The sequence below is a fragment of the Candidatus Marimicrobium litorale genome (assembly GCF_026262645.1).
GTDB classification, from domain to species: domain Bacteria; phylum Pseudomonadota; class Gammaproteobacteria; order Pseudomonadales; family Halieaceae; genus Marimicrobium; species Marimicrobium litorale.
In genome coordinates, this window is the sequence record NZ_SHNO01000001.1 from 3,050,866 (window position 1) to 3,165,592 (window position 114,727).

The 114,727-nt window shown below is 54.1% G+C and carries 109 protein-coding genes and 1 tRNA gene (1 of these 110 cut by a window edge); 61 read left to right on the forward strand and 49 right to left on the reverse strand.

Going from position 1 to position 114,727, the window contains the following annotated elements:
- Nucleotides 1–1,104: the 5' portion of an endonuclease/exonuclease/phosphatase family protein gene (locus EYC82_RS13825; protein ID WP_279250127.1), read on the reverse strand. The gene continues 69 nt to the left of window position 1, outside the view; only the first 1,104 of its 1,173 coding nucleotides appear in the window; its start codon is at nt 1,102–1,104; its stop codon lies off the left edge, out of view.
- A 120-nt stretch (nt 1,105–1,224) separates the two neighbouring features.
- Between EYC82_RS13825 and EYC82_RS13830 the strand changes: the two genes are divergently transcribed.
- On the forward strand, nt 1,225–3,348 hold the full coding sequence (locus EYC82_RS13830) for an outer membrane protein assembly factor BamB family protein (protein ID WP_279250128.1): 2,124 nt from the start codon (nt 1,225–1,227) through the stop codon (nt 3,346–3,348).
- Nucleotides 3,349–3,363: 15 nt separating this feature from the next.
- Here the strand turns inward: EYC82_RS13830 and EYC82_RS13835 are convergent, their stop codons facing one another.
- Genes EYC82_RS13835 through EYC82_RS13845 form a run of 3 tightly spaced genes read right to left on the reverse strand, consistent with a single transcriptional unit; the run spans nt 3,364 to nt 5,495 of the window.
- Nucleotides 3,364–4,257: an SDR family oxidoreductase gene (locus EYC82_RS13835; protein ID WP_279250129.1), complete on the reverse strand. Its 894-nt coding sequence runs from the start codon at nt 4,255–4,257 to the stop codon at nt 3,364–3,366.
- A 30-nt stretch (nt 4,258–4,287) separates the two neighbouring features.
- Nucleotides 4,288–5,148, reverse strand: coding sequence for an SDR family NAD(P)-dependent oxidoreductase (locus EYC82_RS13840; RefSeq protein WP_279250130.1), 861 nt, complete (start codon nt 5,146–5,148; stop codon nt 4,288–4,290).
- The gene (locus EYC82_RS13845; RefSeq protein ID WP_279250131.1) at nt 5,145–5,495 is read right to left on the reverse strand and encodes a DUF2834 domain-containing protein; all 351 of its coding nucleotides are present in this window, start codon (nt 5,493–5,495) and stop codon (nt 5,145–5,147) included. The genes EYC82_RS13840 and EYC82_RS13845 overlap by 4 nt, the downstream gene beginning before the upstream one ends.
- Nucleotides 5,496–5,571: 76 nt before the next feature.
- Between EYC82_RS13845 and EYC82_RS13850 the strand changes: the two genes are divergently transcribed.
- Both EYC82_RS13850 and EYC82_RS13855 read left to right on the forward strand, forming a co-directional pair.
- Nucleotides 5,572–6,339 (forward strand): SDR family NAD(P)-dependent oxidoreductase, encoded by a 768-nt coding sequence (locus tag EYC82_RS13850; RefSeq protein ID WP_279250132.1) that lies wholly within the window; start codon nt 5,572–5,574, stop codon nt 6,337–6,339.
- 525 nt (nt 6,340–6,864) lie between these two features.
- On the forward strand, nt 6,865–7,710 hold the full coding sequence (locus EYC82_RS13855) for an SDR family NAD(P)-dependent oxidoreductase (protein ID WP_279250133.1): 846 nt from the start codon (nt 6,865–6,867) through the stop codon (nt 7,708–7,710).
- A gap of 14 nt (nt 7,711–7,724) precedes the next feature.
- Here EYC82_RS13855 and EYC82_RS13860 read toward each other — a convergent pair whose 3' ends face one another.
- Entirely contained in the window at nt 7,725–8,081 is a 357-nt protein-coding gene (locus EYC82_RS13860; RefSeq protein WP_279250134.1) for a hypothetical protein, read from the reverse strand.
- A 326-nt stretch (nt 8,082–8,407) separates the two neighbouring features.
- Between EYC82_RS13860 and EYC82_RS13865 the strand changes: the two genes are divergently transcribed.
- The 3 genes from EYC82_RS13865 to EYC82_RS13875 are packed head-to-tail and all read left to right on the forward strand — an operon-like array spanning nt 8,408 to nt 9,912.
- Entirely contained in the window at nt 8,408–8,794 is a 387-nt protein-coding gene (locus EYC82_RS13865) for a DUF2237 family protein (protein WP_279250135.1), read from the forward strand.
- Between the two features lie 32 nt (nt 8,795–8,826).
- Nucleotides 8,827–9,510: an alpha/beta hydrolase gene (locus EYC82_RS13870; RefSeq protein WP_279250136.1), complete on the forward strand. Its 684-nt coding sequence runs from the start codon at nt 8,827–8,829 to the stop codon at nt 9,508–9,510.
- A gap of 12 nt (nt 9,511–9,522) precedes the next feature.
- Nucleotides 9,523–9,912, forward strand: coding sequence for a DoxX family protein (locus tag EYC82_RS13875; RefSeq protein WP_279250137.1), 390 nt, complete (start codon nt 9,523–9,525; stop codon nt 9,910–9,912).
- Here EYC82_RS13875 and EYC82_RS13880 read toward each other — a convergent pair.
- Nucleotides 9,909–10,799, reverse strand: coding sequence for an alpha/beta hydrolase (locus EYC82_RS13880; protein ID WP_279250138.1), 891 nt, complete (start codon nt 10,797–10,799; stop codon nt 9,909–9,911). The two genes, EYC82_RS13875 and EYC82_RS13880, sit on opposite strands and share 4 nt — an antisense overlap.
- Nucleotides 10,800–10,817: 18 nt before the next feature.
- On the reverse strand, nt 10,818–11,267 hold the full coding sequence (locus EYC82_RS13885) for a pyridoxamine 5'-phosphate oxidase family protein (RefSeq protein WP_279250139.1): 450 nt from the start codon (nt 11,265–11,267) through the stop codon (nt 10,818–10,820).
- Between the two features lie 411 nt (nt 11,268–11,678).
- Here EYC82_RS13885 and EYC82_RS13890 point away from each other — a divergent pair, with 411 nt between their 5' ends.
- From EYC82_RS13890 to EYC82_RS13910, 5 genes are all read left to right on the forward strand, one after another.
- Nucleotides 11,679–12,935, forward strand: coding sequence for a cytochrome P450 (locus EYC82_RS13890; protein WP_279250140.1), 1,257 nt, complete (start codon nt 11,679–11,681; stop codon nt 12,933–12,935).
- A 43-nt stretch (nt 12,936–12,978) separates the two neighbouring features.
- Nucleotides 12,979–13,380 (forward strand): hypothetical protein, encoded by a 402-nt coding sequence (locus EYC82_RS13895; protein WP_279250141.1) that lies wholly within the window; start codon nt 12,979–12,981, stop codon nt 13,378–13,380.
- Nucleotides 13,381–13,525: 145 nt separating this feature from the next.
- Nucleotides 13,526–14,929 (forward strand): sodium:proton antiporter NhaD, encoded by a 1,404-nt coding sequence (nhaD, locus tag EYC82_RS13900; RefSeq protein WP_279250142.1) that lies wholly within the window; start codon nt 13,526–13,528, stop codon nt 14,927–14,929.
- Between the two features lie 91 nt (nt 14,930–15,020).
- A complete protein-coding gene (locus EYC82_RS13905) occupies nt 15,021–15,839 on the forward strand; it encodes a mediator of RNA polymerase II transcription subunit 21 (protein WP_279250143.1) in 819 nt (272 codons plus the stop codon).
- Between the two features lie 430 nt (nt 15,840–16,269).
- Nucleotides 16,270–16,923 carry a response regulator transcription factor gene (locus EYC82_RS13910; RefSeq protein WP_279250144.1) on the forward strand — a complete coding sequence of 218 codons (654 nt, stop codon included), beginning with the start codon at nt 16,270–16,272 and terminating at the stop codon, nt 16,921–16,923.
- 33 nt (nt 16,924–16,956) lie between these two features.
- Here the strand turns inward: EYC82_RS13910 and EYC82_RS13915 are convergent, their stop codons facing one another.
- On the reverse strand, nt 16,957–17,094 hold the full coding sequence (locus EYC82_RS13915; protein ID WP_279250145.1) for a hypothetical protein: 138 nt from the start codon (nt 17,092–17,094) through the stop codon (nt 16,957–16,959).
- 278 nt (nt 17,095–17,372) lie between these two features.
- Between EYC82_RS13915 and EYC82_RS13920 the strand changes: the two genes are divergently transcribed.
- From EYC82_RS13920 to EYC82_RS13930, 3 genes are all read left to right on the forward strand, one after another.
- A complete protein-coding gene (locus tag EYC82_RS13920; protein ID WP_279250146.1) occupies nt 17,373–18,176 on the forward strand; it encodes a hypothetical protein in 804 nt (267 codons plus the stop codon).
- A complete protein-coding gene (locus EYC82_RS13925; RefSeq protein ID WP_279250147.1) occupies nt 18,173–19,552 on the forward strand; it encodes a CARDB domain-containing protein in 1,380 nt (459 codons plus the stop codon). The genes EYC82_RS13920 and EYC82_RS13925 overlap by 4 nt, the downstream gene beginning before the upstream one ends.
- A 162-nt stretch (nt 19,553–19,714) precedes the next feature.
- Nucleotides 19,715–20,158 carry a hypothetical protein gene (locus tag EYC82_RS13930; RefSeq protein WP_279250148.1) on the forward strand — a complete coding sequence of 148 codons (444 nt, stop codon included), beginning with the start codon at nt 19,715–19,717 and terminating at the stop codon, nt 20,156–20,158.
- Here EYC82_RS13930 and EYC82_RS13935 read toward each other — a convergent pair.
- The 3 genes from EYC82_RS13935 to EYC82_RS13945 form a co-directional block, all read right to left on the reverse strand.
- Complete coding sequence (locus tag EYC82_RS13935) at nt 20,105–20,956, reverse strand: prolipoprotein diacylglyceryl transferase family protein (RefSeq protein WP_279250149.1); 852 nt, start codon at nt 20,954–20,956, stop codon at nt 20,105–20,107. The two genes, EYC82_RS13930 and EYC82_RS13935, sit on opposite strands and share 54 nt — an antisense overlap.
- A 192-nt stretch (nt 20,957–21,148) precedes the next feature.
- Nucleotides 21,149–24,160, reverse strand: a complete 3,012-nt coding sequence (locus EYC82_RS13940) for a thrombospondin type 3 repeat-containing protein (protein WP_279250150.1) — start codon at nt 24,158–24,160, stop codon at nt 21,149–21,151.
- A 494-nt stretch (nt 24,161–24,654) separates the two neighbouring features.
- On the reverse strand, nt 24,655–25,887 hold the full coding sequence (locus EYC82_RS13945) for a sulfotransferase family protein (protein WP_279250151.1): 1,233 nt from the start codon (nt 25,885–25,887) through the stop codon (nt 24,655–24,657).
- Nucleotides 25,888–26,127: 240 nt separating this feature from the next.
- Here EYC82_RS13945 and EYC82_RS13950 point away from each other — a divergent pair, with 240 nt between their 5' ends.
- A complete protein-coding gene (locus EYC82_RS13950; protein WP_279250152.1) occupies nt 26,128–26,685 on the forward strand; it encodes a hypothetical protein in 558 nt (185 codons plus the stop codon).
- Between the two features lie 159 nt (nt 26,686–26,844).
- Here EYC82_RS13950 and EYC82_RS13955 read toward each other — a convergent pair whose 3' ends face one another.
- The 7 genes from EYC82_RS13955 to EYC82_RS13985 form a co-directional block, all read right to left on the reverse strand.
- Nucleotides 26,845–28,605 (reverse strand): sugar phosphorylase, encoded by a 1,761-nt coding sequence (locus EYC82_RS13955; protein WP_479723002.1) that lies wholly within the window; start codon nt 28,603–28,605, stop codon nt 26,845–26,847.
- Nucleotides 28,606–28,612: 7 nt separating this feature from the next.
- The gene (locus EYC82_RS13960) at nt 28,613–29,839 is read right to left on the reverse strand and encodes a glycosyltransferase family protein (RefSeq protein WP_279250153.1); all 1,227 of its coding nucleotides are present in this window, start codon (nt 29,837–29,839) and stop codon (nt 28,613–28,615) included.
- 12 nt (nt 29,840–29,851) lie between these two features.
- Nucleotides 29,852–30,694, reverse strand: coding sequence for an HAD-IIB family hydrolase (locus EYC82_RS13965; RefSeq protein ID WP_279250154.1), 843 nt, complete (start codon nt 30,692–30,694; stop codon nt 29,852–29,854).
- Entirely contained in the window at nt 30,684–31,601 is a 918-nt protein-coding gene (locus tag EYC82_RS13970; RefSeq protein WP_279250704.1) for a hypothetical protein, read from the reverse strand. Before EYC82_RS13970 ends, EYC82_RS13965 begins: the two co-directional genes overlap by 11 nt.
- A gap of 66 nt (nt 31,602–31,667) precedes the next feature.
- Nucleotides 31,668–32,195 (reverse strand): adenine phosphoribosyltransferase, encoded by a 528-nt coding sequence (locus tag EYC82_RS13975; RefSeq protein ID WP_279250155.1) that lies wholly within the window; start codon nt 32,193–32,195, stop codon nt 31,668–31,670.
- Between the two features lie 10 nt (nt 32,196–32,205).
- Nucleotides 32,206–32,952 (reverse strand): S-methyl-5'-thioadenosine phosphorylase, encoded by a 747-nt coding sequence (gene mtnP, locus EYC82_RS13980; protein WP_279250156.1) that lies wholly within the window; start codon nt 32,950–32,952, stop codon nt 32,206–32,208.
- Nucleotides 32,953–33,083: 131 nt separating this feature from the next.
- Complete coding sequence (locus EYC82_RS13985) at nt 33,084–34,358, reverse strand: hypothetical protein (RefSeq protein ID WP_279250157.1); 1,275 nt, start codon at nt 34,356–34,358, stop codon at nt 33,084–33,086.
- A 521-nt stretch (nt 34,359–34,879) separates the two neighbouring features.
- On the opposite strand from EYC82_RS13985, the gene EYC82_RS13990 reads away from it, so the two are divergent.
- The gene (locus EYC82_RS13990) at nt 34,880–35,566 is read left to right on the forward strand and encodes an SRPBCC family protein (protein ID WP_279250158.1); all 687 of its coding nucleotides are present in this window, start codon (nt 34,880–34,882) and stop codon (nt 35,564–35,566) included.
- A 78-nt stretch (nt 35,567–35,644) separates the two neighbouring features.
- Here EYC82_RS13990 and EYC82_RS13995 read toward each other — a convergent pair whose 3' ends face one another.
- Nucleotides 35,645–36,295, reverse strand: coding sequence for a class I SAM-dependent methyltransferase (locus EYC82_RS13995; RefSeq protein WP_279250159.1), 651 nt, complete (start codon nt 36,293–36,295; stop codon nt 35,645–35,647).
- Nucleotides 36,296–36,366: 71 nt separating this feature from the next.
- A complete protein-coding gene (locus EYC82_RS14000) occupies nt 36,367–37,440 on the reverse strand; it encodes a metallophosphoesterase (protein ID WP_279250160.1) in 1,074 nt (357 codons plus the stop codon).
- A 159-nt stretch (nt 37,441–37,599) separates the two neighbouring features.
- On the opposite strand from EYC82_RS14000, the gene EYC82_RS14005 reads away from it, so the two are divergent.
- The 3 genes from EYC82_RS14005 to EYC82_RS14015 are packed head-to-tail and all read left to right on the forward strand — an operon-like array spanning nt 37,600 to nt 40,619.
- Nucleotides 37,600–37,956 carry a c-type cytochrome gene (locus EYC82_RS14005; protein ID WP_279250161.1) on the forward strand — a complete coding sequence of 119 codons (357 nt, stop codon included), beginning with the start codon at nt 37,600–37,602 and terminating at the stop codon, nt 37,954–37,956.
- A 6-nt stretch (nt 37,957–37,962) separates the two neighbouring features.
- Nucleotides 37,963–39,321, forward strand: a complete 1,359-nt coding sequence (locus EYC82_RS14010; protein WP_279250162.1) for a D-arabinono-1,4-lactone oxidase — start codon at nt 37,963–37,965, stop codon at nt 39,319–39,321.
- Between the two features lie 29 nt (nt 39,322–39,350).
- Entirely contained in the window at nt 39,351–40,619 is a 1,269-nt protein-coding gene (locus tag EYC82_RS14015; protein WP_279250163.1) for a DSD1 family PLP-dependent enzyme, read from the forward strand.
- Nucleotides 40,620–41,151: 532 nt separating this feature from the next.
- Here EYC82_RS14015 and EYC82_RS14020 read toward each other — a convergent pair.
- On the reverse strand, nt 41,152–42,315 hold the full coding sequence (locus tag EYC82_RS14020) for a cytochrome P450 (RefSeq protein ID WP_279250164.1): 1,164 nt from the start codon (nt 42,313–42,315) through the stop codon (nt 41,152–41,154).
- A gap of 119 nt (nt 42,316–42,434) precedes the next feature.
- Between EYC82_RS14020 and EYC82_RS14025 the strand changes: the two genes are divergently transcribed.
- Nucleotides 42,435–43,166 carry a lytic transglycosylase domain-containing protein gene (locus EYC82_RS14025; RefSeq protein ID WP_279250165.1) on the forward strand — a complete coding sequence of 244 codons (732 nt, stop codon included), beginning with the start codon at nt 42,435–42,437 and terminating at the stop codon, nt 43,164–43,166.
- A gap of 113 nt (nt 43,167–43,279) precedes the next feature.
- Here the strand turns inward: EYC82_RS14025 and EYC82_RS14030 are convergent, their stop codons facing one another.
- Nucleotides 43,280–43,501, reverse strand: a complete 222-nt coding sequence (locus tag EYC82_RS14030; RefSeq protein WP_279250166.1) for a hypothetical protein — start codon at nt 43,499–43,501, stop codon at nt 43,280–43,282.
- Nucleotides 43,502–43,896: 395 nt separating this feature from the next.
- On the opposite strand from EYC82_RS14030, the gene EYC82_RS14035 reads away from it, so the two are divergent.
- The 4 genes from EYC82_RS14035 to EYC82_RS14050 all read left to right on the forward strand — a co-directional run bounded on the left by EYC82_RS14035 (nt 43,897) and on the right by EYC82_RS14050 (nt 47,232).
- Nucleotides 43,897–44,574: a PEP-CTERM sorting domain-containing protein gene (locus EYC82_RS14035; RefSeq protein ID WP_279250167.1), complete on the forward strand. Its 678-nt coding sequence runs from the start codon at nt 43,897–43,899 to the stop codon at nt 44,572–44,574.
- A 185-nt stretch (nt 44,575–44,759) separates the two neighbouring features.
- A complete protein-coding gene (locus tag EYC82_RS14040) occupies nt 44,760–45,524 on the forward strand; it encodes an ABC transporter ATP-binding protein (protein ID WP_279250168.1) in 765 nt (254 codons plus the stop codon).
- Nucleotides 45,524–46,297 (forward strand): ABC transporter permease, encoded by a 774-nt coding sequence (locus EYC82_RS14045; RefSeq protein ID WP_279250169.1) that lies wholly within the window; start codon nt 45,524–45,526, stop codon nt 46,295–46,297. Before EYC82_RS14040 ends, EYC82_RS14045 begins: the two co-directional genes overlap by 1 nt.
- A complete protein-coding gene (locus EYC82_RS14050; protein WP_279250170.1) occupies nt 46,297–47,232 on the forward strand; it encodes an ABC transporter substrate-binding protein in 936 nt (311 codons plus the stop codon). The genes EYC82_RS14045 and EYC82_RS14050 overlap by 1 nt, the downstream gene beginning before the upstream one ends.
- Nucleotides 47,233–47,267: 35 nt before the next feature.
- Here EYC82_RS14050 and EYC82_RS14055 read toward each other — a convergent pair whose 3' ends face one another.
- Nucleotides 47,268–48,710 carry an AMP-binding protein gene (locus EYC82_RS14055; protein WP_279250171.1) on the reverse strand — a complete coding sequence of 481 codons (1,443 nt, stop codon included), beginning with the start codon at nt 48,708–48,710 and terminating at the stop codon, nt 47,268–47,270.
- A complete protein-coding gene (locus EYC82_RS14060; RefSeq protein WP_279250172.1) occupies nt 48,707–48,943 on the reverse strand; it encodes an RNA-binding S4 domain-containing protein in 237 nt (78 codons plus the stop codon). Before EYC82_RS14060 ends, EYC82_RS14055 begins: the two co-directional genes overlap by 4 nt.
- On the opposite strand from EYC82_RS14060, the gene EYC82_RS14065 reads away from it, so the two are divergent.
- Entirely contained in the window at nt 48,942–49,088 is a 147-nt protein-coding gene (locus EYC82_RS14065) for a hypothetical protein (RefSeq protein WP_279250173.1), read from the forward strand. The genes EYC82_RS14060 and EYC82_RS14065 overlap by 2 nt on opposite strands.
- Before the next feature lie 270 nt (nt 49,089–49,358).
- On the forward strand, nt 49,359–50,942 hold the full coding sequence (locus EYC82_RS14070; RefSeq protein WP_279250174.1) for a peptide chain release factor 3: 1,584 nt from the start codon (nt 49,359–49,361) through the stop codon (nt 50,940–50,942).
- Between the two features lie 42 nt (nt 50,943–50,984).
- Here EYC82_RS14070 and EYC82_RS14075 read toward each other — a convergent pair whose 3' ends face one another.
- The 6 genes from EYC82_RS14075 to EYC82_RS14100 all read right to left on the reverse strand — a co-directional run bounded on the left by EYC82_RS14075 (nt 50,985) and on the right by EYC82_RS14100 (nt 56,620).
- Nucleotides 50,985–51,470: a glutathione peroxidase gene (locus EYC82_RS14075; RefSeq protein WP_279250175.1), complete on the reverse strand. Its 486-nt coding sequence runs from the start codon at nt 51,468–51,470 to the stop codon at nt 50,985–50,987.
- Nucleotides 51,471–51,596: 126 nt separating this feature from the next.
- On the reverse strand, nt 51,597–52,778 hold the full coding sequence (locus tag EYC82_RS14080; protein ID WP_279250176.1) for an acyl-CoA desaturase: 1,182 nt from the start codon (nt 52,776–52,778) through the stop codon (nt 51,597–51,599).
- A 125-nt stretch (nt 52,779–52,903) separates the two neighbouring features.
- Nucleotides 52,904–53,272 carry a DUF5329 family protein gene (locus EYC82_RS14085; protein ID WP_279250177.1) on the reverse strand — a complete coding sequence of 123 codons (369 nt, stop codon included), beginning with the start codon at nt 53,270–53,272 and terminating at the stop codon, nt 52,904–52,906.
- Nucleotides 53,273–53,283: 11 nt separating this feature from the next.
- Nucleotides 53,284–54,093, reverse strand: a complete 810-nt coding sequence (locus EYC82_RS14090) for an endonuclease/exonuclease/phosphatase family protein (protein WP_279250178.1) — start codon at nt 54,091–54,093, stop codon at nt 53,284–53,286.
- Nucleotides 54,094–54,267: 174 nt separating this feature from the next.
- Nucleotides 54,268–55,611, reverse strand: a complete 1,344-nt coding sequence (locus EYC82_RS14095; RefSeq protein WP_279250179.1) for a glutamine synthetase family protein — start codon at nt 55,609–55,611, stop codon at nt 54,268–54,270.
- Between the two features lie 163 nt (nt 55,612–55,774).
- A complete protein-coding gene (locus tag EYC82_RS14100; protein ID WP_279250180.1) occupies nt 55,775–56,620 on the reverse strand; it encodes a helix-turn-helix transcriptional regulator in 846 nt (281 codons plus the stop codon).
- A gap of 203 nt (nt 56,621–56,823) precedes the next feature.
- Here EYC82_RS14100 and EYC82_RS14105 point away from each other — a divergent pair, with 203 nt between their 5' ends.
- The gene (locus EYC82_RS14105) at nt 56,824–57,873 is read left to right on the forward strand and encodes an AraC family transcriptional regulator (protein WP_279250181.1); all 1,050 of its coding nucleotides are present in this window, start codon (nt 56,824–56,826) and stop codon (nt 57,871–57,873) included.
- Nucleotides 57,874–57,889: 16 nt separating this feature from the next.
- On the opposite strand, the gene EYC82_RS14110 is transcribed toward EYC82_RS14105, so the two are convergent.
- Nucleotides 57,890–59,599, reverse strand: coding sequence for a proline--tRNA ligase (locus EYC82_RS14110; RefSeq protein ID WP_279250182.1), 1,710 nt, complete (start codon nt 59,597–59,599; stop codon nt 57,890–57,892).
- Between the two features lie 328 nt (nt 59,600–59,927).
- On the opposite strand from EYC82_RS14110, the gene EYC82_RS14115 reads away from it, so the two are divergent.
- From EYC82_RS14115 to EYC82_RS14200, 18 genes are all read left to right on the forward strand, one after another.
- Nucleotides 59,928–60,335 carry an HU family DNA-binding protein gene (locus EYC82_RS14115; protein ID WP_279250183.1) on the forward strand — a complete coding sequence of 136 codons (408 nt, stop codon included), beginning with the start codon at nt 59,928–59,930 and terminating at the stop codon, nt 60,333–60,335.
- Between the two features lie 188 nt (nt 60,336–60,523).
- Complete coding sequence (locus tag EYC82_RS14120) at nt 60,524–60,835, forward strand: FmdB family zinc ribbon protein (RefSeq protein ID WP_279250184.1); 312 nt, start codon at nt 60,524–60,526, stop codon at nt 60,833–60,835.
- Nucleotides 60,836–60,880: 45 nt separating this feature from the next.
- A complete protein-coding gene (aspS, locus tag EYC82_RS14125) occupies nt 60,881–62,665 on the forward strand; it encodes an aspartate--tRNA ligase (protein ID WP_279250185.1) in 1,785 nt (594 codons plus the stop codon).
- A 33-nt stretch (nt 62,666–62,698) separates the two neighbouring features.
- A complete protein-coding gene (locus EYC82_RS14130) occupies nt 62,699–63,442 on the forward strand; it encodes a YebC/PmpR family DNA-binding transcriptional regulator (protein ID WP_279250186.1) in 744 nt (247 codons plus the stop codon).
- A 130-nt stretch (nt 63,443–63,572) separates the two neighbouring features.
- Nucleotides 63,573–64,091 (forward strand): crossover junction endodeoxyribonuclease RuvC, encoded by a 519-nt coding sequence (gene ruvC, locus EYC82_RS14135; protein ID WP_279250187.1) that lies wholly within the window; start codon nt 63,573–63,575, stop codon nt 64,089–64,091.
- A gap of 14 nt (nt 64,092–64,105) precedes the next feature.
- On the forward strand, nt 64,106–64,711 hold the full coding sequence (ruvA, locus tag EYC82_RS14140; protein ID WP_279250188.1) for a Holliday junction branch migration protein RuvA: 606 nt from the start codon (nt 64,106–64,108) through the stop codon (nt 64,709–64,711).
- Between the two features lie 10 nt (nt 64,712–64,721).
- Nucleotides 64,722–65,777 (forward strand): Holliday junction branch migration DNA helicase RuvB, encoded by a 1,056-nt coding sequence (ruvB, locus tag EYC82_RS14145; protein ID WP_279250189.1) that lies wholly within the window; start codon nt 64,722–64,724, stop codon nt 65,775–65,777.
- Nucleotides 65,770–66,189: a tol-pal system-associated acyl-CoA thioesterase gene (gene ybgC / locus EYC82_RS14150; RefSeq protein ID WP_279250190.1), complete on the forward strand. Its 420-nt coding sequence runs from the start codon at nt 65,770–65,772 to the stop codon at nt 66,187–66,189. Before ruvB ends, ybgC begins: the two co-directional genes overlap by 8 nt.
- Before the next feature lie 26 nt (nt 66,190–66,215).
- On the forward strand, nt 66,216–66,926 hold the full coding sequence (tolQ, locus tag EYC82_RS14155) for a protein TolQ (protein WP_279250191.1): 711 nt from the start codon (nt 66,216–66,218) through the stop codon (nt 66,924–66,926).
- Between the two features lie 35 nt (nt 66,927–66,961).
- Nucleotides 66,962–67,351, forward strand: coding sequence for a protein TolR (gene tolR, locus EYC82_RS14160; RefSeq protein ID WP_279250192.1), 390 nt, complete (start codon nt 66,962–66,964; stop codon nt 67,349–67,351).
- Nucleotides 67,348–68,079 (forward strand): cell envelope integrity protein TolA, encoded by a 732-nt coding sequence (gene tolA / locus EYC82_RS14165; protein WP_279250193.1) that lies wholly within the window; start codon nt 67,348–67,350, stop codon nt 68,077–68,079. Before tolR ends, tolA begins: the two co-directional genes overlap by 4 nt.
- Nucleotides 68,079–69,371 carry a Tol-Pal system beta propeller repeat protein TolB gene (gene tolB, locus EYC82_RS14170; protein WP_279250194.1) on the forward strand — a complete coding sequence of 431 codons (1,293 nt, stop codon included), beginning with the start codon at nt 68,079–68,081 and terminating at the stop codon, nt 69,369–69,371. The genes tolA and tolB overlap by 1 nt, the downstream gene beginning before the upstream one ends.
- Nucleotides 69,372–69,421: 50 nt before the next feature.
- The gene (gene pal, locus EYC82_RS14175) at nt 69,422–69,970 is read left to right on the forward strand and encodes a peptidoglycan-associated lipoprotein Pal (RefSeq protein ID WP_479722999.1); all 549 of its coding nucleotides are present in this window, start codon (nt 69,422–69,424) and stop codon (nt 69,968–69,970) included.
- 3 nt (nt 69,971–69,973) lie between these two features.
- Nucleotides 69,974–70,897, forward strand: coding sequence for a tol-pal system protein YbgF (gene ybgF, locus EYC82_RS14180; protein WP_279250195.1), 924 nt, complete (start codon nt 69,974–69,976; stop codon nt 70,895–70,897).
- Nucleotides 70,898–70,907: 10 nt separating this feature from the next.
- Nucleotides 70,908–71,597 carry a 7-carboxy-7-deazaguanine synthase QueE gene (gene queE / locus EYC82_RS14185; RefSeq protein ID WP_279250196.1) on the forward strand — a complete coding sequence of 230 codons (690 nt, stop codon included), beginning with the start codon at nt 70,908–70,910 and terminating at the stop codon, nt 71,595–71,597.
- A gap of 4 nt (nt 71,598–71,601) precedes the next feature.
- A complete protein-coding gene (gene queC, locus EYC82_RS14190; protein WP_279250197.1) occupies nt 71,602–72,279 on the forward strand; it encodes a 7-cyano-7-deazaguanine synthase QueC in 678 nt (225 codons plus the stop codon).
- 77 nt (nt 72,280–72,356) lie between these two features.
- A tRNA-Lys gene (locus EYC82_RS14195) sits at nt 72,357–72,432 on the forward strand.
- A 151-nt stretch (nt 72,433–72,583) separates the two neighbouring features.
- Nucleotides 72,584–73,441: a PA4780 family RIO1-like protein kinase gene (locus EYC82_RS14200; protein WP_279250198.1), complete on the forward strand. Its 858-nt coding sequence runs from the start codon at nt 72,584–72,586 to the stop codon at nt 73,439–73,441.
- A 182-nt stretch (nt 73,442–73,623) separates the two neighbouring features.
- Here the strand turns inward: EYC82_RS14200 and EYC82_RS14205 are convergent, their stop codons facing one another.
- The 4 genes from EYC82_RS14205 to EYC82_RS14220 all read right to left on the reverse strand — a co-directional run bounded on the left by EYC82_RS14205 (nt 73,624) and on the right by EYC82_RS14220 (nt 77,457).
- Nucleotides 73,624–74,370 (reverse strand): HAD family hydrolase, encoded by a 747-nt coding sequence (locus tag EYC82_RS14205; RefSeq protein WP_279250199.1) that lies wholly within the window; start codon nt 74,368–74,370, stop codon nt 73,624–73,626.
- 143 nt (nt 74,371–74,513) lie between these two features.
- The gene (locus EYC82_RS14210; RefSeq protein WP_279250200.1) at nt 74,514–74,936 is read right to left on the reverse strand and encodes a VOC family protein; all 423 of its coding nucleotides are present in this window, start codon (nt 74,934–74,936) and stop codon (nt 74,514–74,516) included.
- A gap of 194 nt (nt 74,937–75,130) precedes the next feature.
- Complete coding sequence (locus tag EYC82_RS14215) at nt 75,131–76,081, reverse strand: FHA domain-containing protein (RefSeq protein ID WP_279250201.1); 951 nt, start codon at nt 76,079–76,081, stop codon at nt 75,131–75,133.
- A complete protein-coding gene (locus EYC82_RS14220; protein ID WP_279250202.1) occupies nt 76,069–77,457 on the reverse strand; it encodes a S1 family peptidase in 1,389 nt (462 codons plus the stop codon). Before EYC82_RS14220 ends, EYC82_RS14215 begins: the two co-directional genes overlap by 13 nt.
- Nucleotides 77,458–77,831: 374 nt before the next feature.
- On the opposite strand from EYC82_RS14220, the gene EYC82_RS14225 reads away from it, so the two are divergent.
- Both EYC82_RS14225 and EYC82_RS14230 read left to right on the forward strand, forming a co-directional pair.
- The gene (locus tag EYC82_RS14225; protein ID WP_279250203.1) at nt 77,832–79,262 is read left to right on the forward strand and encodes a coniferyl aldehyde dehydrogenase; all 1,431 of its coding nucleotides are present in this window, start codon (nt 77,832–77,834) and stop codon (nt 79,260–79,262) included.
- A gap of 71 nt (nt 79,263–79,333) precedes the next feature.
- On the forward strand, nt 79,334–79,864 hold the full coding sequence (locus EYC82_RS14230) for a retropepsin-like aspartic protease family protein (protein WP_279250204.1): 531 nt from the start codon (nt 79,334–79,336) through the stop codon (nt 79,862–79,864).
- 11 nt (nt 79,865–79,875) lie between these two features.
- Here EYC82_RS14230 and EYC82_RS14235 read toward each other — a convergent pair whose 3' ends face one another.
- Entirely contained in the window at nt 79,876–80,472 is a 597-nt protein-coding gene (locus EYC82_RS14235; protein WP_279250205.1) for a nuclear transport factor 2 family protein, read from the reverse strand.
- A 106-nt stretch (nt 80,473–80,578) separates the two neighbouring features.
- Between EYC82_RS14235 and EYC82_RS14240 the strand changes: the two genes are divergently transcribed.
- Nucleotides 80,579–81,103 carry a DUF4124 domain-containing protein gene (locus tag EYC82_RS14240; protein WP_279250206.1) on the forward strand — a complete coding sequence of 175 codons (525 nt, stop codon included), beginning with the start codon at nt 80,579–80,581 and terminating at the stop codon, nt 81,101–81,103.
- 58 nt (nt 81,104–81,161) lie between these two features.
- Here EYC82_RS14240 and EYC82_RS14245 read toward each other — a convergent pair whose 3' ends face one another.
- Nucleotides 81,162–83,180: a DUF3604 domain-containing protein gene (locus EYC82_RS14245; RefSeq protein ID WP_279250207.1), complete on the reverse strand. Its 2,019-nt coding sequence runs from the start codon at nt 83,178–83,180 to the stop codon at nt 81,162–81,164.
- 375 nt (nt 83,181–83,555) lie between these two features.
- Between EYC82_RS14245 and EYC82_RS14250 the strand changes: the two genes are divergently transcribed.
- Nucleotides 83,556–84,524: a potassium channel beta subunit family protein gene (locus tag EYC82_RS14250; protein ID WP_279250208.1), complete on the forward strand. Its 969-nt coding sequence runs from the start codon at nt 83,556–83,558 to the stop codon at nt 84,522–84,524.
- Between the two features lie 37 nt (nt 84,525–84,561).
- Here EYC82_RS14250 and EYC82_RS14255 read toward each other — a convergent pair whose 3' ends face one another.
- Nucleotides 84,562–84,963, reverse strand: a complete 402-nt coding sequence (locus tag EYC82_RS14255) for a zf-TFIIB domain-containing protein (RefSeq protein ID WP_279250209.1) — start codon at nt 84,961–84,963, stop codon at nt 84,562–84,564.
- A gap of 176 nt (nt 84,964–85,139) precedes the next feature.
- Between EYC82_RS14255 and EYC82_RS14260 the strand changes: the two genes are divergently transcribed.
- Both EYC82_RS14260 and EYC82_RS14265 read left to right on the forward strand, forming a co-directional pair.
- Entirely contained in the window at nt 85,140–85,610 is a 471-nt protein-coding gene (locus EYC82_RS14260) for a hypothetical protein (RefSeq protein WP_279250210.1), read from the forward strand.
- Between the two features lie 56 nt (nt 85,611–85,666).
- A complete protein-coding gene (locus EYC82_RS14265; RefSeq protein WP_279250211.1) occupies nt 85,667–87,595 on the forward strand; it encodes an NAD(P)-binding domain-containing protein in 1,929 nt (642 codons plus the stop codon).
- A 1-nt stretch (nt 87,596) separates the two neighbouring features.
- Here the strand turns inward: EYC82_RS14265 and EYC82_RS14270 are convergent, their stop codons facing one another.
- Nucleotides 87,597–89,045, reverse strand: a complete 1,449-nt coding sequence (locus EYC82_RS14270; RefSeq protein ID WP_279250212.1) for a PQQ-dependent sugar dehydrogenase — start codon at nt 89,043–89,045, stop codon at nt 87,597–87,599.
- Nucleotides 89,046–89,279: 234 nt separating this feature from the next.
- Here EYC82_RS14270 and EYC82_RS14275 point away from each other — a divergent pair, with 234 nt between their 5' ends.
- Nucleotides 89,280–90,473 (forward strand): saccharopine dehydrogenase family protein, encoded by a 1,194-nt coding sequence (locus EYC82_RS14275; protein WP_279250213.1) that lies wholly within the window; start codon nt 89,280–89,282, stop codon nt 90,471–90,473.
- Between the two features lie 6 nt (nt 90,474–90,479).
- On the opposite strand, the gene EYC82_RS14280 is transcribed toward EYC82_RS14275, so the two are convergent.
- The 6 genes from EYC82_RS14280 to EYC82_RS14305 form a co-directional block, all read right to left on the reverse strand.
- Nucleotides 90,480–91,079, reverse strand: a complete 600-nt coding sequence (locus tag EYC82_RS14280) for a hypothetical protein (RefSeq protein WP_279250214.1) — start codon at nt 91,077–91,079, stop codon at nt 90,480–90,482.
- Nucleotides 91,080–91,531: 452 nt separating this feature from the next.
- Nucleotides 91,532–93,763 (reverse strand): TonB-dependent receptor, encoded by a 2,232-nt coding sequence (locus EYC82_RS14285; protein WP_279250215.1) that lies wholly within the window; start codon nt 93,761–93,763, stop codon nt 91,532–91,534.
- Nucleotides 93,764–93,947: 184 nt separating this feature from the next.
- Complete coding sequence (locus EYC82_RS14290) at nt 93,948–94,712, reverse strand: class II aldolase/adducin family protein (RefSeq protein ID WP_279250216.1); 765 nt, start codon at nt 94,710–94,712, stop codon at nt 93,948–93,950.
- Between the two features lie 400 nt (nt 94,713–95,112).
- Nucleotides 95,113–96,660: a cation:proton antiporter family protein gene (locus tag EYC82_RS14295; RefSeq protein ID WP_279250217.1), complete on the reverse strand. Its 1,548-nt coding sequence runs from the start codon at nt 96,658–96,660 to the stop codon at nt 95,113–95,115.
- Between the two features lie 396 nt (nt 96,661–97,056).
- Complete coding sequence (locus EYC82_RS14300) at nt 97,057–99,117, reverse strand: putative bifunctional diguanylate cyclase/phosphodiesterase (RefSeq protein WP_279250218.1); 2,061 nt, start codon at nt 99,115–99,117, stop codon at nt 97,057–97,059.
- 593 nt (nt 99,118–99,710) lie between these two features.
- Nucleotides 99,711–100,745, reverse strand: a complete 1,035-nt coding sequence (locus EYC82_RS14305) for a CNNM domain-containing protein (RefSeq protein WP_279250219.1) — start codon at nt 100,743–100,745, stop codon at nt 99,711–99,713.
- A gap of 191 nt (nt 100,746–100,936) precedes the next feature.
- Here EYC82_RS14305 and EYC82_RS14310 point away from each other — a divergent pair, with 191 nt between their 5' ends.
- The gene (locus EYC82_RS14310) at nt 100,937–101,806 is read left to right on the forward strand and encodes a DMT family transporter (protein WP_279250220.1); all 870 of its coding nucleotides are present in this window, start codon (nt 100,937–100,939) and stop codon (nt 101,804–101,806) included.
- Between the two features lie 318 nt (nt 101,807–102,124).
- Here EYC82_RS14310 and EYC82_RS14315 read toward each other — a convergent pair whose 3' ends face one another.
- Nucleotides 102,125–102,673, reverse strand: a complete 549-nt coding sequence (locus EYC82_RS14315) for a hypothetical protein (RefSeq protein ID WP_279250221.1) — start codon at nt 102,671–102,673, stop codon at nt 102,125–102,127.
- Between the two features lie 491 nt (nt 102,674–103,164).
- Nucleotides 103,165–104,682, reverse strand: coding sequence for a GMC family oxidoreductase N-terminal domain-containing protein (locus EYC82_RS14320; RefSeq protein ID WP_279250222.1), 1,518 nt, complete (start codon nt 104,680–104,682; stop codon nt 103,165–103,167).
- A 341-nt stretch (nt 104,683–105,023) separates the two neighbouring features.
- On the opposite strand from EYC82_RS14320, the gene EYC82_RS14325 reads away from it, so the two are divergent.
- The 3 genes from EYC82_RS14325 to EYC82_RS14335 all read left to right on the forward strand — a co-directional run bounded on the left by EYC82_RS14325 (nt 105,024) and on the right by EYC82_RS14335 (nt 108,625).
- Entirely contained in the window at nt 105,024–106,241 is a 1,218-nt protein-coding gene (locus EYC82_RS14325) for an MFS transporter (protein WP_279250223.1), read from the forward strand.
- A gap of 133 nt (nt 106,242–106,374) precedes the next feature.
- Nucleotides 106,375–106,950: a TIGR00645 family protein gene (locus tag EYC82_RS14330; RefSeq protein WP_279250224.1), complete on the forward strand. Its 576-nt coding sequence runs from the start codon at nt 106,375–106,377 to the stop codon at nt 106,948–106,950.
- A gap of 61 nt (nt 106,951–107,011) precedes the next feature.
- On the forward strand, nt 107,012–108,625 hold the full coding sequence (locus EYC82_RS14335; RefSeq protein ID WP_279250225.1) for an AMP-binding protein: 1,614 nt from the start codon (nt 107,012–107,014) through the stop codon (nt 108,623–108,625).
- 20 nt (nt 108,626–108,645) lie between these two features.
- On the opposite strand, the gene EYC82_RS14340 is transcribed toward EYC82_RS14335, so the two are convergent.
- Entirely contained in the window at nt 108,646–109,095 is a 450-nt protein-coding gene (locus EYC82_RS14340) for a tellurite resistance TerB family protein (RefSeq protein ID WP_279250226.1), read from the reverse strand.
- 304 nt (nt 109,096–109,399) lie between these two features.
- Here EYC82_RS14340 and EYC82_RS14345 point away from each other — a divergent pair, with 304 nt between their 5' ends.
- From EYC82_RS14345 to EYC82_RS14355, 3 genes are all read left to right on the forward strand, one after another.
- Nucleotides 109,400–110,269 carry a PilZ domain-containing protein gene (locus tag EYC82_RS14345; protein WP_279250227.1) on the forward strand — a complete coding sequence of 290 codons (870 nt, stop codon included), beginning with the start codon at nt 109,400–109,402 and terminating at the stop codon, nt 110,267–110,269.
- Nucleotides 110,270–110,343: 74 nt separating this feature from the next.
- Entirely contained in the window at nt 110,344–110,700 is a 357-nt protein-coding gene (locus EYC82_RS14350; protein ID WP_279250228.1) for a putative quinol monooxygenase, read from the forward strand.
- Nucleotides 110,701–110,757: 57 nt separating this feature from the next.
- Nucleotides 110,758–111,690, forward strand: a complete 933-nt coding sequence (locus tag EYC82_RS14355; RefSeq protein WP_279250229.1) for an SDR family NAD(P)-dependent oxidoreductase — start codon at nt 110,758–110,760, stop codon at nt 111,688–111,690.
- Between the two features lie 113 nt (nt 111,691–111,803).
- Here the strand turns inward: EYC82_RS14355 and EYC82_RS14360 are convergent, their stop codons facing one another.
- Complete coding sequence (locus EYC82_RS14360) at nt 111,804–112,397, reverse strand: pyridoxamine 5'-phosphate oxidase family protein (RefSeq protein WP_279250230.1); 594 nt, start codon at nt 112,395–112,397, stop codon at nt 111,804–111,806.
- A 355-nt stretch (nt 112,398–112,752) separates the two neighbouring features.
- Here EYC82_RS14360 and EYC82_RS14365 point away from each other — a divergent pair, with 355 nt between their 5' ends.
- Together EYC82_RS14365 and EYC82_RS14370 are read left to right on the forward strand one after the other, a co-directional pair.
- Nucleotides 112,753–113,802, forward strand: coding sequence for an NAD(P)H-dependent amine dehydrogenase family protein (locus EYC82_RS14365; protein WP_279250231.1), 1,050 nt, complete (start codon nt 112,753–112,755; stop codon nt 113,800–113,802).
- A gap of 238 nt (nt 113,803–114,040) precedes the next feature.
- Nucleotides 114,041–114,706 carry a DUF3313 family protein gene (locus EYC82_RS14370; RefSeq protein WP_279250232.1) on the forward strand — a complete coding sequence of 222 codons (666 nt, stop codon included), beginning with the start codon at nt 114,041–114,043 and terminating at the stop codon, nt 114,704–114,706.
- Nucleotides 114,707–114,727: the final 21 nt, after the last annotated feature.

Sequence of the window (114,727 nt, forward strand, 5' to 3'; positions counted from 1 at the left end):
ACTTCCGCAGGTGTCGACAAATGGGTTGGGAGTCGCGGCGAATAGTGTTCCGTCGGTCTGTTGCCAGCTTCCCGAATCGCCAGCAGCTGTAGCAATGCACGTATTCGAATTCCTGGGCAGGACGGCAAAAATATAGTCAATGCGCCGGTTAACCTGTAAACCCGGGTCTTCGAGACTGACGGTGTTACTGGCCCTGCCGGAGGTGCAACCGGTGCCATTAGCGGGCTCACATTCTGCCCCACCGGCGGCCAGATAGGTGTCAACCCAGCCGCGGCGACTCATGGCTAGGTACTCGGAGCTCCCGGGAACCGCGTTGAAATCACCAGCAATCAGCGCAAGGCTATCCTCGGCACGGGTTTGCTCGACGTAGAGTGCGAGCTGTTCTGCCTGACAGGCACGCACAGTGTCGCGACTGTCGCATTCCCAGGGGCAATTGCTCACCAGTTCAATCTGTGTGCCGGGAAGCACATAGATAGAATCGCAGGGATTGGTCGCCGAATCTGATCCAGAGGCCAGGTGTGTCGTGTACAAATCGATGTTGCCTGCCGGGTGTGCAACGCGTACGTGTAGTACGTGCCGTATAAAGAGCATTAAATCTTCGTTATATAGCGCACTGTGCAGCAGCTGCGTACCGGTCTCGACAACAGGATAGCGACTCAATACAAGTTCTTCGTCTGTTTCGGCCGTGAATACATTGAGAAAAGGTTGGTAGACCAGCTCATACCTGAAGCCGCATTGCGCTTCCAGGCTTGTGAGCTCTTCGGTGATCAGGCCGATAATGGAATCCAGCGGCCCGACCTGCTCTGTGGGAGAGCGCAGCAAGTACTCGAGATTGACGATTTCCTGCAGCGCTACGAGGTCGGGACAACCCCGGTTAACGAGGTGTCTGCTCAGCAGTTTTATCCTGTCCGTGATGCGGCACTGGTCGCCGTCTCCCGGTACTGGTGGGTCGCAATCAAAACCGTGTAGTATGTTTAGATTCGCCAGCGTAACGTTAGGCGTAGCATGGGCGACGAGCAAAGCACTGTCGCTGCTGTCGGAGCATCCGGGCAGTGCCAATAAAGTTGCTAGGCAAAGCGCGGTGAAAATGAGTTTGCCTGTCATTGCAAGGGCACCCTTTGAGCGAAGCATATCAAGATGTTTGAAAAAAAACAGTCTGCCAGTCTACGGGATACTGTCAATCGCCGCCAAGGCCGCGGAGTCACCTCTCTCTTAGGGGTGCTAGTGTTGTTCGTCGGCGTGGCGGCGTGTGATTCTGATAGCGGATCGAAGCCCTATGAGCGCGTGGCAAAAGATGGCGCCAAGGCGAAGCAGGAGTGGCGTCACTATCTTGGTGATAAAAAATACAGTCACGCATCGCCGCTTGCTCAGGTAAACCGGTCTAATGTTCGCGATCTTGTCGAGGTGTGGCGCTATGACGCCAGAGGCGCAGCGGATGATGGCTCAACTCAGATGCAATGCAGTCCACTCGTGGTTCGGGGCATTCTTTACTGTACGTCACCGTTACTGCATGTCTTCGCGCTGGATGCATCGACAGGTGAGGAACTCTGGCGTTTTGATCCGTCCCGTAGTTTGGGCCTGCTGCCCAATCCGAACAGAGGCCTGACTTACTGGGAAAAAAATACCGATGGGAGCGGAGACAAACGGATTCTCTATACGGCGGGATCTTATTTGTATGCACTGGACGCCAGAACCGGGGCACCGATATCTGATTTTGGTGACGGTGGCAAAGTCGATTTACATGTCGGGTTGCCGGACCAATTTTCCGACACAGCAGTAATAGCGACTACCCCGGGGAGTATTTTTGAAGATCTGCTGATTATTGGTTCTCGGGTCGAGGAGTATAAGGGCGCCGCACCGGGGCACATTCGAGCCTTTGACGTAGTATCGGGCGAGCTTCGCTGGGTTTTTCATACCATTCCGCGGCCCGGAGAGTTTGGTTCAGACACTTGGCCGCCGGGCAGTTTCGGCAGCGCCGGTGGTGCAAACTCGTGGGCAGGGATTGCGATTGACGAGGAGCGGGGACTTGCATTCGTGCCCACAGGCTCTCCCAGTTTTGATTTCTACGGTGATGATCGTCACGGCGACAACTTGTTTGCGAACTCGCTGGTAGCGCTTAATGCAGCGACGGGTGAGCGCGTTTGGCATTATCAGTTTGTACGACACGACTTGTGGGACAGGGACCTTCCATCTCCGCCGAACCTGATCACCCTTAGCCGGGATGGGAATAATATCCCCGCAGTAGCTCAGGCAACCAAGACCGGACACTTGTTTGTTTTTAACCGCGAAACCGGCGAGCCCCTGTTTCCTATCCGTGAGGAGCCGGTGGTAGGTAAGGCGGTGACGGGGGAGCGACCGGCTATCAGTCAGCCGCTACCCGTGATGCCGCCACCCTATGCGCAACAGGTGTTCGTACCGTCGGATCGCACTCTCTCAGCGCAAAGGGCGGTGAAAATGCGCACCGACAACCTCGATCAGGGCAGCGTGTTCATGGTGCCGGGTACGCAGGGTATGGTGCTTTACCCGGGCATGGATGGCGGTGCCGAGTGGGGTGGTGCGGCCTGGGACCAGTCGAGTGAAGTGCTTTATATCAATAGCAACGAGGTACCCTATTTGCTGCAATTGACTGCGGTTCCGAAAGACTTGGGCATGGGGCCAGAGGTGGGGTATCTCGCTCTGTGTGCAGGTTGTCACGGCGCAGATTTGCGCGGCGACGGCGTCTCGGTTCCTGGATTACAGCAATTGTCCGACAGAATGTCTCCCTTTGAAGCCTACCGCATTGTGAGCGAAGGAAGAGGCAGGATGCCCGCTTTCGGACAGATTCCGTGGTATGCGAGGGCTGCCATTTTATGGCATGTATATACCGCGGATCAGAAGGGCCCGGAGGGTCAGGGTGCGAAAGTCGCGGTGGCATCGGAGTCATCGTTCCTGAATGCTGGCTTCCAGAAACTGACTGACCCGGAAGGCTTTCCAGCCTCGCGGCCACCCTGGGGTACCCTCACTGCGATCAATCTGTCTCGGGCAGAAATACTTTGGCAGATTCCGCTCGGTGATTATCCGCGTATGCTGGAGCAGGGCAAGTCCGGGCTTGGTGCTGAGAACTACGGTGGCGCGATTGTCACAGCGGGTGATCTACTGTTTATTGCGGCAACGCCGGATCGTGTGATCAGGGCCCTCGACAAGCACTCGGGTGAGGAACTGTGGCAGGCAGCGCTGCCAGCAGCAGGATTTGCCACGCCGATAACCTACGCAGTTGATGGCAAACAGTACATCGTGATCGCTGCTGGTGGTGGAAAGCTGGGGCAACCCAGTGGCAGTAGTTATGTCGCCTATGCGCTTCCCGAATAGCGGCGTTGCTCTGGCCTACGCGTCTCGGTGCAGACTTTCGAAATAGCTCCTCAGTGTGGTATTGCCGCGCTTGGGCCCGACGCCATCGATCTCGCCTGCGGTAACGATAAAGTCAGCCAGGTCACCGAATTGTTTTGATAGCAGGTTGATGACCTTCACCAGCCCTCGAGCCAGCCACATTGGAATCACTGTTATTTTAACCGGTTTACCGACCACCTCGAAAGCCAGTGCAGCGGCTTCACGCTGCGTCATTATGTCCGGGCCGCCGGCGGCAACTTCCAGTTCGTCGCCCTCCGCTGTATCGACACAAACTTCTGCGAGATCACGGCCGTGGATGGGGTTCATCAGATTGGTGCCCTCACCAACCAGAAATGAACGCCCTTTACTCGCCATGTCGTATAGCACACCCATATCTGAAAAATAGCCACAGGGACGCACAATCCGGTAGTCCAGCCTCGATTGCTGCAACTCGGCGACGACTTTTTCATGAGCCTGTGTAATGGCCAGGTGCATAAGGTTCTCCGCTCCTTCCATAGAGACGTAGACAAAACGCTTTATGCCTCCTGTCACCGCGAGGTTGATAAGGTTGCGGTTACACTGGTAATCAACCTGTTCAAAAGTGAGGCCATCTCTCTGACGGGATATACCTACTGAGGAATACACGAGGTCAATGCCATCCATGAGGCCCTCTAGCGTCTCAGGCTTGGTAATTTCGCCGACAAAAATATCATCCATGTCGTCTTCGCTGAGTGCGGGCGCTGTAAAGGGGCCAGGTTCGAGCAAGCGCTCTCGACTTCGCGTTAATACACGCACCCAGTAGCCACGCTCTTTAAATGCCTTTACCGCGTATTTCCCCAGATAGCCTGTGGCACCCGCAATAACAACCCTTTTTTTATTCTCTTCTGACATAGTTATAGCGCTCCTGCGCGTAACTGGTGCCTAGTCCAAACGGGCACCACCGTCTACATTGATGGTTTGTCCTGTGACGTAGCTGGCATCGGATGAACAGACAAAAGATACGACCGCGGCAAGCTCAGAAACATTACCTTGTCGTCCCATAGGAATGAAATTCTCCAGTTGTTCGCGAAATGATCCGTCAGGTAACTCGTATTTTTCGGTTGCTCTTGCGATTGTGCCATCCATCATGTCGGTATCGTGTGAGCCCGGGCTAACACAGTTAACTCGAATACCAAGCGCGGCTAGTTCCAGTGACATTTGCTGTGTAAGACCAATCACCCCGAATTTTGACGCGCAGTAGGCACCGTAGTCTTGCAGACCTACGCGGCCTGCCAGGGAAGCGATCATAACGATAGAGCCGCCATTCCCACAGTCCCTGATTAATCTGCCGCCGTACTTACTCACCAGAAAAACGCCGTTCACGTTGACGTCCATCGTGTGGTTCCAGATATCTTCATCGGTATCAAGAATGGGCGAGGCGCCCGCATTACTGGGAACGCCGGCGTTGTTGACGATGATATCCAGGCGACCAAATTTTTCGCGTGTTGCCTCGACCATATTGATGACTTGTGCCTTGTTCGTTACGTCGCAGTCCAGAGCCAGCGCCTGGCGCCCCATGCCCTCGATTTCATGAGCCAGAGACGTGACTCCTTTCCAGCCTATCTCTTTTTCGTTGTCGGGAAAGTGTTCAGGTGCTTTGGGTCTGCCACAGATGACGATATCGGCGCCATCTTGAGCGAGCCGCAAAGCGATTGCGCGACCGATCCCGCGGTGGCGTGCAGCACCGGTAACTAATGCAATTTGACCGGAGAGATCGCGCCTGGCAGAAGGGTTATCTTTCATACATTTGGCTCCCTGTCTTGCTGTGCCTCCAAAATGCCTTGACGGACAAACAAAAATAACGGGAATGCGAAAGCATAGGCGATTGAAAACGTGAGAACAGGATAGATCCAGAAAAAGCGTAGGCCCAGCTTTCGCGATTCAAGAAACATCCAGATCAGACCTGCGATGCAGGCAATCGCGAGGTCCCAACCGAGGGACTGACCTGCGGGCGTGGACGCAGCTGCCGCCATAAAATCAGCGATATCAAAAGTGCCGCTGGTTTCTGTCATGTACTGAAAGTTGTAGTACCAGGGCAGTATTAACCCAAAAATGGCGAGAGCCAGATAAATAACTCTGGGAATACTCATGAACGCGCCCTGTGCAAAGAAAATGAATCGACCTACTATAGGTAAACCATCTTAAAAATCATAGGAAATGCCGTCGATGGATATGAGATTAAAGGATAGGCGAGTGCTTGTGTCCGGTGCGAGCCGTGGTATCGGCTTGGCGATTGTCGAGCGTTTTCTTGCAGAGGGTGCGTCCGTTGCATTTTTCGCACGCGGGCAGCAGGGAGTGGATGATGCCCTCGCTGCGCTGAATGGGAAGGGGCAAGTATGCGGCGCGGTAGTGGATTCATCGGAACACGACGCGCTGCGAGCTTGGGTTACCCAAGCTGCAGAGACGTTGGGCGGCATTGATATAGTAGTAAACAACACGAGTGCTTCTGCCAGCGTAGAGTGGACCGAAGCGGCCTGGCGAAATAGTTTTGAAGTGGACATGATGGGCTCAGTGGTTATGTCTACTGCGGCGTTGCCGTGGCTTGAGGCCTCTGATGCCGCCGCCGTGTTGCAGGTAGCTACTGTAACCGCGTCTGAGCATCACGACATGTCTGTATGTCCGAGCTATGGTGCGATCAAGGCGGCAACGGTAAATCACGCAGCGCAATTGGCCCAGAACTGGGGCGGCAAAGGTATTCGCTCTAATAGTATTTCTCCAGGTCCGATATATTTTGAGGGGGGTGCTTGGGAGGACATCAAAGAAAACTATTTTGATCTTTATGAGCGCGACAGACTGGCCCACCCGTCCGGCCGCATGGGGACTGCAGAGGAGGTCGCTAACGTGGCAGTGTTTGTGTGTAGCCCCGCCGCGAGTTGGATAAACGGCGAAAACGTAGTGGTAGACGGTGGCTTCACCAAGGGCGTTGGTCTGTAGCTGAATAAGGCTGTTTTTACTGGATACGGTAGTTCAGTGTGAGACCGTCAGTGCGAGGCGGACTATTGATTACTGCGTAACTGCTGAGCACGGGTATGTCGAAGCCGATGATGTATGAATCCTGCTCCACGCTGTCACTTTCCTGTGTCTCCCTGGGCAATACCTGTAACGAGCGGAAAATATAGGATAAACAGCGCTCCCCGATACACGATTAGCACAAGGGGTGCAAAAACCACCGGCTGCCTCAGGTCATCGTGAGGCACCCTGCCCAATTCCTTGCGGGTTAATTGTTAGGCGCGACAAGTACCTTCTGCTAGCGATTGCCAGAAAGAGCACTAAGGCGCCGTCTGAGCGTGTTGGGTTTTCATCAACGGAAATCTCTCGCGTATCATCTTTATTGTTCGTTTTTTTATAACACCTGATGCCAATCGCCTCACTCTATTTCTATCTGTGCTTCCTTGATTGCCGCGGGACACTGCCACATGGCATATTGTGGTGTCTAATACTGATATGAGAAAACACATTATGGGTAGGCTAGACGGAAAGCGGATAGTGATCACTGGCTCGTCAAGGAGTCTCGGTCGGGAGTTTGCACTGGCCTGTGCGCGTGAGGGCGCATCACTGGTGCTCAATGGCACTAACGAGGATGCCCTGCTCAATGTTCTTAAAGAGGTCACTGATCTGGGTGCCCCGTCTCGCGCTGTGCTTGGCTCGGTTGCTGAGACCGGTGTCTGTGAAGAGCTGATCGCGACCTGCGTCGACGCCTTCGACGGGATTGATGTGATGGTCAACAATGCGGGTATCGTCAGGGATCGTACGTTGCTCAAGATGACGGACGAAGACTTTGATGAGGTCGTCGCTGTCGATCTGCGAGGCCCTTTTCTGTGTACCCGCGCTGCAGGCAGAGTTATGCGTGAGCAGGGTGGTGGGCATATTATCCAAATTACCTCTGCGTCAGGACTGGTGGGTAATTTCGGCCAGACCAATTACGCTGCGGCCAAGGCGGGCCTAATGGGAATGATGTACACGGCGGTGAAAGAACTGGAGCGCTACAACGTTCGCTGTAATGCGATGTGGCCGATCGCCCGCACGGATATGACTCAGCCACTTATCGATAAAGCGGGTAAAACTGCGGCTGAGCTTGGCTTTGGCGAGCCGGAGGATGTGGCGAAAGGGCTGGTATGGTTGGCCAGTGACGCAGCGGCCGATTTCAACGGTCAGTGTATTACCTTCAATGCGTACAAAACGGCTTTGTGGCATTCACCGTCTGAAGATCACATCAAGCAGTGCGTCGAGCCCATGACGTTGGAAGAACTGGATGCCCATTATGAAGCGGTCGTCCCGCTGCCGGTATACAGTAGTCGAGGCTGATATTGCGTGAAGACTTACCAGCCGGTGATCTGGTGTCCTGACCTGCCCAGTCCGCAGTCACCTTGCTGATCCTCCAGCATAGTCGCTGCAGCGCTAGCATTTGATGCATGGTCAAACTTGGCCTTGCCTGCATTGAAATCACTATCAATATCAATCTCGCTCATGGCACCGGACCTGATCAGATAACTCCAAGCCTGCCATAACTCCGTACGTGACATGCCGCTAACCTCGTAAGAGGCGAGCCCGCCTACGACAAAACCTACGCAAAAGTCTGTTGAGGAAGTGTCAGAGTACGTGCCCCATGCCCAATCTGAGGCGCTCGTATTGCTGCAGGCGGCGCACAGGAGTAGCGCGGGTAGCAGTTTCTTCATGACATTTTCCTCTTTGACACGGATGAACACGGTGTGATCAAACACACGTTACCGTTTCCCCAGCCAAATTGCACCCCGGGTTCCGCCACTGTGCCCTTAAAGGCCAACCCGCTCACGAATCCATCCAGAGTCGGTGGAATGGAGTCGGGTTTAGTCTGCTACTTCCGATTGCTACTTGTTCCCATTTGAGTAATAGCGCCGCGATTTAGACTCGTCGCCTATGGCTATGATGCACTTTGTTGGCACGACTTTGTGTCTATTCTTGGAATATTGCCTTGTCCATTGACATGGTATGCTATCGGCGATTTAGAACAAGGTGCGTTACAGTGGAAGAGTCAGACCTGCATGAATCAGTCAATGTTTTCGATGAGCCGTTGCAGTCTTGTAGCGAAGATCCGCTGACGGGCTTTTTGCGAGATGGCTGTTGTAACACCAGTGACCAGGATGCGGGCTCTCACACGGTGTGTGTGCAGGTGAACGAGCGATTTTTGCAATACTCGCGTTTTGCCGGTAATGATCTTAGTACGCCGTTGCCTGAGTATGGTTTCCCCGGGCTTAAGCCGGGTGATAGCTGGTGCCTTTGCGCGCCGCGGTGGCTGGAGGCGCACGAGCAAAATATGGCTCCTCGGGTGTACCTGACCCGCACGCACAAACGGGCGCTTGATACCATCCCGCTCTCGGTTCTGCGGGAATACGCCGCAGACTTGAACTGACATGCGTGACTTTGGCGCGAAAGAGGCGATAAATGCTGTCTTCCCCCCTGCCATTAGTAGAAGTTAACCCCAGCTCAAAACCGGAGGCAGTGGTCATATGGCTGCATGGCCTGGGTGCAGACGGCCATGACTTCGAGGCAGTGGTGCCAGCCTTGCAGTTGCCGGAGGCGTTGCCGGTGCGGTTTATATTTCCCCATGCGCCCGAAATGGCCATTACCGCATTTGGTGGCGAGCGCGCCCGGGCCTGGTTTGATTTTGAGACTTCTGGCTCCTCAGCAATGCCGGGTATCGACCGTTCCGCGCACGCTATCAAGGATCTCATTCAGCAGGAAATCGACAACGGTATTCCCGCTGATCGTATCCTCCTTGCTGGGTTTTCTCAGGGAGGTGTTATGGCGTTCCATGTGGGGCTGCATTATCCCAAAGCGCTCGCCGGTATTCTCGCCCTGTCGACATTTCGGGCTGAAGCCCTGGAGCTGGATGACGCTTCAAGCGCCGCTAACAGGAATATCCCTATCCTCATGTGTCACGGCCAGCGGGACGAGGTGTTACCGCTTTCGCTGGGAGAATCCACTTATCGTGCGTTACAGCAGGCGGGTTATAATATTGAATGGCATGACTATCCTATGGGGCACGAGGTGTGTCTCGAGGAAATTCGAATAATGGGCAGATGGTTGGTCAGGGTCTTGAGTGACCAGGAGATTTCTGCCGACTGAGGGAGGTGTATAGTGTTTACCGCAAAAAACCTGGGTCTGGCGATAGTATTCCTTTTTTTTATGGGAGGAGGCATAACCCACTTTACCGATCCTGCTTTCTTTGAATCCATCATGCCGCCCTGGATCGGTTTTCACACAGAAATTGTCTACATAAGTGGTGTCTTCGAAATCCTGGGTGCGATCGGGATATTGCTGCCATCATTGCGGCAGTGGGCGGGCAATGGACTGATACTGTTGGTCATTTGCGTTACGCCGGCCAACATACACATGTGGCTGAACCCTGATCTCTTCCCCGACGTTCCCCCTGCTTTCCTGACGATTCGCCTGGTGCTGCAGGTTGGTCTGCTGCTACTGATCTGGTGGTCTACCCGTCTGCCGGCGAGTGACAGCCCGCGCGCCTAGACGTCGCACGCTGATTCTACGTAGTGGCGTATCGCCTTCCAGGCGGCAGCTGCTTCCGGTACGCCCGCGTTGACCAGACCATGCCATCCGTGGACCATGCCGGGCCAGCTCTCCATCAAGACATCCACCCCGTCCTGCAACGCGGCTGCCCCTAGAGTGAGAGCGCCCTCTCTGACCGTGTCGTATTGTCCAATTTGTAAATACAGCGGTGGTAGCCCACTGAGGTCTGCATATGCAGGAGATACCGCCGGGTCATCGAGGGGCAGTGCGCCCCCCGTATAGTCCAGCCCCCGGTTGCGTACCCACTGCGCCGTCAGGAACGGGTCGCGTGCCTCGACAGATCGACCCGCAACGGACAAATCGAACCATCCGGTCAGTGATATAAAACAAGCGGGCATTGGCAGGTTTTTATCACGTAGTTTTGTCAGTAATGCCAGGGCGAGGCTGCCGCCGCATGATTCTCCAAAGAGGACAATAGCGGAGGGAGGAATACCGGACTTCAGTAGACCCAAATAGGACTGAAAACAGTCATCTGGTGCGGCTGGCCAGGGGTGTTCGGGGGCTAGTCGGTAGTCGGGCATAACGACGCGGCAGCCCGTTTGCCAAGCGATAATTTCAGCGTAGAAATGGTACGCATCCAGAGGTGTGGATACAAATGCGCCACCGTGACAGTGAAACGCAATCGGGTAATTCAGGCCGCCGCGGAGTTCGTATTCGCCGCACCGGACGCCACCGTAAGTGGGAAAGGTGATTTGCAGGTCACTGCCGGTGGGGTGTCCATGAAACCCCTCAAAGGTTTTGCGAACACTTTGGTAATCAGCAGCGGGATCGGCGAAGTCTGCGGGAATGGCGTTTAGAATAGCTTTCAGTTCCGGGCTCTGATTCACGGCGGGGCCTTTAGCGCTTCAAGCGCTCCACACCCGTTTATTCATGATTCCAAACATTTCGGACAGTTCTACGCGGCTCGGCACCACTTTGACGACACAATATTCCCCGCTTTCTGGTCCGTCAGGCCAGAATTGAAACAGGTCGTAATCCATTACATCCCATACTCGGCTTTTGGTCACCGCGTCGTTGAAAACCGCTGCCTTGCCTCGGACAAGCAGGTGTATGAAAGCGTCAGGCGCAACCTGAAACTGGATATCAACCGATTCGTTCTGCTCTATTTGTCGTGCTTTTGCGGTGCCCGGGCCCGTGGCTATCCACAGTACGTCGTTTTCCCATGTGGGGTGTACCATGCGGACACGCGGCTCATTGCCCGCAATTGTCGCCAAAGCGCACCAGACTGACTTTTTTGCAGCTGTTTCAACATCTTTAAAAAAAGCATTTTTATCTTTCGCTGAAACTCGTGACATGGCTTACCTTCAGTTTTTATGAAATACGTAGGGGCATGAGATAACCGATAACATGGCTGTTCAACGCGCACTATGCAAGGAATAATCAAGCGCGCAGTGAGTCAGGTGGCGCCGAGTGGAATCAACGTGACCGAATAGAAAATGGCTGGTCGTATTTAGCCCCCGAGACACGCGCGCACGGATGACTGGGTGGGAATCCTGCAGGGCAATGCGGGAGGTAGCCCGATGCCTCGGTTACAGTGCGCTTGCGCCGATTGCCGCACCACTGGGTTGGTCTGCCAGCAGGGTGAGTAATTGCCTGCCCTGTTGTACACTTGCTGTCCACTGGCGTTGGCTGGTATAGCGCGTTGATAGACTCGCCTAGGTAGCAGTCCGCTAGAACAGCAAATAAAAACCAGACCGGGAATCGCCATGACAGATAAATGCCCATTTCAGGCAGACCTGATGAACCCGATGACCCATAATCGCGGTCTTCCTTTTGATGCTTTTGCGAGGCTGCGGTCTGAGCAGCCCGTCTCATACCAGAATGGCGCACCAGGCACAGGTGGTGACTACTGGGCTATTACAAGACGTGAAGAACTCGATTTTGTCTCGAAAAATCCCACACAATTCTCCTCCAGTATTAATTTGGCGCATCCACAGCCGGGGGGTAGCGACCCGGAGTCGATGGAAATCATGCGTCAGTTGATTATCAATATGGATCCGCCGGATCATATTAAGTATCGGCGCGTTGTGAGTAATGCTTTTACCAGCAAAGCGGTAGATGCACTCGAACCTTTGATGCGAGATTACGCCAAGAATATAATAGATAAAGTGATACCCCGGGGCGAGTGCGAGTTTGTGTCAGAGGTGGCTGCGGAGATGCCGTTATTTGTTATTTGCTCATTGATGGAGATGCCCGCTGAGAAACGCCAGAAATTTTCTAGCCTCGTTGATGTCATGATAGGAATGGACGATCCGGAGATGGATGTCTCTGCAGAAGACGGACAGTTGGCTGCAGCGCAAATCTTCGAGATCGCGATGGAGTTGGCTGCAAATCACAAGGCTGATCCAAAGGGAGGCACGGTTATTGATGCTTTACTCAACGGTGTCGTTGAAGGTGAAAGCCTTAATGAGTTCGAGTTCTGTTCGTTCTTCCTGATTCTGATCGCAGGAGCTGTTGAAACGACTCGCACCGCGACAAGTCAGGGTATGCGCCTGCTTATCGAAAACCCTGATCAGCATCAGTTGCTAATAGACAGCCCGGGGTTAATTCCTGATGCAGTAGAAGAAATACTCCGTTTTTATCCACCCTTTATCCAAATGCAACGCACCGCTACAGCAGACGTTACCCTGGGTGAAAAAAAAATCAGGAAAGGCGACCTCGTGAGGTTGTTCTATCCATCTGTGAATCACGATCCGGAGCAGTTTGGAGGTGACGCAGACGTCTTCGATATAACTCGCGGTCAGCGTATGAAAGACCTGAAAAATCAGCACCGGACCTTCGGCGTAGGCCAGCACTTCTGTATAGGCTCTCACCTGGCACGAAAGGAATTGTCTGTTATGTTTGAAGAGATTGTTCCGCGGATGCGCAACCCGCGACTGAAAAGTGCACCACATAATTTGGTGTCTAATTTCATACCCGGCATTAAGGAAATGCATATTTCCTTTGACACAGAAGCTAAATAATTATTACAGCGTCGTAATTTACGCGCAATCTGGAGGTCACAAGATGTTACAAAAATTTGTCTGGTGGACAGGGCTGTCCGATTTTCTTGTCGGTGCTGGTACGTGGGCGGGTGCTATTGGCATAGCCATGGCGGCGGAGCCGTTGAAAGGGCAATTTGTTCCGCTTATTACATTAGGTACTTTTCTGATGATGGCTGCGGCGCTACTGATGTGGTCGTCACATGATATGACGAACCGTGCCCCTGTATTTTTCTGGCAGGGGCTGGTGAGGCTCTCGGCCATCTGCGCCGTGCTTTATGCGGTCCCCAATCTGCTGGCCGAGTCGTGGGAGTACTGGTTGCTGGCAATAGACCTGCCTATTGGGCTGGTTTATGTTTTTGGCGCGATGAAGGTGACAGGATGTTCTATTCCGCAATTACTGGCGTGCAAGACAGCGCCTAACTGAGCGACCGGGTTGCTCGATCCAGCCTTCAATTCCTATTCTGGTGAAATTTGACCGCTGAAAATTTGGGGGCGAAGGTCTTTCATTGAGTATACTGCCTCGGCTCCAAGCACATGTGCAGCATACGAGAAGAGAGGCGAGGCCAAGAATGGCGAGAATATTTCTGGCGCTATTAGCGGGGTTGTTATTTTGTAACCCTGCGATTTCCAGTATTCCACCCGGTGATTCACTGGACTTAACCCGTTCTTGGGTAGGGTACATCTCTCTGTTCGGCTTCGCCGCTGCCTATGTGCTCGTTGTACTCGAGGAGCGTATTCATCTCCGGAAGTCCAAGCCTATGCTGGCTGCCGCAGGCCTGGTGTGGCTGGTGATCGCGATAGCCTACAACCAGGCGGGTCTCCCGGATAAAGTAGCAGAAGGTATACGTCACGACTTTCTTGAGTATGCCGAGCTATTTTTCTTTCTGCTGGTAGCCATGACCTACATCAACTCCATGTTGGAGCGTGGTGTGTTTGATGAATTGCGTCATTGGCTTGTTTCGAGGGGCTTTGGTTATCGTTCATTATTTTGGCTGACCGGAATACTGTCGTTTTTGCTTTCGCCGATAGCGGATAATCTGACAACTGCACTGATCATGTGCGCCGTCGTGATGGCAGTAGGGCAGGGCAATTCGCGTTTTATTGGGGTATCTTGTACCAACATCGTGGTCGCGGCAAATGCAGGTGGTGCGTTCAGCCCTTTTGGCGATATAACGACCCTGATGGTGTGGCAGAAGGGTATTCTCCACTTTACTGATTTTCTAAATCTGTTTGTCCCATCTCTGGTTAATTATCTTGTGCCGGCAGTCTTTATGCAGTTCGCAGTGCCGACGGGCAAGCCCCCTGCGGCGCCCGAAGAGGGAGGCCGAAGGTTGATGTACGGTGGCATTCAGATGGCTCTCTTGTTCCTCTTTACAATCGCGACTGTAGTGGTCTTGCACAATTTTCTGCACGTGCCTCCGGCCTACGGAATGATGGGTGGGCTGCTCTACCTGAAGCTCTATGGCTATTATCTTGGGCTCAAATCGCGGGCCTGGTGGCAGTCCTACGATGACCCTCCCAGCGAGCATGATGACCCCTATGATTTCGACGTTTTTTCAAAAATCGGCCAGGCCGAGTGGGACACATTATTTTTCTTTTACGGAGTGATTCTTACGGTTGGTGGCCTCGGCTTTATCGGCTATCTGGGTATCGCCTCCGAGGCAATGTACGGTTATCTCGGCTACACAAACGCAAATATTCTGATTGGAGTAATGTCTGCAATTGTTGACAATATCCCGGTTATGTTCGCAGTGCTGACCATGAATCCGCCTATGGATAATGTGCAATGGCTACTGGTCACGCTAACAGCGGGTGTCGGCGGTAGCTTATTGTCTATCGGCTCGGCAGCAGGTGTGGCGCTGATGGGTCAGGCACGGGGTCATTATACCTTTACCACTCACTTGCGATGGACGCCGATTATTGCGCTGGGGTATGGCGCAAGCATCTGGGTTCATCTATTGATTAATACGTGATGATAGAGGACGATTCCTAGTCTACACGGGGTAAAATTGGTGCCCTTTCGGGTAAGAGTGAAGTCTTAATTCAGTTTCGGAGGTAGTTAGTATGGCAGCGGCGACACCCAAGGCAATATCCAAAACCAGAGCGAAGGCCAAAGCTAGACCCAAGCCCAAGGCCAAGGCAAAGCCCAAGGCCAAGGCAAAGCCCAAGGCCAAAGCAAAGCCCAAGGCCAAGGCAAAGCCCAAGGCCAAGGCAAAGCCCAAGGCCAAAGCAAAGCCCAAGGCCAAAGCAAAGCCCAAGGCCAAAGCAAAGCCCAAGGCCAAAGCAAAGCCCAAGGCCAAAGCAAAGCCCAAGGCCAAAGCAAAGCCCAAGGCCAAAGCAAAGCCCAAGGCCAAGTCAAAAGTAAAAACCAACATCAAATCAGGCGCTCGGCGTCTTGATATTGGACGGTATGTCGACGATTTCAAGATTGGGGGTTACACCTGGGGAGATGTGCTGGAGAGCTCCCACAAGAACATGGAGGCGGTCGCGAACGCAAACCGGGCCGTGGTGGACGGATATGCGGATATGGCTCGGCAGCAGTACGAGATGCTTCGGGAGCTGCTGAGTGAGCTGCGCAAGATAAGAGGCGATCGTGACGAAGCGGTCAAGGAGCTCCGTAAACTGGTTGACCGGGCAAAGAAAGATCTGCAGACATTGCAACAAGACGCGAAGCGCACTCATACCAAGGCCCAGAAAATTGTAAGCAAGCGTGTTGATGCCAACAGAAAAGCATGGAAAAAATTGACGGTTGAGATTAGAAAGTCTGTGTCTGGTATGTCCGCAGCAACGGCAAAGAGCAGTGCCAGTAAAAAAGGTAAGGCACCCGTCAAAAAGGCGCCTCGGAAAAAGGCGAGCAGTGGCAGACGGACTGCCAGCAAATAACTGGCTTTTGAGTCTCGAAAAGCGTTTATGGCGGACCTGGCATTTCGCGCATATTTTGTCGGGTCAGCTTACTTTTTTGGATCGTGCTCTGTTGTGACGTCGGCCGCCACCGTGTGGGTGCCGACGTCACCCAGTCGGCCTCGCATTCTATCTGAACTGCGGTAAGCTTTCGTGGTGGCGTCTCGGCTCAGTAGGTGGCCCTTACCGTTTATTGGTAGAGGGGTCATGTTGGTGCGGCGCATGCGCTAGCAGTAAATCTACTATTCGCTGCGCTGCAGGGCTTTTTATTCTTGGGGCAGAGACCCCTGCTCGCAAATTTTTGTGTCGAGTCGGCTCGCTGGCTGCTGCGTTGAGCGCGAGCAAACAGAGTGCTCTTCTGCTAGAGTAATGCAAAAACCATAAAAACTACGTGGGCAAGGAGAAAATAGAGATGGCTAAACGAGCCCTCATTGTCGACGACCACCCGATCGTGCGCAACGCGCTGGTCACTTCGTTGGTTTCGCTCAGCATTTTTGACGAATTGAATACGGCGGGAAGTTTCCAGGAATTATTGGACGTCCTCGAAGAAGATACCGATTATCAATTGCTCATTCTGGACCTCAGCCTGACCGATGTATCGGGTGCAGACGGCATGGTCTATATTCGCGAGAACTATGCAGATATCCCGATCGTAGTTTTCTCAGGCCAATATTCGCCCGACATCATTGCAGAGTGCTTTGAAAAGGGAGTTCAGGGCTTCGTATCCAAGAATTCCTCTATGCAGGTATTCATTAACGCTATTCGGATTGTGCTGGCGGGTAGTACCTACATCCCTCCGGATGCAGCGAGTCTTATGGGCCTTGAGCCCGCAGAGATTAATAACCCGGATATGTCGGCGCCAGAGGAAAGCGTGCAGTTTTCGCCCAAGCAAAGAAAAGTTTTCGATCAGTTAATAATGGGTGTTCCAAACAAGGTGATTGCCAGGCGCCTGAATATGGCGGAGGGGACGGTAAAAGCGCACTTGCATAGCATCTATCAGGTTTTGCGCGTTACCAATCGCGCTCAGGCGATTCTGCGCTCCCGTGAGCTGCAATTGACGGATTAGCCTCAAAAATGCACGAGTTGGTCGCACGAAAGCCTATAGATAAAAAAGTGTGAGCCCCAGTGCAACAAGCAGGGCGCCAGACAGCAACACTTGCATACGCATTCTGATTTCGTTCCAGTAATAATTGGCGCGTGCAATATCCTGAAAGGCAATAGCTCTTCTGTGAATCATAATTACATCCTGACGGTTTGGAAAAGCGACTGATGCCAACGCAATAATGTTAATTATTGCCCGTGCACTAAGAGACACGTTAAGCCGCTGTTCCAGCGGCTTCAATGGTGCTTTCGGCCTAAACGGAAGCTTAGCCATTTTTTACTGCCCATCTCTTGTGGTCTGGTCATAGCGCAGCCCGTCAGTGCGGTCGTGAAATACCAAACCATGTTTCTCGTAAAAACGTGGCAATATGCGTACAGTATCAGCGGTAGCGCGAATCAGAGGTACCGTTTCAAGTGGCAAAATATGTCAAGTTAATAGGGTGCTTGGCGCTGGGTCTGCATTGCAGCGTGGCAATGACCCAGCTCTCCGGAGAGGAATACGAGCCAACCCCGGAACACATCGATGCGACGTTTGGAGAAGAAGACGCCGCACGGCTTGCTGCGGGGTTTTCTGACAGGATGGTTGCCGGGAGTGGCACGAGTAGTTTGGCGGGCATGACAGACGCTGCAGACCTTGTAGTGCGAGGCTTGGTTCTCGCTCAGGAATATCGCTACGATGTTCATGGTGTTCCATCCACGCACACGACTTTTCTTGTGGCTGAAGCACTCAAGGGCGATCACCTCAACACCGAGGTTACACTGGTGCAGCCGGGTGGTCCTGCTCAGAATAACGCCGATAAAATTATGATGTCCTCCCACGCACACTACTTCAACGTCGGCGAAGAGGACGTGCTGTTTCTGGAGACGGACCCGGAAAATACGTCGCCGTTTCGGCGCCTATCGGTGATGTCACGCTACCGTATTCTCGAGGAAAAGCTTTACAGCGACGATGGCCGCGGTGTGATTTTGGTGCCATTGCAAAGCGGTGATGATTATCGCATAGGGCATGGTAGGAGCCGTAACCCCGATTCGCGTTTCAACACTATCGAAATAGGCACGCGGCGATTCAATAAAGCGTCTGGCCAGATTCGCCTGAGAGACCCGCAACTGCGCAGAGCCGGCGTCGGTAAAACAAGCGTTGATGATGCGGCTCAAGAGGCGGTGCAAGTAGACGTGTTCGTTGATCGTGTTAAAAACCCGGGGAGTCGCAGACAGTGAATACGCGATTGAAAGTACCCCTGCTCCTGATATCGCTGTTTGCGCTGGATGCTCAGGCCTATAACTATATTACCTGTCAGAATGGCTTGACCCTGGATTTTAATGGCGGTGATATGACGTTTAATTACGGTGATAATCTCTCCGCTGATGAAAAAGTGGCTCTTTCGCTCGCATTCCAGCGCCTCACAGATTTTTCAGACGCTACGATTACCACTGTGGACAATGGCGATGATAGCTATTTCTCCGGTAATGACGAAAACGAAATTTATCTCGACAGTGCCGTATCCACGGCGACATGCACCTACTGGTTTTTCTCCAGTACCTGCGAGGTTGCTGAGGCGGATATGCAGTTTGGGAATCAGCCCTGGACGACCAGTGACGATTCCGGCCATTACCCCTTTAGTGGAGGGTCGCGCTCCTTGACCGGCACCGCGGTACATGAGGGAGGGCACTGTGTCGGAATGGCGCACAGCAGCGACAGTTACAATATGATGGGCGCTGATTTCAGCCACGTCACGCGCAATGGCACCGCCGCCTATTATGGCCCGGGGGAGGATTTGTCTGATGGATTGATTGACCTGCATGGCAAGCGTTCCGGCGGCCTCGATTCCTTCCGTGACGTGGGCATTACTGTGATGCGCTATACGGGTGCCAGTGGGGAATACAGCGTGCATGGCTTTGGTGCAGTACGTGGTTTCTATGGCGCTGCAAGGCCGGTGGTCGGATCGTATGTCGGGCAACCGATGTACCGCGTCGGTGCCGGCGCCTCGGTCCAGATAGAGATTACTCTGGAAAATAATGGCGAGGCGGACACGGAAACGCCTAACATCGGCCTCTACCTTTCAGACAACGATATCATCAGCAGCAGTGACGAGTTTCTGGGGCAAGTACCGTCCAGCCTGGGTCGCGACAACGCGCTGGAAATAACACTTGGGGCAATTATTCCCGCCAGTACCGCACCGGGAAACTATTTCCTTGGAGCCTATATTGACCATGACAATCTTATTTCGGAGACCACAGTCGCCAATAATGTGGCTTACTATCCAGTGTCCATCGTGTCGGCCGCACCCACGCTGATCACGGAAGTGGCGTCCGGGATTACAGCGACGGGCGCAACACTGAACGCGACGATTAATCCTAACGGGGAGCTATCGGACCTTGTGTTTGACTACGGCGTGACGGTGGACTATGGCAGCAGCGCTGCCTTTGGAACCGTGGGTAGCGGCTCTACGGCGGTGGTCGCGGGAGAACCAGTGACCGGACTGACCTGTGAAACCACCTATTACTTTCGGCCCCGGGGCGACAGTGTCGCGGGAACAGTTCTCGGGCTTGAAGGGTCCTTTGTGACCGCGGTCTGCCCTCCCGGCTGTGACTGATCGATAGCTTCCCCCCCCGCGCTCCCACCACTGCAAACCCCTGCAGTGTTGCAGGGCATAGTCAGCCATTCAGAATGTACCGACAGACTCGTCCGGGAATGGCAAGGCTGTGCTATCGGCCTGGGTTCATGGTGAATATCCAACGTTCAGGCAAACTGTAAAATGACTCTATTCGCTCGCATTCGCGCTTTTCTGGACAGGCATATCGATTACCCTGCAGCGCTGGCGGGTGCTGTGGTGCTTGGTAGCCTCGTCTTTGTTATTAACTACGGTCATGGCTGGAACCAGGCTTTGGTCGCAGCGGCGAAGCAGACAACCTATACATTTTTCGCGGGGGGCGCTTTGGTGAGGCTCAACGAGCGTCTCGCCCTATCGATAAACCCCGCCGCTGCGGGAGTCATTATGGGAGCCGCTGTATTCCACACTGCCGACATTAACCCCGGTGGTGCCTGGGTTTGTTTTTCTTGGCGTGCGCGCCCGCTACAAGGCCGGGTCGGTGGGGGATTAAAGAGGCGCTTGATGGTCGTGATAATTGTGGCGCGAGAGGCGTTGTCATGGTCCGCCCGCTCCTTTGTCTTTCCTTCTCCGGCGGATGAACGCGATTAGCAGCAGTCCTGCCAGCCCTGCCGCGCTGATAGACAGCGAGGTAATCTGCAGCTCAGCCACGTAAGGCTCGCGCAGTGCTTCAAGCAGACCCTTAATACCGTCATGCAGAAACAGGTAAAGCAATGCGAGCTGACCGTTGTAGCTGCGTTTTGCATCAAACCACATCAGAAACAGGCCCACTGCAAACGAGCCCACCATAAATAACAGATTGAGTGGCAGCACCGGGTGGCTGTCATGGCTTGGGTCAGCTAGCGCACCGGCCTGGTATTGCACGTACCACGCCATGCTCCCTTTGGGGAAGCTGATACAGTAGCCCGCGTCACACTGGATTCCAGTGCAGCAGCCGTTCAGGAAACAGCTGATACGCACCAGCGCAAACGAGAAACACACCGTGATGGCCAGCACATCCAGGAAGCGTGTCATGGGCAGCTTCGGCAGGATAAGCCGTTTCAGGAATGGGCCCAGCAAAACAATGGCTAGAGCTGCGCCCGGATAGCGCAAGCCGCCTCTGAGTTCCTGGGACAGTGGACGTACATCCCAGCCTCGGGTGTACAGCGAAAACAGTTTTGCTCCCAGAAGCGCGATTATCGCGATCGCTACCATCAGCACGATAGCTCGCCATACGCGCACGCCATCCAGACGAAGATACAAAGTGAAAAAAGCGATACCAAACAGCGCCACGGGTAGGATGGTCGCTCTCAGCCAGTCCAGTCCGAATAGGCCCTCGGGGTACATAGGTTTGCCCTCTAGTTTCGCTTTTTCGGTGTCTGCCCGTTGTGCTGGTGCGAGATTGGGCAATTAACCACGCAAGTATGACATTGTGGAAGAGCGCTGTCGGTGAGGGAAGGTTTTTTTACAACTTTGTGGCGTTCATGCATGAGCCACGATAACTGCGACTGCAAGTGATATTCCTGAAAAACAAAAGCCCCGCCTGAAACAGGCGGGGTTGGAAGGTAGACCAATGCTGAGGCCGAAGTCTGCTGTCCGGGTCTAGGGGCCGGGGTTAGAGCAAAATTGACCGCCACAAGCAATGGTGACGCAAGCGGCGCCACACGTTGGATTATTATTCGAGGGCGTCTGATCCGGATTAGCGATGAGGATACAGTTGTCGGTGGCATCGGGGATACCGTCACCATCGGTATCGGTGAGGTCCGCTGCTTCACACGCATCACCAACACCGTTGTCGTCGGTATCGGTCTGGTCGCTGTTCGACACGGATGGACAGTTATCCAACGCGTTGAGCTCGCCATCTTCATCCCGGTCGATACCCAGCCGTGTGCCAGAACCCGGTGGTACACAGGTATAGGTCAGCGGGCCCTCTGAGTTTGCCAGGGTGCGTATTTGCGCATCAGAGAAAAATTCATCAGTATCGGTACGGAATTGCCCGTTGGCGAGTCTCACGGCGCCGCGTTCCTCCCCACCTACGCTACCCTTAACGATCAGGTCACATTCGGGCACGTTGCCGCCGAGCATCAGCGAGTTGTAGTCCGTGTCTGCTCGCTGAATCATCAGGTCGACGCGCGGTCCTGCCACGGCAGCATTGGTGGAGGTCAGCGTGATCTGCTGGCCTACGATAGGTGCCAGATCGGTGGGGAACTCCATGGAGTACTGTTCGAGCTGGTTTTCCGCGGAGTTACTGGTAGAGAAAGGTCCGTTCTTGAGAAAGTTTTTAACGGTATCGATTGAGCCATCGTGCAGATAACCATAACCGCGGATCTGGTCGCCTGGCTCTCGGAACATGCCCACCTTCGTATAGACGTTGCGCATGTGGGCAACCTTCATTTGCTGCGGAGTGCCTTCGAAGGTCTTGCCGCCGCCGGTGCCGAAGAAACCGTCGCTGGCGTCCAGTCTGTGACAGCCCTCACAAGTGGCCACTGTGTCTGTGATGCCGTTGAAGAACAGGTTGGGCCCGCTGGCGGCGCCGGCTGAAAATGAGTGGTCTAAGGGGCGGTGCGGATTAGGGGGTAAAAGGATGTCCAGCGCGAAATCCCGGAAAGCCTCCATCTGCATCACGGAGATGGTGCCCTCCTTGCCCACCAGGCCTTCAAACGCCTCGATGAAATTGAGGAATCCGAACTCTTCCGAACAAGCGGCTGGGTTCGTGTTAACGGGTGCATCGCCACCCGGACAATCGTCCAGCCCAAAGACGCCATCAACCTTGTCACCGCGCCAGTGCAGCGATCCATGGGTGGCCATTCCGCGAAGGGTCTGAGTGGTCATGGGGCCTTTCTGGGGGTGGAAGGTGTTTTGGTTGCCCGTAGGAATAAAGACCTGTTGTGGCTGGGTGTTGGTCGTCACACTCCCGTCTGGGTTCCCCAGGTTCCATGCCAGATTATCGTTGTCGCCGAAGATATGGCAGCTGGCACAAGAAGCCTCCCCGTTGCCCGAGGTGAGTTGTGCGTCGTAAAGGATCGGACGCCCGTCTATGACGTGCTGGGGCTCCGGGTTGTGCAGCGGGTGCACCTCGGTAGTGGCATTGCTGGTCAGGTCGATAACTTCCACCTGGTTGTCGAAGCGAGTGAGCACGTAGAGACGGTTATGGTTTTCGTCCAGAGCGAGGCCGCCCGGTCCACCGCCGGTATCAATATAGTTGGCACTCTCGGCCATTGGGTCGAAATTGCTCTCGAAGTTCGGGTCTTCGATATCGCTGGCATTGAACACGCCAATCTTGCCTGAACCGTAAGCCGCCATGTACACCTTATCGCCAGCGGCGTTGACCACGACCTGCAAGGGCGTGGCAAGCGAATGCGGCTTATAGCTGTCAATCGTTGCACTGGTCGTAGCATTGTGGTCAGTGTGCAGCAAGCCGTAGTCGATATGTTGGTTGAGGTGTTGCGGATCGACGCCTGCGCCGCTCAATACAGTGATGCGGGTTTCGGAGAGGTGACCCTGTACCGTTGATCCTCCATGGTCGCCCGGGCCCTCAAAACGAATATGGTTGGGTGATTCCGTGTTGGTGACATAGACGGCGCCGGTGGCCGGGTTCACGACCATGTTGAAGTTGATCGTTCCTACATGATCGAATGTGTCAACGGGTGCCAGTGTATTGGCATCGAAGGAAAAGACATCGTGGTCAGGCAGATCGAAAGGAACCAAGGCGCTCCAGTCTTTGGGGTTAGCGTTTCCGTTCGTGGCCGCTGCGTTGCCCGCGTCCAGCCACTGGCCGCCATTCGCGTCGGTGAATTTGACGATAACGCCAGTTTCAGGCGCATTGACGCCGTCGGCATTTTGTCGGGGGCCGGGCACGCCGCCGCCTGAACAGCCACTGGCGTTGTCGAACCCATTACAAACGAGGGTCTCGGGAATGGTAGTCGTCTGGTTGCCAGAGTGAAACGAGGCTACGTATACGGTGGTGCGATCCAGCGTCACCGCGAGCGCGCGCGGAGTATCCGCAAAAAATGTCTTGATGTCTATTGGGGTGCCGCCCAACCCCGCGCCTGTGTCGAACGCATTGAATACCCAGACATCAGCTCTTCCGACGCCAGCGGTGGCAATTTGCGGATCAAATCCCTCGGCAATCATCTCCTGGCCTCGATGGGCAGTGGTGATAAAGGCACGATCTATGTCGCCGTAGCCAGCGAACACAATATCGCGAGGCTCGTCGCCTACGAGCAGCGTGCGCACAACCTTGGCAGGGCTCGCCGATAAATCAACAATGCTGACACTGTCAGAAAGATGGTTGACGACCCACACCTCATTGTTATTGCGCGCGGCCACGGATACCGGCTCCATGCCCACGGGGATGGAATCCACATGAGTAAGGCCCGCGGCAGTGACGCTAAAAACTTCTAATTGGTTATCTGGTGTGTTGACGGCAAGCAAAGTGGAGCCGTCCGGCGTCAGTGCCATGGGTCGAACATAACCGCTCTCGAAGGCGATAAAAGAAGGTGATTGCGCCTGAGTTGCGATCGCTGCAGTGAGCAGGGACAGCAGACCGAAAAAGGTGAGAGTACGAGTAGCGATGCGGGCCCATGCGCCATCGAAGTGTCTGATACTAGCCATCTTGAGTAGTCCTCTTGTTATGTTCGCTCGACAGCTAGTTCCATTAGCAAAACCGGCAACACCGGCAGTTCCGAGAATCTCAATATACTACAAACTTTTGTGATGGAAGCCAATGTATCGGACTGCCGCGTTCGGCTTAGGTTCATAAATTTGAACCCAATCACAGCGCTGCGGCCACTTACTGCGTATGACAGTCGGTTACATGAGGAGTTCGTTAACAAGGCGTCCCGAATGGACGATCTTTGAAAAAAGTAAGTGTATGTAATATATGAAGAAAATAGCTCATGCCGCGGAATTAGTCGCCTTTTTGCAAACGGATACCCCGCTCACCGCACGCGTTCTCTGGCCGTCTTGCGCAGTCGGTGCTCGGGTATGCAGGATCCTGAACGGTTAATCCTAAAAGTGCATAAACATCTGAATTATACGGATAAAACACTGTCCAGAATGGCATCGATTCCCTGCGGGAAGCGGAGACCTGCCCCTGCTAGCGATGGCTATGCCAGGAGCGGTGCAAACCGATCGAGATAGTCCCGGAACAGCTCACTCTCCCGGGCCCGTGTCAGTGCGAACAGGTCGGCGCAATAATCGTGCTTGCCGTGCAGGTCCCGGGGGCGTTTTACCAGGTAGTCTCTCATGCGCGATTCCGCTTCGCCGCTCAGTGGCATATCGAAATAGTGGTAAATGCCCCTGACACTGTCTATAGGGTCGTCGCAAATGCTCGCAAAGCTGATATCGAGAAACTGGCCGCGATCGAGTTGTCTGCGCTGTTGCATGCCCATGTTCAGTTGTTTTGCGAAGTGCTGCATTTCATGCGCTGCCACCGCTTTCGGATTCACGGTATCGCTGAAGCCCCCGCGCAGGTTGGTGGCCAGACTCGATAAAGAGGCAATTGCGTCAATAGGCTGTCGGTGAGTCCATACAATATTGGCGTCCGGATACTGTGCGAGCAGATAGCGCAGGTAGGCCAGATGAGAGGGGGTTTTCAGCACCCAGTGCTCACCGCGGTAATCGGCTTGCATGTGTTGCAGGAATTGTGCGTGCCAGCGATAGGCGTCGGTCATGTCCCGGTCTAATATCCAGGCGCGGTATTGGGGTATATCGAACATGTAACCAAACTGCTCGCTGGCGAACTGCGAGGCGAAAATATAGACGCATTCCTGCGGCAGTTGCGCGCCGATGGCATGTATAGCCTGAAAGCCGGGGGACAATTTCTCGGCCAGCCCCATAAAGCGGTCGACAGACCGGATGCGTTCGTCGGTGTTATAGGTTCCTCGCAGTGCAGGAGGAATCGGTTTTGCCACCTCCCAGCTCGCCGGATAGCGCATGGCAGGATCCTGGGCGATCAATTCGAACAGGATAGTCGTCCCCGTGCGCGGCAGCCCCACGATGAATAGAGGCTTGTTGATGGTTTGCGTCAGTATCTTGGGGTGTTGCCTGCGATACTCGACCAGGTTCAGTCGGACACAGAGGTTCTCCATCAGGTTGAAGTGTGCGCCGAGTCTCCCGACCTGCGATAACTTGGCGTGGTCTTGTAGCTCTCTGGTCAGTCTTTCAAGCCCCTCCCGGTAATTTTCATCGCCGAAATCCCGCAGCCCGGTGCGCCACTGTGCGCGATGGATGAGTCTTGTTGCATCCAGTGTCGGCACACTGAGCCCCGTGCGTCCCAGCCCTCGGGCCATGTGGTTGAAGAGTGAGATATAAGCCGGCTGATTCTGGTCTGGAGGCACGGGATTGGTCTAAGCTAAATAAGCGTCGCGGGGACCGATACTTGGCACGTTTGTACCTCGCTAAGTTGCGGTGATGGTGCCTGGGAATGGATCATGGCTTGGCTGCCAGATGGCGACAGCATAGCATTAAAAACAACAGCGTTGGCGCTCTTGTGATTTTTGGCAGCTTGTTTATGGTGTTGATCGCACGGCGTTAAGTTTTTAACTGATCAGTAAACATAGTCGACTGAGAGACGAGTGATGAGCGCGAATAAATTACTTTTGTTGGTGTATATGGTGCTGATGGCACCGATAGTGATAGCGGAGTCGGCTTATGAGCTGCATGGATTGAGCTCTCGCATGACTTTCAGTGCCGCGCTGGAACAGGCCAAGGCACTGGGTGGTGCCTGTGAGGTGCAAACAGTCCGCAAGGGAGAATCGATACAGGCCCGCTGCGATTACTTGGTTTGCCGCGGCTCCGGCGAGGGCGAGGGTTGCCCCGATGGGCAAGATAGCACAGCACCGGACCTGTTCGGCGAACCCGTGTCTTCGATATGGATGGACGCGGAGGATGACAACGCCATGGTCAAGCGGATAGCGCTGGTTATCGATGGCGATATTAATGCAGTGGAACAACACTTCCGGGAGAAGCACGGCAAGCCTTTCAACGACACCTCATTGTTGGAGCACAGTTGGACCAATGAGGTGAGGATTCATTGGGCTTCGGGCTCGGATAATCTGGGTCTGCAGAGGTTGCGCAGTTCGATCACGCTATTCACCAATCCGGAGCCTGCAGATATTGGCTCCGGCTCCCCCTGACAAGCGCGCATCTTTTTTGACGACGATACCTGTGAGTCTGTCGATCGCAAAATCTTTAGTGAACTGTACGTCGGTGGCGAGTCGGCGATAAGTCCAGCCATCGCGCCGCTTCAATGAGGCCGCTTGAACTGGCGGGCAGCGTGCGCAGACAATTATTGACTATGCCTCGTAATCTGGCGCATTGCTGATCCAGACGGATTGATACGGCGAGATCACGACCTCACTGTCATCAGGAGTGTAGTGATCACCGCTGATCAGGTCTGACCACTCTTGTGTGCTGATGAGGTTGATGTCCGAAAGGGCCACGGAGTGTTCCCGGGGTGTGACGTTGTTGATGCAGAATATGCTTTGCCTGCGATCGACACTTTGTCTCCAGAAACCGAAAAGCGACGCTCCCAGGTGAAGAGTGAACTGCGTAGCGTTAGGGTGAAACGCAGCTTGCCTCTGTCGGATAGCGAGCAGCGCCTTGATAGCAGCAAAAACCCGCGCGTGATTGCTGGTTGCATCGCCAAGGAGCGATACAAGATTGTCATAATTCCATTGATGCCGGTTGATGGCTCGGTAGCTTCCAGTGTTGTCTGCGCGCTCATAATCGTTGCGGGTGCCCAGCAGGCTGTGAATGTAAATGCCCGGAATCCCCTCCAGTGCGAGCATGATTGCATGCGCACAGATAAAGCGTTCGACCCCCAGCTCGTCCTCGCCGCGGGTCGTGCCACGCAGGGCATCGAACAGGGAGATATTGATCTCATAGGGCTTACGCCCGCCGTCATCCAGCGTGCGATAAGACACGTGCCCACCAAAGGCCTGCATTGTATCTATCAAGGTATCGAGTTCAGTATTGGATAACAGCCCTTCCGCCGGTCGCAGACCGATGCCATCGTGAGAGGCAATGAAATTGAAATACGTTGTCCCGTTCTGCGCCGGGGGCATGCTCATCATCCACTGCTTGAGGTAGGTGCAATCCCCTGTGACGAGGCTGTTTACCAGCAGTGGCGGTAGCGAAAAGTTATAAATACAGTGGGCTTCGTTGGCGTTGCCGAAATAGGACAGATTCTCCCGATTGGGTATGTTGGTCTCCGTGATCAGCAAGGTGTCTGGCGCCGTGTGCTCAAGCAGTGTGCGCAAGAGTCTGACAATTTCGTGTGTTTCTTCGAGATTGAGACAGCTGCCGCCCGGTACTTTCCAGAGGAAGGCGATGGCATCCAGGCGGAATATTTTCACGCCAGCCTTCAGGTATTGGTGAATGATGGACACAAATTGTTTAAGTACCTCCGGATTGCGGAAGTCAAGGTCCACCTGATCGTGCCCGAAAGTGCACCAGACGTGCTGTGGGCCCTGCGCTGTCATCACCTCTCGGAGTAGAGGTGTGGTGCGGGGTCTGACAACTGCGCTCAAGTCTTGTTCAGGATTGACAGTAAAAAAATAATCTTTGCCGGGGGATGTGCTGCGTAAAAAATTCTCGAACCAGATGCTGCGGCTGGAGCAATGGTTGATGACCAGGTCCGCCATTAGGTCGTAGCTGCTGGCAATTGCTCCGATATCATTCCAGTCGCCCAGTGCGTCATTGACGCTGGAGTAATCGATGATGGCAAAGCCGTCGTCGGAGCTCCAAGGGTAAAAAGGGAGTATATGTACCCCGCTCAGCAAACCTGCAGTGTGATCGTCAAGAAAGTGTCGCAGGGTGACCAGCGGTTTTTCGTTGTCGTTTTGCAGGCTGTCACCGTAGGTAATGAGGATGGCATCCCTCTGGCTCCAGTGGTTAATGTGCTGGAAGGCTCCTGCCCCCTCCGGGCTTGCTCCGATCGATTCGATCAGGGCTTGTGCGAGTCCCTCGAGGTCTGCACCCAGCGGATTCTCATGGTATATCGCACTAATATGGTGCTCCACCCGCTCCAGCAATTGTTCGGACAAAGGCGACATGGGGCGTTTACCCGTCTGAAAATTCAGCGTGGTCTGCATCGACGGCATTGCTCAGGCGTTCCAGCACATCGGGCATGGCGCTGATAACGCGCGACCAACTGGGTATAAATGGCCGTTCCATCGGGCGATCGAGGAATGCTTCTCCCGCCTTCATGATATTTTCCGCAAACAGTTCAACCGCCTGCTCCTCGGAGTGAATATCCAGTGTCAGGCCATTCATGACGGCATCATTGTTATAGGTTTCTACAAAATCCAGTGCAATGCGATAGTACGTTGCCTTGAGTGAGCGGAATGTTTCGAGGTTGAATGTAACGCCTCGAGTTGCCAGTTTGCGGAACAGGGCTTTCGAAATATCAATAGACATCTTGGACAGGCCACCGCTGTCATCATCCGCCGATAACGTCTGGTGCTTGTGGTCATAAGCATCGGCGATATCGACTTGGCATAGGCGGTTATTTGAATAATTGCGGTACATCTCTGACAGCACGCCGATTTCCAGCCCCCAGTCGCTGGGTATCAGGATGTCGGTCAACACATCGCGTCGAAAAGAGAACTCACCAGCGAGCGGATAGCGAAAGCTGTCCATGTATTCGAGATACTCCATATCCCCTAATATTTTTTTCAGTGCGCGCAGTAGTGGGGTCACTAGAAGGCGGCTGACCCGGCCGTTGATTTTGCCGTCAGCCACACGTGAGTAATAGCCTTTGCAAAACTCGTAGTTAAATCGCGGGTTGGCGACCGGGTAAATAAGTCGTGCCAACAGGGAGCGGTCGTAGGTCAGGATGTCACAGTCATGCAGGGCGACTGACTCTACGCGATTAGTAGCAAGAGTATAGCCCATGCAGTACCAGACATTGCGACCTTTACCCAACTCCTTCGGTGCTACACCTTGTGCCTGCAGCTCTTCATCCAGCGCCTTAAGTCGGGGCCCGTCATGCCACAGCACATGATGATCCTGCGGCAGGCGGGAGAAAAATCTGAGTGACTCCCGGTATTGTGATTCGTCAGCGCGGTCGAGCCCGACGATGATTTCGGTGAGGTAGGGCACCAGGGTTAATTCATCCACAATGTGCGGGAGCGCGTCGCCTTCCAGTTCCGAAAACAGCGATGGCAGGATAAGCGCCATGGGGCGGCGGGCGGAGAATTCGGTTAGCTCCTGCTCCATCTCCCGTAGCGATCTTCCAGACAAGTTGTGCAGTGTTGTGATAATGCCGTTCTGGTGGAAATCACCCATGTTTATTAACCCTCATAGCGAAATTCTGTGTGTACGCAACCAGCGGGTTACGCCCTCCGACCAACCGGCGGGGCCCATTTTATTGCTGCGCATGATACCCCCGCTTGTTGTTAGAAGGGGAAAGTCATTGACGGGGGACCGGATCAGCAGGGCGGTTTTTGCCGCCTCCAGCATGGCGCGGTCGTTCTCGCTGTCTCCGATAGCCAGATCTTCAACTCGGCTCAGGGACAGTGCTCGCCGGTATTGCTCCCGCAGCCAGTCGAGCGCCCGTCCCTTGTCGCAATCGCCGCTGACAGATATAAACCTGCCCCCCCGCGTAATGGTAGCGCCCTCTCTACGGAGAACATGCAAAAAACGTTCCTCTTCTTCGGGTGCTCCGATCCAGTGCACGGGCTCGCTGTAGGCCCTATCACTCGCGGCGATTGCCTGATGTTCAGCCAGCCCCGTCATCGCCATAACACCCGCGATACCCGCACCGTGAAATGACTTGAATTGTCCCGGGAACTGCAGTGCGAGCTTTTCAAGCACAGCCAGCCATTGCTCACGCCCGGGTACTGTTTCATAAACCAAGTAGTTCCCGCGAGAGACTGTATCCCCGGGGGGGTGGACGAAGTAACCCTTTGGTATGAACACGGCCGCGCCATTCTCGACAATAAAGGGGTGCGTGTTATTCAGGGCGTGTCGTGTTTCCTCAATCTCCGCGAACGTCTTGCTGGAAGACAGAATTAACGGAATATCCTCCTTGATTAATATATCGATAACCGGGCGCGCAGCCTCGAAGCTATAGCTGAAATGGTCTAAAAGGGAACCGTCCAGATCGCTGAAAACCAGCAGTTTTGCTCTATCAGCTGTCAAAGTGTGCCGCCCCGCGCGGATTTTTGCAGGAGACGATGTGCCGCGCCTTGTTCAGTTGCAGCAGGTAGTGGACACGGTCCGGCAGCTCCGCCAGGCAGCGACGGGTAAGCCGTTCGTAGTGTTGGATAAAGCGTTGCAGATCCGCATCGTCCATCAGGTGGGCTGGTCTATTTCTGCTCGGTTGATTCGCCAGCTTTTGCTCCTGCTCGCGGCGCCAGTCGAAAACGCAGTCAAAGGAGGGCGCCCGCAACATAATCCACTGATCGACCCTGTCGTAGAGCGCAGGGAAAAACTCATTGAGGGTATTGTTTACCTGCGTGCGCCAAATCGCTCGCGGATCTTCGTCTCGTTCCAGCGCGTTGACCGGGTGTGATAGACTTCTTTCGCTTTCCGCGGTGGCGCCGAGACACCAGCCTTCAAGCAGTACAATATGCACAGGCTGAGTAACCCTGTCCCAGTCCTGGGCTGGCCTGCGCTCGTCGGCACCTTTGTCAAAGCGCGGTATGTTGATATCCCGAGTGCCCCTTCCCTGCAGTAGTTGCTCAAGAGTCGATTGCAGTAGTCCCATATCATGGGTGCCAGGCACACCACGCGTTATAAACAACGGGTGTACAGCGAACGCAAGTGCCTTACGCTCAGCCTGAGTCAGGTAAAAGTCATCCAGAGATAGCGCAACGCATTGTCGCCCATACTCCTCTCGGAGTGATGAGCACAAGTAATCACACAAGGTCGTTTTGCCCGAACCCTGTGTGCCATTAACAGCAATGAGTACTGGACGATCGGCAGCCGTTTGATAGGCCGCAAGATCCCTGGCAAGGGGGGAAAACCAGTGTTGGATCGTATCGAGGTAGTCAGTGTCCAGTTGGTTCCTGTCGAGCAGTGCCTGTTGCCACTGTGAGTTTTTCAGTGTTGACCTCCGTCAATGCCCGCGCGCATTGAAGAGAGTTCTCCGGCTTTGAGCCATGCTGGAAGCTCAGTCCCCCTCGAACTCAGTTTGGGCATAAACGGCTACGCCCGTCTCGGCGATTTTTTTGCTGCCGCCGATATCCGGCAGATTCACTACTGCAGCAAAGCCCACGATATCGCCACCGAGTTTTTCGACCAGGTTGATCGCTGCGACCGCGGTGCCGCCCGTGGCGATAAGGTCATCGATAATGAGAACTTTCTGCTTCTTTGCAACAGCGTCGTGGTGAATTTCCAGTGTATCAGTGCCGTACTCGAGTTCGTAATTCTCCGATACGGTTTCGGCGGGCAGCTTGCCTTTCTTGCGCACGGGAACGAAGCCTTTCTGCAGCACGTAGGCCAGCGCTGCACCAAAAATGAAGCCACGGGAATCGATCCCGACGATCAGGTCAATGTCTGTGTCCTTGTAATATCGGGCAAAGTCGTCGACACAGAGTTTCAGGCCGAGTGGATCGGCAATCAGCGAGGTAACGTCTCTGAACATGATCCCTTTCTTGGGGAAGTCGGGAACGGTTCGTATTCTACTTTTTATCGGCATGAATTTACCCTCATATTTTCAGCTGGGGAATGGTATGTATCAGTAGCTCGGTGACTGTCCCAACATTTGCTCTGAACACCTCCAGAATCTCGTCCCATGAGACGGGAGCCTCGTCCTCCTTCCAGCAATCGTAGTCGGTCGACATCGCAACAACACCGTAGGGAATTCCCGCCTCGTTGGCCAGAATGCACTCAGGAGCAATACTCATATTAATGACGTCGGCTCCCCAAGCGCGAAACATGTGAGATTCAGCGCGAGTTGAGAAACGATTGCCTTCGATGGTAATGACGGTGCCGCTCGTGTGGTGTTTGATACCGAGCTGTTGCGCCGCTTTTATCATGGCCTTGCGTATGTCTTCGTTAAACGGGTCGGGCATCGGTGTGTGTTGTCCGCCTTCAGGGAATTCATCGTCAAAGCTCACCTTGCGCAGGCGTGTAAAATCGATGAATTGATCAAGGACAACAAAATCACCACGTTCTATTTCCTGTCGTAGGCTGCCGCAGGCGGTAGTAGCCAGTATGTGCGTGCAGCCGAAGTCTCGAAGCGCGGCGATGTTGGCCCGATTGTTGACGTGTGTCGGAGGAATCGTGTGCTCACGTCCGTGGCGCGCCAGGATTGCAACCTCTACACCACCAATGGTGCCAACCTTCAGCGGAGCTGAAGGGGCGCCGTACGGGGTCTCTACCGCAAGATCTCGCGCGTTCTTGAGCATATCCGGGTTGTTCAGACCGCTGCCGCCAATAATGCCGATTTTCAAACTGTGTACCCCACTGTTTTTTATATGGTGGTCGACGCGTGGTGAAGGTCGAGAAAGGCATTATAAGGCTGTGCGCAAGATGCGCCAGCCCCGGTTTCAATTTGGCGTCAGGGTGATGCACGAGGGGCAGCTTATCCAGGACAATTGGCAAGCGTAAGCGTCGGTCGCCCCGCAAGTTCGCCAGCGAGTCTCTTGAAGCCGCTATTGGTAACCGTTGGGCCGTCGGTGACCAGTGTTTGCACCAGAGTATCCAGTGAATGTCTGCCGTTGGACTGCGACCTCAGCTCCCTGTCCAGTGAGTGCATTACCAAAGCGGCGGCCGCTGTGCGCGCACCACTGGAGTGATCCGTTGCATCGCAGGACAAACCCGCGCTCCATTCGGCAAGTTGGGCGAGGCCTTTTCTAAAGCGATCGTCCGATATACCGCCTGATCGCTGCAGCAAAGCGATGCTGTAGTACTCTGCCAATCCCTCAACGATCCAGTCTGCGCCGCCGCCTTTTTTGGCTCTGAGCCCACTAAACACGTGAAACACCTCGTGTAGCAGGGTGCTGGTGCGGTTGCCGCTAACCAGTGGTCGTCCGGGATGCAAATAGAGGGAATCACGACCCGACAGGCCGCCGCGCCACATATCATCACTGCCACTGACGACCAGCAGGCGACGGGGTGCACCGGGCAGCAGCGTGTTCATTTCCGGGAGTGTCCAGCGCAAGAACGCGAGAATGTCATTGGCGTGTAAACCGAGTCCACGAGGGCTGGCGACACTCAGCTGTTGTTCATCGATGGCGTCTCTGCGAACGGCGATGTTGCCAGCAAGCATCCAGCCGCGGGGTTGGTCAAACCTGCGATGCGGATCGTCGACAAAAAAAGACTCGCCATCGCTTTCGCCGTAAGGCGTTTCTATGGACCACCCTATTGGTCCCCTCAGTGTTACCCGCGTTGTTGAGTAGGCGCCAATAGCAGCGGTGCTGTTAGCACTGGGGAACAGGTGGTCGAGCTTTAACAGCGCCCAGTTCGGAGTGATCTTTGCGTCCGGTGCACCGTTGCTGCGTTGATTGTCGACGACGTAATCGTAGCGGAGAACACCACCAGTATTTCCGGGGCGCCAGATCACTGTGTTGCCATTGCGTGCAACAGTCGAATCGCTTTCAATGTTCAGGTAGCGGTCCGCCGGCATGCGAAAGGAAACACTGCGCAGTAATTGCGTTGCTTGCTCCAATGTCAGCGTTACCTTTGCCTGTCCAGTCGCGGGCTCCAAAATAGCTTCATACTCTACCGCGTAGCCACGCTCAGCAGAGGCACTTGTTGCGATGCAGGGGACGATCAGGAGTAGCGGCAGGCAGGCGAACACGTACCGAGCGCAATCTCGGGCAGTAGCATGGCGGTGGTTTTTTTCTGGTTTGGTCAAGGCGTGGTTCCTTAATCGGATACCTGGCGGCTGAAACAGTCGATCTGTGCGAGATGCAATCATATCACCTCGCTACGAGTGCGGGTCTGCAGCATTGGCGGGGATGAGTGCTCGCCAGCAGCGCCGCTGCCCGTTAAAGTAAAAAAAGTAAAAGTGACCAGCTCATCTGCCATGGGCAATAGACGAGAGGCGCTTCGTGCCGCCGTGCCGATACGCACTCAAATCGTGGATTCTGTTCTCATGTTGGATTGTTTGTTCACCATTGCCAGTCCGGATTGTCTGGTGCAACAGTGCTGGATATGATGTTCCTCAGGGTAATGCGAGGGGCAGCCGCAGAGCGGATACAGCACCCTGATGTCGCTGGCTACAACTGACTACTGTGGGGCGTCGCTGATGGCTGGTTGGTATTTTTTAACGGAGTCACCCCGACGATATGAACGGGTTAAATAGCTGTCAGCGCAGGTTGCCCACGCCCTGTTCACCGCGCAAAAACCGTGCCCTGCGATTAGGTGTGAAAGACAATGGCGGTACAGTTGATGGATAAGTTAAACAGAGGTCTGCACGTTATTTGCTTCGTCGTCATGGTGGCTCTTGCGTCCGCACCGCTGTTTGCTGCCAGTGAGTGGCAGCTTGTGCATTCATCGGACAGGCTGACAGTGGAGCGTCGTGATTATAAGGGGTCGGACCTCGACGAAATTCGCGGCGTGCTTCGTCTGGACGCCTCCCTGAATGCAGTGATGGCTCTGTTGAAGGATGCCAGCTTCAATGAGCAGTGGGTATACCGCAGTGGTGGTGCTCGCGTCTTGCAGGAAATGGGTTATCCCGAGGCGTATGTCTACGGGATCGTTGACGCGCCCTTCCCGATGGTCGATCGGGATACGGTGGTACGTTTTGATTTTAAGCAGGATCCGGTGACCAGAGAAATTACCATTGGCATTATCAATTTCCCGCAGTTCGCACCAGAGGCCGATGGGCTAGTGCGCGTCCCTGACTTTGGCGGTTTTTGGCATTTACGCCCTCTCACTGATCAAGGCGTGATGGTGACCTACCAGGTTTACGGCGACCCTGGTGGCTGGATTCCTGTCTGGATGGCTAATCGTGCTGCGGTGCTCTCGGTGCAGAATACGCTTGAGAATATGCAGGCTGCGGTGGTCAATTACGAGGGGTCACAATCCCGTTATGTCAAAGAGCTCGATAGTGCAGAGTGAGTGATATCTGCTCACTGACTCCGCAGCGACTTCCCCGTTCACGCGCAATCGTTGTTACGCAGTCAGCAGGATACGCACTCAGGGCGCACCGCGTGACGCTTTGGCTTTTTGGCTGACCGTGGCGAGCCAGGGTTGTGCGTCTCTGTGCATGCCCTCTGGCCGGTAATAGTGCTTGAGCAGCGTAAAACCGGCCCCCTCGAGATAGGCTTTGGTAGTGTCATACTCCATAAAATTACCGAAGCGCTCACCCTGCCAGCCCTCTTCGTTTCCCCGGGGGTTTGAAATAAAGAGAATGCCGCCTGTGATAAGGGCTGTATGCAGTTGCCTGAGAACATTGGGCAATGCCTGCCGCGGAACATGAAACAGCGAGGCGTTGGCGAATACAGCATTGAAAGTGGAGTCAGGTAGCGACAGGGACAAAAACTGCTGATGCAGGACTTTGCAGCCGGCGTGCGCGCGCGCCATTTCACAGAAGGCGGCGCTACCGTCCAGCCCTACGGGTCGATGGCCCATCGACTGGAAATAGACAAGGTCTCGCCCCGGGCCGCAGCCGAGATCCAGAATGTCCAGAGGTTGGGACTTGGGAAAGCAATTCAGCAGGGCGGCATAATTCTGCGACACATCGTGATCTCTTGTTCCTTGCCAGAACGACTCGGCATTATCACTGTAGTGGTCCAGGGTGACTGATTCGATTTCGACCAATTGTGCTTCCGTCAGCTGTTCAATCATCGTCGGTCCTTACTCGCGGCCTGACCCGCGGTTCAGCGCGGAAAGGTATATGGGCATTGCCTGATTGTGGCTCAGTCGTGTGGGTGTTGACCGACAGGCCGGACTTCGTACCACGTGATCTCCCCGCGGCTGCCCAGGCGCATAATTGGCCCCCAGGTCCCTGTCCCGGGCGAGACGTAAAGGTGCGTTGCCCCCTGTCGGAATAGCCCGATGCTGCGCTTGAAAACCCGCTTCACCACCAGGTTGAACGGTACGATCTGCCCGTTATGGGTGTGGCCCGATATCATGAGGTCTACCCCGGCTTCCGCAGCGGCACCAAGGCCCCAGGGCCGGTGATAGAGCAACAGGATGAAGCGTTGTTGCATTATATCAATGCATGCCAACTCTTTGCGCACCTGCCCGGGCCACTCACTGTCGTCGATACCGATAATCTGAACCTCGCCCTGCAATGCGCTTTGGGAGCGCAGGCAGCGCACGCCGAGATTTTGCAGGCGTGAGATGATCTGGTCGAGGTCCTCGTAGCGCTCATGATTACCGGTACAGAAATAGATCGGAACCGGGCAGCTCCTCAGTGCGGCCAGTTGAGGTCCGTCAATACCCGGCATGTCGATGAAATCGCCGGTAATACAAAGGAAATCCATATCCAGTGTGTTGACCTTGTCCATGACGCGTTGCAAGAAATCCCCAGTCCGGGAGCCGATATGAACGTCGGTTATCTGGGCGAACCTGAGCGTGCCCCGCAGTTTCGCGCTCTCAAGCGATACCTTAACGACCGACGGGCTCCAGGCATTTGCAATGCTGTACAGCGTCAGTAAGCCGGTCAGTCCCAATAGTCCGAGGGCGGCCGGGGTAGGTGCGATCCAGCCCGCCGCCACCGGTATTTCTGTTAAAAGCAGGGAGATGAGAAGCAGTGGGCTGACGCCTAACCACAGGTCTGCGCCCCGGCGCAGCCAGAATAGCAGCCCGGAATTAGCGTGTCGCAGGTACAGTCGGGCCACAATCTGGCTGCAGAACAGGGGTACGAGGATGAGGGTGGTTTGCCACGGGCTCAAGGTCAGCCATTGGCATAAGCGCAGTATGGGATATGCAAACAACGGGATGTGCAAAAGGAGCGCGATAATAAGGAATTGTTGTCTACTGCCCATGGCGACAGCATACTCCTGTCTGAAAGGCGAGGTCAGGCCGCCTGTGCAAAGCGTTTCAAGAAGAGCCCCGCCACACGTCATGACAATCAGCGGTGTTGACGCCCCCGACCCTCGCGACTACAGTTTGAGTAGTCATGACTAACTAAAAGAGGTTATCCCATGTGTCGCATGCTGACGTTTTCGGTTCTGGTTGCTGTCATGCTGCTGTCAGCCTGCCAGGACAAGACGCCCGAGGCCACTCGGCAGGTGCAGATAGCTAGCCAGCAGTTGGTACCAGGGGATTCAGAGCTGGCCGCCATTTACCAGCGCAGTTGCCGCAGTTGTCATACGATTGCTGCTACGGGTGCACCGCTTTCGGGAGACTCCGTCGCGTGGGCACCGCGCATGCAGCGTGGCATGCCTGCCATGATCGACAGTGTCATTAATGGTGCCGGGGGTATGCCGCCTCTCGGGATGTGCATGGACTGCAGCGAGGAGCAATTCGAGGCTCTGATTCGCTTCATGGCCGGAGGGTAATGAGCGGTGATTTCACGCAGAGGTGTTATACAGACACTCGTGGCCGCGGCTGTGTGCACGACAGGCGGTATTGTCCCCGCGGCACTTGGCGCACGGCCGATACCCTGGCGTAATTGGTCTGGTTCCCAAGTCTGTTATCCGGCGCAGCGCGTTGCTCCCGCGTCTGTGGAGGAGCTACGCGAGCTGATTAGAGGCACTGCAGGAACAGTGCGTCCAGTGGGGTCCGGTCATTCCTTTACGCCGTTAGTGCCCACCGATGACACGATCATCTCCCTGTCGCGATTGTCCGGCATAGTGGACGTCGATCCCGAGTCTCTGCAGGCGACGCTCTTAGCAGGAACGCAATTGGGTGACTTGGGTCAGCCTCTCGAAACGGCCGGCCAGGCGCTGATTAATATGCCCGATATCGACGAGCAGATTCTGGCGGGTTGCCTGGCGACGGCGACGCACGGGACGGGTGCGGGTATCGGTTGCATGTCCGACTATATCCAGGCGCTGCAATTGGTGGACGGGCGCGGTGACCTGTTGGATTGCAGCCGAGATCAAAACCCCGATATTTTTCGTGCCGCGCAGGTATCCCTTGGCGCAATGGGCGTGATCACTCAGGTGCGACTGCAGAACATGGCACCCTATCGCCTGCGGCGCGAAACGGTGTGGCATGAATTTGAGGACATTCTCGCCATGGCTGACGAGATGGCCGATCGTCACCGCAATTTTGAATTCTACCTTTTGCCATTCTCGGGCATGGGGTACACCGACGTGCATGACTTGACAGAAGAGCCTTTCGGGACGAGCGAAAAGGTCGACCCCAACGAGGGAGTGATGGACCTGAAGCTGGCCAGGGATTGGCTGGATGACTATCCCAAGGTGCGTGAGCTGATTCTTGGAAGCTACATGCGAACGATAGGCGACGAGGTGACGGTGGAACGCTCGTGGAAGAACTACGCCAGCGAGCGCAATGTGCGGTTTAATGAGATGGAATATCACTTGCCGCGAGAATCCGGTTTGCAGGCGTTGAGAGAAGTCTGGGAGACGCTGGAGTCTGGCCACCGGGAGGTGTTTTTTCCTATCGAGGTGCGTTTCATTAAGGGAGACGATATATGGCTCAGCCCCTTCTATCAGCGCGACAGTATTTCCATCGCGGTGCACCGCTACTTCGAGGAAGACTACAAGCCGTTCTTCGCAGCGATAGAGCCGATCTTTCGAAAGTACAACGGGCGCCCGCACTGGGGTAAGTTGAATACGCTGAGCGGTAATGATTTCTCTCAGCTCTACCCCCATTGGGAGGATTTCAAAGCGGTGCGCAATCACATGGACCCGCAGGGTAAGTTTCTCAATCCCTACTTGTCGGGGCTGTTCAGTTAGCACCTGATAGTTGATAGGAGGAGCAGGTAATGAAGCGTCGTGCGGTGTTACTCGGTGGTGTCGCCGGAGCGCTGGGCTTGGGCGCCGTGCTGCGCCCTGGTGACAAAGGCCGTAACCACCAGCCCTACTTTCGAGAGGTGAGCGCAGCACTGGATCATGCGGGTGCATCCGGCCCCACTCTTGTTATTGATCGGAGCGCGCTTGAGGCGAATATAGCCACCCTGAAATCACATATCAGGGATAGGTTTGCCTATCGTATTGTTGCCAAGTCCCTGCCCTCGCTGCCCTTGTTGGAATTGGTGATGCAACAATCGGGGAGCAACCGTCTGATGCTATTCCACCAGCCATTTATCAATCAGGTGGCCGCCCGGGTTCCGCGTGCCGATATATTGTTGGGAAAGCCAATGCCGGTGGCGGCAGCGCACAATTTTTACCGCAGTTTTGATGGAGGGCAGTTTGACCCGGGGCGCCAACTGCGGTGGCTGATTGATACACCGCAACGGCTGGCCCAGTACGAGGCCCTGGCGACGGGTCTGAATGAGTCGATGCAGGTGTGCATCGAGCTGGACGTCGGCCTGCATCGAGGGGGCGTTGACAACGATGCGCAGCTGTTAGAAATGTTGAAGAGTTTGTCGCAATCCGCGCATCTGCACTTCTGCGGTTTCATGGGCTACGAGCCGCACATAGTGAAAATACCGGTGGGTGACACCCTCACCTACAGAGACCGGGCCGTGTCACGCTACCAGCACTTCCTGACACTGGCTCGGGACTACCTCGGTGAAGCCTGGCCAGACGCCGCTGTGCTCAATGCGGCGGGCAGCCCGACCTACCAGCTCTATGATCAGGGCGATTTTCCCTTTAACGAGCTCAGCGCGGGCTCTTGTCTGGTTAAGCCCACGGGTTTTGATCTGCCCACCCTGGCTGACCACCAACCGGCCTCCTATATCGCGACGCCCGTGCTAAAGGTGATGGACGCCCCGCAAATACCGGGGATCGATCTGGGCGGCTTGCAGGCTGCCTGGAACCCCAATCGGGCGCGCAGTTTTTATACCTACGGGGGTTATTGGAAGGCGAAACCAGAGTCGCCCCCGGGTCTCTTCAGCAATGCACTGCTGGGTCGCTCTACGAACCAGGACCTGTTTAACGGTTCGGCCGGCATCGATTTACAGGTGGATGATTGGATCTTCCTGCGTCCCACCCAGAGTGAATTTGTATTCCTGCAGTTCGGCGATATTGCGGTCTATGACGGAGGGGAGATCGTAGAGCGCTGGCCCGTGTTCTCCGAGCAGGCTGCCTGAGCCCCGACAAACCTTACCGGATCGCCTGGGGTTATGGGTCGCGCAAACAAGCGCGACCTGCTGACTTGCCGCACCTTTTACGGAGGCGGCAATCCTATCGACTCAATGGGGGTAGGTTGCGCCGAGCGGCGCAACATCGCACTGTCCGAAAGTGCTGTGTGTGAGGCGTTTGCCTCCCCAAACGGCTGCGTCTAGCCAGCGAGGTCAGGATTGTGCACTGGTGCCAGGGCCTCCAGAGCAGCGATATCGGATCCGCGCTGCGATTCATCTTGAAGCGCACCATTTGCGCCCGTGGCTCCGCCGTTCGGCTGCTGAAGATTAAAATAGATAGAATAATAATAGTTCATCGGACTAGCTAACGAGGACTCACCGTGATGAGGGACACCTGCGCCCTGTAGACCCAGCAACACTTCGGCTTCTAAGTGGGGTGTTGATCTTAACGCGAAGATTTTTTTTGTAGCCTGCGTTGCTGTGGCATGGCCAGATGTCTCGCCCGGGTTAGTGGTTGCTCGTTCCAGTAAACAGATGGCAGCTACCAACTGACCGGCAGGGTTCCTACACCCCTGAGCAGTATGCCCTCGGGGACGCTGGCCTCGCCCTCGCGCAATCGCAGCCCCGGTAGGCGCTCTGCCACCAGGCGCAGCGCGGTCTCCAGATTTTTTTGAGCCAGGTGCATGCCCGGGCAGGTGCGCAGCCCGGGACCAAAGCTCAGCAGAGTGCGGGTGTCGCGATCGATGTCAAATCGATCCGGGTCCTCAAATATTTCGGGGTCGCGGTTTGCGGCTGCAATGCCAAACAGCACCGGGGTGTTGGGAGGTATGCTGACGCCGGCCAGTTCGACTGGCCCATCGGGCCGTGTAAAGCGTGGTTGTGCCGCAACGGGCGGATTCCAGCGCAGCAATTCCTGAACGGCATTTGCCTGTTTTTCGGGGTTTGACACACAGCGTTCCCAGCTTTCGGGATGAGTCAGTAAAGCGTGAAACAGGTTGCCCATTGCATCTGAGGTGGTGGTCGCGCCTGCGGTGAAGAAAAGACGAATATGCGCGAGCATCGATGCCTCGCCGATGGGAGAGCCATCAACCTGAGTATCCAGCCAGCGGCTGATCTGGTCATCCTGAGGGTGGCGTCGTCGAGCCGCTATAACCGGTGCCACCATAGCTGTGAGCTTGCGATCCGCTGCCTGGCTTTTTTGTAGATCGCGCCCGCCGAACATCAGGTCCATGGACCACTGGTAGTAATCCCGCTCCTGTTCTACCGGCAGCCCCAGTTGATCGCAAATCACCCTGAAGGCATAGCGCCGGGTAAACGCCTGCACGAGATCCGCGCGAGTTTGGCCCCCCAACTCGTCCAGCAGGTCATGACCAATCTGCGCCAGACGCTCGCGGTCCATGCGCTCCACCGCGGTGCGGCGAAAAGACGGTGTCATGGGTGGCCGCCATTGTCGGTGTTGGTCTTCGTTCATCGACATGAAGGTTTTGCCGATAAAGGGGAGGGAAATAATCTGATAGGCGTGCCCCGGCGGGAATTGATCGCCGTCCCGAAAGGCTTTTGCCAGTGCTGCGTGGCCGATGATGTAGTGAATGGGCATGGCGCCGCCCAGCGCCATAGCGGGTACAACCGCGCCCTCCCTGCGCAGGGCGCACAGTGCGGCAGCAAAGCTGTCTCCGGGGAGTGTGTCGTAGTACCAGTCGATCATGGCCTCTGATCATACCAGTAGTTGCTGGCCACGACGGACACGGTTGAGGATAGGGACTTTGGTATTTTTTCAGTGCTGCAGCCCTCAGGGCGACGTTCCGCTGGGATACAATGGGAGTTATGAAAACAGGTGGGCGCAGCGGTGTTAGGGTTGGATTTGGGTCGGGGGTATTGTTTGCCCTGCTGGCAGCTCTGCCCCTGCGTGCCGATGAAGCATCTGCGGTGTTGAGCAATGTGCCCGAGGGGTCACAAGAGAGAGGGCAGGCGGATATCCAGGTGTTCAAGTACACTGATCAGACGGGAGTGCGCTCATACTCCGATACGCCCCCGGTCGGTCTGCATTACACCGTCATGAAATTTGACTGCTTCGCCTGCAACCCAACGTCCTCCGTCGATTGGAATACTATTCCGCTGCAGCTGAGAGCCTTCGGCACCGCGATTAACACGGCTTCAAAACGCTACCGGGTGGATCCAGCCCTTGTAAGGGCGGTGATTCATGCGGAATCGGCGTTTCGTCCGCAAGCGGTGTCCAGTAAGGGCGCGATGGGCCTGATGCAGCTCATGCCTGGCACCGCTCAGGATATGGGAGTGGCCAATGCTATGGCGCCCGAGGAGAATATTCACGGTGGCGTGAAGTACCTCGCGCGACTACTGGACCAGAACCGGGGCGACACGCGCCTCGCTACCGCAGCTTACAACGCGGGGCCGGGCGCGGTAAGGCGCCATAATGGAGTCCCCCCTTTCGCCGAGACGCAGACGTATGTAGAGCGCGTGAAAATACTCCACGCACGTTACCGTAAAGCGATGGGGAAGCGCTTCTCTGGCCGAGTCATAGCCGGTGCGGAGTCTTAGGGTGGGAGCCGGAGGCGGGACGGCGTGCTCGTTGGTGCCGCGCGAAGCATGATCGATAACAGGCGGTGCGTTTAGAGGCATGCCCGGGTTCATCAGGCCCCGATGCTTGGCAGTCAGCTGGCGTGTTGGTCGCCATAGACCTCTTCGTTACACGCGGTAGAGGCCTTTGAGCGCCAGGAGTAATGGTAATACTCGTTGGTATCGTAGGTCATTCCGGGGCACACGGCATCTAATTGGCCATCATAATTCAAGTCGTAGGGCGAATAGTGCGCCATGCGCTCCCAGCTGCATCCTGTAACGGTCAGCAAAGTCAGAGTGATCAACATCGTGCGCATTGGCTTAACCTGTTTTGTGTTTACCCGTGGCAGCAGAGTAGTGCAGTTAGCGCGGGAAGGCTAATAGTTCGCGGTCATCGCCCTACCCCTCACGCTGTCCTTGTTCTTGGCGTTGGCACAGGGCGGCCCCGAACGTGACTCGCCGACAAAATGCCATGAAAGGGACGTTCACCAGTGTCAGTTTTTTTTACAAATCGAGCCTTGCTGCACCGTCGGGCGACGCAGCCTTTTTTATAAACAACTGATAATATTAGCTTTTAATTTTTATGGAATGTATTTTGCTTTAAGTTTTGGGGATAGAAAAGTCAAACGGGCAGTCAAAGGATGTTCCGCCAAGGCAAGATGACGGCGGGCGCACTGTCCGATGTGGAAGCGGGTTCGCTCAGGGAGAGATGATGAAAACTAGCAGGATTGCACTCGTAATAGCGGCATTCTCGACCCTCACGTGGTCGTTGGGTGTCAGCGCAGTTCCAATCACTATTGATGACTTTAAGACCGACGTGACATTGCTCAACAACAATTTCGCTCCAGATGTCAGCAGCATTTTCACCGCCGACAGTGGTATTGGGATGGTGGGTGATCGCACAATCGAGCTTAATGTGTTTCAAGGCGGCGGTCCCGCAAGCTCAGCAGCGGTTGTGGTGTCTGACCTGCTGTCCCTGTCGAACAACGTCACGACCGATAGCATCGTTACGGTGAGCTGGAACTTCTTGACTACTGATTTGACGGCTGGGGGCAATACAGGTTTGTTTTTTGGCTTGCCCGCACCCATCGACAATGATCTGACAATAGGATTCGCGCTAAACGGCGGCACCTCTTTCTCGCAGTTTTTCCCCGACGGTGCGTCGGGTAGTGACTTCTTCCTTCCTTTCAGCGATTTGACCAACGGTAGTGATGCCGATATCGCCACCTCATTGGAAGTCGCATTCAGTAGTTCCGGCCCAGCATGGGACGCTGCGTTTGATTTCGTCAGAGCCGATAAGCCGCCGGAAGTGCCCGTGCCGGCTACATTCAGTTTGTTAGCACTGGGTTTGTTGGGTATTGGTCTCGGTCGGCGCAAGCGCGCACGCTGAAGTCTGCTAGTCAGCATTTACCAGGAACCCCGGGCTTGCCCCGGGGTTTTTGTATCTGGGAACCCTACGCTACTGCACGCCGCCGGTCGCGCCCCTGGTGTATCGTTACTTTCCCAGTTGATTGTCGTGGGAAACTGCCGGAAAATCTGGCTTAGCAACAGCTATCGACGAGATGCCCGAATGCTATGTCCGCCATTAAGGTAACCGCGCTGAGCAAGCGCTTTTCCGCCGCCGATGCTCCGGTGGTTCATAACCTCACGTTTACTTTGGAGGAGAGACAGTGTCTCTGCTTGCTGGGTCCCTCCGGATGTGGCAAGACGACTCTGTTGCGCTTGCTGATGGGCCTGGAGAAAGTCAGCGACGGAGACATAACCCTGTCGTCGGGCTTAATTGAGCACATGAGCTACGTGTTTCAGGAGCCTCGTCTGGTGCCCTGGCGTAGTTGCCTTGAAAACGTGCTGTTACCGCTGGAATTGACGCACAGCAGCAGCGCAGCACAGCGCGATCGCGCTGTTGCGTTATTGCAGCAGCTGGGCCTGGGGGAGCGCCTCGCCCATTTCCCCAGTGAGTTGAGCGGCGGTATGCAGATGCGGGTCGCCCTGGCGCGTGCGTTGGTCACCGAACCCAGGATTATCCTGCTCGACGAACCCTTCGCGGCGCTTGATGAGCGTTCCCGCTTTCGCATGCAGGACCTGCTTTTATCCTTCAAGGCAGAACTGGGCTTGCAGTACGTATTTGTCACCCATTCCATTGCCGAGGCGGTTTATCTCGGCGATCGCATCCTGATGATGGATGCGCAGGGTGGGCAGAGAGACTGGCGAGCCATCGACTTTCCCGCACGGGACCAGGCCTTGAAGATGACCGCCGAGTTTAACGGCATCGTTGAATCCTACTCGCGCCTGTTTACTGATATGGAGACTGCCCTTGTGGAGAGCGGGGGGAGTGGCTGATGCTGGGTGCGTTGCGCGACTGGATAGCAGAAAAACTTCCCGCTTGGATTTTCCTTGGCGGGTTGCTGTCAGTGTGGCAGCTGGTCGTGGCACAGGAATGGGTGGCAGCCTACCTCCTGCCTTCGCCGACACAGATATTCGCCACCACGTGGCAGTTGTGGCCTGAGATCTGGGCCGCAACACTGTCGACCGCACATTCAATATTTTGGGGCCTGGGTTTCAGTATCTTAACCGGGGTGTCCCTCGCGCTATTGTTTTTTGCGATCCCCTTGGTGCGACGCGCGGTGTTGCCTTTCTGCATTTTTTTCCAGACAGTGCCGATAATCGCCATCGCACCCCTGTTGGTTATCTGGTTCGGGTTTGGTGATCCTACCGTGCGTGCATCAGCGTTTATTGTGTCCCTGTTTCCCATACTTGCAAATACCCTGACCGGGCTGCAAGAAACAGATCCGCAGCTCAGGGAGCTCTACCGCCTTTATCGCCCCTCGCCCTGGCAGCTCATCGTGAAATTGCAGCTTCCATCGGCACTGCCCTATATGTTGACCGGTATTCGTATTTCGGCAGGATTGGCTGTCATTGGTGCCATAGTGGGCGAATTTATCGCGGGTGGAGGCATCGGCAGCCTGATCGATGCTGCGCGCACCCAGCAACGTGTTGACCTGGTGTTTAGTGGTGTTCTGATGTCCAGTGTGTTGGCTCTGTCGCTGGTCTTCGCCATCGAGGTGCTTAGTCGCCTGTTATTACGAGGCAGGCCTTATCTGAGGAAAGTGTAATGCGTCTAATGAGTATAGTGAGTCTATTGGTTCTGTCGATCCTCGCCAGTGCATCTGCGTCGGCGAAGCCGCTTGTGCTGGCGCTCAACTGGAAACCGGAGCCGCAGTTTGGTGGGTTTTATGCCGCCCAGGAGGCTGGGTATTTCAGAGAGAACAAACTGGATGTTGAGATAATAGAGGGCGGCTCGGGCACGCCGACTATTCAGATGTTGCTGGCTGGCAGGGTCGATTACGCTATCGTGTCGGGAGACGAGGTCGTTATCGCTCATGCTCGTGGTGGCGATATCGTGGCCCTTTTTGCAACCTATCAGGTGAACCCTCAGGGAATTATGACCCATGCCTCCCGTGGTTTTGAGTCGATAGAGGATGTGGTGCATGGCGACGGTGTATTGCTGTGGCAATCGGGTTTACCGTATAGCCAATTTTTCAGGATGAAGTACGCCCCGCTAAAGGTAACGACGGCGCCTTATCTTGGTGGCATCGGCAATTTCCGCAACGATACCAAGCTATCCCAGCAGTGTTTTGTGACTAGCGAACCACTGGAAGCCAAGGCGGTGGGACTTAAAGTCAAGACCTTCCTTGTCGCGGAGAGTGGCTACAATCCTTACACCACCGTGCTGGTCACTCGCAGAGCGCGACTAGCGCAGTCACCAGACGAAGTGAAACGTATGGTGGGGGCAGTGCGCGCGGGCTGGAAAGATTACCTTTCCGATGCGGCACCGACCAACCGGGTGATGGGCGATTTGAACAAAGCCATGTCTGCAGAGACGTTCAGTGCAAGTGCTGCAGCACAATATTCGCTGATTCAGACGACGGCAGAGACCGAGCTTGGCTCCATGACGCTGGAGAGATGGCAGACGTTGGCCGATCAGCTGTTGGCGATTGATGTGATTCGCGAGCCGGTAAAGGTTGAGACGTTGTTTGCCAACTTCTAGTCGACAGGCATAACGGGTCTTTTAAAATGCCAACTTTAGTTATTGCCGAAAAGCATGCCCCGCAGTGCTCTGCGGTTGATCTTGTGAGTGCCCGTCTCAGTGCGGGGAAACCGCTTCATTTGGGCGTAGCGAACCTTGCTGAGGCGGAACATTTTACGCGCCAGAGCATCTAATTTTGGCTTTTCTGGCAAGCGGTCTGCCTCAATAGCGATTATTATTTCCTCTGCGCTGCTGCCATTCAGGCCGCTGAGAATACAGACATTACTCACGCCCAGTAGAGATTGGATGTCTTGCTCCAGTGGTGCTGCGGCGTATTTGTGCCCGTTGTAGTTGATGGCGTCAATGTTACGGCCGATCACACGTATGCGTCCATCAGCTCTTTTTATGGCACGGTCGCCCGGGTAAAAATATCCATCGCGGAAGACTTTTGCTGAGGCCGCAGAGTCGTCCTCATATCGGGCACAGTCGTAATCGGTCAGGTGGATACGGAGTTCGCCCTCCTCGTACTCGGCGGCCGTGCCATCCTCTTGAACGATTTCGAAGCGGTCTGGATCCTTGGCTTCCAGCCAGTGCATGTCGTCCAGATCGGTTATCCGTGAATACATTCCTGAGGAGTTAATTTCGGTTGCACCATAGTTAATGGTCAGAAAGGTAGTGATGTGGGTGAGACACTGCTCGGCAGATTTTCGCGATAAAAACCCTGAAGTGACTCCAAGGACAAAATCGCCGCGCTTTGATGGCTCTGCTCGTGTCAGCTGATAATCGAGTAATTGATTCACCATGTCCGGTACCAGCAGCGTCGATGTCAGCCCGCTGTCCATAAAATAGCGATACCAGTCAGGACGTTGCTCGAAGATAACTGAGCCTCCCCCTAGCCATGTAGAGAGAGGGTACTTAAAGCCCACTGCGGTCCATAGTCCGAAGTCATGGAGGTATGACACAGTCTCCGGGTTGCTGCTATAGACAGGACTTTTTGCCCGTTGTTCCGCACAGCGCGCAAGTTGCTCGCCGGTCCAGTACAATTTTTTGTAGTGACCGGTTGTGCCTGATGTGTAGAGAGTATGCCCACCGCTTTGCGCGCAGGGGGGGGAGGTTAGCGCCGCATCGGCGTCGAAGCTCGGATTGGCAACGACGATTGCACCCGCAGGCGCAACAAAGCCTCGTTTGACGTCGCTAATACTGGTGATTACAGCATGAACATCCGGTATACCGATGTCTTCGAGTAAGCGCCAGGAGTTGATGCAGACCGTATCCAGCCCTATGGCTCTTATGGCGAGAGTAATGACCCAGCAGTCGCGGAGGTTATCGACCAGGACTGCAACGGTCCCCTCATTGGGGAGTCCCTCTTTATCCAACTCCACGAGGACGCCCAAGATCGCGCTAGTGAAAGCCGAGTAACTAACACTTTGGCCGTTGTAAATTATTGCTACACCATTCGGAGTCTTTGATGCCCAGGACGCAATAATGTTTAAGCTCATTCGATGCTCTCTGACCGACCGCACGCCAAGCGTATCTGGAAAATAGTATCGCTAAAGGCGATGGTGTCTCCGTCTACAATTTTCCGGCGTTTGCGCGTTTCGATTTCACCGTTCACGGCCACAAACCCGCTACTAATGGCTAGCTTCGCCTCGCCTCCTGAGGCTACAAGTCCCTCGAACTTGAGTATCTTGTAGAGCTCTACCGGCTCGCGATCAATGCCGATAACGGTCATGCGTTCAAATCTCCCTCGGCAGCGTAACGCAGGCGCCGGACAAGTGGACTATCGCATTCATCCCGGTGGGCATGAGGCAATCGCTGCCTACGCTCTGTCGGGGCAGAGCATTGCCTGGATGGGCCTTTCGCACAGGGCGAGATAGCCGCGCAGGGCGGTAATGAACGAAAGTAAGCGGCCATTTTTCAGGTTCTGGTTGTTGCGGCGGCACGGGTGGACCTCCTCCTGAGAGCGAGGTTGCAGGTTGCGCATAGTCTCCCACAGTGGCGGAACCGCTGTATATGGTCTCAAGCCTGTTTCGTTTTGGGAGTGGGCATTTGTGCCGGTCACTGTATAATTGCGCGCCATTTCAGCGGGTTCGGAACAAGCCGGACTCCGAACAAGAAAGTGGCAAGATCAGGCGGGAGTTGGACACGTGGCAGATGGCAATCTAGGCAGTGAGATCAGCAGCAGGCGGACTTTCGCCATCATTTCTCACCCGGATGCAGGCAAAACGACGATCACTGAGAAACTGCTGCTACTTGGCAACGCGATTCAGGTGGCGGGCAGCGTCAAGGGCAAGAAGGGGCCTCACGCGACATCGGACTGGATGAGCATGGAGCAGGAGCGTGGTATTTCGGTGACATCCTCCGTCATGCAGTTCCCTTACCGTGAGCGAACCGTCAACTTGTTGGATACGCCCGGCCACGAGGATTTCTCCGAGGATACCTACCGCACGCTGACAGCCGTAGACTCTGCTTTGATGGTCATTGACGGTGCCAAGGGCGTAGAGAAGCGCACAATAAAATTGATGAGTGTTTGTCGCCTGCGCGATACGCCGATCATTAGTTTCGTCAACAAGATGGATCGCGATATACGCGATCCTATTGAGCTACTCGATGAAATTGAGGACGTTTTGCAGATACAGGGGGCGCCAATTAACTGGCCTATCGGTATGGGGTCGGATTTCAAGGGCGTATACAATCTCTATACCGATATTATCCAGCTCTATACGCCTGGCAAGGGCGCTGTCTTGCCGGATAACGCGCGTATTGAGGGCCTCGATAGCGACGCCGCACGTGACTTACTTGATGATGGATATGAGGATTTCTGCGAGGAGATCGAGCTGGTGCGTGGGGCCAGCCACTCGTTCGATCAAGAGGCGTTTCTTGCGGGTAAGTTGAGCCCCGTGTTTTTTGGTACGGCCCTGGGTAACTTCGGGGTGCGTGAAATGCTGGATGACTTTGTTAAATGGGCTCCTGCTCCCCAGAATCGGGATACGCTGGATCGTACGGTCGCTGCGAGTGAGGGCAAGTTGTCAGGGTTTGTGTTCAAGATACAGGCGAATATGGACCCGCGTCACCGGGACCGGATTGCTTTTATGCGCCTGTGCTCGGGTCGCTATCTCAAGGGCATGAAGTTGAACCATGTGCGTATCGGCAAGGCTATAAAAATCGCCGACGCGGTCACATTCAAGGCGGGCGAGCGGGTATTGGTGGAGGAGGCGGTATCTGGCGACATCATAGGTCTCCACAACCACGGTACTATCCAGATCGGCGATACCTTTACCGAGGGCGAGCCCCTGCAATTTACCGGCATACCCCACTTCGCGCCCGAACTGTTTCGTCGGATTCGGCTGGCCGATCCACTGAAATCGAAGCAATTACAGAAGGGCCTGCAGCAGCTATCCGAAGAGGGTTCCACTCAGGTCTTCGCACCGATCAACTCATCGGATCTGGTGGTCGGCGCGGTGGGGCAACTGCAGTTCGATGTGGTCGCCTACCGGCTGGAGGATGAATACAAGGTGGAGGCAATATACGAGCCTGTCAACGTGTTCACGGCTCGGTGGGTTTACTGCGATGATGACCGTAAGCTCGAGGAGTTTCGCAAAAAAGCTGCCGAGCACCTGTCGGTGGACGGTGGCGCCTACCTTACCTACCTTGCACCGACCAGGGTCAATCTTTCGCTGATGGAAGAGCGTTGGCCCGACATTGAGTTCAGGGCCACCCGGGAGCATTGATAGTGTCGCCGCCGGGGCTGTCTCGCATGAGCCCCGCGCCGGTTAGGTCAGCAGGGCCTCAATGTCTGCGGCAATCGCGGCAGGCTTATCTTTTGGCGCGTAACGCCGCACGACGTTGCCATCAGTATCCACGAGGAACTTGGTGAAGTTCCACTTGATACCCTCGCTGCCAAATACGCCAGGTGCTGCCTGCTTGAGATGCTGGTACAGCGGCGCGGCGCCATCGCCGTTGACTTCAATCTTGGCGAACATGGGGAAGGACACGCCGTAGTTGAGTTGGCAAAATTCCGTGATTTCATCGTTACTGCCCGGATCCTGTTTGCCGAACTGATTGCAGGGGAAACCGAGTATCTCGAGGCCTCTGTCACGGTATTCGCTGTACATATCTTCGAGGCCTTTGAACTGTGGGGTAAAGCCGCACTTGGATGCGGTATTGACCACCAACAGAACTTTGCCCCTGAAATCTGCCAATGGACGCTCTTCGCCAGCAGGGGTCGTGCAGCTAAAATCGTAGACGGACTCGGGCATGTGGGGTTCTCCGGATGAAAAAGTTGTTTAGGTTAACACACACCCGGTTACGCAAAGATCGAGCGGTTGGATTGCTGACACGGGCCTTGGGCGGTTTTATACACCCATCGGTGGTGCGGCCACTTTTCAGGCCATCTGGGCCTGGTGGCAGTTGAACTGCTCCATAAGCAGCCCCAGGCGCTTGCGCTGCATCTTGAGCGAGTATTCAAGCGTCTTGAACTGAGTGTGCAGTGCCGCGTTTTCCCACTTGCTTTGCAGGTGATGTTTCTTTTCTTCCAGCGCGCCGCTCAGCTGCTCGCGGGTGCGCTCGTAGCTCTCAGCTCGCAGAGCGGTCCACTGGTTAATAAAGTCTGTAAATAACTGGTATTCCCTATCGAGCATGTCCTTCAGGGATTCATTGCCTTCCGCCTCGGCCATTTCGCTCCGCGCGCGCGAGAAAGCGGTGTCCAGAATGGCTCGCTGAATCTTGAAATTCGATACGCGATTCAGATTGCTGGCCAAGCCGACCCTGCCGCACAGTGCGATCATCCACTTGGTGGGATCCCACTGCCACCAGCGGATACCGTTACGATAGTCGGTCTGAAAAATGTGGTGGTAATTGTGGTAGCCCTCGCCATAGGTGAGGAAGGCCAGGAAACCATTGTCACGAGCACTATTGGTCTCGGTGTACGGGCGTTTGCCCCAGAAGTGCGCCAAAGAGTTAATGAAAAATGTTACATGGTGATTGACCACGAGCCGCAGCAGGCCCACCAGCAGCACTGTACCGATGATATCCCCATGCCATATACCCAGAAGCACTGGCAGCCCAAGGTTCATGAAAGTGGTTAGTACTACGTAGTGTTCGTGTTGCCACATCACCACGGGATCTCGCTGTAGATCTTTCGCATTGCTGAGGTCCGGTGTGTTACTGCGATACTGGCGCAGCATCCAGCCCATGTGGCTAAACCAGAGCCCGCGGCCCGCGGAGTAAGGATCCTTGACGTTGTCGTCCACGTGGCGGTGGTGGCGACGGTGATCCGAAGCCCAGATCAGGATGCTGTTCTGCAGCGCGCCCGCCCCCCAGAAGGCAAAAAACCATTTCAGGGCGGGGTGGGCGTTGTAGGCACGATGGGCCCAAAGGCGATGGTAACCCCCCGTGATGGACATGCCGTTGAGATAGAGAAACGCCAGTGCCCAAAGCCATTGGAAGGTGTCGTAGCCTTGATAGATTCCCCACAGAGGGACCAGTATCAGTGCCGCAATCGGCAGGCCGACGAAAATCGCCAGGTTGACCCGGTTAAACGGAGGTTTTATCTGTGCCTGTTTCATGATGAGTATGCATTACCTCTGGTGTAATAACTGCGTGGTCAGTTGGGCGGTATCTGTTCCCTTGCACCGTCCCAGTTTACATTAATGTTCTGTTCCGTTGTCATTTTGCTGCTGGCGACGGGTTTTCAGCGATTCCGGTAAGGGTCCGACAAGTTGCGATAGGTGGCCAGTTCCCGATGCAGCCACTCTCTGGAGGTTTCCGCCTCGCCGCCACAGTTGACCGTGTAGGGGTTACCTGTCAGGGAGCTTTTTGTGCCGACTCGCTCGATAAATAGTTCTGCCGATTGCACGTGGCGCTGGTCGCCCTCGTACTTTAGCCGCAGGTGTTCTGAAGCGGCCGGGCCCTCATGGCGTACCTTGTTGCGGATGAATGTGCAGGGACTGTCGCTGACGAAGATCAACAGGTGCTCAATCTCCGCTTGTGCAACATCATCCTGGGCAGCTGAGAGCGCGCCTGACAGTCCAAGCAGGACTGCAAATACTATGATATTCATAGAGTTACGCATTATAGAAAACCTAGCCTTACCCTCAACGGATTATGGTCAGAACTGGAAACGGGGATGACCCGCGCATCAATTGCGCGTAGGCCGCGAACATAAATATGGTCAAGTGCTCGGCCGAAGGCGGTCGTGCGCAGGTCCGGTTCGAATGTAACAGACCCGAGGCCGTGCTCTTGCATGAACGTGTCCACCAGCTCCTGCCTGCTGCCGCTCCATGTATTCAGGTCGCCGGCGACGATAATGGGCCCCCGGTGCCGATCCAGCAGGGTGCGCAGCGCCTCAAACTGGGAGTGGAAGCGCTGCAGGCCCAGGTCAAAATTAATGGCATGGAGGTTAATGGTGAGCAAGCGTTCCTCGCGGTTTTCCAGCCGGTACTCGGTGACACCGGTTGCTTTCGGGGTGCCCAGCCAGGGCTCCATCGAAGTGAATTTACAGTGCACGCTGGACGTGCTGCTGCTCAAGGTCATCACACCCGTTTCTCGCCCCGGAGTGGTGTAACCGCGGGCAAAATTGGCATGCAGTGACAATGCCTCGGGAATTCGGGCTTCGATAGAGGCCTCCTGAATGAAAGCAAGGTCGACACCCTCGGCCAGCGTGGTGAGGTCCTCGGCCCAGCCGGCGTTGCTCGCTTTCTGGATATTCCAGCTCAGGATCTCCAGGTTGTTGCCCAGTGTTGAGCCCTGCTGAACGTTGGTCTGACCCAGCGTCAGAGCGCAGGGTGCTTCCTCATGGGCAACGGCGCTTCTGAGAGAAACGAGGGCAGCCATGACCAGAGGCACGAGCCACAGTAAGTGCAGTGGTGTCTTACTTCGCATGATGGGTTCATTTATCCGGTGTTGGGCGGCATGTTACCGTACTCTGCTTAGAGTGTGTAACCGCGGTATGGTTCCGGGAATCTGCTCGATCGCCAAGCGGCCCGAAAGGGATAGTCAAACGCAGTGTTACCGGGCCTTTGGGGGTAAAAAGCGTCTCGCTGGGCGGCTTCGAGGCTAAAGTTGCTGCAGGAAAGTCTGGTACTCCAGCGTGGATATTCGCTTGCGGAACTCCTCCATCTCCTGCTGTTTGGTGAGGGTGTAAATCCGCTGCAGCTCATTGCCAAGACTTTGGCGAATGAAATCGGAGTCGTCAAACAGCTGCATCGCATCGGGCATATAGATAGGCAGGCTCGCTGCCTCCTGGGCATAGCCGTCGCCACTGATGGGGTCTCCTGGCGACAGGTTTTGCTCGATGCCATCCAGCATCGCCGACAGGATCACGGAGAACAGCAGGTAGGGGTTTGCGTCGGCCCCCGCCACCCTGTGTTCGAGCCGCCTCGCAGCGTGGTTACCGGCGGGAATACGCACCGCCACCGTGCGATTTTCGTAGCCCCAACTGGGATAAGTAGGCGCATGGCAGCCGGGCTGAAAGCGCCGGTAACCATTATAACTGGGTGAAAAAATCGCGAGGGAATCAGCCATGTTAGCGAGGCAGCCCCCGATTGCGTTGTGCAGCAGGGGTGAGCCTTTTTCGCTGCCATCATTGAAAATATTCAGGCCATCCTTATCAAGCACACTGCAGTGAACATGCATACCGTTGCCGGCTTCCTCCTCGAAGGGCTTCGGCATGAAGCTGGCGATAAGCTGGTGTTTCGCAGCGACTCCCTTTACCAGCCTTTTCATCATCAGGACCTGCCGGGCAGCTAACACGGGATTGTTCACGTGATGCAGGTTGATTTCGTATTGTGACGGAGCCGACTCCTTGACCACGCCGTCGAAGGGGATGTCCTGCGTCTCGCAGGCTTGGCGAAGGTCTTCGAGCATCTTCTGGTGGTGATTGAGAACATCGAGGCCATAGGTGTTGCCGCCCACGGGGGATCCGCCCGCGGGTGTCGGGCAGGTGTGCGCGGGGATGTTTTCATCCCACTGCACGAGGCTGAACTCCAGTTCTGCTGCCAGTACCGGCTGCAGGCCTGCGTCGGCAAACCGGGTTAAAACCTGTTTCAGCACATGCCGCGGATCACCCGCATAGGGCGCACCATCCGTGTTAAACATGGACAGCATGATTTGGCCATGGGTGCCGTTAGCAGACCAGGGAGTGGGCAGCAGAGAGCCCTCTACCGGCCGACACATTCCATCCGCGTCGCCACTGGCGAAGACCAGCTTCTCGACATCACGGCCCCATATGTCGAGACTGAGAGCAGTCTTGGGAAGCTTGAGTTCGCCGTCAAAGATAGTCGACAGTTTGTGGCGGGGTAGCCACTTACCCCGCATGATCCCGTTACAGTCAGGGAGCAGCGCTTCTATGGTGGTGATTTCGGGGTGAGCCCGCAGGAACCAGTCGGCTTCAAGCGACATGCGTCCGCCATACAATGACCGTCGGTAGCCTACTATCTCCGGATCGTCACGCCCACTCAATACCCTACTTGGGTCAGTCCGGCAGTCTGTGCGCCAGATGCCACAGCGAATTTCAGCTTTTTGAGAACAATCGACAAGACATGCGGGAAAACGGATTGCTCCCTTAGCGGGGCGACATGTATATGCTCAAAGGATCTTCTCCAGCGGCCTGACCGATGCAGGATAATGCATTCAAAAACAGGGAGAAGAGGTCTGTCTGAGAGCTGACATCAAGCTTTCGATAGATACTCTTGCGGTGTCGACGAACAGTCTCTACTGCGATATCCAGTCGTTCCGCCGATGTATCAGTGCCGTACCCTCGAAGCATCAACTCCAGCACATCTTTTTCTCGAGGTGACAGCAAAGAGGCGCCGAAAGTGCGGAATGCGAGGTTGATCTGGTGGTCAATGCCCGGCTGGATCAGATTTTGGGCGGCGAACTCCTGATTCTCTGTATGGCTTTTCATCAGCTCCGCAATGGGTTCTGCTAACAGGTAGAGGTTTTCGTAGTCCTCGTCAGTAAATGGTGCGCTCTCCTTGAGGCGCATCATACTCAGGTTCAGCACGTTGCCCGCCTGCAACTTTGCGACGTAGACCACCTCGTCACAGGTCCCTGTATCGGCGTAGTAGTTGCAGTAGTAGTCTGATTCCTGCAGCTTGCCCATGGTAATGCGCGACAGGCGGTAGATCTTGGCACGAGGCTGGTGCAGGGATGTATGATAAAAAGGGTCCTCCCGGTAAGGGCCCTCCAGATATTCGTCTATCTGACTATAGACAGCGTGCTCTGGAATCTCGTGGTACAGCACACGGGGGGGTAAATCTTTGTGGTAGAGCCAGATCTGTGGGTAGTCGACCTTGACCTGCCCATGAATGGCCTTCACCAGCGCAGGGAAAAAGTCCTCGGTGCCCAGGGCGGCAATAGCTCTGGAAATCTCGAGATTCCAGGTGCTCAGTTGATTGATATCCGTCATGCGGTGATGGCTTTTTTACGTGGCAACTTTCCGCTACATACTGAGCAGGCTGCACACGCTTGTCAAACGTGCGGAGCCACTAATAACCCCGTCTGCTTTGGCTTTTGTCGGCCACAGCCTTTCCGCGCAGCTCGTCTGGAGATTTTTAGTCTCTGGCGTTGAGTGCGGTATACTCATCTGACCTAATAAAAAGTGGTCGTTTGGTGGCGAATAAAGAGTCAGGCACTCCCGGGCTATTGAATGAGGCAGTGCCCCTGGAATTCACACGAGCCCTGTTGGCGCAGGCCAGGGCCTACGATCGCGATGTCGGGGGAATACTGCGCGCGGCGGGGTTTCCTTTTGACCCTCTGGGCCAGGATGCCCAGACAGCATTCGTGTCTCGAGAACAGTATTCGCGCCTGTGTCTGGAGTTGATCCGAGAACTGGGCGACGAATCCGGCGGCGTGATGCCCGATGTGCAAACGCCGGTTGGCACCACCCGCCTAATAGCCCTGAGCATGATTAATAGTTCAAACTTGTCCTCGGCGATGCACCGGGGAATAGAGTTCAATCAGGTTTGTCGCGTGCGGCATGGTGCTGAGATCACTAACAGGTTACTTGTCGAGGAAGCGAGCAAAGAGGCCACGCTGAGCTACTTGCTCGGGGATGATGCACCAGACGTGCAGCACAGTGTGTTATGTAATCTCGCCATATGGGTGCGGTTCAGCGGATGGTTGATCGATCAGCATATTGATATTACCAGCGCGGCCTGTGCCGGCCCCAAACCGGAGTTTATGGCGGGCATCCGACATTTCTTCCACTGCCCGGTCGCGTTTGATCAGCCGATGAACTCGGTGACCTTCAGTGCTCGCCATCTCGAGGCGGAGCTGACCCGCACAGAGGTAGACCTGAATGAATTCCTGAAACTGGCGCCGTACTATATGGTGATTGAGCCCCACGCCAGCACCCTGAGTATTACCCACCGCATACGCCAGATTCTCGGCGATGACTTTCGCCGCGAGATGCCCAGCTTCGAGGCGTTGACCGGCCTGCTAAATATGTCGGCCCGTACCTTAAGGCGCAGGCTGGAGAAAGAGGGAACCTCCTACCAGAGGATCAAGGACAATGCCCGGCGGGACGTGGCGATTTCCATGCTGAGCCGAGACGGGCTCACCGTCAGTGAAGTGGCGGAGCAGGTAGGTTTCTCTGACCCCAGCGCGTTCCATCGTTCCTTCAAGAAATGGACTGGGCAATCGCCCGGCTCCTATCGTTAGCCCCGGGTGCGGCTGTTCAGCCCAGTTTTTCCTGCAAAAAAGACACAATGTGATCCTTAGGAATCAGTTCGGAATCTTCGCCTTTGCGGTGTTTGTATTCGAGATTTCCCTCGGCTAGCGCTCGATCACCAATGACCACCCTGTGCGGAATACCGATGAGTTCCATATCGGCGAACTTCACTCCGGGGCGCTCGTTGCGGTCGTCCATTAACACCTCGATACCGGCACCGCACAATTGTGCATACAGCGCCTCGGCGCAGTCTGCGACGGCCTCTGATTTCTGCAGGTTGAGTGGGATGATTGCAACCTGGAACGGTGCCATGGCGCTGGGCCAAACGATGCCCTTGTCATCGTGATTCTGCTCGATAGCCGCAGCCACGATGCGACTGACCCCGATACCGTAACACCCCATCGTCATAGCGATACTTTTGCCGTTCTCATTTAGAACGGTGGCGTTCATAGCCTCGCTGTACTTTGTGCCCAGCTGGAAAATATGCCCCACTTCAATACCGCGTTTGATATCCAGTGTGCCCGTGCCATCGGGGCTTGGGTCACCTGCGCACACCTCACGCAGGTCGGCGATGTCGCCCAGGGGGCAGTCTCGATCCCAGTTAACCCCTGTGCAGTGGTAGCCATCTTCGTTGGCACCACAGCAAAAGTCGGCGAGTTGCGCAGCGCTGCGATCGACAACCACAGAAAAAGGGAGGCCTATTGGCCCCAGCGAGCCAAAACCGGCACCACAGGCCGCGCGAACTGCTTCCTCGCTGGCCATGCACAACGGCTCAGCTACCGCCTCAAGTTTGCCCGCCTTGACGCTGTTCAGCTGGTGATCGCCTCGCAGTACCAGAGCGATTAGCTCGCCCTCCGCCGCACCCTCTACGACCAGTGTTTTGACTGAGGCAGTGGCATCAATGCCCAGAAAGTCTGCAAGTGCCTCAATCGATTTTACGCCTGGCGTTGCGACTTTCGCACAGTCTGCAGCGGGTGCTGGTCGCTCTCCCGGGGGTGCAATCGCCTCGGCCATTTCTACATTGGCCGCGTAAGTGCTGCCGTTACTGAAAGCGATGGCATCTTCGCCAGAATCAGCCAGTACGTGAAATTCGTGAGAGGCGCTGCCACCGATACTGCCGGTATCAGCGATGACGGGCCGAAATTCAAGGCCGAGATAAGCAAAGATGGCGGAGTAGGCATCGAACATAGTCGCATAGGTGTTCTCCAGGGATACCTGGTCCAGATGAAACGAATAGGCATCCTTCATCAGGAACTCGCGAGACCGCATGATGCCGAAGCGCGGTCGAATCTCGTCGCGCACTTTTGTTTGTATCTGATAGAGATTAAGAGGGAGCTGCTTATAACTTTTCACCTCGTCGCGTACGAGGCTGGTAATCACTTCCTCGTGCGTCGGGCCGAGACAGAAGGGTCGCTGATGACGATCCGCGATGCGTAAAAGCTCCGGGCCATATTGCTCCCAGCGACCAGATTCTTCCCATAATTCAGCAGGTTGCACAACTGGCATAGAAACTTCCTGAGCACCGACTGCCTCCATTTCGGCGCGTACGACCGCTTCAACCTTTCGCAATACACGCAGCCCGAGGGGCAGCCATGTGTAGAGGCCTGCGGCCAGTTTTCGTATCAGTCCTGCGCGCAGCATTAGCTGGTGACTGATGATTTCAGCATCTGCGGGAGTCTCTTTTTGCGTCGCGATGAGGTACTGACTGGTGCGCATGGCGTTTACCGATTTGCGTGTTTGCGAGGGGTGACTAGTTTACGTGTGATTAAACATAGCGTACAGGTTTCGCGTTGAGTATGCGTGTGAAGGCGGCGCGTCAAAAATTTTGGCGTGGGTTTTTTTCGCGACGTTTCTGTTCGCAATTGAACACGCTTCTACTGCAGATATTTTTGTCGAGTGATGATAGAAAACACTTGTATTGTAGCGTTTCATGCTTTATACAGTCCGTTATGGCCGGGTGCGCTAGTGTGATAACAAAATTAATCACGTGGTCCGGGCTGTCACTGTTCTTCATTTAAACTTTTTAGGGAAGGTTGAATACAACATGGCAACTAAAAGAAAAGCAGCAAAAAAGAAGGCTCCTGCACGTAAGAAGGCAGCAGCGAAAAAAGCCCCGGCCAAGAAGGTAGTCACGACTGCGATCAGCGATAAAATGACCAAGGGTCAGATTGTCTCAAGCCTGGCAGACACCACTGAGCTGAGTAAGAAGCAGGTCAGCGAAGTGCTCGACGCCTATGAAAACCTGATCGCACGCAGCATCAAAAAGCGTGGTGTCGGCGAGTTCACTATGCCCGGGCTGATGAAAATCACCACCAAGAAAAAGCCTGCGACCAAGGCACGCAAAGGTGTTAATCCTTTCACTGGTGAAGAACAAATGTTCAAGGCGAAGCCTGCAAGCATGCAGGTCAAGGTTCGCGCCTTGAAGAAGATGAAGGAATTCGCTGCTTCCTAAGCGATACGCGCAAGCGACCTGCTATGGCAGGCCGCTTGCGGCCTTATCCGACGACGCACCACTGATGCGGTGCTCACGCCCGCTTTTCCTGCCTTTCCTTGCGCTTGGCGTGTTCGCCTGCATGGGTTAAAATCGCCGCCTCAATTTTTTATGCCTGAGCGCCAAGCTTTAGTTAATGAGGCCGTTTTATGCCGATCTATGAGTATCAATGCCAGAGCTGCGGCGAACAGACCGAGGCGCTGCAAAAACTCAGTGACGACCCCCTCGTCGACTGTCCGAGCTGCGGCGCGGCGGCACTCAAGAAAAAAGTGTCAGCGGCGGCGTTCCGCCTGAAAGGCGGCGGCTGGTACGAAACCGACTTCAAGACCGGTAACAAGAAAAACCTTGCGGGAGGTGGCGACGAAAGCGGCAAGCCCGCTGGAGCCAGTTCCGCTGAGAGCAAACCGGCCGACAAGACACCGTCAGGCAGTACGTCAGGCGACAGTAAGAAAACAGCGTAATCCAGGCCGGGTGTCCGGCCAGTGCATCCATACGGAAACCAGATCATGCGCAGTCATTATTGTGGCGCCATCACTACATTAAACATAGACGAGACGGTCACTCTGTGTGGTTGGGTAGATCGTCGCCGAGACCACGGCGGTGTTATCTTCCTCGACCTGCGAGATCGTGAGGGCATCGTCCAGGTCGTTTTTGACCCGGATACCGACGAGCATTTCCAGCGGGCCGACCGTGTGCGCAGTGAGTATGTATTGAAGGTGACGGGCCGCGTACGCGCGCGTTCCGAAGCGACGATGAATCCTACTATGGCGACGGGGGAGATCGAGGTCCTGGGTAAGGCCCTGGAGATCCTCAACGCAGCGGAGACCCCACCCTTTCAGTTGGATGAATACACGAATGTGGGCGAGGAGGTTCGCCTGCAGTATCGCTATATGGATCTGCGTCGCCATGAGATGCAGGAGCGCCTGATGCTGCGTTCAAGAATTACGACCGCGGTGCGTAATTTTCTCGACGGTGAGCGCTTCCTCGATATTGAAACACCCATCCTCACCCGAGCGACGCCGGAGGGCGCCCGCGATTATCTTGTGCCGAGCCGCACGCATCCGGGAGAATTTTTCGCCTTGCCCCAGTCGCCCCAGCTATTCAAGCAGTTGTTGATGGTGTCGGGCTTTGATCGCTATTATCAGATAGCCAAGTGCTTTCGGGACGAGGACTTGCGCGCTGATCGCCAGCCCGAGTTCACCCAGATCGACATCGAGACCGCCTTTCTGGACGAACAGGCAATCATGGATATTACCGAGCGGATGATCCGTGAACTTTTCAGGGATGTGCTTGATGTTGATTTGCCCGCATTTCCCCATATGCGCTACAGCGAGGCTATGGAGCGTTATGGATCGGACAAGCCCGATCTGCGTATTCCGCTTGAACTAGTGAGTGTCGATGATTTGATGCAACAGGTAGAGTTCAAGGTTTTTCGGGGGCCTGCTGACGATCCTGCGGGAAGGGTTGCGGCATTGAAAGTAACGGGCGGAGCATCGATCAGTCGCAAGGAAATTGATGGTTACACTGACTATGTCGCCGTGTTCGGCGCGCGTGGCTTGGCCTGGATCAAGGTTAACGACATCGCGGCTGGTATCGAGGGGTTGCAGTCCCCGATCCTCAAATTTATGCCCGACGAGATTGTCGCACAAATGATGGAGCGTCTCGGCGCTGCGGATGGTGATATTATATTCTTTGGCGCTGATCGCGCCGCAGTGGTCAATGAGGCATTGGGTGCGCTGCGACTCAGAGTGGCGGAAGACCTTGGGCTCGTTGGCGAAGGCTGGGCGCCCTTATGGGTAGTAGACTTCCCGATGTTCGAGGAAGATCCAGCCGGTGGATGGACGCCTCTGCACCATCCCTTCACCGCGCCTTCGGGCTCTATTGAGGAGTTGCAGGCAAAACCCGGGGAGTGCCTCTCCAGGGCCTACGATATGGTACTTAACGGCACCGAGTTGGGCGGCGGCAGTATTCGTATCCACCAGCGCGAGATGCAGGAGGCGGTTTTCCGCATCCTCGATATCGATCAGGAGGAAGCGCAGGAAAAATTCGGTTTCCTGCTCAACGCACTCCAATATGGTGCGCCGCCGCATGGCGGGCTGGCCTTTGGCCTCGACAGGTTGGTGATGCTGATGGCTGGCGCCTCGTCGATCAGGGATGTAATCGCTTTTCCAAAGACGCAGAGCGCTGCGTGTGTCATGACCAATGCACCGGGAGCAGTATCGACGCAACAGCTACGTGATCTGAACATCCGCCTGCGTCAAAATTCTGGCGAGGATGGCAAAAAGGCTTGATGGTATTCACTAGAACAACGAGGGCAGTTTCCGATGGCAGGTCATAGTAAGTGGGCCAACATCAAACACCGCAAGGCGGCTCAGGACGCTAAGCGCGGCAAAGCATTCACCAAGTTAATTCGCGAACTGGTTGTCGCGGCCAAGCAGGGCGGCGCGATTGCGGAAGATAACCCGCGCTTGCGCGCCGCGGTAGACAAGGCACTCGGCGCCAATATGACTCGCGATACCATCGACCGGGCCATTGCCCGTGGTGCGGGGACCAACGATGCGGACGACATGGAGGAAATCACCTACGAGGGTTATGCGCCCGGTGGTATTGCCGTGTTGGTGGAGGCCATGACGGATAACCGTAATCGCACTGTCGCGGAAGTACGCCATGCCTTCAGCAAGCGCGCGGGCAATCTGGGTACCGATGGTTCGGTAGCTTATTTGTTTGCCCGCAAGGGGCAGATCAGTTACGCCCCCGGTGTGGATGAAGATGCTCTGATGGAAGCGGCTTTAGAGGCGGGGGCTGAAGATCTCGTTGCGCATGATGATGGTTCGGTTGACGTGACAACCCCTTGGGAGGACTTTGCCGCCATCAAGGAAACGCTCGTTGAGGCGGGCTTTGTGGCGGAGGACGGCGAGGTGACGATGGTCGCGTCGACTACAGTGCCCGTGGATTCCGATGGTGCAGAAAAACTCTTGGGGCTGGTCGATGCCCTGGAAGAACTCGATGACGTGCAAAACGTTTACACCAATGTTGAGATACCCGACGAGCTGCTGGCCGCCCTGTAGTGCAACGCCCTTAGCAATACTCAGATTCTCCTGCGTCTGACAGGCCTGGCGTCCCTGCAAAATTGGCTTCCTTGGAAAGGCGTCGCGCTGTATATTTGTACAACATAGCAGGCAGGCAACGGACGATGGCATGTCACTGATCCTGGGTATTGATCCCGGTTCACGCAAGACCGGCTTCGGCATCATTAACTTCCATTCGGGGCGCAGCGAATACATCACCAGCGGTGTGATTCGGCTGCCTCAGGGCGAGCTGCCCGAGCGGCTGCGGGTGATTTTTGACAGCGTTACGGAACTGGTCGAGTTGCACAGCCCCGAGGAAGTCGCCGTAGAACAGGTATTCATGGCTAAAAGTGCCGGATCAGCACTCAAGCTGGGTCACGCAAGAGGCGTGGCCATTGCCGCGTGTGTCGTAAAGGACATGCCTGTATCGGAGTATTCGGCACGCCAGATTAAACAGTCCGTGGTCGGCACCGGTGCGGCGGACAAAGCCCAGGTTCAGCATATGGTGAAAGTCTTGCTTAGACTGCCTGCAGCGCCCCAGGAAGACGCCGCCGACGCCTTGGCGGCCGCCCTGTGTCACGCCCATACACAACATGGCGTTTTGAACTTGGCAGGTGGGCGCTCAGTGCGTCGCCGCCGCATGCGCTGACGAGGTCGCGGTCGATGATAGGAAGCATCAGGGGAGTTCTCGTACACAAACAGGCGCCGCTCATTCTGGTGGATGTCGCGGGCGTGGGCTATGAACTGCAGGTACCCATGACCACGCTTTTCCAACTGCCGGAGCTTGGTTCCGAGGTCTCGCTGGTCACACACTTCGTGGTGCGCGAGGATGCCCAGGCGCTCTATGGGTTCGTTGAGGAGGGTGACCGCAGCCTGTTCCGACAGTTAATCAAGGTCAACGGTGTAGGGCCCAAGCTGGCCCTGACTATCCTCTCGGGTATGGATGCAAAGCGCTTTGCCTATTGCGTAGAGCGCGATGACCTTTCCTCCCTCACCGCCCTGCCCGGCGTTGGCAAGAAAACCGCGCAACGCCTGTTGGTGGAAATGCGCGATAAGCTCAAGGACTGGTTTGCCGGAGGGGGTGCCCTGAGTGACGCCGATGCCGCGGTCGTGCCGGTCAACGTTGCCGGGGACGCGGAGAGCGCCCTGATTGCGCTCGGCTATAAACCGCAGGAGGCCGGCCGCATGGTGGAGGCTGTCAACGATGACGATATTGCTGACAGCGAAGAATTGATCCGCCGCGCCCTGAAGGCGGCGGTGAAAGCGTGAGACCCATGCCATGATTGAAACGGATCGACTGATCGCGCCAGAAGCCAGCGACACCCGGGAGGATGTGGTAGATCGGGCCATACGGCCGCGCACGTTGAAAGAATATGTGGGCCAGCCCGCAGTGAAAGAACAGATGGAAATTTTTCTGCAGGCGGCGAAAGGGCGTGGAGAGCCGCTGGATCATACCCTGATATTTGGCCCGCCGGGGCTGGGTAAAACAACGCTGGCCAGTATCGTGGCTCAGGAAATGGGCGTTTCACTGAAAACCACCTCCGGCCCGGTACTGGAGAAAGCCGGAGATATTGCCGCGCTCATGACTAATCTGGAGCCCGGTGATGTTCTCTTTATTGATGAAATTCATCGACTGAGCCCCTTCGTGGAAGAAATCCTCTACCCCGCCATGGAGGATTACCAACTGGATATCATGATTGGTGAGGGGCCGGCAGCTCGCTCCATAAAGCTGGATTTGCCGCCGTTTACACTGGTCGGCGCAACGACTCGGGCGGGATTGTTAACCTCACCCTTGCGCGACCGCTTCGGCATCGTGCAGCGGCTGGAATTCTACGAGGTGGCGGATCTGGGCCTTATTGTGCAGCGTTCTGCGGATATCCTGGAGATCCGCATTGACCCGGAGGGCGCGGCGGAGATTGCCCGCCGTGCAAGGGGAACTCCGCGTATTGCAAACCGTCTGCTGCGGCGGGTCCGGGATTACGCCGAGGTCAAGGGCGATGGCGCGATTACTGCAGAGATTGCCGATCGCGCACTGGATATGCTGAGTGTGGATCAGCTTGGCTTCGATCACCTGGATCGTCGACTATTGCTGGCCCTACTCGAGAAGTTTGATGGTGGCCCTGTGGGCGTTGACAGTCTTGCCGCGGCAATATCTGAAGAGCGCGGCACGATTGAGGATGTGTTGGAGCCCTACCTGATCCAACAGGGCTTTGTTCTGCGGACGCCACGGGGGCGAATGGCGACCCGCAGCGCTTACCTGCACTTTGGTTTGCCGGCACCCGGCGCCGCGGGAGAGGGCGATAGTCCGTCACTGGGCCTCAAAAAAGGTGACTAAAACGGCGACCTCCCCGGAATTTTTGCATCGCCTGCGTGTCTATATTGAGGATACAGATGCCGGAGGAATTGTATATTACGTCAACTACCTGAAGTTCATGGAGCGCGCGCGGACGGAATTCATGCGTGGTCATGGGTACGGCAAGACGCACATATTTAATCAAGATTTGATGTTCGTGGTGCAGAGTGTGGCAGTAAATTATTGCCTGGCGGCGCAGTTAGATGATGAGTTGGAGGCATCGGCCCGCATCGTAAGTTTGCGCGGAGCCCGTATCGTATTTCACCAGAGCGTGCGCCGTAGCGAAGAAGTGCTGGCAGAGGGTGAGATAACCATCGCCTGTGTTGATCGTGGCCAGAGAAAACCGCGGCGTCTGCCTGCTGAGATGTTGGCGCGCTTGCGCGCGGTTGATTAACAGAATAACTGATTCGGAGAGGGGCCTTGGAAGAACAACTTAGTCTGCTGGATCTGGTGTGGAACGCCAGCTTCACCGTGCAGATGGTGATGGCTATTTTATTGCTGGCCTCCATCATATCCTGGTACATGATCGTCAACCGTTTCCTGTATTTTCGCGACGCTCATGACGAGATGTATCGTTTTGAGGAGCGTTTCTGGTCGGGTATCGATCTGTCACAGCTTTACCGTGAGGGCAATGAGCGGGCATCGGACGGCCAGGCGATACTGGGCATGGAAAGCATCTTTCGCGCCGGGTTCAAGGAGTTTTCCCGACTGGCTCAGCAGCCGGAAATGGATTCTGAGGCCGTTATCGAAGGTTCCCGCCGAGCGATGCGTGTCGCGGTGATGCGCGAAGAGGAGCGCCTCGAGCGACATCTGGCATTCATGGCGTCGGTGGGCTCCACTAGCCCTTATATCGGATTGTTCGGAACAGTCTGGGGCATTATGCATTCATTTCGTGGGTTGGCCAATTCTACCCAGGCCACCCTGGCGACCGTCGCACCGGGCATTTCGGAGGCCCTCATCGCCACGGCTATGGGCCTGTTTGCAGCCATACCCGCGGTGCTGGCGTACAACCGCTTCGCTGCCCGGGTGGAAGTATTCAGCAATCGCTACGATACGTTTACCGATGAATTCTCGGGCATTCTGTCGCGTCAGGCTTATGCTCTGCGCAATCGCGAACGACAGGAGTCCTGAGGCCAGTGGCGGGCCAGCGCAAGAAACGCAAACCCATGTCGGAAATTAATGTCGTTCCCTACATTGACGTAATGTTGGTATTGCTGATTATTTTTATGGTGACCGCGCCCATGCTGATGCAAGGGGTAAAGGTAGATTTGCCCGAGGCCAGTGCTGAGCCCGTAGAGAACCAGGACAGCGAACCTGTGATTGTCTCGGTAGATGCTGCGGGAAAGCTTTATCTCAATCTGGGCCAGGAGAAGCAGGTGCTGTCCCTGCCCACGATCAAGGATCGGGTCTCCGCGGTTATGCGACGCAGCCCGGAAAAGCCCGTATTGGTTTGGGGAGATCGTACGGTACCCTACGGTGACGTTGTAGCGATTATGGTGGCACTGCAGGAAGCCGGTGCGCCCTCCGTTGGCCTGGTGACAGAAGACCCGCAGTGAGCTCATCCGTATACGCCAGGCCTGTTATGCCCCGCATCATAGTGCGTCCCGCGCTGGCGACCCTGCTGATCCATGGTTTACTGCTGCTGTCCCTTACGTTGAACTGGGGCGCGCAGGATCGCGAGGTAGTGAAGGCCAAGCCAGCGCCGACAGTCATCAACGCTCGCCTCGTGGATGCTAGTGAATTCAAGCCAAAGCCAAAGCCAAAGCCAAAGCCAAAGCCGGTAATAAAAAAGCCACAACCGAAACCGACACCCAAACCGGTTGTGAAAAAGCCAGTTGAAACAGCCAAGCCCAAGCCAAAACCGGTAACCATAGCAGTCCCCGAGCCCCAGCCAGCACCGCGTATTACCCGCGAAGAACTGGCACGCATCGCCCGAGAGGAGTTGGCCGCGACCGCTGCCGCCGAGCAGGCGAGTGCGACGGGGGAAATGTCTGCCACTTTTGTTGCCCTTATCCAGCAAACGGTGATCAACTACTGGAGCCGTCCCCCCAGTGCACGCAATGGCATGGAGGCGGAGCTTGCGATCCAATTGATTCCCACCGGGGAGGTGGTCAGCGTTACAATCGTGCGCAGCAGTGGCAACAGCGCGTTTGACCGGTCGGCGGTAAATGCGGTGGAAAAAGCCGGCGCGTTCCCCGAATTGCAGACGCTACCAAGCGCAGAATTTGAGAGAACATTCAGGCGCTTTCGCCTGTTATTCAAACCAGAGGACTTACGATACTAATGAAACGGCTGCATATCTTCCTGTTTACGGTTGCCATCAGCCTGATGGCAATCACTGTCCGTGCCGAGCTAACTATAGAGATTACCCAGGGCTCGGATGACCCGGCGTCGATTGCTGTAGTGCCTTTTGCTTGGCAGGGGAGTGGTGCGCCCCCTGCAGACATTGCCGGGATTGTGGACGGCGATCTGGCGCGCAGTGGTCAATTTGCACCGGTTGCACGCGTTGATATGCTGGGCCGACCCACAGCGGAAGCGGATGTTTTTTATCGGGACTGGCGCGCGATCAATGCGGAGTATCTTTTGATCGGACGCGCCTCCGGCGCCAACCCGGTGCGAGTGGATTATGAGTTATATGATGTCCTGCGCCAGGCCCGCATATTGACCGGTAGTCAATCCGGCCCGGCCAGTGAGGTGCGGATGGTGGCCCACCGTGTTGCCGATGCGGTCTATGAGAAGCTGACGGGGGTGCCGGGGGCTTTTGCCACGAAGCTTTTATATATAACGGTGGACCGTCAGGACAGTGGCGGACTCTCGCGTCTCACCCTGTCCGATTCTGACGGGGCGAGCCCTGTGGTACTGCTGAAGTCCGGGGAGCCCCTGCTGACGCCAACATGGTCGCCGGATGCTCGCGATATTGCCTACGTCTCGTTCGAGAGTGGCCGGCCGGCCATCTACCGGCAGGAGCTGGCAACGGGAAAGCGTCAGCAGCTGACTAACTTCAAGGGGCTTAATAGTTCTCCGGCCTGGTCTCCTGATGGCCGATCCATGGCGATGGTATTGTCCAAGGGCGGTAACCCCGATATTTACTTGATGGATCTGGCGAGCGGTCAACTCAAGCAGTTGACCCGTCACTATGCGATCGATACCGAGCCGACCTGGATGCCGGATGGGAACGCGATCCTGTTTACCTCGGACCGTGGCGGAAAGCCGCAGATTTATCGGTATGACTTGCGCTCCGGTGCCACCGACCGTGTCACGTTTGAGGGCAGTTACAACGCCCGACCCCGAATATCCCAGGATGGTCGCAGCATGGTGATGGTGCACCGGCAGGAGGGCCGTTTTCATATCGCCTTGCAAGATCTGGTAACAAACCGCGTGCAGATACTGACCCAGACCGATCTGGATGAAAGCCCCAGTATCGCGCCCAATGGCTCTATGGTATTGTACGCGACGAAGCAGGCGGGGCGCGGGATACTGGCGGCTGTGGCAGTTGATGGCGCGGCCAAGTTCAGTTTGCCGGCACGGCAGGGCGATGTGCGTGAACCGGCCTGGTCTCCCTACCTGTATCGGTGACGGCGTCACGTCAATCGCAGAATCAAACCCAATATGAGATAGGACCGAGGATGATGAAGCATCTACCTACTGCCCGCAAAACCGTTGCTATGTTGTTTTGTGCAACGCTGTTGGTTGCCTGTTCCAGTAACGACACAAACGATGCCGAGGAAGAAGCGCGCCTCAAGGCAGAGCAGGAAGCTGCAGAGGTAGCCAGGCTGGAATTGGAGGCGGCGAATGCAAGGGAAGCGGCCAGTGCAGAGGAGCTGGTGATTCTGGAGGAAGAGGCCGCCAGTCACGGCACGGTTTTCTATTTCGAATATGACAGCGCTACCCTCACTCCTGAGGCCCTGGATGCGCTGAACGCCCATATCGCGCTGTTGCATCGCAACACGGCCGCTGTGCGCCTCGAGGGCCACACGGACGAGCGCGGCACGCGCGAGTACAATCTCGCGCTGGGTGAACGTCGCGCCAATGCCGTGCGCGATTACGTGGTCGCCAATGGCATCTCCAGTTTGCGGATTGAAACAGTGAGCTATGGCGAAGAGCGCCCGGTAGCTTATGGTGCTGGCGATAGCAATTGGACACAAAATCGCCGTGTGGAACTGGTGAAACAGTAAGCCATGCGACAACAGGCCCCTAGATCGTATGCCGAGTGCGGGGTGTGGATACTGGCGTCCATGCTCAGTGTGCCAGTGTCTGCGCAATACGTTGATCTCGAAGCGGAACGCGCGGCGGCAACGGCCTCCGGGCGTGCAGCGGTTTCCCAAGAAAGACCCTCAGCCACGCGGACTGACCCTTATGGAGCGCAACCCGCGCAGACCTATCCCGCGACGAGTTACGGTGTAAATACCGCTCCTGCTGCCCCGACAGCCGCGCCCACGGCAACCAATGTTAGTCAGCCGGCCGCCGGGATGGGAGGCTCCGAGTTGGGCAATCTGTTTCTGCAAGTGCAGCAACTGCAGCAAGAAGTGATGCGCCTGAACGGCAAGGTTGAGGAGCAGTCACATGAACTCACCACGCTCAAGGAGCAGAGCCTGCAGCGCTATATAGATCTCGACAAGCGTATGGCTGGTGCTGCCCCTGCGGCTAATGACAGTGTCGCGGCTACGGCACCTGTTTCGCCGATTGCGGCCCCCAGCAGTGGTAGCGCCCCCCAGGCAGGGGAGGCTGAGGCCTACCGCGCTGCCTATGCACTGGTGCAGGGTCGCCAGTTTGAACAGGCGATTCCTGCTTTCAAGCAGTTTTTACAGCGCTACCCTGACGGACAGTATGCAGCCAATGCCCACTACTGGCTGGGAGAGCTATACCTTGTGCTCGACCCGCCTGACCTGGAGTCCGCGAGACAGTCCTTTGTCCTGTTGTTAAGTCAGTATCCAGATAATCCGAAGGCGGCCGATGCACTTTACAAGTTGGGAAAAGTGCAGTTTCTCAAGGGTAACCGGGAGAAGGCCAGGGAATATCTTGACCAGGTGATCAACTTGTACGGTGGTTCCAACACGGCAGTGGTCAAACTGGCCAGCGATTTCATCGACCAGAATTACTGACCTCCAGGTCATGAGCTCACGATCCGATCAGGAAGGCGCTCCTTCAATCGAGGGTGACAGCGCGCTGCGCATTACGGAAATCTTTTACTCTCTGCAGGGCGAAGCCCGCACGGTGGGCCTGCCCACGGTGTTTGTGCGCCTGACAGGATGCCCTTTGCGCTGTGTCTACTGCGATACGGAATATGCTTTCAGCGGGGGCCAGCTGCTGGATGTGTCCGATGTCGTCCAGCAGGTAGCCGGCTTCGAACCACGCTATGTAACGGTGACAGGTGGCGAGCCTCTGGCTCAGTCCAATTGCCTGACGCTGCTGCATACACTGTGTGATGCAGGCTACGACGTATCCCTCGAGACGGGAGGCGCCATGAGCCTCGAGGGCGTGGACCCCCGTGTAGTGACAGTGTTGGACCTAAAAACACCGGCTTCCGGGGAGATGCAACGTAACGACTATGCCAATATTGCCCGGCTGCGCGAAGCAGATCAGGTTAAATTCGTGATTTGTGACAGGGCAGACTACGAATGGTCGCGCTTCAAGGTTGATGAGCACGGTCTGCGTGGTCGGGTTGCGGATATTCTATTTTCCCCCAGCTTTGGCCAGCTAGAGGGGCGACAGTTGGCCGAATGGATTCTGGCCGATAATTTACCTGTCCGTATGCAGCTGCAATTACACAAGCTGCTGTGGGGTGAGGAGCAGGGGCGCTGAGACAATGAGTAACGCGAAAAAAGCCGTCGTATTGGTCTCCGGGGGGCTGGACTCCACCACGGTGCTGGCTATGGCTCGAGATCAGGGGTATGCCTGTTATGCCCTTAGTTTTGATTACGGCCAGCGCCACCGCGGCGAACTAGTGGCAGCGGAGCGGGTCTCCTCCGCTCTGGGTGACGTGGAGCACAAGGTGGTGCGCCTCAACCTGGACAGCATTGGCGGGTCTGCTCTGACTGATGTATCGATTGCCGTGCCCGAGGAGGAGACCACCGGTATCCCGGTGACGTATGTGCCTGCTCGCAATACGGTGTTCCTCGCGATTGCGCTGGGGTGGGCCGAGGTGCTGGAGGCGCAGGATATTTTTATTGGAGTCAATGCGGTGGATTATTCTGGCTATCCGGACTGCCGCCCTGCTTTTGTATCGGCGTTTGAAGCCATGGCTAACCTGGCAACGAAGGCGGGTGTCGAGGGACGCAAGATCAACATACATGCCCCCCTCATGGCTATGAACAAAGGTGCAATTATTCGCGCCGGGCAGGAATTGGGGGTGGATTATTCCCTGACCGTTTCCTGCTATCAGGTGACAGACGATGGCCTCGCCTGCGGGCGCTGCGACAGTTGCCGCCTGCGCCGGCAGGGCTTTGAAAGTGCGGGTGTCCCTGATCTGACCCGGTACCGGTAAGGTCGTCAGAGCAATGATTTTGCTTAAAAAAGCGCTTGAGTTTTACGCTTTTTTCCGTACTATACCGTGCTCTTTCGGGGCCGTTAGCTCAGTTGGTAGAGCAGTTGGCTTTTAACCAATTGGTCGATGGTTCGAGCCCATCACGGCCCACCAAATTCCCCAAGAAAATCAGTAACTTAAAAGTTTCGAAAGAGCTAGTAAGTGGCTTGATTTTGCCGAATTATTTATCGATGTATCTGATTTCTAGCAGAGGTCGATGGACAGAATTCGGACAGCTAAAATAGATATCCGGGAATTATAACGAGTGAAAGCCCCCAAACGACTGCAACCCCTGCTCCACGACGGACTCATAGACGAGGTCATCCGTCCGCTCATGAGCGGCAAGGAAGCCGACGTATTTGTTGTGCGCTGCGGTTCCGACATTCGATGCGCCAAAATCTACAAAGATTCGCTCAAACGTAGCTTCAAAAAAGCCGCTCAATATACCGAAGGAAGGAAGGTTCGTAACAGCCGCCGCGCCCGGGCAATTGAAAAGGGCTCGAAGTTTGGCCGCAAACAACAAGAAGAAACCTGGCAGAATGCCGAGGTCGATGCACTTTACAAACTGGCGCATGCCGGAGTGAGAGTGCCTCAGCCCTATGGCTGCTTCGACGGGGTCCTGCTAATGGAGCTAATTACTGATGAGCAGGGTGAGATAGCCCCTCGGCTGAACGACGTCACCATGTCGGCGGAGCAGGCCAGAGAGGATCACGCACTGGTCATGCAGTATGTCATGCTCATGCTGTGCACCGGGCTTATACACGGCGACCTTTCCGAGTTTAATGTGTTGGTGAATGAGGAGGGCCCCGTCATTATCGATCTGCCTCAGGCAGTTGATGCTGCCGCCAACAACAATGCTCAGTCGATGTTGGAGCGAGATGTAAAAAACATGACCGACTATTACGGAATGTTCGCGCCGGATCTTCTCGAATCCCACTACGCTCAAGAAATCTGGTCTCTATTTGAGGATGGAGACCTCTATCCGGATCGCCAGCTGACGGGCAACTTCGAGCTCGATACGCATATCGCCAACACCGACGCGGTGCTGGATGAAATCCGTGCGGTTCTGGCGGAGGAAGAAAGCCGACAGGAACGATTGAAAGCGGCTGATTCACTGGATTAGGGCTCGAGGAACCTGCTTGGGCAATTCGACGTTTGCAGAGCCGTGGGGCCCGGTGCTACGCGGTCTCCATCGCAGCGCCCGATCCACGGTATGTGGACCAAAGTAGTGAAATTTGAACGAGGATTCATACATTCCTCACTGAGGAATAATCCGGAAAAAACAGGAGGCATTGCACACCGGCGCTACCCGACAATCTTTTCCACCAGCGCCGGTATTTCGCGCGGGTGATCCACGGTGTAGCAGGCACGAATAGTGGATACGGGATCGGGCTTCTGCTCATGCCTGACCCAGATCGTTTTGATATTGCTGTTTGACGCTCCAACAATGTCTGCACTGAAGCTGTCGCCAATGTGAATGGCTTCCTCTGCCTGACAGTTGGCCAGCTGCAGGGCCTTTTCAAATATTGAACGGGCGGGCTTTTGCTCACTTTCCTGCCCCCCAACGATAATATGATCTACATAGTGTTCAAGGTTTACCGCGGCAATCTTGGGTAACTGCGAAAACTCGGGTCCGTTGGTGATAACTACAAGGGTGAGTTTGTCTCTTATGCGATCCAAGAAATCCGCGATTCCAGGATAAAAATCGAACGCGTCTATGCGCTCGCTTTCAAATACCTCGAGTAAATCATTTGCCAGCGTATCGGTGACGGTATTGATATGCTGCTCTGCCAGTAAGTCTTGAATGAGCTTTTTACGGAAGGCTTCCTCACCCTGTCGTTCGATAATGGGAAGGTAGGCACTGCGCTGCGAGTCACTCCACTCCCTGTAAATTCCTGTGACAAAAGCGGAAGCGAATGCGTCCCCGTTCAGCGACGTCTCTTCTGAAAAACGCTGGCAGACATGCCGCGCAAACTGTATTTTTGCGGCATCGACAGCCCTGTGCGTGTCGCACAAGGTGTTGTCCATATCCAGTAATAACGCTCTCAACATGCACTTAACCGAGTAGAGTCAAAAAATAAGCGCGGCTTTTTAACCACGCTGCGGATCGATAATGAAAAATGATCATCACATATGCCAAGTGACGTATGCAGTGATTCGAGGCAGTACGTTTTTTTGCAATCGCCCGCCCTTTATTAAGAATCTCGCCCTATTGATGCTCCCGGGCCGAGGGGTTGTCCGTAACTAAACTCGACGAAGTTGCCATCAGGGTCTTTAATCCCGCAGTAGTAGCCAACGGGGTAGGGCTCTTGCCGTGGCGGCCACTCAAGGATGCCAGCCGATGCTGCCTTAGTCGCAATAGCATCTACCGCCTCTGCGCTAGCAACGGCAAAACCCAGATGCGAGAAGTCTGTATCAAGCTGATTGCGGCCAGGGCCGCCTGGAATGAGCACGACGATAAACTCTTTCTCCTTGCCGGGCTCTGCAAGCCACACGATACGTTTGCCATCGCTGGTTCGGTCGTGGGTTATATGCATACCGGCATAGTCAGTGTAGAAAGCGATACACGCTTCAATATCGCTTACATGCAGGGCAAGGTGGGTAAAGGCAGGGGCCATCGCGGAGCCTTTAAATCAGTTCAGGATTTCAAGCACCAGTGTACATCATGCGGTGCCTGCGGGCGTTGCTTCATCCGCTGGCGAACGATGTTTTATTCAGCCAAACGTCCGTTTTACGAGAGGAGCAGCGCGCATGTGAAAGTAGTGATACTGACCAGTCGTTGTTTGCAGTAGAGACATGCCCTGAAACCCCGCTAATTCTGCTCATCCAGATCGATACTCTCGCGCGCGACTTTGGAGAAGTAATCGTCCAGTTCACTTTCTCTGGATAATTGAAAGGCGGGAGGCACCAGCGCGCTGGATGGCAGTGGCAGGTAAAATGCGTCCTCTTCCTCGCCGAAGTAGAGAAAAGCAAATGCCACGCCGCTCACTAAAGCGGTCAAGGCGAAGGCGACTGCCAGCGTGTTGCGTATATTGGTGGCTATAAGCAGATTGAGTTGAAACAAGACAACCAGAATAACGAAAAGAAAACCCCATTCGAATATCTCCGTGACTGTCGTGCTGTGGAATGGATAAGCCAGATAAGCGGCAATAAACGATAGTAAAGTCGCCGACAGGGAAATCATAGAGGCAACGATCAACTGCAGTCCGAAATGCTGCTGCTGCCTTACGATGCTTCCCGTTATAGCCCATATGCCCGCCCATCCCACAATGACTACGCCAGAAAACAACACGCCGTAGGCGTATTCCTCCCACTCCAGCCGGGTGGATCCCTCGAAATAACTCAGCACAAGATCCAGAGCGCAAAATCCCAACAGGACAATAACCGGTAAAATAAAACTCGTGCCCTCCATTGCAAGCCAGTTGGACAGAACCAGCTTGCGGGTGGGTTCTACGGAATGCGCGTCAGAATAGAGCGAGAGCCGAGTGCGCCCTACTGTCACTTTATCGCCGGAGGAGACAGCGATCTGGTCCTCGCGCACACGCGTGTTGTTCAGTAATACCGGGTTGGCGTAATCCAGCACCTGCATCAACCACTGCTCGCCTTCCTGGCAGAACACAAGCTGCTCAGGCGCCACGTGTGGGTCGGTCAGCACGAGATCATTGCCATACCCGCGACCAACACTTAGCCGTCCTTCTTTGCTGCGGGCAAGTTCCGCCATGCGTCCGCTTCTGCCGCCGGTCTGTACGACTAGCGAGTCCATGATACCGCTCCGGCAATATGTTTAAACACGGCCAGGGCGTTCTCCGCACTAACGCCCGTTGCCCCCATTTTGATAACGGCCGCAATATCATTAAAATCAACAGATACCATGGCCATTGAGGCGTCATAGAGGCCCTCGTGTTCTCGGTATCCCCGCAGACAGGTTGAGATTTTCCAGTTGGCCTGGTTTACCCGGACCACATCGCTGTAGCATTGGATATCCGTGACAAGATCCTTGTCATTGATATTAGAGAATGCACCGTGATCAAAAAAGCTCTCCAGTAGATGGTAGAACTGGAAACGATTGAGTTCCTCAGTGCTGATCAGCTCATAGTCATAATAGAAATCTCCGACATACAAGCTGTCGCTCACATAGATCTGATCTTCAGATTTGCAGTGCTGATGAACGGCCTGGAAGTGATTGTACTCTTCATCGACCGTGTGACCCCAGCAGTTAAGCGATTCCAGCAGCTTGCCGGGTACCTGTATGCTGCCCATGGGTTTTGGTGTTGGAGTGCTGTCTAGAAGGGCGCGGTAAAACTGCTCCTGCTCTGCTAATAGCGCCGCAGTTATCTCACTTCTGTGATCACGTGTAACCAATATAGAGGCATTGTCTTTTATCAGTTTGGCCAGATGGCTTGCAGGGACGAGGAAGCTGATTTGCTCACCTGCCTTAGATACGTTGATGCCAACAACCTCACCCTTTGCATCAAGCGCTGGACCGCCACTCATACCAGGATTCAAAGAACCCGAGAAAAGTATTTTTTGGAGACGCGATTCTTCCACCAGTCCATTGTATGTACCTTCGATGATCGTCATTCCGAGGTCGCGTGGGTTTCCCATCGAATAGATGCGGTCTCCCTTGGAGATACTTGTCGTCGCCAGCGGTAGAAATTCCGGCGAAGATTTTCCAGTGACCAGAAGCGCTAGGTCGTTAACCACGTCGGTTGCAAGCAAGCTGAGAGCATCCGTACTACCGTCCTGCAGCTCGTACTCCAAGCGGTATTTGTGTGGTTCATAGACAAAAGATGCGACTACATGGAAATTGGTAGCGAGGTAACCGTCGTCGCTAACCAGAAATCCAGAGCCAATGCTGTATTTGTCGCCGGAGGCCACGTCTATGACCCTGATCTGAAATACGAGGTTTTGGGTAGCCTCGTAGATCTCCTTTGCAGAAGCATCCTCTGCTGCGACGGTGGGACAGCCGAGGGCGAGCATGATGGCAAGGCCGCAGAACAGTGCGCGGAGTAGGTGAGCAGGCATCGCAATGACACGCACTATCGGGTTGGCCCATTGATTAGAGCGCCCATTGGCTGCGGCATAATTCTCTAGAAAAAATGCCATCGGTGCAGCTGATGTGAGCGCCTGTCGCTTCATCAGAGGCGTGCCACCGTATCTATGCCCATAGTAAACAACCTGATATATAAAGTGGTCAGCTGAGGATTATAGACTATTGTCCGTCTGGCCTCATTAACAAGCAGCCCTATGCGCCCGCGCCGAAAACGGGGGTAGGAGGATAAATGCCCCCTGTGCCGCGCGTATAGCCAGCATGTCTTTTGTCACCTTTTGAGTGACTTCTTCCGCTACTCACCTACGCTTATCCACTCGAGTGCGGGAACTGCCGGGCCTCATAGTCGTTGGAAGGTACGGTTTGTTTGTGCGCTGGATAAGCCATTGCCAGGGGTCTACACTGATCGTTGGTTTTTCTGACCGGCGTTTTACGCGCCAACGTATCTGCCAGAGGCTTTACTATGGATTCAGTCGTTATTCCGGACAACATGCAGTCACAGCTCAAGCGATTGCGAGATGCTGAGCGATCAGAGGGAGTTGCCGATGCCGCCACGCGCATTGCGCGGCTGCGGAGGTGTATCGATCTGCTGGTGGAAAATCAGGATGATCTCGCGCGTGCTTTGGACGAGGATTTCAATGGCCGTTCCCCCTATCTCAGTAAGATGTCTGAGATACTTATGCCGATCAATCACCTCAAGCATGCGATCAAGCACGTTGAGAAATGGATGAAGCCAGAAAAACGGCGAGCAATGTTTCCTATGGGCTTGTTTGGTGGCCGGGCCCGGATTGAGTACCACCCGCTCGGCGTGATCGGCATTATGTCGCCCTGGAATTTTCCACTAGCCATGATTTTTCATCCCTTGTCCAACGCACTCGCGGCAGGGAACCGAGCAATGATAAAACCCTCTGAGTACAATCCGAAAACGGCTGCTCTGGTAGGTGAGTTGTTTAGTAGATATTTCAGTGACGAAGAAATTGCGGTGGTCAATGGCGGGCCCGAAGCCGGCGCTGCCTTTAGTGCCCTTGACCTGGATCATATTATCTTCACTGGCGCCACCAGCATCGGGAAAGCCGTGATGCAGGCCGCTGCGCAGAACCTGACACCCGTGACACTCGAGCTTGGTGGGAAGTCGCCTACTATCATTAGTGAGGGTGCCGATGTCGCGAAGGCGGCGGAAGCAATCATTTCGGGAAAAACAATGAATGCAGGCCAGGCTTGCCTGTCGCCAGACTATGTTTTTGTACCGGAATCCGCGCTTGAGTTGTTTGTCGACTCGGCTAGGAAAACATTTCTGTCATTGTTCCCAACGGTCGCGGGAAACGTGGATTACGTGGCGGTCATTAACGAGCGGCACTATCAGAGACTATCTGGCTACATTGAAGAAGCGAGAGGGGCGGGTGTTCGAATAGAGCCGCTTGCGCCAGACGCCTATAATGCATCGGAGCAGCGCATTCCGCTGCAAATTATCGTAAACCCCCATGATGATCTCAAGTGTATGCAGGATGAGATATTCGGCCCTGTCCTGGTCTTAAAGACTTATACCGAGCTCGATGATTGCATTAACTTTATTGCAGACCGCCCCCACCCGCTCGGCCTTTACTACTTTGGTACGGATGCGGATGAGGAAAGGTATGTACTAGAGCGTACGCGTTCCGGCGGCGTGACGATTAATGATGTGCTGATGCATGTTTCTAATATTGATCTTCCTTTTGGCGGTGTCGGCAACAGTGGTATTGGAAACTATCAGGGCCGAGAGGGTTTCAAAACATTCAGTCATGCGCGCAGTATTTACTCGCAGGGGTGGGTTAACTTACCCAAGCTTGCCGGCACCAATCCCCCCTATAACGCTGAAAAGATTGATAAGTTGCTCGCAGGCCAGATAAGGAAATGATCTGCCGTCGTCTTCGCTGTCATCAGCGGCCAATTCAGCATGCCGAAAAAGCAAGTGCGGGTTAATAGCCAGTGCGCAAAGACAACGACAATCCTATTGAAGAACAAAAACGCATGGGTACAACTATGCAGGTACTGGCATGGATCGTCTTGCTCGGTCTGGGTGTTGCCTACTTTGGGAATATGCTGGATGAGCAGTACAACCCCAATCAGTCCATTGAGGTGCGACAGGGAGAGGGCGGAGCCCAGGAAGTTGTCTTGCAGCGCAATCGCTTTGGGCACTACGTGACCACAGGTAAAATCAATGGAAAGGCCGTAACGTTTATGTTGGATACCGGAGCGACGGGTGTTGCGATCTCTGAGGCGTTAGCGGGCCGGCTGGGGCTTAAAAAGGGTAGAGCGTTTAGCACCCAGACCGCTAATGGGATAGGCACCAGTTATGCTGCAAAACTGGATAGCGTCAGTGTTGGTCCTATTCGCTTGTATGATGTGCAGGCTGGCATCACCCCGGGGCTGCTAACGGAGGAGATACTGCTCGGGATGTCCTTCCTTAAGCATATTGAATTCACCCAACGTGGCGACACACTCATTCTGCGGCAGTAGAACCTTTTGTATCAGCAGCTGGATGAACGATTGGTCTTGTGACGCATTTTTCGACAGTTCTTTTTGGCAGGCGAGTTGGCCGTGCCTGTCTCGAGTGATGCTGGCGCCGGGTTCACAACCGGGCCTGTTTCTTGGGCGAAGCTATCGACCATAACTGCAGCAGGCGCAGTGGAGTCCAATACTCCCGGCACGGCTGAGTAGGAGATATGGTATTGCGCTACCAGCCAGCCAGAGGCAGTCCTGACGAGAACGCCGGAACCGACGCCAGTATTGCCTCCTGTGCCCTTTAGGGACTCGCTGAACCACGCCATCTCTCCCTCAGGGGATAGTGTGATCTGGCGGCTACTGCCTGGCTGAGGCCAGGTGCCGCCCGCGGCGAAGTATGTCGTGAGTTTGTTTGTGAGAGCGGGCGCGTTCCAGCGGCTGTCGCTACTCAAGCCGAGGACTGATCCATCCTCTGTCATCAGTTCTAGGAAAGCGTGATGGTCACTCGCTTCTCCTGCTTGGTGGAGGGCATCCAGTACAGGTCCAGGGGAGTCGTCGGCCTGAGCCAGTTGTGCAAGAAGTAAAATAACCAGAAGTGCTGCGATAGTGTAAGGCTGTTTCATTGTGAGTCTCTTCGCATCTGCGATGCAGTGTACAGTGCATGCACCACGAGTGGAAAGCGGCTTGCGGCGACAGGTATCTGCCCACATTATGGAGCCTACTCTTTTCGTGAAAACTATTAGACAGGAGGGCGATATCAGGCATTCATTGGGCAATATACTGATGGTGATTATCCTGAACCTTGTGTTTTATTCCCCGCAGACGCTCGCGCAAGTTTATAAGTGGGTAGACAATAAAGGCAATACGCATTTCGGAGACAAACCCAGGGAAGCCGATAAGGCAGAGAGCGCAGAGCCCGTTGAGGTGATAGAGAGCTACCGGCCTGCGACCCAAACTGACAGCGAGCAGGCAGCGTTTGATCTTGAACAAGCCACGCTGCGGCGTAAAACCGAAATGCTCAGGCAAGAAGATGCAGAAGAGCGCCGCGTGGCAAAAGAAGCTCGCCGTGCGAGAAAAGACGCAGTGTGCAATGAACTTGACGAACGCATTACCCAATTAACCACTACAAGGCAGGTAGGTGGCGTCAGAACGTTTTACTACACCGTAGAAGAAGACGGCAAATCTGTTACTTCATCACGCCAGAAAGAAATCGTCGCGACGCTGAAGCAGCAGCATGCTAAGGCAGGTTGCTAGGCAGCTGAGGCTCTGTGGGATACTAGAGTGGGGTGTGAAATGTTGTCGCGAGCCGAGATCAATTTTTCGGAACCAGCCATATTGGAGACGACCAGGCGCGCTCCCTGATCGTAGCGGGCACGTGCGACGGCGGCTCAATGCCAAGCCTCAATGCGTCATACGTTGACCAGCGGCAGGTCGGATTTTGTAGTGCTCGCACGTAATAAAAAGCGCTTTGTGCCGATTGATAGTCAGGATCCTTCCAGGTCGTGGCTAGTTGGGGCGCCCCACTTTCTCCCAAAAGTGAGCAGTCGACAGTGTTTACTGTTGCATCGTTATTTGCGCACCGGTGGGTGTCCGGACTGACCGGTAGACCGCCAGCGCAGGCAATATCCGTGACAACCTCGTGGGTCTTTCCATCACTATCTACCCAGCCCTTAATCATTTGTAAGCGCTGCAGCGGTGCACTCATAAGATCTGCGCCTGCCCACACAAAGAAGATGGGGCTGTCCGGCTCGCCGTTTGTTTCAAGTACGCCACCCATAGGAACGCCTCCGGCGGTCGCAAGTGCGATGGCCTCGGGTTCTGCGGCTATACCGCTATCAAAGCCCCAACCCGCGAAAAAGCGTAATGTGATACGGGGGCCGGACGTAGCATAAACCTCGCGGCGCTGCAGCGCTTGAAAGATAGAGTCGCGGTTATTTTCCTCCGCCCATACTGCTGCAAGCCCACCTGAAGTATGGAACTGCAGCATGGATTCAAAAGGACGGCGGTCGGGCCATTCCTTCATACGTCTGGCGGCAGGCGAGGAGGCCGCGGCGACTTTACCCACGAAATCCCACTCTTCTGCATCTCCTGGGCTTGCATTGTGCGTATCGGTGGCCCCGATCATGCCAAATGCCAGAGGGTTAAAGCCTAGTTCCTGTTGCAGCTGCAGGCCAATTTTTAGTCCTTGGCGCGCGAAACTGGTCGTGAAAGCGCAGCCGCTTACCTGCCCTTGCTCGCAGGGCGGCAGTACCTGGCCGAATCCACATTCTTCGTCGGCCGCGCCGACACCTAGTGCGCATTCAGAAGAACCTTTCACTTGATACATTTCAGCCAACGGCTCTCGCCGGCTGCGCAGGCGCCAGGCTTGCTCATCGTAGGTCTTTCCATCCCAGGTATGAGGACTGTAGACCAATCCCCAGCTTTTATTCATATTGTGTGGAATTGTCAGGAAGTCGCATTGCCCGGTGCAGCTCTCTTCAAGTGCGCTCCACAGGTCGATAGCCGAGCCCTGATCCAGGTAGGAAGCCGCGTGCTCGGGCAAGTCCGTGCCGTTGAATATCACATTCCTGTGGTGCTTACCTGCATCTGTCAATGGGGGCGAATATTCATAGGCCGAAAACGTGGTCAGAATACCGGGCTGATAGTGCTTATCGGCCAGTTGCTTGTAACGGGTCCAGTCGCGGGTACTATCGCGATAGCAACGATCAGGGTCGCCCTCATCCCCTGCGCAAATTGGCCAGCTTCTCAATGACGGCCGAGGACGAACCTGATTCTGGTAGACGCCCGGTGCCCCGTCGGAGGCAGCTTTTTCGCTACTTTCGCCTGCTACGGCCTGTACAGCAAGGAAAGTCACGATGTTGGGCGTGCCCATCAGGCTGCAGTGAAACTTCTCTCTCCAGGAAAGGTTTGACTCAGTGCAGCGGGTACGAGTGCCAAAGCTTTCTGCATGATCAGTAATCGCTACGAAATCCATAGGGCGAGACAATTGCATTGTCTCACCGCCAGCGCTTTGCAGACTTTCACCCGCCGCGAAGCGATACGCATCTGCTATATCGAGCGTTGTTCCAAATAAAACGGCATCGAAGCTCTCTGTTGTGTGTACGTGAAGATCGCCCCAGTATACGTTTTTTAGTGGGTTGTAGGCCTGTTCTACAAGTGGCAAGGGTTGCGGCAGCATTACTTTACTGTCGTCCTGCAATTTGTAGTCAGCAAGGGCTGTGGTCGTGGAGGTGCCTTTATAAAGAGCGTAAATATCGCTTCCGATCGATTGCCACAGCACAGCTACCCCAAGTAAAAAAAGAAGCAATGTGACAAGAAGAAATTTTTTCAAAATTGCTGTATCCCATAGACGAAAAGGAGTGAAAAGTGCCCTTACGTGCGTATCAACGATTCTGCATTGTTTAGCAACTAACCCCGCCAAGGGATCAAATACCAGGCTACATACTGTCGCAAGCGATAGTGTGCAGGTCAAGCGCTGAACACCAGACGAACCACAATGTAGTGAACAGTGATTACGGTGTCGCTAGTGCATTGATAGTCGCCCGGATTGACTGTGATAAATCATCTTTTCGGGAATGCGGTGTTGAACTGTGTATCACGACAAGAGAACTTATCAAGGTTTGTAAGTTTTCGCAGCATCTCTCGGGTGGCGGGCGTCCGATAAAAGCATTACCCTCGGAGGTCGAACAAAGCGAGAGGCATTGCTGTGGAATATCGGAAACTAGGAAATTCAGGGCTCAAAATTTCAGAGTTATCATTTGGATCGTGGGTAACATTTCATCGTCAGTTAGATACCGGAATGGCAGAAAAAATGTTTGGTATATGCCTGGATGCAGGCATCAACTTTTTCGATAACGCAGAGGGGTATGAAGCGGGTGAATCCGAAGTTGTGATGGGCAAAGCGTTAAAGTCGCTGGGTCGTCCCCGAGACAGCTACTGCGTTTCTTCGAAAGTGTTTTTTGGCGCGACAGGGAGCCCGGCGCCAACACAGATCGGGTTGAGTCGAAAGCATGTTACCGAAGCCTGCCACCAGGCTCTGCAGCGTTTGCAGGTGGACTATCTCGATATGTACTTTTGCCACAGACCGGATCCGGATACGCCAATCGGAGAAACTGTCTGGGCGATGCACAATTTAATCACACAGGGCAAGGTCTTATACTGGGGTACTTCGGAGTGGTCTGCTCAAGATATTATCAAGGCATATGAATTTGCAGATAAACACCACCTCACCCCCCCAACCATGGAGCAGCCACAGTACAACTTGCTTGAGCGAGAACGGTTAGAGCAGGAATATGCACCAGTGTTTGAAAAGTACGGAATGGGGACAACCATCTGGTCGCCCCTTGCGTCTGGCGCCCTCACCGGAAAATATCTCGATGGCGTCCCAGAAGGGTCCCGGGCTTCACTGAAAGGTTATGAGTGGTTGCGTGAGCACATGGTAGATTCCGACCGTGGGCAGGAGCGAATGCAGCGAGTAAAAAGATTTTTACCTATTGCTGCAGAAATGGGTACCACTCCCTCGCGGTTGGCCATTGCATGGTGCCTACTCAATGAAAAAGTATCGACAGTGATTCTGGGCGCGTCGAGCGTAGCTCAACTCCAGGAAAACCTGGCGTCACTGGAGGTTCTGCCGAATATTGACGAAAGTGTTAGGTCAGCACTCGCAGATATCTAATCAGGAGATTGTCGAGAGTTTTGTATCACATGCGTCGTCAGGCGGGTCGGTGGCCCTTGAGAAAACTGCGCAGTTTATCTGATAGGGTTTCGTGCTTCAGGTCGGTGAATTCACCGGCATCCATGAAAACGCCGTGCTCCCGACATATTTCGAACCAGATATGAGTTTGCTTCCAGTCCGCGGTTCTCTCCATCTGCCTTGCACAGTGGGGGCAGTTGATCGCGTCGTGCTCATTGTAGCGTCTGCCCTTGCGCGCACTGCCGCTGTCCAAAGCTTCAGACCCGGGCAGGCTTTTCAGATGGTCGGCCTCGTTACCATCAAACCACAGGCCCTCGCATCCCGTGCACCGATCTATGGTAACACCCTCGTGGGATAGGGGTTCCATACCGTCACGGCATTTGGGGCAACACAAGCTGTGAATGTCAGGGCTGAATTTCATGATCGTATGCCACAGGCAGTTTCCGTTATCTTAGGAGCACTCGCGACGCGTTTTTTTCATCTATTAATACCCCAGTATAGAAGAAAAAGTGGGGCTGTATGCAGCTAATATCATCGTATAGTGTCGTAAGGCGCCGCCTCATTATTTATTAAACAGCTCGGAGCTTGACCTCACCTATGTCCTCAGCAGAATTGCCGCTTATCGTAGAGGTAGAAATTGAGATTCCGCGGGGTAGCTGCCTTAAGCGCGGTAGTAACGAAACGTTGGATTTTCTTTCACCGCTCCCTTGCCTCTATAACTATGGTTCAGTGCGTGCATATATCGGTGGTGATAGCGATTATCTGGATGCTCTAGTTTTGGGGCCTCGGCTTATGCGGGGGGCTCGTGTTCATGTACCCGTGCGTGCGGCTGTCGGTATTTCTGAGCGTGGGATTTATGAGGACAAGCTGATTTGCAGCGATCATGCGATGAGCCAGGAGGACAGGCTTCGGGTGGAGTTATTTTTACGTTGTTATGCCCGGTGCAAGGCGTTGCTTAACATGATGCGCGGTTTGTCCGGGTCAGTGCGCTGGGAGGGCTGGGTCGACGTGGAAAATGCTATGGGCCGTGCTTTACCGGTGGCGTCATCCAGACCTGTGATCCTGTAATCCGGATCAGTGCTTTAATATAGGTGGAATATAATGTTAGCGGAGGTTTACAGCAGATGACCAACATGGATTGGAGCCTCTCTCTCAAGGACGTGTCTGACAAGCAACTGCGTATAGCGCTGTCGCAGACAAATGTGCCGGCGCTGCTCGCCTCGCTTTCACATCTAGATGGTTCAAGTCGACAGTTTCGCGCGGGCATTACGCCGCGTGTTGTTCAGCTTGCTGAGGAAGAGGATGGCCTCAGTGAGGAAGAGCGTGTCACCGCGCGGGCATTGGCTTTTGATCGGTTGCAGGCATATAGGAATGCGTCTTGCCCCGATCCAGAAAAGCTCAGTGACGCTAGCGTTGAGGAAGCGATGCACTTTATTACGGGCGAGAAGATACCGGCTGAGCAGATGGCAATGATGTCGGAGGAGCTCAATCTTTACGGAGAAGATCGTCGCAGACTAAATATCGAAGCTGGATCAGTGCCGCAAGAGTACCGTGTCCTTGTCATTGGTTCAGGTATGTCGGGTATTCTGGCGGCTGTGCGGCTAAAGGAAGCCGGCATACCTTTCGATGTCGTTGATAAGAACCCGGAGATTGGCGGCACCTGGTTTTTGAACACCTATCCGGGCTGTCAGGTGGACTCTGCTAATCATTTATATAACTATATTTTTGCGCCTGAGAGCCAGTGGCCGGGTCACTTTTCCGGACAGCCTGAATTGCTTGATTACTTCTTGCGGGTGGTAGAGGAGTTTGGCCTGCGCGATGATATTCAATTGGAAACGGAGGTCCTATCGGCACTGTGGCACGAGAAAACCGCTGAGTGGGAGGTCTGTTCACGGAACAGCGAGGGTAAAAAGTCTACAAGCCGATACGACAGCATAGTCAGTGCCTGCGGGCAGTTAAATTTACCGGCTTTTCCAGATATTCCCGGGAGAGATAGTTTTGCCGGAATAGCCTTTCATTCTGCGCGTTGGAATCACGGCAGTGATCTCAGTGGAAAACGGGTAGCGGTTATAGGGACGGGATGTAGTGCCGTGCAGTTCGTCCCGGAAATCGCTGACAAGACAGCGAAACTGCAGGTTTTTCAGCGCAGTGCTCCGTGGTTGTTGCCTGCGGAGGAATACCATTTGACGATGACAGAGGCGGAATTATGGTGTTTTCGCAATATTCCCTTCTATGCACGGTGGTATCGGTTTTACCTTTTTCGTTCTCGCGGTGTTGATGGTTTGTTGCCCTTTTTCTTTACGCAAAAAAATTGGAACGGTCATTCCCATTCAGTGAGCGCCGACAATGCTGCCCTGCGCGACGCGTTAGTTGAATCTATACGAGAGCAGGCGGGGGGTGACGAGGCTCTCGCGGCGGCACTGATTCCTGATTATCCTCCCGGTGGAAAACGTCCAGTGCTGGATGATGGGCAGTGGATAGACACGCTGAAAAAGCCCCATGTGACACTGCAAAGCCAGCCGATTCTGGCAATTGAGGCGGAGGGAATAAGAACCGAAGACGGCGCGCTCCATAATTTTGACGTAGTGATTTACGCGACCGGATTTAAGGCCGACCATTTTCTTCAGCCCATAAAAATGACTGGTCGTGACGGCAGGGAACTGCATGATACGTGGAAAGGTAATCCGCAGGCTTACCTGGGTATAACGGTACCGGGGTTTCCAAATTTTTACTGTCTCTACGGCCCCAACACGAATATTGTCACTGGCAGCAGTATTATTTTTGGCAGTGAATGTGAAATGCGTTACATCATGGGCTGCTTAAAGTTTCAATTTGAAAATGGCGTGAAGGCATTAGAGGTAAGGGAAGATAGATGCCGAGATTATAATGTCTTGATTGATACGCGTAGTCGCGAATGCGCCTGGGGCTCGGAGCATGTTGATAGCTGGTATAAAAATGCGGAAGGACGTGTTTCGCAGAATTGGCCCGGCACCCATTGGGAGTGGTGGCAGCAGACTCGTACTCCGGATCCGGGAGATTTTCACATCGTCTGAGTTAGATTTCTGATGTGGGCGTCATGCGAAGTATCTGGCCTCCATCTGCGTGCTCGAGGAGCAGGTAAATATTGCCATCGGCCCCGACCTCAATGTCGCGGATGCGCGCCAACTGGCTCAAGAGTGTCTCGGAACTCACGTATTCGCCAGCCTCACCGATGATTATGCGGTATAGCGTTGACCCTTTTAGCGAGCCAACGAGAGCATTGCTTCTCCAGCGCGGGAACATGTCCCCCTGATAAAAGATAAAACTGGATACAGCTGGAGCGGGCGTCAGGTCAACGACCGGCTGCTCGATGTCATGGAGATCAAATGCGATATCCAGCCAGTCGGCATATTCGATGGGCGAGCCGTCATAGTTTAGGCCAAGCGAAACTAGCGGCCAGCCGTAATTTCGGCCGGGTTTCAACAGGTTGAGTTCATCACCGCCTCGGGGACCCATCTCGGTCGACCAGATGGTGTTCGTGGCTGCGTTGAATTCGAGCCCCTGGGGACTGCGGTGCCCGAACGTCCAGATAGTTGGATAGGTGTCGTTCTGGCCGATGAACGGATTATCTCCAGGAATACGTCCGTCGTCGTGGACTCGGTGTATCTTACCCCAGGGTTTGGTTAGGTCCTGTACGCCATCGAAGTTACTGCTGCCCTTCACCCCGACGCTGATATAGAGAAACCCCTCGTTGTCAAAGGCCAGTCTTCCACCTGCTGCAACGTCAGGGACGAAAGAGTAGTACGCTGGTCCGGGGTACCAGATTTCTTCCTCATCGACCCACTGATTATCTTTGATTCGGCCGCGCACCACCCGGTTGAAGCTGCGCGCTATGAGCCAGCAATCCTTGCATCGCTCCGTGTGGTGAAGGTATATCCACCCGTTTTCCTCGTAGTCAGGATGCAATGCTATGTCCAGCAGCCAGCCATGCCCCCAGACCAGTACAGCTTCAATGGCATCATCGAACACCTCCGGAGTACCGGGAATGAGTTCCGAGATATTCCCTTGTTTATCAACGATGCGCAGCCCTTTCATTTTTTCTGTGACCAGTATTCGTCCATCCGGAAGGGGCTGGATAGAAAACGGTAGAGGGTCGAGTTTGTCAGTGACCAGTTCCAGGCGAAAATCGTGCTCCTGACTCGCGACAGTGCCCCCTGGTATCGCTATGGGCGCATCAATCCTGAAATCAGTGAAAAGCCTGTCCACTCTGCGTTCCGCAATATAGATCGCGAGCCCTCTTATCTCCTCTGGTGACAGCACATCAATATATGCCGGCATGCCCTTTTCCGGAAATCCGTGTGCGATGCTCTTGCTCAGAGCTGCCACGGAATCACCATGCGCTAGCGGTGTATTGAGAAGCGCCGGGCCGAGGGGCAAACTGCCAGCGAGATTCGCGCCATGACAGTCGCTGCAATGTTTTTCATAGTTGGCGATAAAAGGGTCTATAGGTTCGACATAGCGCACAAGCAGGTAGGCTGCCAGGATCAGAGCGCTGAGCGTGGACAGAATGACGATACGTTTTTTCAGGTTTTTCTCAGTGCTAGTCGACAGGAAGCGTAAGCATAAACCTAACGGGGATAGCTGCCTAGCGTGGAAATTTCCAGCCTTGAGCTGTTTGGATGGAACATATATCAGCCGGCAGATAATCTGTGTATGGTTCAGTCTTGACGAAAAATAGTAATAATTCTGGAGAACGTTATGCGCTATATCCTTGCGGTGGTAGCGGTTGCCATACTTGGTGCAGGAATAGGACTGTATGTGGTGACTCTGCCAGATCCTGTCCCGGTTTCACCGCCCGCGCCGTTATCGGATGCGCAGCTGGAGGCATTGCCTGCTGATAGAGAGGGGCAGGTGCTGATCTATGGAGCCTATGGCTTCACCGGCCAGGGCATTAGCCGCCTGGCAGAGGACTATGAAATAACGCCGGTGCTGGCCGGTCGCAATGAGAGCAAGCTTCGCCCCTTGGCCGAAGAACTGGGTTTCGATTACGTTGTGCTAAGCCTGGAGAATAATCACGATAACCTGGTCAAAGTGTTAAGCCATTTTGAGATTGTGTTACATATTGCGGGACCTTACACGTATACGGCAAAGCCGATGTTGGATGCGGTAGTCGAGGCGGGCACGCACTATGTGGATCTGACGGGTGAAAATCATGTAATTCAGGCGCAGCTGGATCGTGACGAAGAGTTCAGGCGGGCCAACATTATGGTGATGCCCGCGGTGGGCTATGACGTAGTTCCCACGGATTGCCTAAACGTTTTTGTGGCGCAACAGATAGACAAACCGTCGCACCTTCAGGTGATTCTGGATAGTAGCTACAAAGATGTCGAAGGAGCACAGGCGAGTCGCGGCACGATGAAATCTGCTCTGGAGATGCTCGGCAGGCCGCTGCTGGAGCGTAGGGGCGGAAAAATGGTCCCGATGACGCCCAAGGTAATTCACCGGAAAGAGGATGGCCGCGATCAGACGCTGATACAGATTCCCTGGGCCGACATGATGACTAGCTACGTTAGCACCGGTATACCCAATATCGAGGTATTTCAGCTACAAGCCGGCGAGATACCAGGCTGGCTTCCGAGATTGGCGCAGTCTGATTTTGGCCGGCGCGTACTGGCTTGGTTGATCGACAGTTACCTGCCGGAAGGCCCGCCCCCCAATGCGCAGGAACAGCGACAAACTCGAATTACCTCAACCGTGCGTAACGAGTCTGGCGAAGAAGCCACAGCAGAGCTTATAACCCCTGAGGCCTACCTACTGACATTCCACAGCACTCTGCTTATCGCGAAGCGTGTGCTGGAGGGTGAATGGTCTCCGGGATTTCAAACACCAGGCAAAGTCTACGGTGCAGACCTGGTGTTAGAAGTGCCTGGTGTTAGTCGTTCGCCTATGTAGGAAGTATTAGTCGTTACACAGGATTTCCATAACCTGACGAGCGACCTCTACCTCGTCGGGCGTCTTTGCGTTAAAGAGTCGCTGCTTGGCTTGATGACACTGGTCGGCATCATCTTGTAATTCACCCTGCACCTGTGACATGACTTGATTCGAATTAGATCTGCACATCGCCGGGTCTTTGCGGCGTACATTGGTATTGTTGCCCGACTCCTCTACTAGCACGCAGTCACCGATGCGAATTTCTGTCTGGTCAGTGATGACTTGAATAGCAGAACCCGCGCTGGTGCGGATTGTATACTGCATGGCTGTATTCTTCCCTTCTGATGCCGCGGTGCCACCGCCGCCGAGTGCGGCGCCTCCGAGTGCTGCAGCTGCCTGGGTACCACTGGACTTGTTGCGAGCTAGTGCCCAACCGACGGCACCTCCAAGCAACGCATTTCTTCCTGAATTGGATTGGAGCTGCACGGGGGCTGCGCTCTCTACCGTTCCCACGGTAACGCGTGCGCTATCACCCGTCCTCTGCGCCAGTGCGGGTGTGGTCACCATGTAAACGGAGAGTGTCAGGGCTACGACGGACAGAGGCTTAAAAAGTTTGATCTTGAGCATAGTTTGATTCCTCAAAAGTTGTCACAGGTATAAGCGCACACCTGAGCGTAAGTTGGCACATCGGTCACTATGGAGTCGAGAGTACTGATTTGATGTGAAAAATGCCACCGCAATCTAAGGTTGGGAAAATATTGAAACACCGCTCCTTATTAAGCAAAGTAACCCCAGACAATATGGTGCAACGGCCCAGAGGCTGGACGACGAAGAGAAAACGCAGCCATGGCCACTAGTGCCGGGAAGAGTTCCCCAAAATAGACTGGATGAGGCCAGGGCAAAGAGAGCTATGCGTGTATCCTGCTTGAGCCGCACAGCGAGAATAGAATGGCTGTTCCGCATACGGGCTTCAATACGTAATAATTATTACAGTCAGAAAAATGAACCCCTGCTGCATTAGCGGTTGCACGCCTTGCAGCGCAACGGTGCCCGTCGCAGGCTCAGAGCATTAGGCAACATCAGAACCTGTAATTGACAGTGATGCCAAATGAGCGAGGCGCTTGTGGATATGAAGAGTAGCCGATTAAGTCGCCGGTAATAATGTTTTCTTCTACGCTCTCTTCCAATATGATGGTTTTATCCAACAAGTTTTTGCTCCAGATTTTCGCAGACCATACGCCCGAATTTTCTTCGATGCCCAGTGTCATATCGAAAATGAGAACATCCTCAACATTTGGCGTATTGACCGTCTGGTTTGGCTTGTCGTAATACTCCGCCGTGACCTGTCCCGAAAAATTCCAACTGGTTCCCGGTATCGGTTGTGTGTAACGAAGCTGAGACAGTGCGTGTAACACCGGTTCATCATTGAGTTGCTGACCTTTTTTACCAGGACACACAAGTGTTCCCGGTGTGGCTTCTCCCTCTTCGCACATGCGCTTGGTGTATTCCTGAATTTCTGGTTTGGAATAAGCGGCAGTGGCAAACATGGACCAGTTGTCATTGATCAGATAGTCGATCTCCGTTTCAAACCCGTAGACATCGAGATCCTCTACGTTGACCGCGAGATTAGAAAGTGGGCCCGAAAGGACTGTCGTCACCGCACTATCACTTGGGCTAGTGCGGTACTGGTGATCATTGTAGTTCTGGTAAAAGAGCGCAACATTCCAGCGTAAGCGCTGCTCGAGGAACGTGCTTTTCATGCCGATCTCGTAAGCAATAGAATCCTCCTGGCCAAACTCAAGGTAGTCGTTGGCAATAGTCAACAGGTTGCCTGATACCGGAGGTTGAGGAAAAATTTCAGACAGCTGACCTGCTAAAGGCGCAAGCACGTTAAGGCCTCCAGAGCGGAATGCCGTATCGATGGCACCGTAGAGAAGCACGTCAGGGAGTGGGTAGTGACGAACTTTGAAGCTGTAGGACGGGTCTGAATAATTTTGATCGTAATTAGTATTCAGTTCACCTAGCCCCGGAATAAATCCAAATACGGTAGCTTTGTAGTCTACGTTGCTGTAACGGGCTCCCAGGCTGCTGTCCCATTTGTCGTTGAAACGGTACGTCCAGTTAGTATAGATGCCGGTTGCTTCAGTTTCTGCCGTGCCATCTACGTTAATATTCTGGATGAAATTGACGGTCTTGGTATCATCTTTGGAATAGATAGTACCAAACAGGTAGTCGATATCGTCGCCGATGTTCCCGGCTGCTTGAAATTCGAAGGAGTAGGCAACAGGATCGAACTCTAGATAATCCCGCGTGACTTCAGGCCCCGGTACCACCCGCCAATTGCTATTATCCTGTTGTTGAAAAATGTCGAGGTCCTGATACTGGCCCAACAACGTGATTTGTAAGTCATCGAGAGCCCATTGCCAGTTGAAATTGATGTCATCCACTTTAGTATCGGAGAAGCTGGGTATCCCCTTATAGACTTTGTAGTCGTCATACTGCGAGGTGTAATCACTGAGGCCTCTTTCATCCGGAACCGGCCCTTGATAGCTTTGGCCATTGTCATCTGTGGTGAGGTTTGCGTGGTAGTAACTTAGCAGGAAGTCCATGTTATTCGTTGGTTGCCATAGCAGCTTGGCACGGAAACCCTTGTGATCCTTGCCATTAGCTTCATTGACACCCGGAACGGCGTTGTCCATGTAGCCATCCGATCTTGCATACATGCCGGCTAGGCGAAACGCGAGCTGGTCCTCTACCAACGGTATATTCAGGGCCGCCATGTTATTGGAGGTATCCCATGAGCTGTAGCTGCTGGTGATATAGCCCCCGAATTCGTTCATCGTTGGGTTGTTGGTGTAAATTGAAATAAGCCCTGCGGGTGCGTTTTTCCCGTAGAGGGTACCCTGAGGACCATTCAGAACCTCGATGCGCTGAATATCAAGCATCGTTGAAAATACGCTGCCGGGCTGTGCTTGTGGAACACCATCAACGTATACGGCGACAGCGGCGGGAAACGCGAGAGCGAAAAAGTCAGGACCGACATTGCGAATCTTGAGTGTCGCGGACGCTGGACTGTTTGCGCCCAGTTGTAGGCTCGGAACGATGCGGTCGATGTCAGTAAAGTCAAAAGCATTGATGCTTTGTATTTTTTCTTCGGTTAATACACTCATCGAAATAGGAACAGTTTGGCTGGTTTCCTCAACTTTACGGGCGGAAACAAACACTTCTTCCAGGACCTGTTGTTGAGCTAGAGCACTGTTAGGCTCAACGAGAATAGTCGCAACGATTAGCCCAGCTATTGGCTTGTACATGGCGCCTCCGCTTTTATTCGATATATTTGCTGATCTGCAGTAGGTCCATAAAGATGATAAGTGGCAAGCGGTGTCAATGCCACCTCTATTTTACCAACGCCACGCGTCGCGATAAAAAACCCCTGCAGCGGTCGGTGACATGGGAATTGTCACATGGCCGTTTGCTGATAATGATCGTGAAAGATCACTGCAGTACCTCGGGATACTTGCGCAGAACGCGTCTCACCATGGCCTCCCACATGAAGGGGAGGCCAAATTCATCAATCATGCCCCCGAGATTTTCCACGTGCTCCTCAGGCATCGGCACGCCTCCCCCTATGGCTTCCACCATCCACGCCTGTTTGCAGCGCCACTCCAGCGTGACAGCCCGAACATGGGCTTGACGTATATCGCGACCAGTAACAAGCACGCCATGGTTAGCGAGTAGTGCCCACTTGGCGTCACCCAGCTCAGCAGCCGCTTTTGCGCATTGCTCAGTTTGGTGCAGGGCGCCGGCATACTCATTGTATAGTTTGATATCACCGTTAATATTGGCACCGGTTTGGTCAAATGTCTTTGGTACCTCCTGTCGCATAGACCAGATGCTAGCGTAGCGCGGATGGTTGTGTATGATGATATTTGCATCAGAGCGCACTTCATGAATTGCCCGATGAAGTAAATTTGCTGGCGTGACATTCCAGTCTCCTGCAATCACATTACCTTCCACGTCAATTCGAATGATGTCGGATGCCGTAATTTCATCCCAGGCGAGTTCCCATGGGTTGATTAGGAATGTGCCATCGTCCTGCCTATAGGAAATATGGCCTGCAATATGATCATCGTAACCTTCGGCAAAAAGTGCGTGACACAGAATGGCTAGCTCCTGTTCTGGAGAAAGCTCTGGCGTGAGAGCGAAACGACCAGTTTTCGGTGCGTACCCCTCGAATGCCTTGGGGGGATCTGTTTCCATGAGTGTCACCTGCTCTGCTTCTATCAAATTAGATGGGAAACAATGTTAGGCCGCCTGCCGGCAGTGCGCAATACGACCGCCCGCTATTTAAGCTAAATCACTTGACACAGTGACAGCCTGCCAAAGAAAAATACATTAACATGCGGATTTATCGCTCCGCACTCGCGCACTCGGAGATCAGGCGCACGTAGTCCGCTGGTCAGTGATCGTCGTTGGCTGCCCTTGTGAGATACCATCGGCTGGTCCATTAATAGCGATCGCGATGAAAGGTACTATTCGGGCTCCAACTCAGCCTTATCGATCGGTGGACGATTAGCGGCACTGCAGTATAGTGCAGCCAATCTATCCTGAATGAAACTGCCTGCCAGACACACTCCATTTGTGTAGCAACAGATAAAAGTCATAGCCGCTGAGCAGCATGGCTGGCGAAACCTGCTCCGGCATGCTCATAAAGATTAAACGCAGAAAAACCATTAGCTTCCAGCTCCTTTGCTTCCTCATTAAAACGAACTACGGCTGCAATTTTTCCGTCGTAACCCAGTTCTCTCACCATATTGGCCACCAGCATGTTTTCTTCATGATGAGTGAGCGCAATCAAAACCAGGTCAATTTCTGCTAGATTAACCCGGTACCAGAAGTCTGGATCACTGGCGTCTGCGCTAACGACCCTGCGATGAACTCGGCTATGCTCCTGAAGCTTCTGCGCGTTGATGTCGACGCCGAGTACGGCACGACCGTGTTTTTCTGCAATAGTGTCGAATGCGCCTGTTCCAATATTGCCCATACCCAATACTATAATCCTCGCTCCTTCAGTATCAGGAGTATCCTCTGTGACTTTCGAAGACTCAAAATTAAGCCAGAATGAGTGGTAGCGGCGATAAAGGCTGTGGGCCCGCAGGTTAAGCGATGAAGAGAATATAAAACTCACTGCAATTGCAACAGAAATAGCGCTTCCCCACTGCATATCAATCCAGCCAGCCTTGCCTGCCAAAACGATTACCACGAGCCCAAATTCGCTATAATTGCCCATTGCACTGGCGCAGAGTAGAGCGGTGCGGGGCGGTGTATGTAGCAGTGTCATCAGTGGGAAATAGACAACAGGCTTGATAACGACCAGTAGACCCAGGATGATCGCGACCAGCAGCATCCCCTCCGTCGGCCAACCCGCCAGACCAATACTTAGGAAAAAGCATACCAGGAATAAATCCTTGAATTGGATCAACCGGCGGGAAAGTTCCTTGCTTTTCTGCGTACCTGCGAGCAATGCACCAAGGAACAAAGCTCCGAGGTCACCTTTAACTCCAACTAGCTCGAATAAGTGGGCTCCCCCCAAAGCCAGTGCAAAACCAAACAGCGTGAGCAGTTCTCCATGGCCTGCGCGCCCCAATAACTGCTGGATGACGCCCCGCAGAGGGAAAAGAAATAGAAGCAAGATAGCCTCGGGCTTTGGAAGGGCTCCTTTTGAAGCAACAAGGAACAGAACGGCCGCCACGTCCTGTATTAAAAGAATGCCAATAGCGTGTGATGCGTGTTTAGAGGACATCTCTCCCTTGTCTTGCAAAACCTGAATAACAAATATCGTGCTTGAAAATGTTAGGGCGAAAGCGACGATGAGTGCACCTGTGAAATCCAGGTTAATTCCTGGAATCATAAACCCTGCTATGAGCAGAATTCCCAAGAAGAAAGACTGCATAACCACCATATGTGCGAGGCTGGTACCCCATATTTTTGGTTTCAACAGTTCGCGCGGCTGAAGTTTAAGGCCAATCGTAAACAGCAATAGCGTAATGCCAATATTGGCAAGTGACTCCAGAAGTGTTCCCGCCTGAATATGAAATTTGTTGAGAACAAAACCGGCGGCGAGGTATCCGATCAGTGCGGGTAGGCCCACTGCTCGACTGATCAGACCGCACGCAAGTGCGATTGCAATAATGAGTGGATCAAACATTCAGCTATTATAGCGGTTGCGGCTAAAGCCTCCACTAATTAAGCAGCACGGGAAACTGCAGGATAAGTGAGCTTTCCCAGCAATTATCAGCTATCCGACGGCTGGACTAAAATTACTCTCCATTGGCCTATGGTTTAACTTGAATGTTTATCAATGGACGATCGATAAGAGTCACGTTCTCTCAAGCTATCTTTGCAATCACTTGAGGGAGCCACGCCGTACTTTACAGCTCACCCGGCAAGCCGCTTCAGTCGCGGTCCGTAAATACCGCGGCTCGCGGCAGTTTGCTACAAACGATTATGCTGGAGAGCTACCCCTGCCGCACAGCATCATTGTGTTGGTTAGAGGAATGAGTGGGCGGTGTATCGTTCTAGCTGTCACGTTGATAGCTCCGATTCACAATTTACCGCGAACAAGAATGCTCGAGATTTCTTCAGGGGATAGTGGCTTGCTATAAAAATAGCCCTGCATTTCGTGGCAGTCATTGTCAAAAAGGAACTTTTCCTGTGCACCATTTTCGACGCCTTCGCCAACGACTTTGAGATTCAGCTGGTGAGCCAATGCGATGACAGCTGTTGCAATGGCCCTGCTACCCTTTTCGTACTCTACACATGAAATGAAAGACCGGTCTACTTTCAATGTGTCTATAGGAAATCGGTTTACATAGCTTAACGATGAAAATCCGGTGCCAAAATCGTCCAATGAGATACTGACACCCATCGCGCAGAGTTTCTCCAGGGCAAGTAAGGTCCGGCTTTCATCCGCCATCATTGCACCCTCGGTGATTTCGATCTCTAAATGCTTGGCCTCCAAATTATGCTTTTTCAGCGAAGCCGCAACCAATTCTGCAACGTCTACTCGTTTGAACTGCTCTGTTGAAACGTTTATCGCTATTCTCGGCGGATTGATGCGTATGCCTTGCCAGTCTCGGAACTGACGACAGGCCTCATTGATCACCCACTCACCGAGCTGGATGATTAACCCGCTTTCCTCCGCGATCTGTATCAATGTCTCTGTTGGCACTGGCTCCCGTCCTTCGGGCATCCAACGGACAAGACCCTCCACGCCAGTAATCACATGTGTCTTTGTATCGATTATGGGTTGATAGTGAAGTTTTAGCTCATTTGCATCCAATGCGCTGCGTAACGCGTCTGTCATGGTGTTTCGCAGTACGATATCCGTATTCATGGATTCTTCGTGGAATTTGAAATTATGTTTGCCGGCACTTTTAGCCTTATACATCGCCAGATCAGCATTTCGGACAAGATCTTCTGCGCCCCGATTTTCCTCTGAAAGTACCGAGATGCCTATGCTGGTTCCGATCAAGACCTCAAGACCGTCCACGATAAACGGGCGGTTGAGAGAGTCTAATATGCGCTGTGCAACGACCGCCGCATCACGATGTTTTCGAATGCCCATCAGCATTATCGTGAACTCATCGCCGCCGAGTCTGGCTATGTTTCCCAGTCCTGAAACGCTGCCGTGCGATACGCGGTCCGACAATCTAACGCAACTGTGTAGTCGCTCAGCAACTTGTTTCAAGAGCTGGTCACCTTGGTCATGCCCATGCGTATCGTTCACTTCTTTGAAACGATCGAGATCCAAAAATAACAGTGCGATGGTCCGATTTATTCGGGGAGCCTGGTCGATGGCCGCGCTTAATTGCTCTAGAAAAAGTCGGCGGTTTGGGAGACCGGTAAGCTGATCGTAGTGAGCAAGATACTGGCTGCGTTGCTCTGCCTGGAAGCGCTGCTCAATCTGCGTGCGCAGCTCTATATTTTTCGCCGCTAATTGCGACGTCTGCAGATTCTTGTGATCCTCAAATAGAAGAACAGCAGCCAGAAGAATCATCGTCCAGGAAAACACATTGATGAAGCGTTGCAGCCAGAGCTCAGGGCCTTCTAACTGTGAAAACTCGATAGCGTCGACAAACTTAAATCCGGCAGCATCGGCCATAGCAAAAAAAACTATGGTGGTAACGCTGATGCCTGCCCACAGCCAGGCAGACCGGCGACATCCCATCAGGGCAGCCATTACTGGGAACAAAGCACACCAGTGCAGTAGTGGCCCCGTGATGCCGCCGCTAAGCGTATAAATAACAAGCGTAACGACGAAACCGGCAACGAGAACCAGGTTAGCTGCCAGTGCCAGAGAAAAAAAGTACTTGAAGATAAGCGGAATGGTAAAAGTTGCCATTGCTGCTATGGTGAGCGAGATGAGTATTTTGGGCCTTTCTGACTCAGGTAAAATCCACGTGATATAAAAGCCAGTCACCAAAGCGAGGATTATCAGTATGAGCGTAAACGATAGAATGATTCTTGCGCGTCGTAAGTCGTCTGGGTCGCCGACTTGAATATCCGTCGGTATGCCGCGATCGATCAGGCGGACGCCCAGCTGACGCAAAGCGGACATTTTTGCCGGGTATATCGTCTGGTTTTGTTCCAGGGTATCAGGCAAATTTTCCTCTCATGTCGCGAGTGCTTGGCGTTGAAGATTGGAAGCCGTCAAGGGGTTCCCGCCTACACGTGTATTTAGCGTTCCAAGAGTAGGACAAATGCATCCTGATCGAAACGGCCATATTTCCTATTTTGACTCCGGTATGACTAAAAAACAGTAATGTCTGCCGGGGCAGTTGTCGTTGCCGGTTAGTGCCACCGGAGGTCGCTTTCTGAGTTAGCTTATGAGCGCTATGACGCGGTATTTCCGCACGGTTTCACGACGCTGTCGCAATAGCCTGGACCGCCCAGGGGTTATATTGAGCGAATATACGAGTGTTTCTGATGACTAACCAGATTTGACGCGCAGGAGGACCAGGGTATTCTCGTATTCTGTATGCCTGACTGGTTACAGGAGCTTTCAGTGATGAGCTGCCTGTGAAAGTCTCTATTTTCTGGCTTTGTTGGATCAACGATTTGATCACAGCCTGTATTTTGGGGAGATTACCTACGATGTGATGCGGTTCACACTCCCTGTGTTTCAGGCATGGATTGACTGAAAGGGTTAGCAGCAGACATAGGGATAATTGGGTTCAGGCCGTCTTCAAGCGGCATTTACTTTGACTGGCGCAGTCTACCGCGATATTTTTTGCGGGCCAATTCCTGCATGTCTTCTACAGTATCGCTCTCGTCCATGATTTCTCGCCCCAGAAGCGTCTCCACAGCGTCTTCCAGTGTCACGATGCCCGCGGTCTGACCGTATTCGTCTTCTACCAAAAACATGTGCTCTCGGCGTTTGATAAAGAGATCTAGAAGTCTTAATACGGGGAGCTCCTCGGATACTCTGTGAATTGGCACTATGTGCTCCTCTAGAGGTGTGTCTTTGCCGCCGGCGCGTTCAACTTCGTGTAGCTCTGGGCGTAAAGCCAAACCTAGGATAGAGTCGAGGTTAGTCCGGTATACCGGAAGTCGAGTGAAGGAAACATTGCTAAGTTCCGCCAGTACCTCACCTACCGAGAGTGAAACGTTAACAGCGCAGACTACGGTGCGTGGAGTGAGGATCTCACCGGTACGGTATTGCCTCATTTGCAGCAGATTTTCCAGCAGCGCACCTTCTTGTGGACCAAGGGCGCCGTGTCGAGCACCGAGTTTGGCCAGTGCCGAAAGCTCTTCTCGACTTACGAATCCCGAGTCGCCGTCTCGCGAGAACAGGCTGGTCAAGCGCGCTGATATCCATACCAGCGGGAAAAGCAGCCTGACCAGCCACTTTATAACCGGCGCTGCCGGAAGAGCGAGTTCTTTCCAAAATTTCGCGCCCAGTGTTTTTGGAATAATCTCTGAAAAATACAGAATCGCCAGCGTCAATAAAAAAGCAATGAGAGTTTCCCAGCGTGCGCCAAAGACATAGGTTGCCTGGGCGCCTACTCCTGCTGCACCCATGGTATGAGCAAACGTGTTGAGGATCAGTATGCTCGACAGTGATTCGTCGAGATTATCTTTGACGTCCTTGAGTGCCGCCGCGCGTCGCGGACGATGCTCGGTTTGGCTCTCGACAAATCCGTGGGTAACAGACAGGAGAACCGCTTCCAGAACTGAGCAGAGAAAAGACACGCCGATTGCAATAAAAAGATATATGACGAGAAGCGTCATAGTGATTTAGGCTCCATGAGTTAATCAATGGAATAGTATAAGGGCACAACCACTCTAAAACAGACAACTTTTTGAATCCCTAATGGCTTTGTAGCGGTAGAGGTCACTCAGCCGTTACAATGCCCAGCGAGGGCCATGGCGCTGTATTTCAGGGCATTTCCCCTACTCATTATGGCCCGCGGAGAAATCTTATGCTTTCAGACAATAGTGTCATTCCTGTTGGGGTGCGCTTCATGATGTTGTCTGCGCTGGGTTTTTCTCTGATGTCTGCCTGCGTGAAGCTTGCGTCGGCTCGCGGTATACCATTGATGGAAATCGTCGCGGCAAGGGCGCTGGTATCGCTGGCTATCAGTTATGCGGACGTCCACCGCAAAGGTCTCTCGCCATGGGGGCACAACCGGGTTCTGCTGTTTGCCAGGGGTGCTGTTGGAACCTTTGCGCTGGTCTGCTTTTACTATGCTGTGACCACGCTACCGCTTGCTGAATCCACTCTGATCCAGTACACACATCCGGTTTTTACCGCGCTTTTGGCATTAATATTTCTTGGTGAGCGGGTTAACGGTGCCACGCTTGTCTGTATTGGCTTGAGTATCCTCGGACTACTCCTGATAGTTCAGCCAGGGATGCTCAATGGAGGCTCGGCTCAGCTGCCCAGCTTTAGTGTTTTTGCAGCGCTGCTAGGCGCTCTGGGCAGTTCTGTGGCGTACGTATTGGTTCGTCGACTGAGTCGCGAAGAGGATACGTCCGTCATAATCATGTACTTCCCTCTGGTCGCGCTGCCTGTCTCTTTGCTGCTACCCGGTGACAGTTTCATTATGTTAGACGGGCAAGCGCTGCTGTTGCTGCTAATGGTGGGCGTTTTTACGCAGGTGGGGCAGTGGGGTATGACTCATGCTATGCGCACTGAACTGGCAGCAAAGGCATCGGCGTATTCATATGTCCAGGTGATTTTTGCGGCCATTCTTGGATGGCTGGTCTTTGGTGATCTGCCAAACACGGCCACCTGGTTGGGCGGAACCCTGATAATCGGGGGCGCACTGTTCAATATGCTGCGCCGCTGACGTTAGTCTTTGCGATCGTTTTTTTCCGGGCAGGTTCATCCGTAAGTGCGCGCGTCACAAGAGTAAAAGGCTTGCATTGGGTAGGCATTTGAAAACGGGCTAAAAGGGGGGTGGCATTTGGACATATCTGTTGAATGCTATGCGATTTGCACTTGCGCGGGCAGTGGGAGTTCTCGTTTGATCAAAATGGTCTGCAGCCGCAGTGTGGCCCACGCCGTGACGGCGCTGCCAAGATGCACTGCCAGACTGATGCCGCAGAAATCGATCGCAGGCTGCAAGGGGGAGGGCTTGGAGAGAATCCAGGCCCCTAATGATTGATCAGGCCGCCTCGGCTTCTTTCTCTTCTCCGTCGTCTGGTTCCAGTTCCGCAAGTTTGCTTTCCAGTTCCTTCACTTTTTGCTGGAGCTCGAGATTTTCCGACTTATTCTTGTTCAGGTTTTTCTGCAGTATCTCGTTCGCACTGGTTTTTTCGGCCAATTTCTTTTTGCTGGCGTCGAGGTTCTTCTTCATCTTGGCCGGATCAAACTGCTTGAGAACTTTAAGCTCTTCCCGCTCTTTGGCAAGGTCGCTTTGCAGTGACTTGATGCGCTGCTTTTGTTTAGCAACGTCGTCTTTCATATTTTCACTGCGATTGAACAGTTCTCGATTTTGCTGCTCGAACTTTTCACTGGAAGCGCTTTTTTTAGACAACTCACTAATCGTTTGCAGCTGCTTGTCAATCGTCGCTTGCATGTGCGCACGCGCATCGGCGAGCTCTTTTTGACATTTTTCCAACGCGGTCTCGCTCGCGTCCAGCTTCTCTTGGTACTCCGATCGCAGAGTTTCTTCAAGCTCGATGATTTTTTCCAGTTTATTTGCTGTCAGCATAAATTCTTCCCATTGCGTTACGTATCCTTTCAGTTTGTCTATCGATCGGCGACGCCCCTTTTGGAGCGGAACCGATATTTGCGTTTTGTGACATTATTTCTAATATCCACATGTCCATTTTGGCGCGGGGAAACAAGAACCGCTGGCACTCACTGCGTCTGTGGCGACGCAAGCAATACTAAAGCTATACGCAGCTCTGGCAGGTTCGGCTTATAAAACCTGCGGGCTGCCGCACCGTTGCCGCGCTTGCTACCGACGCGCCCAAATCTGCCTCGCACCATTCGATGTCGCCCGTGCTGTCCACACCCCGGTGTGCCACGAGGTCCGGAATGAGCTTCCTGTTGATATAAAAGTGTTTTAAATCAATTAGATGCAGCAGGACAGGGCGTTTTTCTAATGCTGTCAGACGCTGGGTCAAAACAGCTGGGTCGTGATTGTACGTAAGTTGAGCAAAAAGTTCGAGTGCTTATGTCAGAGGTTGGCATTGAGCCCTATAGGGAGGGGATAAGCGCTTCCATGACGCGTTCTGCGTTCGCCGCAACCGTCAGAGCGGGGTTAACGGTGGCGGCGCTTCCCGGTAACAGACTCCCATCGATAACAAACAGGTTGCGGTACCCGTAAAGTTGGCCAATTTCATCGCACGCGTCTCCCATCACGGCGCCACCAAGCGGATGCCAGATCTGACCCTCAATGAACGGTGCTTCAGTGCCGCCATTTTGTGCCACCAGGTGGTTGAAGCTTGTTTGCCGCGCCATCGCCGACGGCGTGGCAGTATCCGTGCTCCAATTAATCTGCACGGTATCATCGATGGCATCGTAGCTCAGTCGGCCGGTTTCGTCCGGCACTGACATAGCAAGTTGCAACTGCAATGTTCCAAAAGCCAGGGGCGAATGCATGAAGGTTACAGGGTGGTTAGGGTTGGATCGGTCCTCGGCTGCGATACAGGCGGGGCCACCCTGCGGCGTCGCACTGACCTTCGGGTGCAACTGGGCCAGCAACTGGTCCCCATTTGTTCCCCATTGTTGACCGATCTGTTGGTTCGCCCCATTGAGTTCACCGCTCTGCTGGCTCTTAAGGAGTAATTTGGTAGTGTTCATGGATCCGGCTGCCATGAAAAGATAATCGGCCTCTAACGCGTAGCGTTCCAGTAACTCACCATCTGCAGTGATACTTCGACAAGTCACCGTATAGCCACGCGGTGATTTCTCAGAAATCATTTCCACCTCGGTAAGGCTGCGGACTTCCGCCAGCCCTGAAGAGACAGCCAGTTTCAGATAGTTCTTGTCTGTGGATTGTTTGGCTCCACTGTTACAGCCAAATGGGTACTCACCGACACTGGCAGCTGCGGGAATTTCGCCGGCTATCTCGCGACGGATAATATCCCAGTCGAAAGAGGCCGCGGGTTTCAGTGCGGTGTAGCCGGCCGCCTCGACATCTCGGATGAAGATGCGCTGCGCGCTGTAGTTGGGTGAGGCGAGTATGTCATCGGGTATGGGTGATGCGCCAATCTGAGCAATTACCCGCGGGTAGTAGATGCTATCCATTGCATCGTAACTCAGATAAGGGAAGACTGATTCGAACGCGTCCTTTGGCGGTTGGATAAGGACGCCACCGTAAACCAGCGAGCCGCCGCCAACGCAGGCGCCGCATACCGCAGAGACATTCGATCCTGAAATGGTTTCGAGCAGTCCGGCGTAAGTTGTGCCTTGGGAACCACTGCCGGCGGCAGGAATAGTCCAGCTGGCTCGTTTGTCGAGGGCGGCTGTTGTAGGAAACGTATCAGAGCCCTCGACTGTCCATTGTCGCCCCCGCTCCAGCACTATTGATCGAATACCTGCCTCCGCCAGACGCAGCGCTGCGACCGATCCGGCAAAACCCGAGCCGATGATGATTGCGCGACGACTGTCGGGCGCAGAGTGATCGCTGCTATCACTACACCCAATGGGAAGAACGGAAGCCGCTGCCATCGCAGAGGACCGCTGGATAAAGCCGCGTCGGGACAGGCGCATGTGTGTATTCCGTTCGTATTACGATAATGCCATGATAGTAGTACCTGGGCTGATCAGTGAGCCCGTTCATGCGTTATCACCCGCTGGGATAAATTGCTGTACCTGTATTTCGCTGTGCTGGCCACTCTTTTGAGGACGCTCGTCAATGATAAATCGCACAGAGAGGCTCTGTCTGATAGGGTCTGCTCTGCCTGAGATTGCATGGCGTTTGCCTGTCCGGGATCTGCCAGACAAAGGAGGCGCATCGGTAAAGCGATGACGTGGATTATTCGCGAAAATTTGAACTCGAGGGGTCACGTAACATGGCGATAAATACACCTCGAAAAGAGAGCCTATAGAAAATGTATATTGGATGGCGGGTTGTTGCCGGCGCATTTTTTGGAATGGTTCTGGCGAACGGAATGTTTACCTACGCCTTTACTGTTCTCGTGGACCCGATACGTGAGGAATTCGGTGCCAGTCTCGAACAGGTTATGTACGGCCTGACACTGGGAACCTTGTTTGGCTTGATAATGGGCCCGCTCGTAGGCGCATTGATTGATCGTTTTTCGGTACGCATATTGATGACGCTGGGCTGTTTATTTACGGCTTCGGGTTTATTCGCTATCTCGAATGCCCAATCAATCGGCGCCTTCAGTTGGTTGTTGGCCGCCACTATGGCCTTATCACTGGCATCAATGAGTTCTATGCCGGGCAGTGCAGTTGTGTCTCGCTGGTTTTCAACTAACCGCGGGCGAGCACTCGGTATTGCCTCTATAGGATCTTCCTTTGGCGGGGTGCTCGTGCCCGCGTTATTGACTTTTTGGATTTCACTTTACGGCTGGCGTGATGCTTTACAAATGATGGCATTGGTCACGGTGCTGCTGGTGATGCCGATCATTTGGTTGACTGTGCGCAATCAGCCATCAGACCTTGGGTTGACTGTCGAGAATCAGCCCGCCCCGCAGAATAATGAATCCGCAGTTCACCACACCGGCATGAGTATGCTTGAAATACTTCGCACACCCGCCTTCTGGATTATTGGACTGAGTATGGGGATGGTGTTCGCCGCCTTTTCCTCCATGCTGGCGAATCTCGCACCTTATGCCGCTGGTTTAGGCGTTGGGGAGAACCAGATATCCACCATGATTTCGATACTTGCCTTAGGAGGTGTCGTGGGCAAGTTTGTGTTTGGTATGGCCGCAGACCGTATAAACCTCAGGAAAGGTTTGTGGCTTGCGCATTTTTTGTTGTGCGTTGCTTTTTTAATACTGCTCACTGAACCGACATACCCTCTAATGGTACTGGCGTCTGTTTTTTTTGGCCTGTCGACTGGCGGATTGCTACCTGTTTGGAGTGCCATGATGGCGCGCGTGTTCGGTGTTGCCAGCTTTGGCCGAGCGATGGGCGCAATGGGGCCTGTGATTACGCTAAGCATCCTCCCGGCATACGCGCTCGTCGGCCGTTTATTCGACACCACGGGTAGCTATAGCCTTGGGTTGATGGTTTTCAGCGGGGTCATTCTATTGGCAGCACTGCTGCTGGTTCCGCTGAAATATGAGACTGCGTCCCGTAGCTGAGTTTCCAGCCGTGTCGGCTGTTTTGACCCGACACGGGTACTCTATTAAAATGCGACGCTCGCGGTGAGAGCAGTCTCAAACGGCGCGTCCGCTGCGCAGCTCCCCAATGAACTGAGTACAACGTAGTTTCTTTATGACTGATAACGAGCATCGCAACCTCAAGCCACTGGCCGCACTGATTTTCAGTTCTCGTTGGCTGCAACTGCCTCTTTACCTCGGGCTTATCGCGGCACAGGTGGTATACGTAGTTCTATTCGTCCGAGAGCTAATACATCTTATTGGTGGTGCAACGGTTTTAAATGAACAGCATATTATGTTGGCTGTCCTGGGCCTTATTGATGTGGTGATGATCTCGAACCTCTTGATGATGGTAATTGTTGGGGGCTATGAGACTTTCGTTTCACGACTCCGCTTGCAAAATCACCCGGATCAACCGGAGTGGCTTAACCATGTGAATGCCACGGTTTTAAAAGTCAAACTGGCGATGGCAATAATCGGGATCAGTTCCATACACCTGCTGAAGACATTTATTGCGATCGGTACACTTGGCGAAGATGACGTGAACTATACAGAAGCTGGCGTTATGTGGCAGACGATTATTCATATTGTCTTTATTTTGTCTGCAGTTGGTATCGCTTATACCGAGTACCTTTTAAATCTTGCGACCCGTCACTCCCAAGAGAGTACTGAACCAGATCGGCCTCACTAACGGGGTGGCTTTCAATCAATGAAAAGTGAAAGGCTGCCCTGTCCCAGCGGATAATAGTCCTATGTACGAACTAAAACTCGAGCACAACGCGGATCGCCATCTCGGACGCATTCTGGAATTACAGGCCGAGTACAACAGCGACACTGCCTTTCTTATTACTGATGCTGACACCGTAACTTTTGCCGAGGCCGAAGATATAACTAACCGCCTGGCTGCGGGCTTTACCGCACTGGGAGTATCCCGCGGTAACCGTGTTGCATTTCTGATGGCCAGCCGTCCGGAATTAGTTTTGATGTGTTTGGCATTGAATAAACTAGGAGCAGTCTGGGTGCCGGTGTGTACTGATTACAAGGGCGAGTGGCTTCGAGATGCACTTGCACGCAGTCGCCCCAGCCTTGTCGTTACCGATGCAGAACATCTAGGACGCCTGAGAGAAGTCCGCGAGGGCATTGTTTGTAATGAATTGATTGTTTTAGAGGATAACGAAGCGAGGGAAGAAGGAGCGACCGCTTATAGAACGCTACTGGACCATGATCCGTATAGAGCTGACTATAGCAGCATGGACTACGGGGATACCTGCGCCATTCTGTGGACCTCGGGTACAACCGGTAAGTCTAAGGGTGTCATGATCGCCCATAATAATTGGTTGCGCTCTATCCTGCAGGGGACTAATTGTCAGTACGAAAGCCAGAAAGGCGATATTGTCTACTGCGCTATGCCGCTTTACAACGCGGGCGCCTGGATCACTTGTGTACTGCGTGCTCTGGTGATGGGTATTGGCTGCGTCATTGAGAGAAAATTCTCAGTGAGCAGTTTTATGGAGCGCATAAAGCACTTCGGAGCAACCCAGACGTTTGTGGTCGGTTCTATGGGGATTTTTCTGATGAACTCTCCGGCGCGAGAGGATGATGCAGATAATTCTTTGCGGGAGGGCTTGATTGTTCCCATGCCTCCTGCCATGTGGAACGCTTTTGAAAATCGCTTTGGGGTTCGCCTGGTTGCCTCGGGCCTGGGCCAGAGTGAGTGTCTTTTAACCTTGAACCACGAGCATTCCGGGATAGACGCGCCCATGTATGCGCTTGGTTTTGAGGTGCCGGATGCTGACGTTCGCTTATTCGATGACGATGGTAATGAAGTTCCCGATGGCGAGCACGGTGAAATCTGTGTGCGGCCAAAAGTACCGCATGTCGTTTTTAATGGATACTTTGATAATGCCGAGGCGACTGCAGCAGCGTTTCGTGATGAATGGTTTCTCACTGGTGATATGGCGCGGCGCGATCCAGATACCGGCGCATTCTTTTTTGTCGATCGCAAAAAAGATGCCGTGCGATTCGCCGGCCGTAATATATCGACACTTGAGGTTGAAAGCGTAGTGCTTCGCCATCCTGATATTGGTGAAGCGGCCGCGTTTGGAATACCAACTGAAGCGCTACAAAGCGAAGACGAACTTAAAATAAACGTAGTGCTGGTAGAGGGCGTAAAACTCGTGCCGGAAGATATATGCACATTCATCAATGAAAATGCGCCGTATTACTTTGTGCCTCGATATCTGGAGATTGTAGAAAGCCTGCCCTACACACCGACCAACAAGGTTGAAAAATACAAGTTGCGGAAACTAGGCGTTACGAAAGACACCTGGGACAGCAAAGCTGCAGGTTTCAAGGCAAAAAGGTAGGGCGCGCAGGCGTTTCTCGGTTACCGTGCTGAGTGAAAAGCTGCTTGAATTGCATCCTGTGATAAGCCCAGAATTTCGCCGGCAAATTGTGCTGTGCGAAGTTCTCCATCGGCCACGTTTCCATCGGCCAAAATCACTTTAACCAGCATGTTAAAAATCTCTTTTCTTTCCTTTTGATCCAGACTTCGACTGATACCACGCAACCGCTCGACCACGTCCTCTTCGTCGCTGAAATCCCTCACTGCGTCACTTAAAAGGCCCATGGCTTCTGCGCTGTTACTGTCGAAATGATTAGTGATGATATTAATCATGCGATCGGTTTCGGAGGGGCCTATCTCCCCATCGCCCTTGGCTACGTACAACAACAAGGTCGAAACAAGAAATTTTTTGTCGTAGATGGTCTTTCCGTCTTCCTGTCCGACAACGAATTTTGCGCCCTCAAAAGAATGCTCGCCGTTTTCTTTTTCCATCAACAAGCCTCCGGCTATCTGTTGTGGGGTGCGTAGACGAGTTTTTGCAGTTAAACGCCCAGCCCAGCCCAGCCCAGCTCAGCTCAGCTCAGCTCAAATATTAGTCGGTTTCTTTAACCAAGCCAAGCTAGGCTGTACGGTCAATTTCGGGCCTGCCCGCAAAGCTCGGGAGTGTGTATACTTAAGGCTCACTGATCGTGACGAATGGAAAAATAATAATCGATCAGGAGGGGTATGCATCAAGTCCAGTCACCAAAAAGTTCTGGAACAAGCGACGCGAGAGGAACTTTCAGCCTGCGTCCAGTTGCTTGCTCAGAGTGTGGTATTACATCGAGCAAAGCGTGGTTTTGTTACGCTGCACGTATCTGCGGAGAATCTCTCTGATCCAGATGCAGAAGATGTAGATGCGGGCCTATTCATGCAGGGCCGAGAGGTTCTGGAGGAAGCGCTTGAAATTGTAAGAACTCAGGCGGCTGAGCGGGCTCTTGTAGAAGCCGGTCCGGCTGAAGCAAGGACGCAATTGCGCATCAATGTATCCACTCCCATCAGAGTTTCTATAGTCGGCGAGGCCAGGCCGCAGGATGCCAACTTGCAGAATATTTCATGGGGTGGTGCGGCTATGCTGATCGACGCAGAAATTGCAGAGGGCGACGTGCTTCGGGTAATTCTGCCTCGGCCTCAAGGCGGTTGTATATCAATCGAGTCGCGCGTCCTGCGAACATGGGAGCACCAGTCCTTCAGCGGCGTGTCAGTGCGTTTTTCCAGCCTGAATACTCGAGATGAATCCAGGTTGGAATCGATCCTCCAGCACATGGCACGAAATGCCGAAAAGGCCGGCGAACGCGAATATCCCCGGTTGGTGCAGCGACTGGACGTCGAGTTCAACGGGATACAGGAACTTCGTTCAACGCTGACTGATATCTCTGCAGGCGGGCTCGGTATTGCGGTGCCTAATCCTATGCCCATTGGGCAGTCATTGCAGATGGTGATTAGTGCGCTTGATGCTGAGGGTTGTAGTCTCAAATTACGTGCTCGCGTGGTGCACCAAAAGCCTATCCAGCTGGCCAGCGGAAAAGTATATCGGATAGGTCTTAAGTTTGAGCACCCCTCAGACGAGCTGAGAAAACGTGTAGAAGAGTTAATGGGTAGAATGGCCGCTGCCAGCAATAACTAAATTACGCTGGGTTGTTGCAACCCCATTGTGTTGGCGAGGTATGATAACTACTCTTTCTTTTGGTATATCTACTCATGATTATTGTTGCCGCTCAACTGACATTCTCTGATGAACCCAGTCGTGACCATGCTGTGAAGACATCGGCCCCGGTTCAATTGGCTACGAGAGAGAATGAGCCCGGCTGCCTAGCGTACTGTTTCGCCGCTGATCCGTGTGACCCATTGTCGATTCAGGTTTATGAACTGTGGAACGACAGCAATGCGCTTGTGGCACATTTTGATCACCCCAACTATCACGACATGTTGGCAGTGATGTCTGACGCTGGCGTGTTAGAGAGTTGTAATCGTGCCTATCTTACCGAAAGCAACGAGCCTGTTTATGGGCCTGACTTCGAAAAGAAGACGGCCTTCTTCAACGACCTATCGGATTAAAACGACGTGGCACACAAAAACAGTATGCCCAATTTTTGAAGAGTGCTGGAGATTCCTATGGTATTTACGATTGATAGCACCACAGATGAAATCGTCGCTGGCCTTGATCTGGCGGGCAAAGTCGTCGTCGTGACGGGGGCGTCCGGTGGGCTGGGAGCTGAAACTGCCCGAGCGATCGCCTCAACCGGAGCAACTGTTGTGCTGGTCGCTCGTAGCGCAGAAAAACTGGAGGCCAGAAGGTCTGAAATTATCGAGTCCACAGGCAATACAAGCGTTCATTTACAGGTGGTGAATCTGGCCGACCTGGAATCGGTAAGGTCCGGTGCTGACGAGCTGCTGCGGTCCTTCGCCAGTATCGATGTTTTGATTAACAATGCAGGCATTATGGCTTGCCCTTTGGAAAGGACACTACAGGGTTTTGAGTCCCAACTGGGCGTTAATCACATAGCCCATTTTGTGTTTACCAACCGGCTCCTGGGAGCACTTAAATCGGATAAAGGCGGTCGCATAGTGGTCCTGACCTCCGGCGCACACAAGATTGCGTCTGTCGATCTAGACGATATGAATTGGGAGAGTCGAGAGTATGACAAGTGGGCCGCCTATGGTGCCTCAAAAACGGCCAATGCTCTTTTCGCAACGGAGCTGAACCGGCGATTTTCATCCGAAGGAATTACCGCAAACTGTGTCCATCCAGGCGTCATTATGACCGATTTATCCCGCAGCCTTACCGAGGATGATTTTACGTCTATTGCAACAGAGGGTATGAAATTCAAGACCGTTGAGTGCGGAGCGGCGACCAGCGTCTGGGCGGCTGTGAGTCCGCAGCTTGAGGGGCAGGGGGGCTATTACCTCGAAGATTGTCATGTAGGTGTCGAGCTCCCCGCGAGCCACATGTTGGCGGGCTATTGCGGCTATGCGCTTGATAACGTGTTGGCAAAACAACTCTGGCAGAAAACAGAGAAGTTGCTTGCAACGATCAGAATTTTCTAGCAACAGTGATTAGCCCTGAGAATTGTCGCCGCAAGACTATGCGTTAATAACGCGGTGGTGTAATCGCCACTGCCGCGTCAGGGTTCAACTATGTTACGTCCGTTGTGGGCTGGCTAACGTGGTGCCAGACCCTGTTCACTCCTTGCTTTGTTCATGCGGTCAGCATCGCTGCTTAGCCGCTCACCCAGTTCGTCTTCGCTGACGGCGCCGGCAATATGCCGGTTGGCCAGCCCTGCGTTATACATGATACGTTTCACTGGCGTAACAGCAAGAATAGTGCGCAGAGGGGAGTCCAAAAAGTCGCGAAAATGGTCTGATACCTCCTGGTTTCCGTTGCCTACTTTGTCCGCCAACGCTCGATAGAACCAACCCTTGGTTTCGTCGTCGTCTAGAAATTCTCCGGTTCCCTTGAATGTAATTGCGCCAGAGGGCAGTGTGTCGCTCGCGCCGTCGCCGTAAGAGGCGGAGCTTACGTTGACTGAGATTCTGTTGTCTCGCCGGATCGCTGCTGCGCGGTGCCGGTGGGAAGCAAAGGTGAGCCAGATTTTTCCATCGCGCCAGATAAACGCATGTGTTACTCCAACAGGCCAGCCATCCTTCGTGCTCCACATGAGTACCGCTTCGATAGCGTGAGTCATGAGGTTTTCAACGTCTTCCTCAGAAAACGGGTAGATGGATACGATTTCGTGATCGTTTGTCTGGGCCATATTGCTTGCTCCTTAAGCAGTTAGGTAAGCGTGGAAGAATGCGCCGCAACACCGGGCGCGCTAGGCTCAGCGAGCTCGGTTTGCTTCGCTACGCCCTGTCGGTGAGCACAGTAGTCTCCTATCGGGTTTTCTGCAAGGGTCTAGTCCTGATGGCAGATTATGCCTAAAATACCCTTTGAAAATTACCGCGCCCCACGAATGATCGACACAACCACTTCAATGGGATCCCCGGTGCGACGCTGGTTTGGCGTTTTAGTTTGGCGCAGGAAAAAGGTGGTACGACGCCGGAAACAGGCGCTGTTTCATTTACGCGAATCCACCCCGCATCCTTTGGGGCTAAATTGGAGTTTCAGGCATGAGTTACCGCATTATTCAGTGGTCCAGTGGCAATGTCGGTAAGCACGCGATTGTGACCATAGCAGGGCGGGAGGGCATGGAGTTAGTCGCTCTCTATGTCTACAGCGATGAAAAATCCGGCAACGACGCGGGCACGATCGCCGGTATCGGCAGTCTTGGGGTGATGGCTACGAATGACCGGGAACGTTTATTGGCAAGCGAGGCGGATTGTGTGATCCATACGCCGTTGCCCTCTCTCGTCTACGGAGAAGCGCCGGATGAAGATTTAGAAACAATCTGCGCCTTGTTGGCTTCAGGAAAAAACGTCATCACCACAGTCGGGTACATGTACCCCAAAGTGCATGGTGAAGCGCTAGAGGCTCGTATTGAGCAGGCCTGTGAACATGGCGGCAGTAGCTTTCATAGCACTGGTGTTAATCCGGGCTGGATGGGAGATATGCTGCCGCTGGTTATGTCTGGTATATGCCAGCGACTGGATCAAATCTATGTGCAGGAGATCACCAATTTTGAGTTTTACCCTTCTCCGAGTGTGATCTTTGACATGATGGGATTTGGTTGTTCCCCGGAAGATTTCGAAAACCACGCTGCTCGTTATACAAACTGGCTCAACGGTTTGTTCAGGGAGAGCATACAGATGGTGGCCGATGGTCTGGAGCTGGAGTTGGACAGCATTACTGTCCACTCCGAGTTCGAAGTTTCAACCCGGGCCATGAAAATTGCTGCGGGTGACGTAGCCAGCGGCACAATCGCAGGCCAGCGCTGGGAGTGGGCGGGAATGGTCAATGGCGAAAAACGTATCGTCCACGAGACGGTGTGGCGCTTGCATGAGGCAATAGGTGATCAGTGGCCGCGCGGCAGGCACTCTGTGAAAATCGAAGGCAGCCCCAATATGTTTTTGGACTTTGGCGATCAGTGGAACGACGATGTGTTACTTTCAACCGCTGTGCATGCGGTTAATGCGATTCCTTTTGTCTGTGAGGCTAAGCCGGGTATCCGCACTTTGCTGGATCTGCCTATGATTACTGCTCGCGGTGGTGCGAGCGGGTAATGAAAAGTGCACCGAAATATCCATCCAAAGCAACGAGACATTGGCCTATGGCATGGAAATTCGCGATACGGTAAGAACGACAGTTTCAGCAGAGTTTCTCCTCTGCATTAAAATTCGTCCCCGGTGCCGGCTAAATTGCGTCTATACTCTCTTGTATCGCGAATCTTGGCCGCAGTCGATCTAACATTATCGGCGACACCAGGATAAGCAGGTACACAAACAGAAAAGGAGACGTTTAATGATGTATCTCAGATTACTTTCACTCGCGCTTGTTGTAGCCCTCACTGGTTGTGCCACACCGGCCGAGCAGAAATTTCCCGCGGTCACCCATGATGGTCTTAAGTTGCAACCGCATACCGCTTTACGCGCTGTTTATCTGAAGCCTGGCGCAGATTTAAGTCAGTATAATAGCGTTGCAATACTCCAGCCTTATGTCGCATTCAGCAAGAATTGGCAGCGTGATTATAATGAACAGGCCAACTTCGAGGCGCGTGTCAGTGACAAGGATATGCAGAAGATCAGGGAGCGGATAGCTGCGGAGTTCAAGAAAGAATTCGAAGAGGTATTGGAAAAAGGCGGCCACAAAATTGTTGCTGATGGCGGCAGTGGAGTTTTGATACTGCGGCCGGCGATTATTGATCTTGACGTGACAGCGCCAGACGTCATGACTCCGGGGATGACGACTACTTTTGTAGCTTCGGCGGGCTCTATGACTCTGTATATGGATTTATACGATGGAAAAACTCAGGCCATCATTGGACGCGTAATAGACCCGGAAGCAGCGGACGATTCAGGCATGATGCAAGTCGCTGACAGCGTCACAAATATGGCTGACTTTGACCGTATCATGAGGCGTTGGGCCACGATACTGAACGAGCATCTGGCCAAAATGCAAAAAGGGTGACGCGTTAGCGCCACTCTTTAT

What these genes read in the sequence shown, in the direction of transcription:
- EYC82_RS13835 (WP_279250129.1), bottom strand. Translation starts at nt 4,257, where the DNA reads ATGTCAGAAGAGAATAAAAAAAGGGTTGTTATTGCGGGTGCCACAGGC.
- EYC82_RS13840 (WP_279250130.1), bottom strand. Translation starts at nt 5,148, where the DNA reads ATGAAAGATAACCCTTCTGCCAGGCGCGATCTCTCCGGTCAAATTGCA.
- EYC82_RS13845 (WP_279250131.1), bottom strand. Translation starts at nt 5,495, where the DNA reads ATGAGTATTCCCAGAGTTATTTATCTGGCTCTCGCCATTTTTGGGTTA.
- EYC82_RS13850 (WP_279250132.1), top strand. Translation starts at nt 5,572, where the DNA reads ATGGATATGAGATTAAAGGATAGGCGAGTGCTTGTGTCCGGTGCGAGC.
- EYC82_RS13855 (WP_279250133.1), top strand. Translation starts at nt 6,865, where the DNA reads ATGGGTAGGCTAGACGGAAAGCGGATAGTGATCACTGGCTCGTCAAGG.
- EYC82_RS13860 (WP_279250134.1), bottom strand. Translation starts at nt 8,081, where the DNA reads ATGAAGAAACTGCTACCCGCGCTACTCCTGTGCGCCGCCTGCAGCAAT.
- EYC82_RS13870 (WP_279250136.1), top strand. Translation starts at nt 8,827, where the DNA reads ATGCTGTCTTCCCCCCTGCCATTAGTAGAAGTTAACCCCAGCTCAAAA.
- EYC82_RS13885 (WP_279250139.1), bottom strand. Translation starts at nt 11,267, where the DNA reads ATGTCACGAGTTTCAGCGAAAGATAAAAATGCTTTTTTTAAAGATGTT.
- EYC82_RS13890 (WP_279250140.1), top strand. Translation starts at nt 11,679, where the DNA reads ATGACAGATAAATGCCCATTTCAGGCAGACCTGATGAACCCGATGACC.
- EYC82_RS13895 (WP_279250141.1), top strand. Translation starts at nt 12,979, where the DNA reads ATGTTACAAAAATTTGTCTGGTGGACAGGGCTGTCCGATTTTCTTGTC.
- nhaD (WP_279250142.1), top strand. Translation starts at nt 13,526, where the DNA reads ATGGCGAGAATATTTCTGGCGCTATTAGCGGGGTTGTTATTTTGTAAC.
- EYC82_RS13905 (WP_279250143.1), top strand. Translation starts at nt 15,021, where the DNA reads ATGGCAGCGGCGACACCCAAGGCAATATCCAAAACCAGAGCGAAGGCC.
- EYC82_RS13910 (WP_279250144.1), top strand. Translation starts at nt 16,270, where the DNA reads ATGGCTAAACGAGCCCTCATTGTCGACGACCACCCGATCGTGCGCAAC.
- EYC82_RS13915 (WP_279250145.1), bottom strand. Translation starts at nt 17,094, where the DNA reads ATGATTCACAGAAGAGCTATTGCCTTTCAGGATATTGCACGCGCCAAT.
- EYC82_RS13930 (WP_279250148.1), top strand. Translation starts at nt 19,715, where the DNA reads ATGACTCTATTCGCTCGCATTCGCGCTTTTCTGGACAGGCATATCGAT.
- EYC82_RS13940 (WP_279250150.1), bottom strand. Translation starts at nt 24,160, where the DNA reads ATGGCTAGTATCAGACACTTCGATGGCGCATGGGCCCGCATCGCTACT.
- EYC82_RS13950 (WP_279250152.1), top strand. Translation starts at nt 26,128, where the DNA reads ATGAGCGCGAATAAATTACTTTTGTTGGTGTATATGGTGCTGATGGCA.
- EYC82_RS13955 (WP_479723002.1), bottom strand. Translation starts at nt 28,605, where the DNA reads ATGTCGCCTTTGTCCGAACAATTGCTGGAGCGGGTGGAGCACCATATT.
- EYC82_RS13960 (WP_279250153.1), bottom strand. Translation starts at nt 29,839, where the DNA reads ATGGGTGATTTCCACCAGAACGGCATTATCACAACACTGCACAACTTG.
- EYC82_RS13975 (WP_279250155.1), bottom strand. Translation starts at nt 32,195, where the DNA reads ATGCCGATAAAAAGTAGAATACGAACCGTTCCCGACTTCCCCAAGAAA.
- EYC82_RS13990 (WP_279250158.1), top strand. Translation starts at nt 34,880, where the DNA reads ATGGCGGTACAGTTGATGGATAAGTTAAACAGAGGTCTGCACGTTATT.
- EYC82_RS13995 (WP_279250159.1), bottom strand. Translation starts at nt 36,295, where the DNA reads ATGATTGAACAGCTGACGGAAGCACAATTGGTCGAAATCGAATCAGTC.
- EYC82_RS14000 (WP_279250160.1), bottom strand. Translation starts at nt 37,440, where the DNA reads ATGGGCAGTAGACAACAATTCCTTATTATCGCGCTCCTTTTGCACATC.
- EYC82_RS14005 (WP_279250161.1), top strand. Translation starts at nt 37,600, where the DNA reads ATGTGTCGCATGCTGACGTTTTCGGTTCTGGTTGCTGTCATGCTGCTG.
- EYC82_RS14015 (WP_279250163.1), top strand. Translation starts at nt 39,351, where the DNA reads ATGAAGCGTCGTGCGGTGTTACTCGGTGGTGTCGCCGGAGCGCTGGGC.
- EYC82_RS14020 (WP_279250164.1), bottom strand. Translation starts at nt 42,315, where the DNA reads ATGATCGACTGGTACTACGACACACTCCCCGGAGACAGCTTTGCTGCC.
- EYC82_RS14025 (WP_279250165.1), top strand. Translation starts at nt 42,435, where the DNA reads ATGAAAACAGGTGGGCGCAGCGGTGTTAGGGTTGGATTTGGGTCGGGG.
- EYC82_RS14030 (WP_279250166.1), bottom strand. Translation starts at nt 43,501, where the DNA reads ATGCGCACGATGTTGATCACTCTGACTTTGCTGACCGTTACAGGATGC.
- EYC82_RS14035 (WP_279250167.1), top strand. Translation starts at nt 43,897, where the DNA reads ATGAAAACTAGCAGGATTGCACTCGTAATAGCGGCATTCTCGACCCTC.
- EYC82_RS14040 (WP_279250168.1), top strand. Translation starts at nt 44,760, where the DNA reads ATGTCCGCCATTAAGGTAACCGCGCTGAGCAAGCGCTTTTCCGCCGCC.
- EYC82_RS14045 (WP_279250169.1), top strand. Translation starts at nt 45,524, where the DNA reads ATGCTGGGTGCGTTGCGCGACTGGATAGCAGAAAAACTTCCCGCTTGG.
- EYC82_RS14050 (WP_279250170.1), top strand. Translation starts at nt 46,297, where the DNA reads ATGCGTCTAATGAGTATAGTGAGTCTATTGGTTCTGTCGATCCTCGCC.
- EYC82_RS14055 (WP_279250171.1), bottom strand. Translation starts at nt 48,710, where the DNA reads ATGAGCTTAAACATTATTGCGTCCTGGGCATCAAAGACTCCGAATGGT.
- EYC82_RS14065 (WP_279250173.1), top strand. Translation starts at nt 48,942, where the DNA reads ATGCGTTCAAATCTCCCTCGGCAGCGTAACGCAGGCGCCGGACAAGTG.
- EYC82_RS14060 (WP_279250172.1), bottom strand. Translation starts at nt 48,943, where the DNA reads ATGACCGTTATCGGCATTGATCGCGAGCCGGTAGAGCTCTACAAGATA.
- EYC82_RS14075 (WP_279250175.1), bottom strand. Translation starts at nt 51,470, where the DNA reads ATGCCCGAGTCCGTCTACGATTTTAGCTGCACGACCCCTGCTGGCGAA.
- EYC82_RS14080 (WP_279250176.1), bottom strand. Translation starts at nt 52,778, where the DNA reads ATGAAACAGGCACAGATAAAACCTCCGTTTAACCGGGTCAACCTGGCG.
- EYC82_RS14085 (WP_279250177.1), bottom strand. Translation starts at nt 53,272, where the DNA reads ATGAATATCATAGTATTTGCAGTCCTGCTTGGACTGTCAGGCGCGCTC.
- EYC82_RS14090 (WP_279250178.1), bottom strand. Translation starts at nt 54,093, where the DNA reads ATGCGAAGTAAGACACCACTGCACTTACTGTGGCTCGTGCCTCTGGTC.
- EYC82_RS14095 (WP_279250179.1), bottom strand. Translation starts at nt 55,611, where the DNA reads ATGTCGCTTGAAGCCGACTGGTTCCTGCGGGCTCACCCCGAAATCACC.
- EYC82_RS14100 (WP_279250180.1), bottom strand. Translation starts at nt 56,620, where the DNA reads ATGACGGATATCAATCAACTGAGCACCTGGAATCTCGAGATTTCCAGA.
- EYC82_RS14110 (WP_279250182.1), bottom strand. Translation starts at nt 59,599, where the DNA reads ATGCGCACCAGTCAGTACCTCATCGCGACGCAAAAAGAGACTCCCGCA.
- EYC82_RS14115 (WP_279250183.1), top strand. Translation starts at nt 59,928, where the DNA reads ATGGCAACTAAAAGAAAAGCAGCAAAAAAGAAGGCTCCTGCACGTAAG.
- EYC82_RS14120 (WP_279250184.1), top strand. Translation starts at nt 60,524, where the DNA reads ATGCCGATCTATGAGTATCAATGCCAGAGCTGCGGCGAACAGACCGAG.
- aspS (WP_279250185.1), top strand. Translation starts at nt 60,881, where the DNA reads ATGCGCAGTCATTATTGTGGCGCCATCACTACATTAAACATAGACGAG.
- EYC82_RS14130 (WP_279250186.1), top strand. Translation starts at nt 62,699, where the DNA reads ATGGCAGGTCATAGTAAGTGGGCCAACATCAAACACCGCAAGGCGGCT.
- ruvC (WP_279250187.1), top strand. Translation starts at nt 63,573, where the DNA reads ATGTCACTGATCCTGGGTATTGATCCCGGTTCACGCAAGACCGGCTTC.
- ruvA (WP_279250188.1), top strand. Translation starts at nt 64,106, where the DNA reads ATGATAGGAAGCATCAGGGGAGTTCTCGTACACAAACAGGCGCCGCTC.
- ruvB (WP_279250189.1), top strand. Translation starts at nt 64,722, where the DNA reads ATGATTGAAACGGATCGACTGATCGCGCCAGAAGCCAGCGACACCCGG.
- tolR (WP_279250192.1), top strand. Translation starts at nt 66,962, where the DNA reads ATGTCGGAAATTAATGTCGTTCCCTACATTGACGTAATGTTGGTATTG.
- tolB (WP_279250194.1), top strand. Translation starts at nt 68,079, where the DNA reads ATGAAACGGCTGCATATCTTCCTGTTTACGGTTGCCATCAGCCTGATG.
- pal (WP_479722999.1), top strand. Translation starts at nt 69,422, where the DNA reads ATGATGAAGCATCTACCTACTGCCCGCAAAACCGTTGCTATGTTGTTT.
- ybgF (WP_279250195.1), top strand. Translation starts at nt 69,974, where the DNA reads ATGCGACAACAGGCCCCTAGATCGTATGCCGAGTGCGGGGTGTGGATA.
- queE (WP_279250196.1), top strand. Translation starts at nt 70,908, where the DNA reads ATGAGCTCACGATCCGATCAGGAAGGCGCTCCTTCAATCGAGGGTGAC.
- queC (WP_279250197.1), top strand. Translation starts at nt 71,602, where the DNA reads ATGAGTAACGCGAAAAAAGCCGTCGTATTGGTCTCCGGGGGGCTGGAC.
- EYC82_RS14205 (WP_279250199.1), bottom strand. Translation starts at nt 74,370, where the DNA reads ATGTTGAGAGCGTTATTACTGGATATGGACAACACCTTGTGCGACACG.
- EYC82_RS14210 (WP_279250200.1), bottom strand. Translation starts at nt 74,936, where the DNA reads ATGGCCCCTGCCTTTACCCACCTTGCCCTGCATGTAAGCGATATTGAA.
- EYC82_RS14215 (WP_279250201.1), bottom strand. Translation starts at nt 76,081, where the DNA reads ATGGACTCGCTAGTCGTACAGACCGGCGGCAGAAGCGGACGCATGGCG.
- EYC82_RS14220 (WP_279250202.1), bottom strand. Translation starts at nt 77,457, where the DNA reads ATGAAGCGACAGGCGCTCACATCAGCTGCACCGATGGCATTTTTTCTA.
- EYC82_RS14225 (WP_279250203.1), top strand. Translation starts at nt 77,832, where the DNA reads ATGGATTCAGTCGTTATTCCGGACAACATGCAGTCACAGCTCAAGCGA.
- EYC82_RS14235 (WP_279250205.1), bottom strand. Translation starts at nt 80,472, where the DNA reads ATGAAACAGCCTTACACTATCGCAGCACTTCTGGTTATTTTACTTCTT.
- EYC82_RS14255 (WP_279250209.1), bottom strand. Translation starts at nt 84,963, where the DNA reads ATGAAATTCAGCCCTGACATTCACAGCTTGTGTTGCCCCAAATGCCGT.
- EYC82_RS14260 (WP_279250210.1), top strand. Translation starts at nt 85,140, where the DNA reads ATGTCCTCAGCAGAATTGCCGCTTATCGTAGAGGTAGAAATTGAGATT.
- EYC82_RS14265 (WP_279250211.1), top strand. Translation starts at nt 85,667, where the DNA reads ATGACCAACATGGATTGGAGCCTCTCTCTCAAGGACGTGTCTGACAAG.
- EYC82_RS14275 (WP_279250213.1), top strand. Translation starts at nt 89,280, where the DNA reads ATGCGCTATATCCTTGCGGTGGTAGCGGTTGCCATACTTGGTGCAGGA.
- EYC82_RS14280 (WP_279250214.1), bottom strand. Translation starts at nt 91,079, where the DNA reads ATGCTCAAGATCAAACTTTTTAAGCCTCTGTCCGTCGTAGCCCTGACA.
- EYC82_RS14285 (WP_279250215.1), bottom strand. Translation starts at nt 93,763, where the DNA reads ATGTACAAGCCAATAGCTGGGCTAATCGTTGCGACTATTCTCGTTGAG.
- EYC82_RS14290 (WP_279250216.1), bottom strand. Translation starts at nt 94,712, where the DNA reads ATGGAAACAGATCCCCCCAAGGCATTCGAGGGGTACGCACCGAAAACT.
- EYC82_RS14295 (WP_279250217.1), bottom strand. Translation starts at nt 96,660, where the DNA reads ATGTTTGATCCACTCATTATTGCAATCGCACTTGCGTGCGGTCTGATC.
- EYC82_RS14305 (WP_279250219.1), bottom strand. Translation starts at nt 100,745, where the DNA reads ATGACGCTTCTCGTCATATATCTTTTTATTGCAATCGGCGTGTCTTTT.
- EYC82_RS14310 (WP_279250220.1), top strand. Translation starts at nt 100,937, where the DNA reads ATGCTTTCAGACAATAGTGTCATTCCTGTTGGGGTGCGCTTCATGATG.
- EYC82_RS14315 (WP_279250221.1), bottom strand. Translation starts at nt 102,673, where the DNA reads ATGCTGACAGCAAATAAACTGGAAAAAATCATCGAGCTTGAAGAAACT.
- EYC82_RS14320 (WP_279250222.1), bottom strand. Translation starts at nt 104,682, where the DNA reads ATGCGCCTGTCCCGACGCGGCTTTATCCAGCGGTCCTCTGCGATGGCA.
- EYC82_RS14325 (WP_279250223.1), top strand. Translation starts at nt 105,024, where the DNA reads ATGTATATTGGATGGCGGGTTGTTGCCGGCGCATTTTTTGGAATGGTT.
- EYC82_RS14330 (WP_279250224.1), top strand. Translation starts at nt 106,375, where the DNA reads ATGACTGATAACGAGCATCGCAACCTCAAGCCACTGGCCGCACTGATT.
- EYC82_RS14335 (WP_279250225.1), top strand. Translation starts at nt 107,012, where the DNA reads ATGTACGAACTAAAACTCGAGCACAACGCGGATCGCCATCTCGGACGC.
- EYC82_RS14340 (WP_279250226.1), bottom strand. Translation starts at nt 109,095, where the DNA reads ATGGAAAAAGAAAACGGCGAGCATTCTTTTGAGGGCGCAAAATTCGTT.
- EYC82_RS14350 (WP_279250228.1), top strand. Translation starts at nt 110,344, where the DNA reads ATGATTATTGTTGCCGCTCAACTGACATTCTCTGATGAACCCAGTCGT.
- EYC82_RS14355 (WP_279250229.1), top strand. Translation starts at nt 110,758, where the DNA reads ATGGTATTTACGATTGATAGCACCACAGATGAAATCGTCGCTGGCCTT.
- EYC82_RS14360 (WP_279250230.1), bottom strand. Translation starts at nt 112,397, where the DNA reads ATGGCCCAGACAAACGATCACGAAATCGTATCCATCTACCCGTTTTCT.
- EYC82_RS14365 (WP_279250231.1), top strand. Translation starts at nt 112,753, where the DNA reads ATGAGTTACCGCATTATTCAGTGGTCCAGTGGCAATGTCGGTAAGCAC.
- EYC82_RS14370 (WP_279250232.1), top strand. Translation starts at nt 114,041, where the DNA reads ATGATGTATCTCAGATTACTTTCACTCGCGCTTGTTGTAGCCCTCACT.